Genomic DNA, 114,683 nt, shown 5'->3' on the forward strand with positions numbered 1-114,683 from the left:
GCCGAACGAGAACATGATGACGGCAAGCATCATGAAGAGCCCATGGAAGCCGTGCGGGAAGAAGCCGCCATCGCGCCACAGGTTCGTGACCGACGCCTGCGGACCGCCGTGTCCGCTGATCAGCAGCCAGCCGCCGAACAGGATCATGCCGATCACCGCCACGACCTTGACGATCGCAAACCAGAACTCGGTCTCGCCATACGCCTTCACGTTAGCGAGATTGATCGCGTTGATGGCGACAAAGCACACGAGTGCCGAGACCCAGGTCGGCACGCCCGGCCACCAGTAATGCACGTAAGTACCGACGGCCGTCAGTTCGGCCATGCTGACGAGCACGTACAGCACCCAGTAATTCCAGCCCGACAGAAAGCCGGGGAAATCGCCCCAGTACTTGTAGGCGAAGTGACTGAACGAACCGGCGACCGGCTCCTGCGCAACCATTTCGCCTAGCTGTCGCATGATGAAAAACGCGATGATGCCGCCGATCGCATAACCGAGAATCATCGACGGACCCGCCGCCTGCAATACGCTTGCCGAGCCGAGAAAAAGGCCGGTGCCGATCGCGCCGCCCAGCGCGATCAACTGGATGTGACGGTTTTTCAGGCCACGTTTCAGGCCGTCGTGCTGCTGTGGACTATTCAAGGTGTTGCGCTCCGCTGTATGGAAACCGGTTGCCGGAAGCGGTGGCTGCGTACGCCCGGCGAAACCTTGGATTTTACCGCGCGAGCCGTTCGCGGCTGGCCGGCGCCGGAAGACGGCGCGCGCTCCTGTTACGACGTGGCCGGCCCGCGAAGACGCCGCTTGCTACCGTCGGCACTGTTCGGTAAGGTCGGCATTCCGGTTCAGCGAAAGGAATGCCATGTCGCCGAAACATCTGATTCGCGTTGTCCTGTTGTGCGCCCTGTGTGTTTCCGCAGGCGTCAACGCCCAGACGGCCGCGCCGGCCAGCCCCTCTACGCCACCGTCCGCATCAGTCTCCGGACCTGTGCGCAATGTCGTGCTCGTGCACGGCGCATTCGTCGATGGTTCGAGCTGGAACCGCGTCATCGACCTGCTGCAGAAGAAGGGCTATCACGTGTCGGCGGTGCAGAACCCGCTGAGCTCGCTCGCCGACGATGTCGCTGCCACGAAACGCGTGCTGGCGCGGCAAAACGGCCCGACGATCCTAGTCGGCCACTCGTGGGGTGGCACCGTCATCACCGAAGCGGGCGCGGATGCGCCGAACGTGGTCGGCCTCGTGTACATCACGGCGATCGCGCCGGATGTCGGCGAATCGACGATGGACATGTTCAAGCACGGCCCGTCGGCGCCCGCTGGCGAAAGCATCAAGCCCGACGAAACCGGCTTCCTGTGGTTCGATCCGGCGAAATATCATCGGGACTTCGCCGCTGATGTACCGGAGACGCAAACGCGCATCCTCGCCGCCGCCGAGCAGCCGGTTTCGGGCAAGGCATTCGGGGAACCCGTGACTCAGGCCGCGTGGAAGTCGAAGCCTTCGTGGTACATGGTGACCATGAAGGATCGCGCGGTGGCGCCGGAAGCCCAGCGATGGATGGCGAAACGCATCGGCGCGACGATCGTTTCAGTGCCGTCGAGCCATCTCGCGCCGATGTCGCATCCCGCTGAAGTCGCGGCGCTGATCGAGCAGGCGGCGAAGGCGCAGAGCAAATAGGCGCGACGCACGCCGGGTAGAATGCACGCGATGCGACGGGCTGCGGTCCGTCGCCGGCTCGCGCTCACCCGCATTTCGCTCCGCCGCTTTTCCGTCTTTCCGCTCCTCAATGAATCTCGAACGCGTGCTGTTTTCCCAGGGTTTCGGCTCACGACGTCAATGCCGCGCATTGGTCACCGGCGGCCATGTGTCGATCGAAGGCGTCGTCTGCGCCGATCCCGACGCCGACTTCCCCACCGACACGCTGACATTCGTCATCGACGATACCGCCTGGCGCTATCACGAGCACGCGTACATCGCGCTGAACAAGCCCGCGGGTTACGAATGCTCGCGCGATCCGCAGCATCATCTGAGCGTCTTCAACCTGCTGCCGCCGCAGTTCGCGACGCGCGGCGTGCAGTGCGTCGGACGCCTCGATCAGGACACCACCGGCCTCCTCCTGCTCTCCGACGACGGCCAGTTCGTGCACACGTTCACTTCGCCAAAACGAAAGGTGCCGAAGGTGTATCTCGCGACCACGCGCCACCCGCTCGATGACGCGCAACTCGACGCCTTGCGCAACGGCGTCCTCTTGCATGGCGAGCCGGCGCCGGTCGCTGCGGTCGCCGCACAGGCGCGCGATGAACACGCGCTCGAACTCACGGTGCTGGAAGGCAAGTATCACCAGGTGAAGCGCATGGTGGCCGCGGCGGGCAATCGCGTCGAAGCACTGCATCGGGAGCGCATCGGTGGACTGGCGTTGCCATCCACGCTCGCCGAAGGTACGTGGGAATGGCTCGACGAAGCCGGTCTTGCTGCCCTGCGGGCGGGGTAAACACGGAAGGCGACGGCGTGAATTCCGCCACCTTTCTGCCCAAGCGTTATCCACCTCACACTGCCGCACAAAAAGGGACGCATTGCGCTGCGACGCAGCATGCCCTTCCTTTCAACTCGCCCTATACTCGATTAAACAACGATTAAAAAGTATTCAAGGAGGGGCGCCATGATCATCCACGATGGTTATGAACTTTCAACCATGACGATCGCGTTCATGTGTTTCGGGGTCGTCCTCGTCATCGGTGCGCTGGCAATGATACGTCTGCGGCACCGATATCCTCCGAGCCTCATCGGCGCGCTGGTCGGCGCAATCCTGTGCTTCGTACTGCTGGAAGCGCTGCCCGCGATTACGTGAGTGGTACTGGCGATTTTGATCGCGATAACCGCGTTGTTCGCGTTGTCCGCGGGACACGCAGTTGACCGACATTCGCAACCATCAAAGCACACAACAACAGACGGCGTCAGCGAGCCGCGCGCTGGACCGCCGACGACTGGCGTCGCTGGACATTGCTAGTCGTGCGGCTGCCTGTTCGCCCACAGAAAATCCTGCACTGTCGGATAGCGCAAACGCATGCGCAATTCGCGCTTCATCCTCGCGTTCGAAAGACGTCGCGATTCGCGCATGAACGACAGCAACATCGGCTCGAGTATCTGCTCAGCCTGCTCGCGCGTGACGCGCGGCGCGCGCGCCAGGCCGTACGCATCGGCGACCGCATCGAAATACGCCGCCATCTTCAGCTCCGAATCGTCCGATGCGTGCACGACGCGCCCCGGCCTGCCGTGCGTCGACATCCGAACGAGAATTGCCGCGAGATCGTCGGCATGGATGTGGCTGGTGTACACGTCATCGGCGTCGATTAGTGCGGGCGTCCCCTTCTCGAGCCGCGCGAGCGGTAACCGGTTAGCTGCGTAGATGCCAGGAATCCGCGCCACGGTGGCCGCCACCGATCCGCGCGCGGTGGCCCGCCTCAACTGCTGCTCCGCCGACACCCGACGCTTCGCTCGATCGTTCGCCGGCTGCACGGTGCGCGTCTCGTCGATCAACGCGCCGCCACAGTCACCATAAACACCCGTCGTGCTCGCATAGACGACGCGCAGCGGCGCGGCGGATCGGGCAAGCCGGACACCCCGGTCGGGTACAATATTGGACGTTTCGCGATCCATCCATGCGGGGCGCGAACGCCGTAACCGCGCGACCGGCGTGACAGCGGCGCGCGCGGGCTGCATGCGTCGCGACGTGAGCGCGGCGAGCAGTGCACGCGTGCGGCGATCGTCGTCACCGGTCTTTTGTGGCGGGGCAAGATGCAGCACGGTGGGCGCCAGGCCCGCGAGACGCTTCAGGCTGCGACGTACGTCCAGATCGCCGACCAGCGGTGAGGTACCCGCTGCGCGCAGCTCGGCGCAGCGCGCAGCGTGGCTCGTCAGGGCAAAGATGTGCGCGCGCGGGCGCAGCAGTTCGACGCAGCGCATGCCGACATCGCCGCAACCGACGATCAGCACGCGCGGCCGGCGCAGATTTCGTGTCGCTTTCATGGTGGACGCATTGTAGCCGTCAAGTACGGCGCGCACCGATTACCGACTTTTCGTTTCCGATCGACATATGGCATTTAACGTAACACTCCGGCAAAGCGGCCGGCAGTTCCAGGTAGAACCCGACGAACCCGTGCTGATCGCGGCCCTGCGCCAGGGCGTGGGTCTGCCGTACGGCTGCAAGAACGGCGCGTGCGGTTCGTGCAAGGGCACGGTCGTGAGCGGCAAAATCGAGCAGCGCCCGCATTCGTCGTCGGCATTGTCGAACGATGAAAAGACCCGTGGCATGGCGCTCCTGTGCTGCGCGACGGCATGCTCCGACCTCGAAGTCGATATCCGCGAAGTAGCAGGGGTCGGCGATGTACAGGTCAAGAAGTTGCCGTGTCGCGTCAACGCAGTCGAGCGCAAGGCCGACGACGTCGTCGTGCTGAAGCTTCAGTTGCCCGCCAATGAACGTCTGCAATATCTCGCCGGCCAGTACCTCGAATTCATCCTGAAAGATGGCAAGCGCCGCAGCTACTCGATGGCGAGCGCGCCGCATGCCGAAGGTCCGGTCGAACTGCACATCCGCCATATGCCAGGCGGTGTGTTCACCGATCACGTGTTCAACACGCTGAAAGAGCGCGACATCCTGCGCTTCGAAGCGCCGCTCGGCACGTTCTTCCTGCGCGAAGATTCGGACAAGCCGATTGTGCTGCTCGCTTCGGGCACGGGTTTCGCGCCACTGAAGGCGATCGTCGAACACGCGATCTTCAAGAACATCGACCGGCCGATGACGCTCTACTGGGGCGCGCGTCGCAAGAAGGATCTGTATCTGCTCGAACTCGCCGGGCAATGGGCGAAGGACGTGCCGAACTTCACGTTCGTGCCGGTGCTGTCCGAACCCGATGCCGACGATGCGTGGACGGGTCGCACGGGCTTCGTGCATCGTGCAGTGATCGAGGATCTGCCGGACCTGTCGGGGTATCAGGTGTACGCGTGTGGCGCACCGGTGATGGTCGAGTCGGCACAGCGCGATTTCACCGCGCATCACAAGCTGCCGGAAGACGAGTTCTATGCGGACTCGTTCACCAGTGCGGCCGATCTGGCGAATCCGGTTTGAACTTCAACTGACGGACGAAGTGCGTTGATACGGCTGAGCAAAGCTGCGGCCTGCTCACCCGGCGCACTTCGTTCTTTCTCGAGCAAAAAACCTTCCCCGACTCAAAATTCGTGGTTTACACCGCCCGGCGCGTTGTCGTATTCTTTCGCGAATGAACCGCATCCAGTCCGAACTTCGACGCCGCCGCTCGCCGCTCCCTTAGGGGCGCCGCTGGCTTCGTCACGGATTCGCGCCTACACAGGGTGCAAGCTGTTCGAATCATGAAAGCCACGGACCTCCGTGGCTTTTTGTTTTTCCGGTCCCTTGTTCAACCCCACTGCTTCGAATGGAGCCCCGCCGCCATGAAATTCAATGAGTATCCGATCGAGTCGCTGATGTACATCACCAACCGGCCCGAAATCGTTTTCACGCACGGCAAGGGCTCGTGGATCTACGACAACGAAGGCAAGCGCTACCTCGACTTCATTCAGGGCTGGGCCGTCAACAGCCTCGGTCATTGCAACGAGGGCATGATCGAAGCGCTCGAAAAACAGGCGCGCACGCTGATCAATCCGTCGCCGGCGTTCTACAACGAACCGATGGCGAAGCTGGCAGGTCTGCTCACGCAGCACAGCTGCTTCGACAAGGTGTTCTTCGCGAACAGCGGCGCCGAGGCCAACGAAGGCGCGATCAAGCTCGCGCGCAAATGGGGCAAGAAGCATAAGGACGGCGCGTACGAGATCATCACGTTCGATCACAGCTTCCATGGCCGCACGCTCGCGACGATGTCGGCGAGCGGCAAGCCGGGCTGGGACACGATCTACGCACCGCAGGTGCCGGGGTTCCCGAAGGCCGATCTGAACGACATCGCATCGGTCGAGAAGCTGATCACGAAGAAAACCGTCGCTGTGATGCTCGAACCGATCCAGGGCGAGGGCGGCGTGATCCCTGCGACGCGCGAATTCATGCAGCAACTGCGCGCGTTGACGATGCAGCACAACCTGCTGTTGATCGTCGATGAAGTGCAGAGTGGCTGCGGCCGTGCGGGGACGCTCTTCGCGTACGAACTGTCGGGCATCGAGCCGGACATCATGACGCTCGGCAAGGGCATCGGCGGAGGGGTGCCGCTGGCAGCGCTGCTCGCGAAAGCCGAAGTCCAGGTGTTCGACGCCGGCGATCAGGGCGGCACGTACAACGGCAATCCGCTGATGACGGCAGTCGGTTATTCGGTGATCTCGCAGTTGACGGCGCCGGGCTTCCTCGAAGGCGTGCGGGCGCGCGGCGAGTATCTGCGCGCGAAGCTGCTGGAGCTGTCGGAAGAGCGCGGCTTCCTCGGTGAGCGGGGCGAAGGTCTGCTGCGGGCGCTGCTGCTCGGCAAGGATATCGGCACACAGGTCGTCGAGAAGGCACGTCTGATGCAGCCCGACGGCCTGCTGCTGAACGCGGCGCGTCCGAACCTGTTGCGCTTCATGCCGGCGCTCAACGTCACGAACGAAGAGATCGACCAGATGATGGCGATGCTGCGTTCGATTCTCGACTCGCTTTAATCGCCCGCGAGCGCACCCGCATGACAACGACCGACATGCCTTCGATCCGCCGCTTCGATGCCGCCGATACCGATGCCGTCGTCGCGCTGTGGCAGGACGCGTTTCCGGAGTATCGGGACGTCACCCGGCCGCAGCGTAATCCGCGCCTGTCGATCGCGAACAAGCTCGCGACGCAGCCCGAACTGTTCTTCGTCGCCGAGACCGGCGGTCGAATTGTCGGGTCCGTAATGGCGGGTTACGACGGACATCGCGGCTGGCTCTACTCGCTTGCTGTCGATACGATCATGCGACGATGCGGCATCGGTACGCGCCTGGTGGAGCATGCGGAAACGGCGCTGACAGCGCTCGGCTGTCCGAAGGTGAACCTGCAGGTGCTGTCGACCAGGGCCGACGTGCGCGGCTTCTATGAGGCGCTCGGCTATCGCATGGATGAGGTCATCAGTCTCGGCAAACGTCTCGGCGCAGTGGCGGATGCGTCGGTAATCGAAACGCCCGACGAGACCGCGACACGCTAGAAGCGCGTCGAAAACGAAAAAGGCTGCATGCGCGAGTGCGCATGCAGCCTTTTTCACACAACCAGCAGATTAACAGGTGAGCTTACTCACCCAGATAAGCAGCCCGCACCTTCGGATCATCGAGCATCTTCTTCGCGTCACCCGTCATCGTGACGAGACCCGAGTCCATCACATAGCCACGATTCGCCGCCTGCAACGCCAGACGCGCGTTCTGCTCGACCAGCAGCACAGTCATGCCTTCGGAGGAAATCGAACGCACCACTTCGAAGATCTTCTCGACCATGATCGGCGACAGACCCATCGACGGCTCGTCCAGCAGCAACAGCTTCGGGCGCGAGATGATCGCGCGGGCCATCGCCAGCATCTGCTGCTCGCCGCCCGAGAGCGTGCCCGCGTACTGCGTCGCACGTTCCTTCAGGCGCGGGAAGAAGCCGAACATGCGATCGACGTCCTTCTTGATGCCATCCGTATCGTTGCGCAGGTACGCGCCCATCTGCATGTTCTCGACAATCGACATGCGTGCGAAGATGCCACGGCCTTCCGGCACCATCGCCAGACCGCGCTTGAGCAGTTCATGCGCCGGCAGCCCCTTGATCGACTGGCCCATGTACTCGATGTCGCCAGCCGAATACGGCTTCAGACCCGTGATGGCCTTCATCGTCGTGGTCTTGCCCGCGCCGTTCGCACCGATCAGCGTGACCAGCTCGCCCTGCGCGACTTCGAGGTCGATGCCCTTGACCGCCTGAATGCCGCCGTAATTGACCTGAAGGCCCTTGATTTTCAACATTGCCGTAGCCATCAGTGGACCCCCGCGCCGAGATAAGCCTCGATCACCTTCGGGTCCTTCTGCACGTCATGCGGCAGACCCTCAGCAATCACCTTGCCGTAATCGAGCACTGTCATGCGGTTGCACAGGCCCATCACCAGTTTCACATCGTGTTCGATCAGCAGGATCGTCTTGCCGTCCGAACGGATCTTGTCGAGCAGCTTCGTGAGTTCCACTTTCTCGGTCGCGTTCATCCCTGCAGCCGGCTCGTCGAGTGCGAGCAGCTTCGGATCGGTCGCGAGTGCACGTGCGATTTCCAGACGACGCTGGTGACCGTACGACAGGTTGCGCGACGTGTAGTCCGCGTATTGCAGCACGCCAACGTACTCCAGCAGTTCAAGCGCACGCTCCTTGATCTCGCGCTCTTCCTTGCGCTCGGACGGCGTCTGGAACACCGCGCCCAGCAGACCGTGCTTCGTCCGCACGTGACGCCCGACCATCACGTTTTCCAGCGCGGTCATGCCGCCGAACAGACGGATGTTCTGGAACGTTCGCGCAATCCCCGCCTTCGCCACCTGATACACCGCGGTCGGCGTGTAGTTCGTGCCATCGAGCCTGAAGTCGCCGGAATCCGGCGTGTACAGCCCCGTGATCACGTTGAAGAAGGTCGTCTTGCCGGCGCCGTTCGGGCCGATCAAACCGTAGATCGTCCCTTCCTCGATCTGCAGACCGACGTCGGAGAGGGCCTGCAGGCCGCCAAAGCGCTTGTTCACGCCCTTGACGGACAAACGGATTTTTTTATCGCTCATATGATTTCTCCTGTGTCGACCCGAGTTAGCGCTTTAGCGCTTACTCGGGTCCCATGCATAGCTGTCGACCCGAGTTAGCGCTTTGGCGCTTACTCGGGTCCCATGGCCTCAGGCGCGAACCGGCTTCTTGCCAGCGCGCTTCGCGATTTTCGCAATCTTGTCCTCATGCTTCGGCGACGGCCACAGGCCTTCCGAGCGATACAGCATGATGAGCACCATCGCGAGGCCGTACAGCAGCTGACGGATCACTTCCGTGTCGACGATTTCGTGACCGAAGATCGCGTTCTGCAGCGGACCCATCGTCGAGCGCAGGAATTCCGGGAACACGGCGAGCAGCACCGCGCCGAGAATCACGCCCGGGATGTGGCCCATGCCGCCCAGCACCACGCACGCCAGCACCACGACCGATTCCCAGAACGTGAACGATTCCGGCGACACAAAGCCCTGGAACGTGCCGAACATCGCGCCCGACAGGCCGCCAAACGACGCGCCCATCGCAAACGCAAGCAGCTTCACGTTACGGGTGTTGATGCCCATCGCCTTCGCGGCGATTTCGTCTTCACGGATCGCGGCCCATGCGCGACCGATACGCGAGTGCTGCAGACGCGTACACGTCCAGATCACGACCAGCGAACACAGCACGAACAGGTAGTAATACATGTACACGGACGGGAACGAGAACCCGAGGAACGTGTGCATCTGCGCGAGGTTGAAGCCCGCTACGTGGATGGGATCGATCCCCGTGATCCCCTTCGGGCCGTTGGTGATGTTCACCGGACGGTCGAGGTTGTTCATGAAGATCCGGACGATTTCCCCGAAACCCAGCGTCACGATCGCGAGATAGTCGCCGCGCAGACGCAGCGTCGGCGCACCGAGCAGGATCCCGAAGATCGCCGCGAGCCCCATCGCGAACGGCACGATGATCCAGATCGGCGTATGCAGGCCGGCCGGGAACAGATGCGCGATCCATTCGAACTGCGAGGTCAGGTGCGGCGAGCTCAGCAGCGCTGCCGAGTAGGCGCCGATCGCGTAGAACGCGATGTAGCCCAAATCGAGCAGGCCCGCGAAGCCGACCACCACGTTAAGACCCAGCGCGAGCATCACATACAGCATCGCGAAGTCGAGCACGCGAACCCAGTAGTTGCCGCCTGCCGCGCCGATGATCATCGGGGCCGCGATCACGAAGATCGCGGTGATGATGCCGACGGTCAGCGTCTTCGTCAGGTTCTTCTCGGGGATGAGCGTCGTCGACGGCTCGATCGGTTGAATTGAGGTCATGTTCTTCTACTCCTTATGCTCGATCCGCGACACGTTCGCCCAAGAGGCCCGACGGACGGAACACCAGCACGATGATCAGCACGATGAATGCGAACACGTCCTGGTAGTTACTGCCGAATACACCACCGGTCAGGTTGCCGATGTAGCCCGCGCCGAGCTGTTCGATCAGCCCGAGCAGCACGCCACCGACCATCGCGCCGCCAAGGTTGCCGATCCCGCCCAGCACCGCCGCGGTAAAGGCCTTCAGGCCGGGGATGAAGCCCATGTAGAAGTGCGCGTTGCCGTATTCGGACGCGATCATCACGCCGGCCAGCGCCGCCAGTGCCGAGCCGATCATGAACGTCGCTGAGATCACGAAGTTCGGGTTCACGCCCATCAGGCTCGCGACGTTCGGGTTCTCGGCGATCGAGCGCATTGCACGGCCGAGCTTTGTCTTGTGCACGAGCAGCAGCAGGCCGCCCATCACGAGGAACGCCACCACGATGATCACGATTTCAGTCACCGAGATCACGGCGCCAGGCGTCGTATCGGTGGCCTTGATCACGTTGATCGGATCGGTGGGCAGCAACTGCGGGAACGGCAGCGGGTTACGCGACCAGATCATCATCGCGAGCGTCTGCAAGAGGATCGACACGCCGATGGCGGTGATCAGCGGGGCGAGACGCGGTGCCTTGCGCAACGGACGGTAGGCGACCCGCTCGATCGTGTAGCCCACCACCGCGCACACGACAGCGGCGATGATCAACGCGATGCAGAGCGTGGCCGCGTTGCCGAGGCCAGGGAAGTGGTTCTGCAGCACGCCGATGGCTGAGAGCGCAACCATCGCGCCCACCATCAACACATCGCCGTGCGCGAAGTTGATGATGCCCAGAATGCCGTAAACCATCGTGTAGCCCAGTGCGATGATGGCGTAAACGCTGCCAAGCACCAGTCCGTTGAGGATCTGCTGGATGAAGATATCCATTTAATGCTCCTTAGCCCGTGCGACTGGATTCGCGCTCGTCATCCGGCCGGTGGGCGAGGATGCATCACGGAATCGCAACGGCACTGCGGGTACTGATAAAAGACCGGTAAGGGTTATCCGCTCCGGATTCGCGTGGCGACTGTGTTGCAGCAGCCGGCTCGTCCGATGCGGATGCAAAAACGGCACCGTTAGGTGGTTCGGTGCCGTCAGGCTATGACTATCCCGTCATCACATCTTCACGACGTCGAGAACCGCTTTCTTGCCGTCCTTGAAGTCGTAAAGCGTAATGGCGCCCTCTTTCAAATCACCCTTGTCGTCGAATGCGATGTGGCCGATTACACCGTTGTAATCGGTAGAGGGCATCGCAGCCAGCACCTTGGGCGCGTCGATCGAATTGGCGCGCTTCATTGCATCGACGATCACGTACACAGCGTCATACGTGAACGGTGCGTAAATCTGCACCGGCGTGTGGAAGCGGTCGTCGTACTTCTTCGCGAAGTCCGCTCCCTTGTCCATCTTCGAAAGCGCCAGTCCCGCTTCCGAACAGACCAGGTTCTGCACGGCGGTTCCCGCCAGCTCCCCTACCTTGTCGGTACACACACCGTCGCCGCCAAGGATTTTTGCCCTGATTCCGAGCGCCGCCGCCTGCTTCGTGAACGGCCCGCCCGTTGCATCCATGCCGCCGTACATGATCACGTCCGGCTGAACACTCTTGATCTTCCTGAGGATGGTTCCAAAGTCCACGGTCCGCTCAGACGTGGCTTCGCGCGCAACAATCTTCGCGCCGCTTGCCTCGACTGTCTTCGCAAACTCATCGGCCAGTCCCTTGCCGTAGACGGTCGCATCGTCCACGATCGCGATGCGTTTCGCGCCGAGCGTCTTCGTCGCGTAGTTGGCAAGCGCCGGGCCCTGCTGCGCGTCGGTCCCGACCACGCGATAGGTCGTCTTGAAACCTTGCTGCGTGTAACCCGGATTCGTCGTCGACGGCGAGATCTGCACGATGCCTGCATCGCTATAGATCTTCGACGCCGGAATCGAAACACCTGAATTCAGGTGCCCGACCACGGCGACGACATGATCGCCGACGAGTTTTTCCGCAACTTCCGTGCCCACTTTCGGGTCCGCAGCGTCGTCCTGCGCGTCGAGTTCAAGGTGGATCCGGCGGCCATCAATGGTCAGACCCTGAGTATTGATCTCTTCGACCGCGAGCCGCGCACCGTTCTCGTTATCCTTGCCAAGGTGCGCAATGCCGCCCGTCAACGGCGCGGCATGACCGATCTTGACGATAGTCGCATCGCTGGCGGGCGCAGCCGCTGCCGGCGCAGCCGAAGCAGCCGTGCCCGCCTCGCCATCACTCTTCTTGCTGCACGCGGCCAGCAGCGCAACCGCGGCTGCGACGGTCACAACGTGAGCAAACTTGACTCGCATTAAATAGGTCTCCTGCGCCTTGCAAAATCCAATGTCTGGGGCCCGGAGGCCCTGAGAACGCGCGCATTGTAACTCCAATTATGCGATAGGCAATATTGTTGAACCGGCAGGGTTTTCCTGCATTGCAACCGTATTTTGGGATCAATAGTGGTGAATTGGCGCAACCCGGTTGCGACATTTATCCGTGCATCAGTTGCACCAGCATCGCCGCCCCGGGCATCAAGTGTTGCAGCAATCTTTTTTGACGCCTGATGCCAGCGCGCTTCTATTGGATTTGCGATTTATCTGTAAGGCCGATTCCGCCGCACTATGTTGGTGCAATTAATCGTACTTGATCGATTCGTTTGATACGAAATTGGGGCTCAATCGTAATTGGCGGCAAAAAAATTTATCAAAAAATATGCGGAAATTTGCGTGCCGAGGTCCTCGATCGATGCTTTTGACGTGGTGTGGCACTATTTTTCGAAAGCCGTCGCCTGTCGGCGGAAGATAAAAAAAACGCGCCCTGGTGGACGCGTTTTGTTGTGCAGCCAGACGAAACCGGGGTCAGGCCGGCAGCCCCAGCCCGCGCGGCAGCGGAAACGCGATGTTTTCTTCGATGCCTTCAAGTGCGCGCACGTTGCGCACACCCAGTTCGTGCAGACGCGCGATCACGGCCTGCGCGAGCGCCTCCGGCGCCGACGCGCCAGCGGTCACGCCAATCCGGCGCTTGCCTTCGATCCAGGCCGGATCGATCTGCGTCGGCGAATCCACCATATAGGAAGGAATGCCGCGCTTTTCGGCCACTTCGCGCAACCGGTTCGAGTTCGAACTGTTCGGGCTGCCCACCACGATCACGACGTCGCATTGCGGCGCCATGAACTTCACCGCATCCTGACGGTTCTGCGTCGCGTAACAGATGTCCTGCTTCTTCGGCTCGCGGATCGCCGGATACTTCGCCTTCAGCGCGGCGATGATTTCGGCCGCATCATCGACTGAAAGCGTGGTCTGCGTGACAAACGCAATACGCTCCGGGTCTGGCAGCGCAAGCGCCTGCACGTCGTCGATGTCTTCGACGAGATGCATGCCTTCGCCAGCCTGCCCCATTGTGCCTTCGACTTCAGGGTGACCCTTGTGGCCGATCATTACGATGTCGAACCCATCGGCGCGCATCTTCGCGACCTCGATGTGCACCTTGGTCACGAGTGGACAGGTCGCGTCATACACGCGCAGCCCGCGCGACTCGGCTTCCGTGCGCACCGCCTTCGACACGCCGTGCGCGCTGAAGATCACCGTATTGCCAGCCGGTACTTCCTCAAGCTGCTCGATAAAGATAGCGCCCTTCTTGCGAAGGTCCTCGACAACATAGGCGTTGTGGACAATTTCGTGACGCACATAGATCGGCGAGCCATGCAGCTTGATGGCGCGCTCAACGATTTCGATCGCGCGATCGACGCCTGCGCAAAACCCGCGCGGCTGCGCCAGCAGGATTTCGGCTTCGGCCAGAGTCGTATCCGTGATGCTCATGTTTACAGGATTCCGATGATTTTCACTTCGAACGCCAGCGCCTGGCCAGCGAGCGGGTGATTGAAATCGAACAGGGCGGACGTTTCGCCCACTTCCTTCAGCACGCCCGCATAGCGTCCGCCGCCAGGTGCATTGAATTCGACGAGATCGCCGGGAGAAAAATCCTCACCAATCATGCTGTTTTCGCGCAGGGTGGCGAGCGACACGCGCTGGATCAACTCCGGATTGCGCGGGCCGAAGGCCTGCCCCGGTGCTAGCTGAAAGGTCGAATGGTGGCCGACCCTCAATCCCAGCAGAATATCTTCCAGTGGCGGCGCCAGCTGGCCCGCGCCCAGCAGCAGCGTGGCGGGCTTCTCGGTGAAGGTATTGATGATCTCGGCGCCATCGGCGAGCGAAAGCCGGTAGTGAAGCGTGATGTGCGAACCCGGTTTCACTTCGGAAATGTCGATGATGCTCATGCAGTACTCGTTCGGTCGACGCGCTGCGCGTGCGCCAGGGGCGCGATGCGCGCGGTGGCAACGGAAGTGCCGTGCGCAAAGGCACTATTGTAAGCCACATATCCAGTGGCGGTCGTGCGCTTCCCCGCATGCCGCCAGCAACGGCCGCTCAGACGGCCTCTCCCGAAGGACGACATCATGCATGACACCGATGACCTCACGATGTCCAGCGACCTCACCATCGAAGGCCCGCCCGGGCCGGCCGCGCCGAGCCGCTGCAGCGACTGGCCTTCGCGCGACATGCCGCGTGAGCGCCTCCTGGAAGCGGGCCCGGGCGCATTGTCGGATACGGAATTGATCGTGCTCGTGCTTGGCTCAGGGCTACCTGGACAGAACGTCTTCGAGCTGGCGCGGGCGCTGCTGGCCCGTTTCGGCTCATTGCGAGCGATGCTCGACGGCACGCCAGCCGATTTTGACGGCCTGCGCGGCATCGGGCCGGCCAAGACCGCACAGCTACTCGCCATCGTCGAAATGGCGCGCCGCGGGCTGGCCGAAAAAATGCGCGAGCGGCCGCTGATCGATTCGCCTGGCGCAGTCGAAGATTACCTGCGGCTACTGATCGGCGCACGGCCGTATGAAGTGTTCGTCTGCCTTTTCATGGACGCGCGGCACAGACTGATCCGCTCGGAAGAAAGTTCGCGCGGCTCGCTCACTCGCATCGCGGTCTATCCACGCGAAATCGTGCGTCGGGCGCTCACATTGAATGCGGCGAGCCTGATCGTGGCGCATAATCACCCCTCCGGCGCCGTCAAGCCCAGTGCCAGCGACCGCCGCCTCACGCGCGTCCTCCGTGAGACGCTGGCTCTGGTGGATGTGCAGCTGATCGATCATCTTGTGATTGGCGTGCACGAAACGTTCTCCTTTGCCCGCGCCGGATGGGCCTGAACGCCTTTTTGCGACCCTGCAAGGGCGTCGCGGACAGGTGTCACAGCCTGTTGCCAGCCGCAAATAAGGTTTGATTTATCGGGTTTTTTCCTGCTAGAATCACGGTTTGCCTGTTTCCAACCCTGTTCCGAAGCCACCAAGGCCTTCCGGGAAGCGCCGAACGATCTCAAGCATCGCTCTTCTTTCCTGGATACTTTCACGGCGTTCGAACTCAGAATTAGCGTATTAGGAGTGCTCTCATGGCACGCGTATGCCAAGTAACTGGGAAAGCGCCGATGAGCGGCAACAACGTTTCCCACGCGAACAACAAGACCAAGCGTCGTTTTCTCCCGAATCTGCAGAACCGCCGTTTCTGGGTCGAAAGCGAAAACCGTTGGGTGCGTCTGCGCGTCTCGAACGCCGGTCTGCGCCTGATTGACAAGAACGGTATCGACACCGTGCTCGCAGATCTGCGCGCACGCGGCGAAGCCTAAGGAGTAGATCATGGCAAAAGGCGCACGCGACAAGATCAAGCTGGAATCGACCGCTGGTACGGGTCACTTCTACACCACCACGAAGAACAAGCGCAACATGCCGGAAAAGATGGCGATCATGAAGTTCGATCCCGTCGTCCGCAAGCACGTTGAGTACAAGGAAACCAAGATCAAGTAATCTTGCTTTCCGTTGTTCGACGACGGTTTGACGACAAAAAGCCTCGCACCTGTGCGGGGCTTTTTGTTTTTCCGCGCCCGCACTCCCCTTCCGATACGGTGGTTCTTCGTTAGCCGTTCGGCCAGCTTTCCCTCCAGTTGCGCGACGCGGTATCCTCTAATGCTTACCGACGTGCCATTTGGCGCGTTCACGTCGCAAACAAGAGAGAAAGAGACACGGAGAGGCAGGACATGAATTTCGATGTAGCGATTGTCGGCAGCGGGCTGGCTGGTCTGAGTGTCGCGCTGAATCTCGCCGAGACGCGGCGCGTCGCCGTCATCGCCAAACGCTCAATGACCGAAGGCGCCAGCGACTGGGCGCAAGGCGGCATTGCCGCAGTGCTCGATTCCGCGGATAGCGTCGAGAATCACGTCAGCGACACGTTGATCGCCGGAGGTGGCCTTTGCGACGAAGCCGCTACCCGCCACATCGTCGAGCACGGGCGCGCGGCCATCGAGTGGCTGATCGCGCAGGGCGTGCCATTCACCAAAGACGACGCCGCAGAACTGGGATTCCACCTGACGCGTGAAGGCGGCCACAGCCATCGCCGCATCATTCATGCCGCAGACGCCACCGGCCACGCCGTGGTCACGACGCTCAGCGAGCGCGTGCGTCACCATCCGAATATCACGCTGCTCGAAGACCACTGCGCGATCGACCTGATTACCTCAGACCGGCTCGGCCTGCCAGGCCGGCGCTGTCACGGCCTGTACGCGCTCGATATCGCGAGTGGCCGCACCGTGACCATCGAGGCACCCCACACCGTCCTCGCGACGGGCGGAGCGGGCAAAGTCTATCTGTACACCACCAACCCCGACACGGCGACGGGAGACGGCACAGCGATGGCATGGCGCGCAGGGTGTCGCGTGTCGAACATGGAATTCATCCAGTTTCATCCGACCTGTCTGTTCCATCCGTACGCGAAGTCGTTTCTGATTTCCGAAGCCGTGCGCGGCGAAGGTGGTATTTTGAAGCTGCCCGACGGCACCCGCTTCATGCCAAATCACGACGAGCGCGCAGAACTGGCACCGCGTGACATCGTCGCGCGTGCGATCGACTTCGAAATCAAGAAGCGCGGCATTGACTGCGTCTATCTCGACATCAGCCATCAGTCAGCTGCGTTCCTGCAGGAACACTTTCCGACCATTCTTGCGCGCTGCCTCGAATTCGGCATCGACATCACGAAAGAGCCCATTCCGGTCGTACCGGCGGCGCACTATACGTGCGGCGGCATCGTGACCGATCTTGCCGGGCGCACTGATCTGGCCGGTCTGTACGCGGTCGGCGAGACCTCGTGTACCGGCCTGCACGGCGCGAACCGGCTGGCCAGCAACTCACTGCTGGAATGTCTGGTTATCGGCAGATCTGCGGCGGCGGCGATCGAGGAGGAAGGGTTCGGTGCGGCCGTCCACGCGCCACTGCCCGATTGGGACGAAAGTCGGGTCTCGGATCCCGACGAAGAAGTCGTCGTCGCGCATAACTGGGACGAACTGCGGCGACTGATGTGGAATTACGTCGGCATCGTGCGCACCGACAAGCGGCTTGCGCGCGCAAAGCATCGGCTAGCGCTGCTGCGCGACGAGATCCACGAGTACTACGCGAACTTCAAGGTGAGTCGCGATCTGCTTGAACTGCGCAATCTGGTCGACGTGGCCTCGCTGATCGTCGATAGCGCGCGTTCGCGTCGCGAAAGCCGCGGCCTGCACTTCAGCCGCGACTGGCCGGCGGCGCTGCCAAAAGCACTTCCCACGGTGCTCTCACCGGAACGCGTACCGAATCGCACGATTTGAGGCGCAAAAAAACCCGCAGCGATGCGGGTTTTTTACGGCCAACGCGAATTGGTCGAATCAGAGCAAGCGCATCGAGTAGTCGGTCGCCCGGACGTCCTTCGTGAGCGCACCGATCGACACGCGATCGACACCGGTTTCCGCAATGGTTCGTACCGTGTCGAAATTCACGCCGCCTGAGACTTCGAGCACCGCGCGGCCCGCCGTGATACGAACGGCATCTCGCATTGCGTCGAACCTGAAGTTATCGAGCAGGATCGACTGGGCGCGATGCGCAAGCGCCGTCTCTAGTTGCGCGAGCGTCTCGACCTCGATCTGGATCGGCACGCCCGCGTTCAATGCAAGCGCCGCGTTCATCGCCAAACCGACGCCGCCGGCTGCGGCGATATGGTTTTCCTTGATCAGAATGCCGTCGTACAACGCGATCCGCTGGTTCGCGCCGCCGCCGACCCGCACCGCATACTTCTGCGCGAGCCGCAGACCCGGTAGCGTCTTGCGCGTATCAAGGATGCGCGTGTGCGTATGAGCGATCGCGTCCACGTAGCGCCGCGTCACAGTGGCAACGCCCGACAGCAGTTGCAGGAAGTTCATCGCATTGCGCTCGGCCGTCAGAAGTGCGCGCGCCGGCCCGCGCATTTCGCACACCGTCGTGTCGGCTGTCATGCGATCGCCTTCGCGATAACGCCATTTCACGTCGATACGCGGGTCGACCCGATGCATGACCTCGTTGAACCACGACACACCGCACAACACAGCATCTTCGCGCACGATGATCCGCGCATCGCGCAGATCATCAGCGGGCACGAGCAGGCCGGTCAGATCACCGTCGCCGACGTCTTCGGCAAGTGCATCGGTGACATTGCGAACAATCGCCGCATCAAAAGCGTCGCCGTACTGGGCGCGGATTTCCGCGAAGAGCGGAGAAATCGCCTCCGACCAGGCAAATTCAGACGCGCCCATCATGCCGCCCCTACATTCGAAAACAACGACGTATCGCGCGCGAGATCGCCACTCGCCTGCACGCGCTTCTTATGCTGCGCGGCGAATGCAAGCATCCGGTCGATCGGCAGACGCGCACGCTCGCCAATCGCGCGATCTACGGCAATCTCGTTGTGTCCGCGCTCCAGCACATCGGCGAGATTGACAAGACCGTTCATCGCCATCCACGGGCAATGCGCGCAGCTTTTGCAGGTCGCGCTATTGCCGGCCGTCGGCGCTTCGATGAACGTTTTGCCGGGTGCCGCGAGCCGCATCTTGTGAAGGATGCCCAGATCAGTGGCAACAATAAAGTGCGTTGCATCGAGACGTTTCGCGGCGTCGATCAGCTGCGTGGTCGAGCCGACGACATCCGCCTGCGCGACCACACCTTCTGGCGACTCCGGATGCACCAGCACCTTCGCGCCGGGATACTCGGCGCGCAGCAAATCGAGTTCGATACCTTTGAATTCGTCGTGAACGAGACAGGAACCCTGCCACAACAGCATGTCGGCGCCGGTCTTCTTCTGGATGTAGCCGCCGAGGTGACGATCCGGTGCCCAGATGATCTTTTCGCCGCGTGCGTGCAGATCGGCGACGATTTCGAGCCCGATCGACGACGTCACCATCCAGTCCGCGCGCGCCTTTACGGCCGCACTGGTATTCGCATAGACGACCACGGTGCGATCCGGATGCGCATCGCAGAATGCCGAAAACTCGTCGACGGGACAGCCGAGATCAAGCGAACAGGTCGCATCGAGATCCGGCATCAGAATGCGCTTATCCGGACTCAGAATCTTCGCCGTCTCGCCCATAAAACGCACGCCGGCAACGACCAGCGTCTGCGCTTCGTGATCACGGCCGAAGCGCGCCATCTCCAGCGAATCGGCGACGCAACCGCCTGTCTCGTCCGCCAGTTCCTGCAGCTCGGCGTCCACGTAGTAGTGGGCGACGAGCACCGCCTTTTCGCGCGCGAGCAGCGCACGGATGCGCGCTTTCAGCGCAACTTTCTCTTCCGCCGAGGGCACGTCGGGTACTTTCGCCCATGCCTGACCGACGCCGCACGTCAAACCCTGCGTCTGCGGCCGGTCGTATTCGACGCTCCTGATTACCTGATTCATGATCTCCTCTGCCCTGCTGATCTGGCGCCACGTACATGGCGTACGTTTTCGGCGGCCCAAAAAGCAAAACCCCGCCAACGCGGGGTTCTGTGACGTTCCGAAATTTTAAAGTATTTCGGGATCAGCCGGGATCAGGCATAACGACGAAGTCGCAGCGCAAATTCCTGGAGCGCCTTGATGCCGCTTTGTTCGGCACGATGGCACCAGTCCTGCAACTGCACCAGCAACTGTTCGCGTGAAGCATTCGACCGTTCCCACATCGCCGCGAGTTCGCTACGCAGCTCGATGTACGTTCGCAGTTTCTGGCTGTTCGCGAAGATCTGCGGAAGCTGACGCTTCTGCGGTTCGTCCAGCCCGTCTTCTTCCTTGTGGACCCACTTGCGTGCGCCGCGCATCAATTGATACTTTTCACGCGCACCCACTTCCTTCAGGTGCGCCATTTCCTGGCGATACGCGCGCTTGAGCGCCTTGCCGTAGCGGGCCATCACTTCGTAACGGTTCGCGAGCACGGCCTGCAGCGTGTCCTGGTCGAGTACCAGCTTGCCCGACGTGAGACGCGGCGTCGGGGCAATTTTCTTCACCTTTGCCAGCTTGAATGTCGACATGATGCGGATGTACATCCAGCCAATGTCGAACTCGTACCACTTGTTCGACAGCTTCGCAGACGTTGCGTACGTGTGATGGTTGTTATGCAGTTCTTCGCCGCCGATCAGGATGCCCCACGGGAAGATGTTCGTGCTTGCGTCCGCGGAGTTGAAGTTGCGGTAACCCCACCAGTGCGCTAGACCGTTGACAACGCCTGCGGCCCAGAACGGAATCCAGATCATCTGCACAGCCCAGATGGTCAGGCCGACGATGCCGAACAGCGCGACATTCAACACCATCATCAGGCTGATGCCGAGAATCGGGTACTTCGTGTAAACGTTGCGTTCAATCCAGTCATTCGGCGTGCCGTGGCTGAACTTGCGCAGCGTTTCTTCGTTCTTCGCTTCGGCGCGATACAGTTCCGCGCCTTCGAGCAGCACCTTCCAGATACCGCGCGTCTGCGGGCTGTGCGGATCTTCTTCGGTCTCGCACTTCGCGTGATGCTTGCGGTGAATCGAGGCCCACTGTGCCGTCAGCATGCCTGTGGTCATCCACAGCCAGAAACGGAAAAAGTGACTGACGACGGGATGCAGGTCAAGCGCACGGTGCGCCTGGCAGCGGTGAAGATAGACAGTCACGCCAATGATGGTGACGTGCGTCACCGCCAGCGTGTAAAGCACGAGTTGCCACCACGAAAGACGAAGCAGGCCGTGGGCAAGAAAGTCGAGCAGGGAGTTCAACAAGTCAATTTACCTGTGTGACGTGCGACATCGACCGAAAGGGCCCATGTCAAGAAAGTGAAAGCATGCATCAGGATTCGACGGCATTTTACTAGAACCGTTCCAAGTGTTTGTAACAAATGAGGATTTTTTTGTAGCACCGCAAAGAATATGCGGTTTGAAAGCCCAGATTCCAGGTAAATCGGAGGACAGATGGAGGGCAGCAACGCCGCCCAGCCCTATCAGGCGCCGTTGTCGCCTTTATGTATCGTTTCACCGGTCAGATTTACTGCATGCGACAGCATGTCGCTGGCGCCGCCGACGATCCGCACTTCGCGTTGCGCGAATGGGATGGAAATGCCGTTCGCCGCAAAGAGCCGCCAGATGTTCAGGTTGACCGCCGAGCGTACGCCCGCGGTTCCCTGCGCCGCATTTTCGATCCAGAAGCCCAGTTCGAGATTGACGCCGTCTGTGCCGAAGCCGACCAGATAAGGCGTCGGCGCGGGCTCCTGCAGCACGCGCGGCACGTCCTTCGCGGCTTCGACCAGCAGCGCCATCGCCTTGTCGATATCGGACGTGTAGGCAATCTGCACCGCCGCCTTCGCGTGACCGCGCGTCAGATACGACGACTGGTTCTGTACGACATCCGTGATGAGCTTTTCGTTTGGAATCAGCGTTTCGATGCCATCCAGTCCGCGCACCACCGTATAACGCGTGCGGATCTGCGTGACCATGCCCTGCAGTCCGGTGACGTTGATCGTGTCGCCGATGCGAAGCGACCGGTCGATCAGGATGATGAAGCCCGACACGTAGTTGCTCGCGATCTTCTGCAGGCCAAACCCCAGCCCGACGCCGAGCGCGCCGCCAAATACGCCGAGCACGGTCACGTCGATGCCGACGAGCGAGAGACTGACCAGCACCGCCGCGAGCATCAGCAGCGCGCGTCCGACGCGCACCAGCACGACCTTCAGGTTCGCATCGAGCGTGGTCGAACGCGTCAGGCGGTCTTCGAATGTCGAGCCGAGCCACATGGCGACAATCATCGTCACGCAGACCCACAGCAGCCCCGTCGACAGCGACAGCAGCGTCATATGCGCATTCGCAACGCGGAATTTCACGCTGCCCATCCACGCGAGCACGGCGTCCTGAATGCCCATCACGGTCAGCACCATGCCGATCCACACGACGACCGACACCACCTTCTCGACGAGAAACAGCAGACCGTGCGCCTCGCCGTCGCTGCTGAAGACGCGTCGCGCGAAGTAGAACACGATGTAGATCAGGGCAATGCCGAAGAGCGGTACCAGCGCGAGGTCGAGCAGCGCCGTGTGCATGAAATGCGCGGTGATCGTGCTCGCGATCCACACAAACACGCCGCCAACCAGCGGAAAGAACGCCTTGTTAAGGCTCTCCGCGCCGAAACGCAGCTTCTGGTAGCGCGTCTGGCGTCGCAGGTCGAGCGTGCGGCGCAACAGCCGCGCGACGAGCCACGCGGCGACAAGCGTGCCCACCAGGATTGCCGCCTGCCACAGGATCACCGGCTGACCGAAGTCGCGCACGATGTCGCCGAACATGTGAGAAAAAAGACGTTCTTCCATGGATATCATTGCCCGTCCGGCGCCCTGCCGCGCGCGTCATGCGGCGGCGGGCGCCATCGGGGTCACTCGGTCGCGTCGGTCGCGGGAGCGGCGTCAGCCACCGCGGCAGCAGCGGGCGCCCTGCGTTCCAGCACAGCGGCGAAGAAGCCGTCGGTCGCGTGAAGATGCGGCCACAGCGACAGGTAGTCGCCCATCGGCATGTCGATGCGTTGTTCAGCCAGCACTTCGCCGGCCGGAATCAGCACGAAGTCCGGATGGGCGTCGAGGAACTGCTTCACGATCGCTTCATTCTCGGCTTCGAGAATGCTGCACGTCGCGTAGACGAGCCGGCCGCCCTTCTTCACGAGACGCGCCGCGCTCGCCAGAATCGACGCCTGCTTGGGCGCGAGTTCGGCGACCGAATCCGGCGACTGGCGCCACTTCAGATCCGGATTGCGACGCAACGTGCCGAGGCCGCTGCAAGGCGCATCGACCAGCACGCGGTCGATCTTGCCCGCGAGACGCTTGATCTTCGCGTCGTGTTCGCTGTCGATCAGCACCGGGTTCACGTTCGACAGGCCGCTTCGCGCGAGGCGCGGCTTCAGCTTGGCGAGACGCCGCTCGGAGATATCGAACGCGTAGAGACGGCCCGTCGAGCGCATCGCGGCACCGAGCGCGAGCGTCTTGCCACCGGCGCCCGCGCAGAAGTCGACGATCATCTCGCCGCGCTTCGGCGCGACGAGCGAACACAGCAGCTGGCTGCCTTCGTCCTGCACTTCGACCCAGCCATTCTGGAACGCGTCGAGCTTCGTGAGCGGCGGCTTGCCGACCACGCGCACGCCGAACGGCGCGAACGGCGTCGCGCCGGCTTCGATGCCGGCCTTGCCGAGCGTTTCGAGCAGTTCGTCACGGCTCGCCTTGATGGGGTTCGCGCGCAGATCCAGCGGTGCCGGGTAATTCAGTGCCGCGGCCAGTTGCGCCAGTTCCGCGGGTTCGAAGCGCGTCGAGAGCGCCTGATAGATCCAGTCAGGCAGATTCAGGCGAATCCGCAGCGGCAGGCTTTCCGGGTCGATCTTCGCGACGTGTTCGAGCCACGTCGATTCGGCTTCGGAGACGAACGGCTTCAGCGCCGACCGCCCTGCCGTCTGCATCAACCCGAGCAGCGCAAGACGCCGCGCCGGGCTGCCCGTGCCGCTTTCGGCCAGATGCGCGAATTCCATCCGGCGACGCAGCACCGCGAAGACGGCTTCGGCGATCACGCCGCGCTCGCCATGCCCGAGCTTCGGATGCCCGCGGAAAAAGCGGCTCGTGGCGGCGTCCGCGGGGCCCGCGAACTTCAGCACGTCCGCGAGCAGCGTTTCAGTCTGTCCAATCAGAAAACCATGCAGCCTCATACGCCCTCCCCGGCGGTTTGACCGGCGAAGAGCCATTGGGGCTCCGGCGGCGTAAGCGTGACGCGCAGGCCATCGAGGGCAAGACGCCCTTCGACAAACCAGCGTGCGGCACGCGGATAAATGACATGTTCGGTGGCAAGCACGCGCGCGGCCAGCGCCGCGGCGTCGTCGCCGGCCAGCACGGGCACCGCCGACTGAATGACGATCGGCCCATGATCAAGCTGCGACGTGACAAAATGCACCGACGCGCCGTGCAGACGGACGCCAGCTTCGAGCGCCTGCTGATGGGTTTTCAGGCCCGGGAAGCTCGGCAGCAGCGAAGGATGCACGTTCAGCATCCGGCCTGCGTAACGGTCGACGAAACCGGGCGTCAGCACGCGCATGAAGCCGGCGAGCGCCAGCAGATCGGGCGAAAAGCGGTCGATTTCGAGTGCAAGCGCGGCGTCGAACGCCGCGCGGTCAGGAAACTGGCGGTGGTCGACGACCACCGTGGCAATGCCTTGCGACGCCGCGAAAGCAAGACCCGCGGCGTCTGGACGGTTGGCAATCACGGCGGCGACCTCAGCCGGCCAGCGCTCGCGCGAACACGCGCGGACAATGGCTTCCATGTTGCTTCCCCGTCCGGAAATCAGGATGACGAGTTTTTTCATCCGCGGATTTTAACATTCGAGGGGCCCGCAAACCGGCCCGCGCCGCCGTGCTGGCTCCCGAGCGTTTATAATCGTTTGTTTTGCGGCATCTGGCCCACTCTACTCAAACTCGCCACACCCGCTATCGTGAGAGTCTTCCGCGGTCTTCCCAATGCCGAAAGCCGTGCGCCCTGCGCACTGACCATCGGCAACTTCGACGGTGTCCACCGCGGCCATCAGGCTTTGCTCGCGCACGTCCGCGCGGCCGCCGATGCACGCGGCCTGCCCGTCTGCGTGATGACCTTCGAGCCGCACCCACGCGAATTCTTCAATCCGGCCGGCGCGCCGCCCCGTATCGCGATGCTGCGTGACAAGCTCGAAGCGCTGCGCATGAACGGCGTCGACCGCGTCGTCGTCGAGCATTTCAACCACACGTTTGCGAGCCAGTCGCCGGACACGTTCGTCGAGCGGATCATCGTCAACGGTCTGCACGCGCGCTGGGTGATGATCGGCGATGACTTCCGCTACGGCGCGAAGCGCGCCGGCGATTTCAATTCGCTGAAGGCGGCGGGCGAGCAGCACGGTTTCGAAGTAGAACAGATGGCGACGGTGGCCGATCCGTCGGGTGCGCGCATTTCCAGTTCCGGCGTGCGCACGGCGCTGGTGTCGGGCGATCTCGATTCGGCGCGCGCCGCGCTCGGCCGCGATTACCTGATCAGCGGACACGTCGTGCACGGTATGAAGCTCGGCCGCGATCTCGGCTTCCCCACGCTGAACCTGCCGATTGCCCACAAGCGGCCGGCGCTGGCGGGCATCTTCATTGTGCGTGTGCATGGCGTCGAAGCGGAGCCGCTGCCGGGCGTCGCAAGCCTGGGCCTGCGTCCGACCGTCGACGATTCCGGCCGCGTGCTGCTCGAAGTCCACCTGCTCGACTGGCACGGCGACGCGTATGGCAAACTCGTGCGCGTCGAATTCCTGAAGAAGCTGCGCGACGAGGAGAAATACGTCGACCTCGAAACGCTGACCGTTGCGATCTCGCGCGACGTCGCCAATGCGCGTGCGTGGTTTGCCGCCGTTGGCGCATGTGCGCCGGGCAGCCGGTCGACCGGCTTCGCCACCTCGGCCACCGACCGAATTAGATAACCGCCGCGGTACGTGCGGCTGCAGGCGCAGCACGTACCCTCGCCGCGCGCACCGGACAGCGCCAGTCGCCCATGCGACCAGCCTGCCTGAAGCGCGCCACGCCCCGCGTACTCCGCGATACACAGCATTCACCGCGACCTGATCATGAGCAACAAGAAAGCCGATTCGAAACCGCAGTCCCGCTACCCGGTCAACCTGCTCGACACGCCGTTCCCGATGCGCGGCGACCTGCCCAAACGCGAACCCCAATGGGTCAAGGAATGGCAGGAACGCAAGATCTACGAAAAGATCCGCGCCGCCAGCAAGGGCAGAACAAAGTTCATCCTGCACGACGGCCCGCCGTATGCGAACGGCGACATCCACCTCGGCCACGCGGTGAACAAGATCCTGAAGGACATGATCGTCAAGGCGCGCAATCTCGCGGGCTTCGACGCGGTCTACGTGCCGGGCTGGGATTGCCACGGCATGCCGATCGAAATCCAGATCGAAAAGCAGTTCGGCAAGTCGCTGCCGGCTATCGAGGTGATGCAGAAGGCGCGCGCCTACGCGGGCGAGCAGATCGAGAAGCAGAAGCTGGGCTTCCGGCGTCTGGGTGTGCTCGGCGACTGGGACAACCCGTACAGGACGATGAACTTCACCAACGAAGCCGGCGAAATCCGCGCGCTCGCGAAGATCATCGAGAAGGGCTACGTGTTCCGCGGTCTGAAGCCGGTGAACTGGTGTTTCGACTGCGGCTCGGCGCTGGCCGAAGCGGAAGTCGAATACAAGGACAAGACCGACCCGACGATCGATGTTCTCTTCAGTTTCGCCGAGCCGGAGAAAACCGCGCACGCGTTCGGCCTCAAGTCGCTGCCGCGCAGCGAAGGCGGCATCGTCATCTGGACGACGACGCCGTGGACTATCCCCGCCAACCAGGCGCTCAACGTTCATCCGGAGATCGCGTACGCGCTGGTCGATACACCGCGTGGTCTGCTGATTCTCGCGGAAGAACGCGTCGAAGCCTGCCTGCAGCAGTACGGTCTGGATGGCCATGTCGTCGCAACTGCGCCGGGTGCGAACCTCGCGAATGTGCGCTTCCATCATCCGCTCGCGTCCGCGCATCCGGATTACCGCCGCACGTCGCCGGTTTACCTCGGCGACTACGTGACGACGGAAACCGGCACGGGCATCGTGCACTCGTCGCCGGCGTATGGCGTGGAAGACTTCGTGTCGTGCAAGTCGCACGGCATGGCCGATTCCGACATCATCAGCCCCGTGATGGGCGATGGCCGTTACATCGAATCGCTCGCGCTCTTCGGCGGGCTGTCGATCTGGGCCGCGAATCCGAAAATCGTCGCGGCGCTGGACGCGGCCGGTTCGCTTCTGCGCAGCGAGAAGTACACGCACAGTTACATGCATTGCTGGCGCCACAAGACGCCGATCATCTATCGCGCGACGTCGCAGTGGTTCGCCGGCATGGACGTCAAGCCGAAGGACACGGATAAAACCCTGCGCGAAACCGCGCTCGAAGGTATCGAAGCGACGGCGTTCTATCCGTCGTGGGGCAAGCAGCGCCTCTTCAGCATGATCGCGAATCGCCCGGACTGGACGCTGTCGCGTCAACGTCAATGGGGCGTGCCGATGGCGTTCTTCGTCCATAAGGAAACGGGTGAACTTCACCCGCGCACACTGGAACTGCTCGAACAGGTTGCACAGCGCGTTGAACAGGGCGGCATCGAAACATGGCAGTCGCTCGACCCGCGCGAACTGCTCGGCGACGACGCCAACATGTACGAAAAGAATCGCGACACGCTCGACGTCTGGTTCGATTCCGGCACGACGCACTGGCACGTGCTGCGCGGCTCGCACAAGGATGAGCTGCAATTCCCGGCCGACCTGTATCTCGAAGGCTCGGACCAGCATCGCGGCTGGTTCCACTCGTCACTCCTGACGGCTTCAATGCTCGACGGCCGTCCGCCGTACAACGCGCTCCTGACGCACGGCTTCACGGTCGATGGCGAAGGCCGCAAGATGAGCAAGTCGCTCGGCAACGGCATCGATCCGCATGAAGTGGCGAACCGGCTGGGCGCGGAGATCATCCGTCTGTGGATCGCCTCGACCGACTATTCGGGCGAACTCGCAATCTCCGAGGAAATCCTGAAGCGCGTGACGGAAGGCTATCGACGCATCCGCAACACGCTGCGCTTCCTGCTCGCGAACCTGTCGGACTTCGACTTCGCGAAAGACGCGCGCCCGGTTAGCGACTGGCTCGAAATCGACTGCTACGCGGTTGCGATGACGGCCGGCCTGCAGGCCGACGTGCTCGCGCATTACGAGAAGTACGAGTTCCACCCTGTCGTCGCGAAGCTGCAGACGTTCTGCTCGGAAGATCTCGGCGGCTTCTACCTCGACGTGCTGAAGGACCGTCTGTACACGACGGCGGCCGATTCGGTCGGGCGCCGTTCGGCACAGACCGCGCTGTATCACATCGCGCACGGTCTGCTGCGTCTGATGGCGCCGTTCCTGTCGTTCACCGCCGAAGAGGCATGGAAGGTATTCCAGCCTGCCGGCGAAACGATCTTCACCGAGACGTATCACGCCTATCCGGACGTGCCGCAATCCGCCGCGCTCGTCGACAAGTGGACGCTGCTGCGCGAAGTCCGCGGCAACGTGACGAAGGCGCTGGAAGAAGCACGCGTCGCGAACCTGATCGGTTCGTCGTTGCAGGCCGAAGTGGAAATCCGCGCGAGCGACGCGCGTTACAACGCGTTGGCCAGCCTTGGCGACGATCTGAAGTTCGTGCTGATCACGTCGGCGGCGACGGTGGTGAAGGTCGAAACCGCCGAGCAACAAGGCGTTGAAGTGATCGCGTCGAAGTATCTGAAGTGCGAACGCTGCTGGCACTATCGCACGGACGTCGGCGCTCATTCCGGGCATCCGACGCTGTGCGGCCGCTGCTTCAGCAACCTCTTCGGCAGCGGTGAAGCAAGGAGCGCGGCATAATGGCCAGAACCATGTCGAAACCTGCTGGCGGCTCGTCGCTGCTTCCGTGGCTGGGCGTTGCACTGATCGTCATTCTGTTCGACCAGCTGTCGAAGATCGCGATTGCGAAGGTGTTCGCGTACGGACAGTCGGTCGCGTTGACGCCGTTCTTCAACCTCGTGCTCGTGTACAACCGCGGCGCGGCATTCAGCTTCCTCGCGGCAGCGGGCGGCTGGCAGCGCTGGGCGTTCACGGCGCTGGGCGTGATCGCGGCGCTGGTGATCTGCTATCTGTTGAAGCGCCACGGTAACCAGCGGCTCTTCTGCACGGCGCTGGCGCTCATTCTCGGTGGCGCGCTGGGTAATGTGATCGACCGGATCGCGTACGGCCACGTGATCGATTTCCTCGATTTTCACGTGCGCGCGTGGCACTGGCCGGCGTTCAATCTCGCCGACAGCGCGATCACGATCGGTGCAGCGCTGCTCGTGTTCGACGAGCTGCGGCGGGTGCGCGGCGCGCGTTGAGCGTTCGCGTCGGGCGGCGCGAGTGTTGATGGGTACAAAGGTCGGCGACGTCATGTGCGCCGGCCATCATGCTTTGTCGGAGGCTCGCGTTGGCAACCGCAGAACTCGCTGGAAAACATCTCGTCCTCGGCATGACAGGCGGCATCGCCTGCTACAAGATCGCTGAACTCACGCGCCTCCTGACGAAAGCCGGCGCGACCGTGCAGGTCGCGATGACCGAAGCGGCGACGCAGTTCATCACGCCCGTCACGATGCAGGCGCTGTCCGGCCGGCCCGTCTACACGAGCCAGTGGGATACGCGCATCGACAACAACATGCCGCACATCGATCTGTCGCGCGAAGCGGATGCCATCGTGATCGCGCCTGCTTCGACGGATTTTCTCGCGAAGCTCGCGCACGGCATGGCCGACGATCTGCTGTCCACATTGTGCGTCGCGCGCGATTGCCCGCTGCTCGTCGTGCCTGCGATGAACCGTCAGATGTGGATGAATCCGGCGACGCAACGTAACGTCGCGCAACTGCGTGCCGATGGCATCGAAGTACTCGGGCCGGATTCGGGCGCTCAGGCATGCGGCGAAACGGGCGACGGCCGCATGCTTGAACCCGGAGCGACATACGATGCGATCGCATCGTTCTTTACACCGAAAATTCTCGCCGGCCGCCGCGTGCTGCTGACCGCCGGGCCGACGTTCGAACCACTCGATCCTGTACGCGGCATCACGAACCGTTCGAGCGGCAAGATGGGCTTCGCGCTCGCCCGCGCCGCACAGCAGGCTGGCGCCGACGTCCACCTCGTCGCCGGCCCGGTTTCGCTGGAAACGCCGTGGGGCGTGTATCGTGAAGATGTGCAGACCGCGCAGCAGATGCACGACGCCGTGATGCGCGCGGTGCCCGACTACGACATCTTCATCGGTGTCGCGGCGGTTGCCGACTGGCGCATCGATCACGTCAGCGAACACAAGATCAAGAAGAACGCGGACAAGTCGTTGCCCACGTTCACCTTCGTCGAGAACCCGGACATTCTGGCGTCGGTGGCGAAGCTGCCGCATCCGCCCTACTGCGTCGGCTTCGCGGCGGAAAGCGGCGACCTCGAAGTACACGGCGAAGAGAAGCGCGTTCGCAAGAACGTGCCTTTGCTGATCGGCAATCTTGGTCCACTGACCTTCGGCCTCGACGACAACGAAGTCATTCTCTTCGAAGGCAAAGGCACAACAAAACTGCCGCGCGCGGACAAGCAGACGCTCGCGCGCGCGTTGATCGCTGAAATTGCGAAGCGCCTGCCGGACACGCGCCTGATCCCGTAACGTCGCGCGCGTTGCATTAAATATTGAACCGGAGCGGTACTGCCATGACGCTACTTTCCGTGCTCGATCAAACGCCCGTGATCGACGGGTATTCGGTAGCCGACGCGGTCGCCGCCACCGTCGAACTCGCACAACTCGCCGACGATCTCGGCTACACGCGCTACTGGTGCGCCGAACATCACGGCCTGCGCGGCGTTTCGAACCCCTGCCCCGAGGTCATGCTCGCGCGACTCGGTAGTATGACGAAGCGCATCCGCCTCGGCTCCGGCGGCATCATGCTGCCGTACTACAGCCCGTTCAAGATTGCTGAGCAGTTCCTGATGCTCGAAGCGCTCTTTCCGAACCGGATCGATCTCGGTGTGGGCCGCGCGCCCGGCGGCGACATGCGCACCGCGCAGGCCGTTGCCGCGGGCACGTACAACCGCGGCGATATTTTTCCGCAGCAGGTCGCCGATCTCGTCGGGCTGATGAACGGCACGCTGTCGTCGGAACACATCGCGCATGATGTGCTGCTACAACCGGCAGTCGAAACCCGGCCGCAATTATGGGTGCTGGGTTCGAGTGACTTCGGCGGCATGCTCGCGGCGCAACTGGGCCTGCGTTTTTCGTTCGCGCACTTCATCAACGCGCACTTTGGTCGTCAGGTTGCACAGGTCTATCGCGAACGCTTTTCGGCCGGCAACGAGGCGAAGCCGTATCTCGCTGCCGCGATGTTCGTGATCTGCGCGGACACTGAACAGGAAGCCGCCGACCTCGAAAAAGCCGTGGACCTGCGTCGCGTGCAGATGGCGTATGGATTGAACGCGCCGATCCCGTCGATCGAACAGGGGCTCGCGCAGGAATACGGCGAACGCGAACAACTGGTGATCGACCGCGAGAAACCGCGCAGCATCATCGGCACGCCCGAAACCGTCACGGAACGGATGCTCGCCGTGCAAGCGCAGTTTCAGGCCGATGAACTGATCGTTCTTACCGTCGCGGGCAGTTACCGTGCGCGGCTTCGCTCTTACGAACTCCTCGCCGACGCGTTCCAGCTGGCACGCTGAGGTTTTTTCAATTCACACCGAACCTGCATGAAACTCGACCTGAAGATTCTCGACGCGCGCATGCGCGAACAGCTGCCCGCTTACGCGACAACCGGCAGCGCGGGCCTCGACCTGCGCGCCTGCCTCGATGAACCGCTGACGCTGAAGCCCGGCGAAACCGCTCTGGTGCCGACAGGTCTGGCGATCCACGTCGGCGATCCGGGTTATGCGGCGCTGATCCTGCCGCGCTCAGGGCTTGGTCACAAACACGGCATCGTGCTGGGGAATCTCGTCGGGCTGATCGACTCGGACTATCAGGGCCAGTTGATGATCTCGACGTGGAACCGCGGTCAGACCGAGTTCACGCTGAATCCGATGGAACGCCTCGCGCAACTCGTCATCGTGCCGGTCGTGCAGGCCAGGTTCAATATCGTCGACGACTTCGAAGAAAGCGTGCGCGGCGACGGTGGGTTTGGCAGCACGGGCAAGCACTAGCTTCGGTCGAAACAGCAAACGCAAAAAGCAGATCGGCGCGGATTTCAGCCCGCGCCGTTCTGCTTTCACGTACAGCGAAAAACTTACTCGACTTCGATCGCTTCCGGATTCGGATTGCGCGGCGCCGGCTGTTCGTCGAAGGTCAACTGCACCTTGTCTTCAGCATCGACGTCGACCGTCACGCGGCCACCACTCATCAGCTTGCCGAACAGCAGTTCATCAGCCAGTGCACGACGGATCGTGTCCTGGATCAGACGCTGCATCGGACGTGCACCCATCAGTGGATCGAAACCGTGCTTCGCGAGATGCTTGCGCAGCGCGTCGGTGAAGAGCGCGTCGACCTTCTTCTCGTGCAGCTGGTCTTCGAGTTGCATCAGGAACTTGTCGACCACGCGCATGATGATTTCTTCATCGAGCGAGCGGAAGCTGATCGTCGCATCCAGACGGTTACGGAACTCCGGCGTGAACATGCGCTTGATATCGACCATTTCGTCGCCGGTTTCGCGGCGCGTCGTGAAACCGATCGTCGACTTGTTCATCGACTCAGCGCCCGCATTCGTCGTCATGATGATAATGACGTTGCGGAAGTCTGCCTTGCGACCGTTGTTGTCCGTCAGCGTGCCGTGGTCCATCACCTGCAGCAGCACGTTGTAGATGTCCGGATGCGCCTTCTCGATTTCGTCGAGCAGCAGCACGCAATGCGGCTTCTTCGTGACAGCTTCGGTGAGCAGGCCGCCCTGATCGAAACCGACATAGCCCGGCGGCGCGCCGATCAACCGGCTCACCGCATGACGTTCCATGTACTCCGACATGTCGAAACGGATCAGCTCGATGCCGAGCGTGAACGCGAGCTGCCGCGCCACTTCGGTCTTGCCGACGCCAGTCGGGCCAGAGAACAGGAACGCGCCAATCGGCTTGTCCAGTTTGCCAAGGCCAGCGCGCGCCATCTTGATCGAGGCGGAAAGCGCATCGATCGCCGGGTCTTGCCCGAAGACGACGCTCTTCAGATCGCGATCGAGCGTTTGCAGCTTGCTGCGATCGTCCTGCGAAACACTTTGCGCCGGCACGCGCGCGATCTTCGAGATGATTTCCTCGATCTCGCCCTTGCCGATCGTCTTCTTCTGCTTCGACTTTGGCAGGATACGTTGCGCCGCGCCCGCTTCGTCGATCACGTCGATCGCCTTGTCAGGCAGATGACGATCCGTGATGAAGCGTGCCGACAGTTCGGCCGCCGCCGACAGCGCACCCGACGAATACTTCACGCCGTGATGTTCTTCGAAGCGCGACTTGAGGCCGCGCAGGATCGCCACCGTCTGTTCGACGGTCGGCTCGGTTACGTCGATCTTCTGGAAACGGCGCGACAGTGCCGCGTCCTTTTCGAAGATGCCGCGATATTCCGTGAACGTGGTCGCGCCGATGCACTTCAGCGTGCCCGACGAGAGCGCCGGCTTCAGCAGATTCGAAGCGTCCAGCGTACCGCCCGACGCAGCACCTGCGCCGATCAGCGTATGAATTTCGTCGATGAAGAGAATCGCGTGCGGGCGTTCCTTCAATTCCTTGAGGACCGTCTTCAGGCGCTGTTCGAAGTCACCGCGATACTTCGTGCCGGCGAGCAGCGCGCCCATGTCGAGCGAATACACCTGCGCATCCGCAAGAATGTCCGGCACTTCGCCGCGCGTGATGCGCCATGCGAGGCCTTCGGCGATCGCCGTCTTGCCGACGCCAGCCTCACCGACCAGTAGCGGATTGTTCTTGCGACGACGGCACAGCACCTGCACCACACGCTCGACTTCCGACTCGCGTCCGATCAGTGGATCGATGCGGCCGTCTTTCGCCATCTGGTTCAGGTTCTGCGTGAACTGTGCAAGCGGGGTTTCCTTCTGCGCAGCGGCTTCGTCAGACTCGGCGCTGGCGTCGCTCGCTTTCGCGGCGTCGGTGCTGTTCGTCTTCGCGATGCCGTGCGAGATGAAGTTCACCACGTCCAGACGTGTCACGCCCTGCTGCTGCAGGTAGTAGACCGCGTGCGAATCCTTCTCGCCGAAAATCGCGACGAGAACGTTCGCGCCGGTGACTTCCTTCTTGCCGTTCGATGTCGACTGAACATGCATGATTGCGCGCTGGATCACGCGCTGGAAGCCGAGGGTCGGCTGCGTATCGACGTCGTCCGTGCCTGGCACGGTCGGCGTGTTGTCATGAATGAAGTTGCGCAGGTTCTGACGCAGGTCTTCGATATTGGCCGCGCATGCGCGCAACACTTCTGCTGCCGTCGGATTGTCCAACAGGGCCAGTAAAAGATGCTCGACCGTGATGAACTCGTGCCGTGCCTGGCGTGCTTCCATGAACGCCATGTGCAGGCTGACTTCCAGTTCCTGGGCAATCATGCTTCCTCCATCACACACTGCAGCGGATGCCCGGCCTGCCGTGCGTGGGTAACGACTTGCTCGACTTTGGTCGACGCGATGTCCCGCGTGTAGACCCCACAAACCCCCCGACCTTCGCGATGCACCTTCAACATGACCTGCGTTGCGGTCTCACGATCTTTATTGAAATACTCCTGCACGACCATCACGACGAATTCCATCGGCGTGAAGTCGTCATTCAGCAGCACCACCTTATACATGGCCGGCGGTTTCAGCTTCTGTTCCTGCCGCTCCAGTACGGTGCCGTCCTGCTTGTCCGGGATAATCGCCATACATCCAATTCTAAACAACCCGGGCAGGCCCGCAATCCTGCCAAAACCCGACCGGCTGGTCGGCGATCGGTTCGCCACCGCCTGACCGTACAGCCTTGTCACGCGTGAGTTCTGCACCGAGCCGATTGCGGATCCGGCTCACGGGACTGACCTGAAACCCATCCCGAAAAACTGCAGTCGAAACGAGTATCGCACAACCCACCCGATCAGGCTGGAGACGACCGCGATGCTCGTCTGGTCTGAACCTCATGTGAGTCGATTATGCGTCTTTTCAAGATGCGCCGCTTGCGCCACCGCACATAAGAAAAGAAGGAAAAACCCTGGAAATTGGGTCTTTACAACGTGTCTACGGCCGTCTCAAAATTTTCTTGACAGTCGAATTAAGAGCCTCAACAATCAAGCTGGCACTTTTTTCCACCCAGCCGGAATAACGGAAAAATGCCGTGGTGAGCTTGTAACGAGGAGCGACAGCAACTGCGGTCGTTAAGCTTTTCGAGGGGCTCGTGGCAGGAACATGAGTTACAGGGGAAGTTGGCATGGCAACTGGTACGGTCAAATGGTTCAATGACGCGAAAGGTTTCGGATTCATTACGCCCGACGAAGGCGGTGAGGATCTGTTTGCACACTTTTCGGCTATCCAGATGAACGGTTTCAAAACGCTCAAGGAAGGCCAGAAAGTAAGCTTCGAGGTCGTGCAAGGCCCCAAAGGCAAACAGGCATCGAATATCCAGGCTGCCGCCTGATTCTGTTCGATACCCGGACCCTGAAAACCCGGCTTCGTGCCGGGTTTTTTCGTTTCTGGCCTTGCTGTTCGACGTCCCGCCGTGGCGATGGCGTTGATCAGATCACCTTGAGCGTGCCCATCATGCCGAGATCCTCGTGTTCGAGGATGTGGCAATGGAACATCCGCTCGCCTGCCATCGTCTGGACCGTGGCGATGCGCACGATCTCATCCGGCTGGACATTCACCGTGTCGCGCCAAGCCAGATATGGCTCGGGCGTCTTCACGCCGCCCCGCTCCCGCCCTATCACCTGAAACTGCGTGCCATGCAGATGGAACGGGTGGTCCATGTCCGTGCGGTTCTCGATCGTCCATTGCTCGACTTCGTCGCGCCGGCTTGTCAGCGTGATGCGCTTCGGATCGAACCCGGCGCCGTTGATCATGAAGCGCATGCCGGCCGGCATGCCGTGGACGGATGCGCCAGGACGGTGCATCGCAGCCATGTCCATGGCTTCTGAGAAAATCACCGACTTCTGCGCGACTGGTGCAGGAAACGGCACGATGGTCCGCAACGTTGCAGGAACTGAACGTGCGCTGGACCCGGCGCGGGCATCGGTCTGCGGCTGGAAGGTGACGTCGGCGAGCGCGTGCGCCGGATCGGGCGGCAGGCTGCCGTGGGACATCGCCATCTTGCGGCGGTCGTAGACATCGGCGGTGAGCGTCGCCTGCGAAGGCGCGCCGCCGGCGCGCACGATCACTTCCGCGCGCTCGCCGGGCGCGAGCAGCAGCTCGGTCAGACCTTCGCGTGGCTTTTCCAGCAGACCGCCATCCGTGCCGACCTGAACGAAGCGCTGCTGTTCTCCGAGCGAAAATCTCAGATAGCGGGCACTGCACGCATTCCACAGACGCCACCGCTCATCCTCCTTCACAGTGATGCGCGGACGGCGTGCGCCGTTCACCAGCACGAACTGCCCTTCGCGGCCGTTCATCCAGTCCATCATGTCGTTCGCGGGAATCGAGCCGTCGGTGGCCAGTTTCAGGTCGGAGAAAAACAGATGACGCTCGGGGAAGCCGGCGAGCGGATCGTCGGCGGCGCGAACGATGATCGGTCCGGCGAGCCCGCGAAACACCTGCTCCGCCGACATCATGTGCGGATGCGGGTGATACCAGTACGTGCCCGCGCTGCCCGGCGGCAAGGTGAAGCGGTACACATGGGTGGCGCCGGGCGCGATCATCGCGGACGGGTTGCCGTCCTGATCCGGCGGGACCGGCAGGCCGTGCCAGTGAATCGTCGACGGCTGCGGCAGGCGGTTGATGAAGCGGATTTCGACGGTATCGCCTTCGCGGACGTCGATCAGCGGGCCGGTGACCGGGTCCTGTGCGCTGCCCGCCCCCGATCCGTTGTATTGCCAGAAGGTGGTCGACCGGCCCGCGAGCAACCTGTGCTGCGTGGGCTCGGCGACAAGCGTCGCGCGGAACGTGCCGGCCTCGCTGCCCGCGTTCGCGAGCCTGCGGAGGTCGGGCAGCGGCGCGCCGGCAGGAAGCGCGTCGGCGGGAGCGAGTGCGCCCTGAGGCGGCGCTTTGGGCGACGGCTTTGCGTGCTGCATGCCGGACATGCCCGACATGTCGTCCATGCCCTCCATGTCTTCCATGCCCTGCATCGAATGGCCAGCGTGCTGCGCGAAGACGTCGCGCGCGAACAGCGACGCAACGGCGGCGCTCAGCGAGCGGGCGAGAAATTGCCTGCGAATCATGTTGGTTTCCTTGTTGCGAGCGAACGGGCGCAAGGCGCGGCCCGCTCGTGCGTGATCGTCCGATGGCCCGGGCGTAGAAGCAAGCTCGCGGGTCATCGATATTTCTTCGCACTGGAAGTACGTGCGGGCTGGAACGATCAGGCTATCGGTGGACGCAACGGTGGCACATGGGTGACGCCTTCGTGCCGCGGTTCCGGTAAAGAACGGGGCAACAGCGCATCAGGTACACGAGGTTCGAAACGGAATGTGACGAACAGCGCGGCGCAATGCACACCGCAGGTCGCCATACAGCAGATGGAATGATCGTGACGGCATGGTTCGCGCGACGCGGCCATATCAGCGCAATGTGACGGCGCATCTGCCGCGGCGTTCGCTGCGTCCAGCTGCATCATTTGACCGACGGCCGCTCGCTGCGTGGCATGCTCGTTTGCGAACGCGCCCTGCGCGGTGAGCAAGGCAAGCGACAGCACGATAAAGAGGCGCCACAGCGAAGTCATTGCGAAACGGATGGCAGGGAATACGCCACGAAGAACCGACATGCGAACGATGATAGCGCAAGCGATGGCCTAACCGTCTGGATATTGACACGACGCAACAAGAACACACGCCATTGAAAAACCCCGGCGACAACGTGTACGCCGGGGTTTTTCGCGGGTTTCTTCGGAACAGCGAAGAGACGCTTACATATTCTCGATCAGCACCTGACCAAAGCCCGAGCACGACACCTGCGTCGCGCCTTCCATCAGACGCGCAAAGTCATACGTCACGCGCTTTTGCAGAATCGATTTTTCCATTGCTGCGATGATCACATCCGCCGCTTCGGTCCAGCCCATGTGACGCAGCATCATTTCCGCCGACAGGATTTCCGAACCCGGGTTCACGTAATCCTTGCCTGCGTACTTCGGCGCCGTGCCGTGCGTCGCTTCGAACATCGCGACCGAATCCGACATGTTCGCGCCCGGCGCGATACCGATACCGCCGACCTGCGCTGCGAGCGCGTCCGACACATAGTCGCCGTTCAGGTTCAGCGTGGCGATCACGTCGTACTCAGCCGGACGCAGCAGGATCTGCTGCAGGAACGCATCGGCGATCACGTCCTTCACGACGATGTCGCCGCCCGTCTTCGGGTTCTTGACCTTCATCCACGGGCCGCCGTCGATCAGTTCCCCGCCGAATTCCTTCTGCGCCAGCGCGTAACCGTAGTCACGGAATGCGCCTTCCGTGTACTTCATGATGTTGCCCTTGTGGACCAGCGTCACCGAGCGGCGATCGTTGTCGATCGCGTACTGGATCGCCTTTCGAACCAGGCGCTCCGTGCCTTCGCGCGACACCGGCTTGATGCCGATACCCGACGTGTCCGGGAAGCGGATCTTCTTCACGCCCATTTCTTCGCGCAGGAACTTGATGACCTTTTTCGCTTCTGCCGATTCCGCCGCCCATTCGATGCCGGCGTAGATATCTTCCGAGTTCTCGCGGAAGATCACCATGTTGGTCTTCTCCGGCTCACGCACCGGCGAAGGCACGCCCTTGAAGTACTGCACCGGGCGCAGGCACACGTACAGGTCGAGTTCCTGACGCAACGCCACGTTCAGCGAACGGATGCCGCCCCCGACCGGCGTCGTCAGCGGTCCCTTGATCGAGACGACGTACTCCTTCAACACTTCGAACGTTTCTTCCGGCAGCCACACATCCGGGCCGTACACGCGCGTCGCCTTCTCGCCCGCGTAGATTTCCATCCAGTGAATTTTCTTCTTGCCCGCATACGCTTTCTCGACCGCTGCGTCGACGACCTTGATCATCACCGGCGTGATGTCGACGCCGGTGCCGTCACCTTCGATGAAAGGAATGATTGGCTGGTCGGACACGTTGAGCGAGTAATCCGCGTTGACAGTGATCTTGTCACCGCCCGTCGGAACCTTGATGTGCTGATACGGCATGATCGGACTCCAGTGATAGCTGTGCTGGTAGAAACAGCGATTGGAAGCTGATGGGGACTGCGAAACCGGGCGCTCCTCGCTACGCGCAATGCCGGACGCCTGCAAGCGGCCAGGCAGTTATTCTAGCCCACGCTGCCCTGCACGCACGGCCGGGATATGACGGCGAGAACGCGTGGCGAAACCGGGCAACACGAATGTAGCTGGAGTGGCGCCCCCTCTCTTATGTCTTATATAAGACCTAAGACTTGGCGTTTCATATTATGCATTAATATCTCGCCATTTGCCACAGCGCCCGCGCCGCATTCTCCAGTCTGCGCCACATGCCAGATACGCGACGGCGCGGAACTTCCGTCGGAATTTATTGCATGCGTCTTATCGCGCTCAACAAGCCATTCGGCACGATCTGCCAGTTCTCGCCGCACGAAACACGCGCGTCGCTGGCTGACTGGGTCATGACGCCCGGCGTCTATCCCGCAGGACGACTCGACTCCGACAGCGAAGGCCTGCTGCTGCTCACCGACGATGGCGCCCTCCAGGCACGCATCGCCGAACCGCGCCACAAGCTCGTCAAGCGCTACTGGGCGCAGGTCGAAGGCGCACCATCGAACGACGATCTGAAAAAGCTCGCGCGCGGCGTCGATCTCGGCGATTACGTGACGCGTCCGTGTCGCGCGGAATTCGTCGAGCCACCGGAAACGCTCTGGCCACGCACGCCGCCGATCCGCTTTCGCGCGGCAATTCCCACTACGTGGATCGAACTCTCCATTACCGAAGGCAAGAACCGCCAGGTTCGGCGCATGACAGCGGCCATCGGATTTCCGACGCTGCGACTCGTGCGCGTCGGTGTCGGTGCGCTTGATATTTTTGCGCTGGGGCTCGCACCTGGCGAGCATATCGACGTGCCATTGCAGGCACCGTGGAATGGCGTCGTGTGATTTTCCACGCGCATGCACAACGCGTATTCGCGATCTAACCCGTTGTACCGTCAGTCATTTTTCTCGCTGATGCCGAGCGGCACATCAGTATGTGTCCGCGTATTCGCAGCCACGCAGAAATATTCGCGAAAATTCGCGTCAACCGCGTCGTAACCTCACGCGTTATTCGACCCAGATGCCCTCCGAAGCTATCCGGCATTCAGCCTTAAAGGCCTTTGTGCAAGCCACTCTCGCGGCAAACACAGTGGGTCCGGACGCTGGCAGACGTCATCGAAAATTTGTTCGATACGGCTGTCAACCGAAAGGTGGATGGCACGTTTACCGATCTGACTCAAGAACCGGGTCATTGGTTAATTTACCGCAACTCATGCTGAGGATTTACAAAATGAACAAACTGATCGCCGCTCTGGTCGCTGGCCTCTTCGCAACGGCAGCATTCGCACAAGCTTCGGCACCGGAAGCAGCTTCGGCAGCGCCGGCAGCAGCAGCTTCGTCGGCAAAGAAGACCACGAAGCACGCACACAAGAAGTCGCACAAGAAGGCAGCAGCAGCAGCTGCAGCTTCGGGCGCTTCGGAGTAAGTTTGTTGTAAAAACGCAGTCAAGAACTAGCAGTACTGCCGTTCTTACGGCGTTGAAAGGCAGAAGGCCGCAAGGCACTCTGCCTTTTTCTTTTTTGACGCGCTCGCGTAACATGCGCGGGTTATTTTCCAGCTAGGAGTCACGCCGTGCGAATCACCCTGCGCTCCCTCGTCGCGCGTTTCGCGTTTGCGATTGCATTGCCCGTCGCGGCCCTTTTGTTCGTCGCCACCGGTTCGAACGACGCATACGCGCAGCAGATGCCGCCCGGTGCAAAACAGCCTGGCGACTTCCCGCGCGTCAAGCTCACCGCTGGCATGTTCGTGATCGACGCCGCCGTCGCCGCCAACGATGCGGACCGCGAACAGGGACTCATGTATCGCACGACACTCGCGCCGAACGAAGGCATGATCTTCGCCTTCAACGAAAACGCCGTGCACTGCTTCTGGATGAAGAACACGCTGATTCCGCTGTCCGTCGCGTTTATTCGCGCCGATGGCACGATCACCGATATCGACGAGATGCAGGCCGAAACCACCAACAATCACTGCCCGAAGCACAACGGCGTGTATGTGCTCGAGATGAGCAAGGGTTGGTTCACGTCGAAGGGCATCACGCCGGGCATGAAGATTCAGGGACTGCCCGCGCCGCAATAAAAAACAGCAGCGGTCCGTGCGGGATCGCCTGCCGTCCATCGGGAAGCCGGTGACACCTTCAAGGTGCACCGGCTTTTTTGCGTCCGGAGCGACGGCTGTCGCCCGAAATCTATCGATGATGCAGCGCACAGACTCCTTCCGGGTGAACTTCGGGCGACCCGCGGGCACCCCGCCGGCAACCCAAAAGCGCCACCCGGCTCCCCCGTCCGCCGCGCCTGGCAAGATTCCTGCAAAAGCCTGACGGTAGCGCTATGCTTATGGTCTTATCACAGCAGCACCGCGATCGACCGGGCGGAGCAACGCACAGCCCGGCGCCTTCCACCGGCGCGCCTTTCCAAGGAGAATCACGTGCCCAGAAAGACTCCCATTGAACGCTACCGGAACATTGGTATTAGCGCTCACATCGATGCCGGCAAAACCACCACTACGGAACGCATCCTGTTCTACACCGGCGTGACCCACAAGATCGGCGAGGTTCACGACGGTGCGGCGACGATGGACTGGATGGAACAGGAGCAGGAGCGCGGCATCACGATCACGTCGGCGGCCACCACGGCGTTCTGGAAAGGCATGGCCGGCAACTATCCGGAACACCGGATCAACATCATCGACACCCCGGGGCACGTCGACTTTACGATCGAAGTTGAACGCTCGATGCGCGTGCTGGACGGCGCGTGCATGGTCTACGACTCGGTCGGCGGCGTGCAGCCGCAGTCCGAAACCGTGTGGCGTCAGGCGAACAAGTACAAGGTGCCGCGTATTGCGTTCGTCAACAAGATGGACCGCGTCGGCGCTGACTTTTTCCGCGTGCAGAAACAGATCGGCGATCGCCTGAAAGGCGTCGCGGTGCCGATCCAGATTCCGGTCGGCGCCGAGGATCATTTCCAGGGCGTGGTCGACCTTGTCAAGATGAAGGCGATTGTCTGGGACGAAGAGAATCAGGGTATCAAGTTCGAGTACAGGGAGATTCCGGCTGAGCTTGTCGACACCGCGAAGACGTGGCACGACAAGATGGTCGAGGCCGCTGCCGAAGCGAACGAGGAACTGCTCGACAAGTACCTTCACGGCGGTACGCTGACCGAAGAGGAAATCAAGTTCGGCATCCGCAGCCGCACGATCAGGAACGAGATCGTGCCGATGCTGTGCGGCAGCGCGTTCAAGAACAAGGGCGTGCAGGCAATGCTCGACGCCGTAATCGACTATCTGCCGTCGCCGGTCGACGTGCCCGCGATCACCGGTCACGATGAAGACGACAACGAGATCGAGCGTCATCCCAGAGACGACGATCCGTTCTCGGCGCTCGCCTTCAAGATCATGACTGACCCGTTCGTCGGCCAGCTGATCTTCTTCCGCGTGTACTCGGGCGTCGTGAATTCGGGTGACACCGTCTACAACGCGATCAAGGAAAAGAAGGAACGCCTTGGCCGGATCCTGCAGATGCATGCGAACGAGCGCAAGGAAATCAAGGAAGTCTACGCAGGCGACATCGCCGCTGCGGTTGGCCTGAAAGAAGCCACAACGGGCGACACGCTGTGCGATCCGAACAACGTGATCATCCTTGAAAAGATGATCTTCCCGGAACCGGTGATCTCGCAGGCCGTCGAGCCGAAGACGAAAGTCGATCAGGAAAAGATGGGCATCGCGCTCAATCGTCTCGCGCAGGAAGATCCGTCGTTCCGTGTGCAGACCGACGAGGAATCCGGCCAGACGATCATCTCCGGCATGGGCGAGCTGCACCTGGAAATTCTCGTCGACCGGATGAAGCGCGAGTTCGGCGTCGAGGCCACCGTCGGCAAGCCGCAGGTCGCGTATCGCGAAACGATCCGCACGACGGCGGAAGACGTCGAAGGCAAGTTCGTCAAGCAGTCGGGCGGTCGTGGTCAGTACGGTCACGTCGTGCTGAAGCTCGAACCGCAGAAGCCGGGCACGGGCTACGAATTCGTCGATGCGATCAAGGGCGGCGTAGTGCCGCGCGAATTCATCCCGGCGGTCGACAAGGGCATCATCGAAACGCTGAAGGCCGGCGTGCTCGCGGGCTATCCGGTCGTCGACGTGAAGGTCACGCTGACGTTCGGTTCGTACCACGATGTCGACTCGAACGAAAACGCGTTCCGCATGGCCGGCTCGATGGCGTTCAAGGAAGGCATGCGCCGCGCGAAACCGGTGCTGCTCGAACCGATGATGGCTGTCGAAGTCGAAACGCCGGAAGACTTCATGGGCAACGTGATGGGCGATCTGTCCGGCCGTCGCGGCATCGTGCAGGGCATGGAAGACATCGCTGGCGGTGGCGGCAAGCTCGTGCGCGCCGAAGTGCCGCTCGCCGAGATGTTCGGCTACTCCACTTCCCTGCGTTCGCTTACACAGGGTCGCGCCACGTACACGATGGAGTTCAAGCACTACGCTGAAACGCCGTCGAATGTGGCCGACGCAATCGTCAATTCGAAGCACAAGTAATCGCGTTCGAAGCGGTTGAGTGGTTGTGAAGCCCGTTCCTGGTGAACGGGCTTTTTTCTATCCGGGCGGCCCGCACGTCGATGGCAAATGACCGGTCCGACACGGGCGATTTTTGAACGTGCCAGAATACCGGGACGCCCCGAGAGAGGAGACAATCATGAGCCACGATCATTCCCACGACGGCCCGCACGACCATGAGCATGAGCCCGGCGGCGACCATCCCGACTGGCGGGAAAATGGCGTGAAAGTCATCCGCGGCGACCAGCTGGACACCAGCACGGCACAGACACCCGGCATGAACCGCGCCGCAGCAATCAATGCAGCCCGCGTCGGCGCGCAGAAGATCTGGGCCGGCACGGTCACGATCCATCCGAATGCGAAGACCGGCGCGCATCATCACGGCGCGCTCGAAAGCGTGATCTATGTGGTGCGCGGCCGGGCGCGCATGCGTTGGGGCGAGCACCTCGAATTCACGGCCGAAGCTGGCCCTGGCGACTTCATCTTCGTGCCACCGTATGTACCGCATCAGGAGATCAACGCGAGCACCGACGATCCGCTCGAATGCGTGGTCGTGCGCAGCGACAACGAGGCGGTGGTCGTGAACCTGAACATCGATGCCGTTGAAGCACCCGAAACGGTCTACTGGGTCGATCCGATCCACAAACATCCGCACGATCACTAGAGATCGACAGAAAGCGCCCTTCATGACGCCAACTACTGCCGCGCTGCGCCCTCGCCTCTTCACGCTCTACGCCGTGCTGATCGCTGCCAATCTGGCGGCGTGGGCGTGGGCGCTGCTCGCGTTTCGTCACTATCCGCTGCTGCTCGGCACGGCATTGCTCGCGTATGGCTTCGGCCTGCGCCACGCGGTCGACGCCGACCACATCGCCGCGATCGATGCCGTCACGCGCAAGTTGATGCAGGAAGGCAAGCGCCCGCTGACAGTCGGCCTGTCGTTCTCGCTCGGCCATTCGACGATCGTGATTGCCGCGACCATCGGCATCGCGTTGACTGCCGTCTCGATGCATGACCGCTTCGACAGCTTCAAGGCGGTAGGCGGCACAATCGGCACCGCCGTTTCAGCGGCATTTCTGCTGGTGCTCGCCGGCGTGAACCTGATGATCCTGCGCGACGTGTGGCGTCGCTACCGGCACGTGCAGCGCGGCGGCGAACTACCGCCGGACGCGGCGACGCCCGCGCCCGCCGGTTTGCTGTCGCGCGCGCTGCGACCGCTCTTCCGCCTCGTGTCGAAAAGCTGGCACATGTACCCGGTCGGTGTGCTGTTCGGTCTCGGCTTCGACACGGCCACCGAAATCGGCCTGCTCGCGATCGCCGCCGCCGAAGCGGGCAAAGGCCTGCCGATGTATTCGATCCTCGTGTTTCCCGCGCTATTCACGGCCGGCATGACGCTCGTCGATTCCACCGACAACGTGCTGATGGTCCACGCCTACGGCTGGGCGATGGACGACCCGCGCCGCAAGCTCTACTACAACGCGAGCATCACGTTTGTGTCGGCGGTGGTGGCGATCGTGATTGGCGGCGTTGAAGCGCTGGGCCTGCTGTCAGACACGCTCGGCCTCACGGGCGGCGCGTGGGACGCGGCGGCTGCGGTCAACGCGCGCTTCGGCATGCTCGGCTACGGGATCGTCGCGATGTTCACGGCGTGCTGGATCGGCTCGGTGCTGTTTCACCGCTGGCGTCGTCCTGCGGTCACGGCACGGTAGTCGCGCGGCGCAGCAATCGGTTCGCCTGCGCGCCGGCCTGTACCGTCGTCGTGGCGCCGCTTCGGGCGCTAACGCAGCACGCCTTAGCTGCCCGCCTGACACGGCGACCCGGTTATCACGCCGACGAACGTTGTCATCACGACACACGTTCTCCTGTTTCACCCGCGCGAACGGGATTTGCGCGGCGCATGGCGTTCCGATTCCACGGGCAATCGCTTACACTGAAATCGCCCACGTCGCCGCACCACGGCTCGCGTTGACGCGCCCAACCGGGCGCGTTGTCCGATAGAACCCAACGGAACACCATTCGATGAAGAATTCCGCGGATCGCCATTCAGCCCGCCTCGCACTCGAAGCTGCACGACGCACCGCCGATGACCTCGGCAACCACGCCATCGACGAATTCCTCGCCGGCCGCCTCTCGCGCCGCGAACTGCTGCGTTACGCAGGCGTGATCGGGATTTCGCTGGCGGGCGGCGGCCTGCTCGCTTCGCCGCGCGCGCACGCACAGGGTGCACCGAAAGGCGCCAACGCGACGATCCGCGTCGCGCACCTGATGCCGGGCGGCGCCGTCGACCCGCTGACCGTCACCGACGCCGGCGGCCTCGCGCTGCTGAACCAGACCGGAGAATTCCTGATCAACGACGACGAGCACTCACAGTTGCAACCCGCTCTGGCGCTGTCATGGCAGCCGAACGCGAAGGGCGACGTGTGGACGTTCAAGTTGCGTCAGAACGTGAAATTCCACGACGGTCAGACCTTCGGCGCGAAGGACGTGGTCGCCACGTTCGACCGCCTTGCCGATCCGGCAACCGGTTCAGCCGCCCTCTCGGTGCTGAAAGGCGTGCTGTCGAAAGGCGGCGCGAAAGTCGTCGACGAGCAGACCGTCGCGTTCCATCTCGACGCGCCGAACGGCAACTTTCCGTATTACGTTTCCTCGGACAACTACAACGCGATCATCCTGCCGGCGAATTACGCAGGCAACTACGAAAAGACCTTCATCGGCACCGGCGCGTTCAGGCTCGAAACGTATCAGCCGAAGGTGGGCGCTTCGTTCGTGCGCAATCCCGATTACTGGGGCGACAAAGCACTGCCGCAACGCGTGCAGTTTTCGTTCTACGCCGACGAACAGGCGCAGATTCTCGCGCTGCAAGGCCGTCAGGCCGACGTGATGGGCACGTTCACCGTGCAGGGCGGCTCCGGCATCGTGAACAATCCGGAATTCAAGGTGATCGGCGTACGGTCGAGCGCGCATCGTCAGATGCATATGCGCAACGACAATCCGCTCTTCAAGGACAAGCGCGTGCGCCAGGCGCTCGCGCTGTCGCTCGATCGCGAAGTGATGGTGCGCGGGCTCTTCAAGGGCCGCGCGATGGTCGCCAACGACAGCCCGTTTGCCTCCGTCTTTCCGTCGTCGGATATGAGCGTGCCGCAGCGCAGGCTCGACGTTGCGAAGGCGAAGCAGCTGCTCGCGCAGGCGGGCGTCGCCAACGGTTTCGACGTCACGCTGACCACCGAAAAGTACATGGAGATTCCGGACCTCGCCGTCGTCATACAAAACGCGGCGAAGGCGATCGGCGTGCGGATCAATCTGAAGGTGGAAAGCCAGTCGCTGTACTACGGCGCGGGCACGCCCGGCAAGTCGGACTGGCTCGACTCGCCGCTCGGCATCACCGATTACGGTCACCGCGGCGTGCCGAACGTGTTCCTCAACGCGCCGCTCACAAGCAGCGGTACGTGGAACGCGGCGCACTTCAAAAACCCGCAGTACGACAAACTCGTCGCAGATTTCGTGGGTGCGCTCGACGTGGCATCGCAGAAGAAAATCGCCGGGCAGATCGAAACGCTGCTGCTCGACGAAACGCCGATCATCATCCCGTACTTCTACGACCAGTTGATCGCCACGCGCAGCGCGCTCGGCGGCGTGCGTTTCACCGCGATCGCGCAGCTGTATTTCGATCGCGCGGTACTGGCCGGCTAAGCGCCGGCGCGATCAATCCACATCGCATTCGGCGCCAGCACTTCACGCGAGCATTCGATGTCGACTCCGGCTTTTCCTTCCGCACCGAACGCGCCGCAAACAGGTAGCGGCAACGCGGGCCGCGTCGCGCGTTTTCTGGCAACGCGCATGGCGCTCTCGCTCGTCACGCTGTGGCTGCTGTCAGTGCTCGTGTTCGCGGGCGGCCAGTTGCTGCCCGGCGATATCGGCCGCGCGGTGCTTGGGCCGCTTGCCGACGCACGCGCTGTCGCCGCGCTCAATCATCAGCTCGGCGCGGACCGGCCGCTGCTAACGCAATACGTCGGCTGGATCACGCATTTCGTGCGCGGCGACATGGGCATGTCGTACGTGTTCCGCACGCCGGTCGGGCCGTTTGTCATCCAGGCACTCGGGCATTCTGCGAAGCTTGGCCTGCTCGCGTTCATTGTCGTCGTGCCGCTTGGGATCGCGGGCGGCGTGTGGGCGGCGATGCATGCGGGACGCTGGATCGATCGCGCCATCAGCATCGCGGGCCTGTCGGCGACAGTGGTGCCGGAGTTCGTGTCGTCGATCGTGCTGATCCTGATCTTCGGCATCTGGCTGCAGTGGTTGCCGATCGAGGCCTCGTATCCGCCTGGCGCCGGCGTGTTCGAGCAACTCAGGCATCTGATCCTGCCGGTGCTGCCGCTCGTCTTCGTCTTCTTCGGCTACATCGCGCGGATGGCCCGCGCCGGCACCGTCGAGGCGCTCGACGCCGACTACACGCGCACCGCGATCCTCAAAGGTCTGCCGCAGCACATCGTGATCTGGCGACACGTGCTGCGCAACGCATTGCTGCCGACCATCACCGTCGCCGCTACGCAGCTCGGCTACATGATCGGCGGACTGGTCGTCGTGGAGACGCTCTTTCACTATCAGGGCATCGGCTCGCTGATCTACAACGCCGCGAAGGCGAAGGACTTTCCGATGCTCGAAGCCGGCGTGCTGACCATCGGCGTCGTGTACACGGTGGCGAATCTCGTCGCCGATGCGTTGCACGTGCTGCTCAATCCGCGTCTGCGTGTGCAGGGGGCCGAATGAACGCCGTCGCGCCGCCGGAAGCGGCCCGCATCCAGGAGCCGCGCTACGACCGCCTGCGTGCCCTGCTGCATTCGCCGACGTTCATCGTCGGTGTGCTGATCGTGCTTGGCTGGGTAGTGTGCGCAATCGCCGGGCCGTGGATCGTGCGGCTCGATCCGTACGCGTCCGATCCGCTCAACTCGCTGGCGCCGCCCGATCACACGCACTGGTTCGGCACCGACCAGCTCGGCCGCGATGTGTTTTCGCGCGTGATCGTCGGCGCCCGCGACATCCTCACGATCTCGCCACTCGCGACGTTGCTCGGCACGCTGGCGGGCACGGCGCTCGGTCTGGTCGTCGGCTATTTCGACGGCTGGGTCGACAACGTGATCGGCCGTGCGATCGATGCCGTGCTCGCGTTGCCGCTTGTCATCGTCGCGCTGCTTGCACTTGCGGCCGTGGGCACGTCGAACTTCACGGTGATTCTCGTGATCGGCATCACGTTCACGCCGATCACCGCGCGCACCGTGCGCGCCGCCGTGCTGGCCGAACGTCATCTCGACTACGTCGCCGCGGCGCAGCTGCGCGGAGAAAACGCGACGTACATCATGTTCGCGGAGATCCTGCCCAACGTGCTGCCGCCGATCATCGTCGAAGCGAACGTGCGGCTCGGGTATGCGATTTTCGCGGTCGCGACGCTGTCGTTTCTCGGCTTCGGCATCCAGCCGCCTTCGGCTGACTGGGGGCTCGCATTATCGGAGTCGTACACGTTGATGGCGGGCGGTGCGTGGTGGACCGTCGTGTTCGATGCGGCGGCGATCGCATCGCTCGTCGTCGGCGTCAATCTGATCGCGGATAGCGTCGAAGGTGTGCTCGACCGATGAATGCGCCGCCGCCCTCCGCTTTTCCCGCCTTCGACGTCTCGAAGAGCGAGCGCACCGACGCGCTGACAATCGTCGGCCTCACGGTCAGTTACCGTTCCCGCGGACGCGATCGCGAGGTGCTGCAGGACGTCTCATTTCGCGTGAAGCGCGGCGAAGCGTACGGGCTCGTCGGTGAATCCGGATGCGGCAAGTCGACGGTCGCGATGGCCGCGTTGCGCTACCTGCCGCGCAACGGCAAGGTGAAGGCCGGCCGCATTCTGATCGCCGGCCAGGATCCGAACGCGCTCGACGCCGACGCGCTGCGCATGATGCGCGCGAAGTCGATTTCGATGGTGTATCAGGATCCTGCACGCGCGCTCAATCCTTCGCTCACCGTCGCGCGTCAGGTGTCGGAAGCATTCGAAGCTGCGGGCGCATCGTACGCGACAGCGCTCGAACGCACGCTTGAAATGCTGCGCCGGGTGCGAATCGCGTCACCGGAGCGCGTGATGGACAGCTATCCGCATCAGCTGTCGGGCGGCATGCAGCAGCGTGTCGTGATCGCGATGGCGCTCGCTTCGAATCCCGCGCTCCTGATCCTCGACGAACCGACGACTGGCCTCGATGCAACCGTCGAAGCTGAAGTGCTCGATCTGGTCGCGCAACTGCGCAAGGAATTCGGCACGGCGGTGCTGTTCATCAGCCACAACCTCGCGGTGATCGGACGGATGTGCGAGCGCGTCGGCGTGCTGTATGCGGGCAAGCTCGTCGAAGAAGGCACGACGCGCGATGTTTTCGCCCGTCCGCGACATCCGTATACGGTCGGCCTGCTGCGCTGTCTGCCGACGCCCGGCCGCAGCAAGGACACGGACCGGCTCGATACCATCGCCGGTCAACTGCCGCTCGCAGGCTCGGTGATGCAAGGCTGCATCTATACCGACCGCTGCCGTCTCGCCGACGATCGCTGCCGGCGCGAAGCACCGCCGCCTTATCGCGTGAGCGCTGCGCACGGCGATCAGATGTCGCGGTGCCACTATCACGAGCGCGCGATCGATCTGCCTCGCAATACCGGCGAGAAGCCGGAGCTCGCGCGACAATCCGCGAGCGATGGCACGGATGAACGCGCGCTGGTGCTGCGCGCGGAACATGTATCGAAGACATTCCACGTGTCGGGCGCAGCGTTACGCGCCGTCGATGACGTCTCGCTCGAACTGATGAAGGGCGAGACGCTCGGCCTCGTCGGCGAATCGGGAAGCGGCAAGACGACGCTCGCGCGACTGCTGCTCGGCCTCGTTTCGCCCGACGCAGGCAGTGTCATCGAACTCGACGGCGCGTTGTTGCCGGCGCGCGTCACCCGACGCAACGACGAGCAGGTGAAGTCGCTTCAGATCGTGTTCCAGAACCCGGATTCGGCGCTCAACCGCGCGCATTCGGTGAAGCGGCTGATCGGCCGCGCGTTGTCGCGGCTGGGTTCGCTGCGCGGTCAGGCGCACGGCGCGAGGCTCGCCGCACTCGCCGCGGCAGTGCGCCTGCCCGACCGCTATCTTGGCGTGCGTACGCGGCAGCTGTCGGGCGGGCTCAAGCAGCGCGTCGCGATTGCGCGCGCGTTTGCGGGTGATCCGCGCGTCGTTGTCTGCGACGAACCGACTTCCGCGCTCGATGTCTCCGTGCAGGCCGCGATCCTCAATCTGCTCGCGGACCTGCAACGCGAACGCGGGGTGAGCTATGTGTTCATCTCGCACGATCTGAACGTCGTGCGCTATCTGTCGGATCGCATCGCGGTGCTCTATCTCGGTCGTCTGATGGAGATCGGGCCGGCCGGCGCGGTGTTCGATGGTCCGCATCATCCGTATACCGAAGCGTTGATTTCTTCGATCCCAACGCTCGATTCAAACAGCGGCGCGCAACGCGTCCGTCTGTCCGGTGACCTGCCTTCGGCGTCGGCGCCGCCTTCGGGCTGCGTCTTTCATACGCGCTGCCCGCGCAGGCTCGGCGCGATCTGCGAACAGCAGGATCCGCCGATGCACGATGCGGGCGACGGTCATCACATCCGCTGCCACATCCCCGTCGAAGAACTTCGCGTGCTCCAGCGCGATACGACGCGAAGCGAAGCGTGACGTGAGATAGCGCGACGCGTCGGTTTGTCTGCTGAATGCGGACGCTTCATCGATGACACGTCTCGCGCGGCGATTCACGTCGTGCGTTTCACCGTCGAAACGTTTTTATGCGATTCCTGAACGCCTGCATCGGGTGCGGTACGTGCGCGCCATGTACGACGCGGGTTTGCGGGCAGTGGCATGGTTGTCGCTACGGGAGGTGCGGGCAACCGGCACGCGATCAGCGACAACGGGGTTGAGCTTTCCGACACGGTTGGCCGATGCAGATAACGGCTTCGTGCTTCGCCGATAGTGTGCGAGGCGCGCACTGTGCGGACCAGACACGGGGAGCAACAAGGCTCGCGTTATGACGGGCCCTCCGCATACGAGGCGGCCAATAAGAGACGGCGGCAGACGAGGCGTCGCCCTCTCGTCGGGAGAGATGTGATGAATAACACGAAGTTAACTAAGCACTACTACGGGTTACGGGATGCGGCAGTGTGTATTGCTGGCGCGGCGACTTTAATGGCAGTGCATGTCGCGCACGCCGCATCGACGAACGAGGTGATCCCGCAATGGATTCTCGTCGCCGATGCGCCGTTGCCGGCAAGCGGCGGACAGGCCGGTACTCCAGCGGCTATGTCTGCTACGCCCGCGACACCGGCCTACAACGCGGCGACCCAGTCGTCGGCAAAAGGCGTCGCGGCGGGCTCCCCTCTCGTGGGAAGCAGCCTGACGGCAGACGCATCGCTGCCGGGCAGCGGCGACTCCGCTGACGCGGTCGGCGCTGCGGACGGCGCGGCCGTTCTCGCGCAACGGGGCACGCTCGCGACCGGCGCACCATCCGATGCCAGCACAACAGCAGCCGACGATGCAGCGGCCGTCTTCCAGACGACGCGGGAATGTCGCGGCAACACAGTCGGCATCTGCGATCCGAAACAGGCGAACGGCGGACGCGGTGGAAGCAGCGGCGCGGCGTCGAGCGGCGCAAACAGCAGTAGTAGTGGCAGCAACAGCAGCGGCGGTGGCGGTGGCGCGGGCGCATCGGCGGGGAGCTCGAACGGCAGCGCGTCCGCCGGAGGCAAAGGTGGTGGTGGTGGCGGTGGCGGTGGCGGTGGCGGTGGTGGCTGTGGTGGCGGTGGCGGTGGCGGTGGTGGCGGTGGTGGCGGTGGTGGTGGTGGTGGTGGTGGTGGTGGTGGTGGTGGTGGTGGTGGTGGTGGCGGTGGTGGTGGTGGCAGCGGCGGTTGCGGCTGCGGCGGCGGTGGCTCCAGCGGCAGCGGCAGTAGCGGTCACGGCGGTGGCTTTGGCGCCGGCGGTCCTGGCGGTGGCTTCGGTGCGGGTGGTCCCGGCGGTGGGTTTGGCGGTAGTTTCGGCGGTGGTGGCGGCTTCGGCGGAGGGTATGGCGGCGGCTCCGGCGGTGGTGGCCACGGCAGTGGCAACGGACATTAGATCCGTAGCAACGGAACGGCGCCCCCGTGCCGTTCCGCAGATCCGAAACGATTCGGCTCCTTGCCGGTCCGAGCCTGTGTTGGCGGTGACGTCCCGATCCCCCGGTCGGACGTCGCCGCCAGGGCCGGACACTTCCCTTCTGTGGTCCCTTCCCTTTCGCCTCAACGGCATCGGCAGCTTCAACGGCGCCGACAGTTCCGACAGCGCATCGCGCGGCAGCCGGAACCAAATGGCATGGATCGCCTCATATTGAACTCAACGTTCAGCATGAGGACAACACGATGCAAAGACATGTCCCCTCACCCGTCGCGCGCACTGCATCAGCCCTGCTGATGGCCACCACGCTCGGCTTCGCCTCGCTCGCGAACGCGCAGACGCCTGCTCAACCTGCTGCCCCGGCCACAGCCGTGGCGCCACCCGTCGATCCGTCCTTCTCCGCGTATTCGCTCGCACAACGCTGCAAGAAGAAATCGGATAACGTCGCGCAAGGTCAATGCGTCGGCGCGATTCGCGGCATCATCCGCGGCTATCAGTACGGCGTGCTGTTTCTCGGCCAGCGTGCGTCGCTGCCCCCGAACGAAACCCAACGCGTATCGCTATGCCTGCGCGACACGCAGGTCTCCACCATCGTCGACGATTTTCTTAAGGACGCCGGTCAGGTCAGCGACGATGCTCTCAAGCGCGCGCCCGCCGAAGTCGCCGTGCTCGGCTCCGTCCATTCACATCACCCCTGCAACTGATCCATGCGCGTTGCACACGCGCATGAGCAGACACACCTCACAGCATTTCGAGCGGCCGCTTGCTGCGCGGCGGCCGGAAATGCGCATCGATGGCGGCGTATTCGTCGACGGTGAGTTGCAGGTCCAGCGCGCGGCGGTTGTCGCGTACATGCTCGATGCGGCCTGACTTCGGAATCGCGAAGACCTCCGGCCGGCGCAGCACCCACGCGAGCGCCACCTGAAACACGGACACGCCACGCGCGCTGGCGATGTCGTCGAGCGGCGAGCGTTTCGGCAGACGCGCATGATCAACCGGGCTGTACGACATCGCCGGCATCGCGCGCTCCGCGAGCCAAGGCAGCAGGTTGAACTCGGGTCCCCGTCGCGCGACGTTGTAGAGAATCTGGTTCGTCACGCAGGCGTCGCCCCCTGGCACGTCGAAAAGTTCTTCCATGTCGTCGGTGTCGAAGTTGCTGACGCCCCAATGACGGATCTTGCCCGCCCGACGCAATGTCTCAAATCCTTCGACGGTCTCCGCAAGCGGCACCGATCCGCGCCAGTGCAACAGATACAGATCGAGGCGATCAGTCTTCAGACGCTTCAGGCTCTGCTCGCAGGCAGCCTGCACACCACGCCGGCTTGCATTGTGCGGATAGACCTTGCTGACGAGAAACACGTCGTCGCGCACGCCGTGCAATGCTTCGCCCAGCAGCGATTCGGTGGCGCCGTCGCCGTACATTTCGGCGGTGTCGATAAGCGTCATCCCCAGTTCGATGCCTTCGCGTAGCGCTGCTATCTCGGCAGCGCGGCGCGCAGGCTGCTCGCCCATTTCCCACGTGCCCTGCCCCAGCTTCGGAATCCGCTCACCATCGGGCAGGCTCACGCTGGCGATCTCGTTCGTCATGGTTACTCCTTGTTTCCGGGTTTCTTCGCCGCACAGACAGCGCGGACATGCGCGCATGCGGACGCGCCGCGGCGATGACAATTCGAACGAGTTTATCCGTTCACGAAGGCGCGTAGAGACCCACCCGCAAAAGCCCGCTATAACGCGAGGGCGCCAATGACATAGAATTGCCGCTTGCCCTTCTTGCGTCCGTCACATGAACTCTGCCTCGGAAGACCGCTGGCGCGACCTGCGCCCGGACCCGGAAAACGACACCCCGCTCTATCTGCAACTCGCCCGCAAGCTCGGTCACGCGATCCACGAGAACCGCTGGAACGCCGGGGAAGCATTGCCCTCCGAACGCGTGCTGTCGGACGCGCTGGGCGTGTCACGCATCACCGCGCGCAAGGCCATCGCGCTGCTCGTCGAACAGGGGTTGATCCGGCGCACGCAGGGCGCGGGCAGTTTCATCACGCCGCGCTATGAAGATCCGCTGTCGCGACTGTCGAGCTTCAGCGAAATGCTGCGGCGACGCGGCTTCACGCCGAGTTCGCAATGGCTGTCGCGCGAAATCCAGCCGGCGAATCGCGATGAAGTGATCCAGCTGGGTCTGTCGCCGGCGGCGGCGGTGACACGTCTGCGGCGTCTGCGGCTCGCGGACGGCATCGTGATGGCGGTAGAAAACTCGACGTTTCCGTCTTCGGTGATTCCCGATCCGCAGGCGATCGGCGATTCGCTGTACAGCTATCTCGAGCAACGTGGGTTGTCGATCGTGCGCGCGTTGCAGCACTTCCGCGCGGTCAACGCGAGCGAAGAAATCGCGCAGCAGATGAGCATCGCGCCGAACGAGGCGCTGCTGCTGATCACGCGCGTTGGTTACACCGCCGACCAGCGCGCGATCGAACTCACCGATACCTACTGCCGCAACGATTACTACGATTTCGTCGCGGAGCTTCGCAAGTAGGCTGATGGCACGCTATGCCCAGCGGGCGTCGTCGGTGCCAATCGGCACGGGCGGGCGGGCGTAGAACGGCGGTGTCTCCGACAGCCGTTCCGCCGGCATCACGCTTGTGACGCGGCCAAACGGTGAGTCGACGGTTTCCAGACAATCCTGCACGTCATCGAACGTGACGTCCGGCGTGCGCCAGCCGTCGGCGACCTGTCCGAACGACGTCAGCCAGTGGCCCGTCTGCGCCAGCGAAAGCCGGACGTGCCAGCTGCCGCCTTCGGTTGCCCGCCTGGCCAGCGCGACCATTGCGCCGAATGCAGCCAGATAGCCCGCGCCATGATCGAGCGCCTGACACGGCAGATGCCTGGGCATGCCGCTTTGCGCGTCTGAACCACCGCCTTCGCCGCGCGCCGCAAGACTCTCCGTCCACGCGATGCCGCTCGCCGACTGCACGAGGCTGTCGAAGCCGCGTCGCAGCGCCCACGGCCCGGTGTGGCCATATGCCGATATCGACACGCACACGATGCCCGGACGCAGCCGCGCCAGCTCTTCCGGCGCAAACCCGCGCGCCGCGAGTGAGCCCGGACGATAGGCCTGCAGAAACACATCCGTGTTGCCCGCCACCAGCGCACGCAGCCGCACGCGCGCGGGGTCGTCGCGCAGATCGAGTGTCGCGGAGCGCTTGCCGCGACCATTGTCGATCACGAGGGGCGCAATATTCGGCAGATGAGGACCGTTGATCAGCAACACATCCGCGCCGTGCTGCGCGAGCGCGCGCCCGGCAACCGGCCCCGCGATGATCCGCGACAGGTCGAGTACACGGGTGCCGGCAAGCGGCAGGGACGCGTCGCCGCGACCCGGTGCCTCGGGTTGGGAATCGCCGATCCGTTCGATCTCGAAGAGCGGCAGGGACGCGATCGCCTTCGCCTGATCGAGCGCGGCCCATTCGTCGGGCGCGCGGATCAGCGCAGCGCACAGACAGGCGTCGGCGAGCGTCTGATCCAGCGTCGCGCCGTCCCAGCCGCGAATCGCTTCAGCGACGGCCTTCGGATCATTGGCGCAGCCGAGCACCTTCAGCACACCGTCAAGATGATGCTGAAAGTTGGTATGAAGCTGGATCCAGCGATCGTCGCGCGTCGCGTAAAAGCCGGTGACCGGATTGCGCAGTTCAGGCGGCAGCCCTTCGTTCACCCGCAGATACCGCTCGCTGCGAAACGTGGCAAGCGCACGCCGCACGTCGACGTCGACGCGCTGCTGCCGGCCGGTACGCAGGCGAAAGCATTCCGCGGCGGCAAGCGCCATGGCCGCAATCGTCGCGGACGCCAGCGTGCCAACGCGATAGACCGACGGCAACGCAGGGTCTTCGCCTGCGAGCGAGACGGCGTCAAGCGCCGCGGGGCTGCAGGCCGCCAGCGACCAGAGATGTTCAAGCGCGAGTCGCGGTGTCATGAGCAGGGGCAAGCGCCCGCGACGAAGCGGGCGCATTGATGGAACTCACTGTTCGATCGTAAAACGATCGCCCCGTTCCTGCCGGAAGGCACAAAACCCGCCGCAGCCTGCGCTCACGCCGCCGGGAACCAGCGCGGCATCCACGCGCGCAGCGATCGCCGGGAGAGCGTGAACAGCCGCGAAGCATCGGCCGACAGCGTCCGCTCACGCAGCTCGCAGCCGGCGAACGTCAACGCGACGCGCGCGTTGCCGGGCCCGGCGCTCACCCACGCCCGCGCGCCGCGCGGCAACTCAAATGTTTCACCGGCGGCGAGCCAGTAATCCTCCGGATCGCCATCGAGCGTGATCCAGATTTCCCCGGCCATCACCTTCAGGATGAGCGGCCGGACGACGCGCCATGCGGCCGCCGGCTCGTCATGTTGCAGTTCGAAAGTACGGATTTCGCGCATCGCAGTGCTCCTTGAAACGACTTTATGATTGAGTCATTATTGCGGCGCGACGACCGGAACCCCATGCACACTTCCGGACAGTTTCATCGAAACTGTACAGTCGAAAAACCAGACAGTAGCCGCTAATCCAGACAATGAGCCAGCCAATGAGCCGGACAACAGGCCGGACAGTGAGGTGGTATGAAACTCGAACTTGACCGCGAAAACGGCGTGCCGCTCACCGAGCAGATCGTCAACGGCGTTCAGACGTGGATCCGGTCGCGCGTCGCGCATCCGGGCGCGAAACTGCCCTCGATCCGCCAGTTCGCCACCGATTACCAGATCAGCCGCTTCCCGGTGATCGAGGCGTACGACCGGCTCGTGTCGCTCGGTTTCATCGATTCACGGCATGGTTCGGGCTTTTATGTCGCCGAACGTTCGCGCGCGATGCTCGCGGGTCAAGGCACGTCCGACCCGCGTCGCGCGGACGAAGAGTCGGTCCACATCCTCCAGCAGTTCAACCATCCGGGCGAATCGCTGAAGCTCGGCAGCGGCTTCATCCCCGAAGCGTGGCGCGACATGGACAGCATCGGCCAGGCGATCCGTCACGTCTCGCGCGTCGACAGTTCAAGCTTGATCGACTACGCAACGCCGCTCGGCAACGCGACCTTGCGCGACCACCTGCAGGGCCGCATCGCGCAGCTCGGCATCATGGCCGACGCGTCGCAGATCCTGATCACGAACGGCGCGAGCCAGGCGCTCGACATGCTGATGCGCTACATGCTGAAGGCCGGCGACACGGTGTTCGTCGAAGATCCGGGCTACTACAACCTGAACGGTCTGCTGAAGCTGCATGGCGTGCGGCTCGTCGGCATTCCGCGCACGCGCAACGGCCCCGATCTCGACGCGATGCAGGCGATGCTGAAAGAGCATCGTCCACGCCTCTTCTTCATCAATACGGTGTTCCACAACCCGACCGGCACGACGATCTCGCCGCCCGTCGCGTTTCGCCTGCTGCAGCTCGCACGCGAGCACCAGTTCACGATCATCGAAGACGACATCTACGCCGACTTCCAGACCGAGCCGACCGACCGCCTCGCGACGCTCGACCAGCTCGAACACGTTGTCTATGTGGGCGGCCTGTCCAAGACGCTGTCGTCTTCGCTGCGCATCGGCTATCTGGTGGCGAGCCCGGCGATCGTCAAGGATCTCGCCGACGTGAAGATGCTGACGAGCATCGGCGGCTCGCGTTTCGCGGAAGCGGTAGCCGTCGCGCTGCTGGAGCGCGGCATGTATCGCAAGTATCTCGAACGGCTGCGTCGCCGGATGCGCGATGCGCTCGGCCTTACCGTGCAGACGCTCGAAGACAGCGGGTGGGATCTTTTCGATAAACCGCTCGGCGGCAAGTTCGTGTGGGCGCGCGTGCCGCATGTCGAAGACGCGACGCGGCTCGTCGAGTGTGGCGCGCCGCTCGGCGTGACGGTCGCGCCGGGCAGCTACTTTCGCCCGAACGCCGAACCGAGCCCGTGGATCCGGATCAACGCGGCGTTCACCCACGACCCGCGCGCGCGGGCATTCTTCGACGCTGCCGCCGCGCTTCCGGGCTGACGCACGACGCTGCGTCCGCTGCGTCCGCGGCGTACCCGGTGCCACCGGGCAACGCCCGCCGCAACCGGCAAGGCACCCACCCGGCGCGATTCCCGGCGGCGTTGTGACGCTTGCCGTTAAAATGACGGCTCGCCGCGTTGCCAGACTGCGCGCCGCCTGCGCCCTCCTCTGCCCTCATGTCCATCGCCCAGACCGCGTCCGCCCCGTCTTCGAAATCCCTCACCGTATTGCTGTGGCTGGTGGCCACCGGCTTCTTCATGCAGACGCTCGACGCGACGATCGTCAACACGGCGCTCCCCGCGATGGCGACGAGTCTCGGCGAACTGCCGCTGCGCATGCAGTCGGTGGTGATCGCGTATTCGCTGACGATGGCGGTGATGATTCCAGTGTCGGGCTGGCTCGCGGACAAGCTTGGCGTCCGGCGCGTGTTCCTGAGTGCGATCCTCGTGTTCACGGTCGGCTCGCTCCTCTGCGCGAACGCGCATACGCTGAACCAGCTGGTGGTGTACCGCATCGTGCAAGGTGTGGGTGGCGCGATGCTGCTGCCCGTAGGGCGACTCGCCGTGCTGCGCACGTTTCCGGCTGAACGTTATCTTCCGGCGCTGTCGTTCGTCGCGATTCCGGGGTTGATCGGTCCGCTCATTGGTCCGACGCTCGGCGGCTGGCTCGTGAAGATCGCGTCGTGGCACTGGATCTTTCTGATCAACGTGCCGGTGGGCATCGCCGGCTGCATCGCGACGTTCATCTTCATGCCGGACAGCCGCAATCCTGATACGCCGAAGTTCGATCTGAAAGGCTATCTGCTGCTGATCGTCGGCATGGTCGCGATCTCGTTCGCCCTCGATGGCCGCACGGAACTGGGCATCCAGCACGCAACCGTGCTGGTGCTGCTGATCCTGAGCCTCGCGTGTTTTGTTGCGTATGGACTGCATGCGGTGCGCGCGCCGCAACCGATCTTCTCGCTCGATCTGTTCAAGATCCACACGTTCAGCGTCGGTCTGCTCGGCAACCTGTTTGCGCGGATCGGCAGCGGCGCGATGCCGTATCTGATTCCGCTGCTGTTGCAGGTGAGCCTCGGCTACAGCGCGTTCCAGGCGGGCATGATGATGCTGCCGGTTGCGGCGGCGGGGATGTCGTCGAAGCGGCTCGCGACGACGCTCATCATGAAATACGGCTACCGACGCGTGCTCGTCACAAACACCGTGCTCGTCGGCCTCGCGATGGCGAGCTTCGCGCTGACGAGCGCCGGCCAGCCGCTCTGGCTGCGGCTCGTGCAGCTTGCGTTCTTCGGTGGCGTGAACTCGATGCAGTTCACGGCGATGAACACGCTCACGCTGAAAGACCTCGGCACCGGCGGCGCGAGCAGCGGCAACAGCCTGTTTTCGCTTGTACAGATGCTGTCGATGAGTCTCGGCGTCACCGTCGCGGGCGCGCTGCTCGCGACCTTCACAGGGCTGATTGCACGCGTCACCGAAGCCAATTCGCTGCCGGCATTCCACGCGACGTTCCTGTGCGTCGGCATCATCACGGCGGGCTCGGCGTGGATCTTCGCGCAACTCTCGCCGGATATCCGCTCGCGGGCGAAAAAGACCGACCCGTCGGAGCGGACGTAACGACGGTATCGCGTCAGGGCGCCAGGTGACGTCGCGTTTTCGCGGTTCGTGCCGGCGTAATGGCACAGACGGTTCGCGGGTTTCGGCACAGAAACACCGTGCACGAGTACCCGCAGCAGGGCGTCACGCGCACCATCGCTGTGCGTCGCGCGGCCGCGAAGTGCGAGCCGGCACGCAGCCTGACGAATCCAGCCGCACGCAGGTGTCATTTTCGGATGCGCATACTTCTTGCTGGCCTATCCTGTAAACTTGCGCTTTCGGCGGGCTGTGCGCCACAGCTGACCACTACACGACCGATATGATGAGCATGATCGACCTCGATCCCCCCGGCTTCCAGCCGCCGCGTCCGATGGCGGGCGACGAAGGCGCGCGCCGCACCGTCCTGTACGGCGGCTATACCGTCTTCAGCGTTTTCCAGCCGGTGTTTTCGGTGTCGCACCGTCGCGCGATCGGTTATCACGCGTCGCTGCGTGCGCGCGACGAACACGCGCGCCATGTGCCGTCGCACGAAGTCTTCACGCAGGCCGCGCGGCGCGGCGATCTGCTTGAACTCGGGCGTCTTGCCGAATCCCTGCATCTCGGCAACTTCAATGCATTCGACAGCCACGACGAGTGGCTTTTCCTGAGCCTGCATCCTGCGGCACTGATGGACACGAGCTATGGCGACGCGTTGCTCGCCGGGCTGAAGGCGCTCGGCCTGCCGCCGCAACGCGTGGTGCTGGAAGTGTCCGAACAGGCCGGCGGCGAGACGACGCGTTTCTCGGAAATCATCGACGCGCTGCGCAAGTCCGGTTTCCTGATCGCGCTCGATGGTTTCGGCGCGAAGCATTCGAACATCGACCGCGTGTGGCAGCTGCGCCCCGACATCGTCACGCTCGACCGCTGCATTCTTGCGCAGGCGAGCGAGCATTCACATATCGAACGCGTGTTGCCCGGCCTCGTTTCGATGCTGCATGAATCCGGGCAACTGGTGTTGATGGGCGGACTTTCGACCGAGCGCGACGCGCTGATCGCACTCGAATGCAATGTCGATTTCGTGCAGGGCGCGTTTTTCGCGGGCCCAAGCGTCGATCCGGTGAAGCCGCAAGCTGCGGCCGGCTTGATGGATGCGCTGTCGGCGGCGTTGCGGGAGCGCGTATCGGCGCGCGAGCGTGCGCAGGTTTCGCGGCTTGCGCCGTACGTGAAGGCACTCGAAGCCGCCAGCGCCCAGCTTTTCGCCGGCGGGACGGTCGCTCACGCGACAGCGCCGTTGCTGGCGCTCGGCGAAACCGCGCGCTGTTTCGTGCTGGACGCCTCCGGCCGGCAGATCGGCGACAACGTGCTGCCGCATGGCCGCGCATCGCAACGCGCAAAACGGTTCCGCCCGCTGCTGCATTCCGAAGGCGCGAGCTGGGAGCGCCGGCCGTATTTCATCCGGGCCGTTCGCGAGCCGGGCAAGGTTCAGCTGACGCCGCCGTATCTGTCGATCAACGAGGCGCACCTGTGCGTGACGGCGTCGATTGCCGCGGAAACGGCGCGTGGGTTGCAGGTGCTGTGCGTCGACATCAACTGGGAAGTCGCCGCGCACCGGAATTGAGGGATGCGGTTTTGTTGAGTGAAAGCGGCACGGCGCGCGCAGGCCGGTCAGCACATGACCGGTTCGGCGCGGCCAATCCGTTCAAGCAGGCGAGTGACAGCACGCGAACCCCACGCCGCATTCGCCGCACGCAGATTCACCGCTGACGACACGACGCACAGCCGCGCGATGCGTCCATCGCAGGCGGCCGCGACGTCAAGCAGGCCCGTCACCTCCCCTTCCGCCATCAACGCAACGCCCGCCATGCCATTGATCGTCACAGGCGCGGCATTGCGCGTAGATGACGTCAGCTGATCCACCCAGCGCGCCGAAGCAATCGCCTCACCGGCATTGGCTTCTTCTTCCGCATCGCTGAGCACAACCGCTTCTTCGCTGAACAGGCGCATCAACTGCGCGCGATCCTGCGCCTCGATTGCCGCGCGCAACCGCTCGACGACCTGCGCATGCGCGGACGGATCGACGGCCGGCTTCGGCTCGCCGCCTTCACGCTGCAAGCGCGTTTTCGCGCGATGGACGATCTGCCGGCAGTTCGCCACCGATTTGCCGATGATCTGCGCGATGTCCGCGTAATCGCAATCGAGCGCCTCGTGCAGCACGAAGGCCGCGCGCTCATCCGGCGTCAGACGTTCGAGCATCAACAGCAAACCGTACGACATCTCCGACGCACGCAGCGCCATTTCTTCCGCCGACGGCACGATGCCATCGAGCCACGGCTCTGGCAGCCAGCCTGCCGCACGCGACAGGCGCTCCATCTGCAGATGCCGCAGGCGATCGATCGCAAGACGCGTCGTAATCGTCGTGAGCCAGCCTGCGGGCGCGCGAATGTCGCTGGCGTCGGCGAGATGCCATTTGAGCCACGCGTCCTGCACGACATCTTCGGCTTCCGCGCGACTGCCCAGCATCCGGTACGCGAGCGCCATCAGCTTTCCCCGCGATGCCGCGAACGTCGCGGCCTTGTCCATTTCATCTTCCGTCATGCGTGATGCTCCGTGATCGTGGAGAAAACACTTCGGCGCCGTGGATTCGCGCCCCGCCTTCATAGACGGTTCAGCGCGCCCCCATGTGACAGTCGCCCGACAAAATAAATCGTGTCACGCGATACGGCGTTCCCGCGTCTTGCAGACAGGATTCTGCGCGACGTCAGCCGTGCGCGGAATCCACCAACAACCCAACGAGGAACGCATGTCATACCTGTATCCGCCCCCGTCATTTTCGGGTCTCGGCCTCGTGCCGACCGTCATCGAACAGTCCGGTCGCGGTGAACGCGCCTATGACATCTATTCGCGGCTCCTGCGTGAGCGGATCGTGTTTCTGGTGGGGCCGGTGAATGACCAGTCGGCGAGCCTGATCGTCGCGCAGTTGCTGTTTCTCGAGTCCGAGAATCCTGACAAGGATATTTCCTTTTACATCAACTCGCCGGGCGGCTCGGTTTATGACGGCCTCGCGATCTACGACACGATGCAGTTCATCAAGCCCGAAGTGTCGACGCTGTGCACTGGCTTCGCGGCGAGCATGGGTACGTTTCTGCTCGCGGCCGGCCAGCGCGGCAAGCGTTACGCGCTGCCGAACGCACGCATCATGATTCACCAGCCCTCAGGCGGCGGACAGGGCACGGCCGCCGACGTCGAGATCCAGGCGAAGGAAGTGCTGTACCAGCGCGAACGCCTGAATGCAGTACTCGCCGAACGCACGGGCCAGAGCATCACGCAGATCGAAAAGGACACGGACCGCGACAACTACATGTCCGCCGAAGGTGCGCAGTTGTACGGCCTGATTGACAGTGTGCTGACGACACGCACCGAACTGCCCAAGGATGTGAAGCACAACGAGATGTGACGGGCCGGCTGGCGGGTTTCGGGCGCACCCGTGTGCGGCCCGAAGCGCCTGTCGCGTTTACCGCTTACGCGAGCCGCGATTCCAGATACGACGCCACGACCTGTTTGTACTCGACGAGCAGCAGCGTGCGCTCTTTGGGTCTCGCGACGGCGTACAGCGGATTCATACTTTTCACCACCTGAAGCGTGACCTCAGCGATGCGAAAGGCCTCGTCGCCTGAAAGCGCCGGCTGATAGCGCTGGAACAGTTCGGCGAAACGGCCGCGCAGCCGGTTGCGCGCTGCCGCATCGCGTTTGAAATTCAGCGAAACCGACAGCAGCGGAATATAGGCAGGACGGGTCGCCATGAACGCCGCCATCATCTCGAACAGGCTGCCGACCAGTTCCGGCACGGTCATCCCTTCAGCCGCGACGCTGAGCGCGGTCCAGCGCTCTTCCATCTCTTCGGCATAACGCGTGCGCAGCGCGAACACGAGCGCTTCCTTGTTCGGAAAGTACTGATACACCGCACCGATCGACGCGCCCGCGCGCTCCGCGATGGCAGTCATGGTCGCGGCGTCGAAACCGCGCTCGGCAATTACCGCGCCCGCCGCTTCGAGCAGTGCATCGACGCGCCGCGCGGCGCGCTCCTGTTGCGGCACCCGCCGCGCGGTTCCAGACAGAGCTGAGGACATTCTCACATTCTGAGCGTATGATTATATGAGGCCATCCTCACATAAAGGCGACATATGACGCAAGCACTTTCACTCGATCCGAAGACCACCGCGCTGGTTCTGATCGACCTCCAGCATGGCATCGTCGGCCGCGAGCTGGCGCCCTATTCGGGCAGCCAGGTCGTCGAAAATTCGGTGCGTCTTGCCGAGGCAACGCGCGCCGCGGGCGGCACCGTCGTATTCGTGCGCGTGCTGCTGACAGAACTGCTGCAGCGCTTGACGGACGCCGCACCGCAGGCGCCGAACACCCCGCCGCCGCCCGCGATTGCATCTGAGCTGGTGCCGGAAGCCGGCGTACAGCCTGGCGATCTGGTGGTGACGAAGCGCCAATGGGGCGCGTTCTACGGCACCGATCTCGAACTGCACCTGCGTCGCCGTGGCATTCGCACGGTCGTCATGGCCGGCATCGCGACGAATTTCGGCGTCGAGTCGACGGCGCGCGCGGCGTTCGACCAGGGCTACGACCTTGTCTTTATCGAAGACGCCATGTCGAGCATGAGCGCCGAGGCGCACAAATCCAGTACCGAAGGTGTGTTCCGGGTGATGGGCCGCGTGCGCTCCACGGCCGGATATGTCGAAGCGCTGGGTCAGGCGTCGTAACAGGCCTCGAGCCGGCTGTTTCGGCAGCCGGAGCCGGCACGCGCCATGGAAGAAGCTCGCGAACGAAACACCGCAGGGCGAAATTCAGGAAAGAACCTTGTCGACAAAAGTCTGCACCGCGCCATTGAACAGTCCGGGCCTTTGCAGCGGCGCGAAATGACTCACGCCAGGCAGCAGGACGAGTTCCGCACCGGGGATGCTCCGCGCGAGATATTCGGCGTGTTCCGGCTTGATGAATTCATCGTGCTCGCTCTGCACGATCGCGACGGGCACACGGATCGCAGCCAGATCGTGCGCGGAATAGTTGGGTTGCGTCCGCATCATCTCGCTGACCGCGCCGACAAACGCATCGAACTGATCCGGTGTGGCGGATAGCTGTTCGTAGTCTCTGCGGTGCCGGCCAAAACACCGGTCGATGAGCGGCGTGGGCACGAATGCCTTTGTGCCGCTCGGGTCCATGTTGCATCCAAAGAAGAAGACGCCCGCAACGCGTTCGGGCGCTTTCATCCCGAGGATCAACGCAGTGCATGCGCCGTCGCTCCATCCCACCACGGCGGCTTTTTCGAGCTGTAACGTGTCCATCACGGCGAGCACGTCGGACGCCATCCGTTCGTACAGGAAGGGCTTTGAATCGCGCGTGCTACGGCCGTGGCCGCGGCTGTCGATGATTACGACGCGATGGCCCGAGCCGACCAGCGCCGGCACCTGATAGCCCCAGTTGCCGCTATGGCCGAGGCCACCGTGCAGCAGGATCACCGGTGAGCCGGCACCATACGTCGCGTACCAGATTCGGGCACCGTCGTTGTCTACGTAGCCTTGATCGCGCGTGACAGGCAGCGGCGCTGCGCCGTGCGCTTCGAAGTGCTTGAGGTCGTCGTCTTGAGGTTCCATGTTGATCTGGCTCGAAGTACGGGTGGACGTTGCGTTGAAGTCTGGGCAGGCTCGCCGCAAACCGCAGAATGCCACCGCTTTTGCGAACGTGCATGGCTTCAGGCGACAAACTGAAAGGTTTTATCCGCTCGCCGCCGTTCCGGCCCGTGCAGATCGCGACGTGACGCGACGCGACATGATGGCCGCAGCGGATCCGACGCGCAGAAAACAGAAAGCCCTCACACTGGAGGGCTTTCATTTCAACTTCGATTCGCGAACCGCTTACGCAAAATTCTTCGAAGCGAATTCCCAGTTCACGATGTTCCAGTACGCTTCGACAAACTTCGGACGCGCATTGCGATAGTCGATGTAGTACGCGTGTTCCCACACGTCGATCGTCAGCAGCGGCTTCGCATCGGTGGTCAGCGGCGTTGCAGCGTTGCTGGTCGAAACCAGATCGAGCGAGCCGTCGGTCTTCTTCACGAGCCATGCCCAGCCCGAGCCGAACGTGCCGACTGCGACCTTCGTGAATTCTTCCTTGAACTTGTCGTAAGAGCCCCACTTCGCGTTGATCGCGTCAGCGAGCTTGCCAGTCGGCGCGCCACCACCTTGCGGCGACAAGCTGTTCCAGAAGAACGTGTGATTCCAGATTTGCGCTGCGTTGTTGAACACACCGCCCGACGACTTCTTGACGATCTCTTCCAGCGACAGGTTCTCGAACTCGGTGCCAGGAATCAGCTTGTTCAGGTTGGTCACATAGGTCTGATGATGCTTGCCGTAGTGAAACTCGAGCGTCTCTTCCGACATATGCGGAGCGAGCGCGTTCTTCGCGAACGGCAGCGGCGGGAGCGTATGTTCCATGATTGCGTTCCTTGTATCGTGTTATGGGGAGTCTGCGGATAACGCTGTAGAGCACTCGATTGTAGGCGACCCGGAATAACCGTGCAAACCGCCGGTCTTTATGACGGGGATCGCGCAAACGCGCTGCACCCGCAGCGTAAAAGATGCTCGTGCAACCCGTGTGACGAGGTCAAAAGTACGGAATCAAAAGCCTTCAGTGAGACGCGGCTGCACGTCGGAAAGCGCGATATCGGCCGAGCCTTCGGCGAGATGAACCGTGAGACGGCGGCCCGGTTTCAGCGCTGACGGCGCGCGCAACGCACGACCGTTCTGCGCATCGAGCAACGCAGCATAGCCGCGCTCAAGCGTGCGCTGCGGGCTCAACACTTCGAGGCGCGCGGTGAGTGTCGCAACGCGCGCCGTCTGCCGCTCATGCAGACGTTGCTGCGCGCGCTCGAGCCGTTCAGCGAGCGCATCTACCTTCGTGTGATGCGCGACGAGATCGGGACGCCAGCGCTGCCAGCGCATCTGCAGCAACGAGAAGCGCCCCCTCGCGTCGCGAACCGGACGCGCACCCGCCGACGCCAGCCTTACAGAAAGCTGATGCAGATGCGTGCGCTGTCGCGCGAGCCGTTCGGCAGGCGAAACGAGGCGGCGCGCGAGCCAGTCGAGTTGTTGCGCGCGACGTTCCATCATGCGGCCGAAGCCACGTGCGAGCGTGGCGTGCCGATGATCGAGATCGCGCAGCAGCAGCACGCGTTGCGGGCTGACGAGTTCGGCGGCGCCGGTCGGCGTCGGCGCGCGCACGTCGGCGGCGAAGTCGGCGATCGTGAAGTCGGTTTCGTGGCCCACGCCGCTCACCACCGGCACCGCACTTTCAGCGATCGCGCGTGCGAGCACTTCTTCGTTGAACGCCCACAGGTCTTCAATCGAACCGCCGCCGCGACACACGATCAGCACATCGATTTCGCGCCGTGCGCTGGCCGTCTCGACCATCGCCGCGAGCTTCGCGCTGACGCCCGCGCCCTGCACCGGCGCCGGATAAATGATCACCGGAATATGCGGCGCGCGACGCTGGAGCGTCGTCAGCACGTCGCGCAACGCGGCGGCCTGTAGCGACGTGACGATGCCGATCGCACGCGGATGCACCGGAAGCGCGCGTTTGCGTTCGGGCGCGAACAGGCCTTCGGCTTCGAGTTGCGCCTTCAGCTTCAGGAACGCTTCGTAAAGACGGCCCTGGCCCGTGCGACGCACCGCTTCGACGTTCAGTTGCAGTTCGCCGCGCGGCTCGTACATCGTGACCAGCGCGCGCACCTCGATGCGATCGCCTTCGCGCGGCGTGAATTCGGCGTACTGCGCGCGACCGCGGAACATCACGCAGCGCATCTGCGCCTGCGCGTCCTTGATCGAGAAATACCAGTGGCCGCTCGCCGCGCGCGTGAAATTGGACACTTCGCCGGCCACCCAGACGAGCGGAAACGAGCGTTCGAGCATCGAGCCGATCGCACGATTCAATGCCGACACCGGTACGACGACCTCGCCGCCGGGCTCGCCGGACGACGCAAAAGGACTTTCGGAATTCATGCGAGGAATGGGTTTTGACAGGCAGGACAGACGATAGACCGACTGGCCATTCGCGTCCAGCGCACCGCGCAGAATATGGGAAGTGTCCACATTGGCGCACTATCGTGCGGACGACCCGATTAGCATCGCCGGGAAGGCCGTAAGTTCGTAGTATGTATTTGATTTTTATGGGTTTTGCATTTCCAAAAGCGTGAGCTACGCCGACGCGCAGCGAGCCAGGCGGCCCTTTGCGGGCAACGGCAGGCAGGTTCTCCACAAAGTTATCCACAGGCACGAATGCACCGTTTTGACGATCTTCGTGGGCACGTTTTGCGCTAGCCGACTTGCGGCGCACGCCGCCCGCGCGCTAGAGTGCCGGCTTCCCGAAGCGCTCAGGCGCCGACCGGTTTCGCGTCACTTTCAGGTCGTCGTCGCCCTGTGCGGCGTCCGGCTCGACCGGCCGATTGCCGTTGCCCATTCACCGCCCGGAGAATCTGCGTTGCTGCCTGCCCTGCCCGCCCTGTCTGTCCTCCGCGCCTTCCTCTTTCTGCACGCACTTCGCGCCCTGGGTGTACGTCGTGGGTTTTGTTCCGCGCCCGTCGTGCTGTCCGTCCCGACATTCCCATCATGAGCGGACTGAAATCCCGGATCGAAGCGCGTCTGGCGCAGGAATGGCAACGCCGCGGCCCGCTCGCGTGGGCGCTGACGCCGTTTGCCTGTCTGTTCGGCGCAATCGCCGCGTCGCGCCGCGCCGCGTTCGCGCTTGGCTGGATGAAGAGCGTGCGCGTGCCGGTGCCCGTCGTGGTGGTCGGCAACGTCACGGTCGGCGGAACGGGCAAGACGCCGACCGTGATCGCGCTCGTCGACGCGCTGCGTTCAGCAGGCTTCACGCCAGGCATCGTGTCGCGCGGCTACGGCGCGAAAATTTCGCGCCCGACGGCGGTTACACCGGCGTCGTCGGCGAATGTGGCCGGCGACGAGCCGCTCCTCATCGCGCGCCGCACGGGCGCACCGGTCTGGGTCTGTCCCAACCGGGTCGCCGCAGCGGAGGCGCTGTGCGCGGCGCACACCGATGTCGACATCATCGTCAGCGACGACGGCCTGCAGCACTACCGGCTTGCGCGCAATGTCGAACTGGTGGTCTTCGATCACCGGCTGGGCGGCAATGGTTTCCTGCTGCCTGCCGGGCCGTTGCGCGAGCCGTTGTCCCGTCAGCGTGACGCGACGCTGATCAACAATCCGTACGACCGCGCGCTGCCGCCGTGGCCCAATACGTTCGCGCTCGCGCTCACGCCGGGCGATGCATGGCACCTCGACCAGCCGGCGCTGCGCCGTCCGCTCGCGCAGTTCGCCGGTGAACGCGTGCTGGCCGCCGCCGGCATCGGCGCGCCGGAACGGTTTTTCGCGACGCTGCGCGCGGCCGGCCTTTCGCCCGCGACCCGCGCGCTGCCCGACCATTACGCGTACACCACCAATCCTTTCGCCGACGTCGAGGCCGACGCCATCCTGATAACCGAAAAGGATGCGGTAAAATTGGGGTCCTGGCATGATGCGCGGATCTGGGTTGTCCCGGTCGAAGCCGCGCTGGATCACCGCCTTATCGCTTTAGTCGTGGAGAAAGTCCGTGGACGCTCGCCTGCTTGAAATTCTCGTCTGCCCGATCTGCAAGGGCCCGCTTAGCTACGATCGCGCCGCGCAGGAACTGATCTGCAATGCCGACAAGCTGGCCTACCCGATCCGTGACGGCATCCCGGTGATGCTTGTCGACGAGGCGCGTCAGACTGTCGAAGGCACGCTGGTCGAGCCGCTGAATCCGCCGTCGGGCGCGTAACGTTCGTGCGCCTGCGGGGCCTCCGGGCTTCGCTTTCTTCGCTTTAGCCTTTGCGCGTTCGCTGTCGAGCCAGCAGCTTCATCGAACATCGAACGCGCGTCCACGGTTCTCATCCGCTGTCCGCCCTTCCGATGACCCAATCCGCACGTCCTGCCGCCCAGCCGTTCATTGCCGTCGTTCCGGCACGGCTTGCCTCAACGCGTCTGCCGAATAAACCGCTCGCGGACATCGGCGGCAAGCCGATGGTCGTGCGCGTGGCCGAGCGTGCGCTCGAGTCGGGTGCACAGCAGGTGTTGATTGCGTCGGACGCGCAATCGGTGCTCGACGTCGCCCGCGCGCATGGCATCGAAGCGGTACTGACGCGTGCCGACCATCCGTCGGGCACGGACCGGCTTGCCGAAGTCGCTGCGCATTTCGGCTGGAGCGACGACACGATCGTCGTCAACGTACAAGGCGACGAACCGTTGATCGACCCGGCACTCGTGCGCGGCGTTGCAGCGCATCTTGCAGCCAGCAGTGGCTGCGCGATCGCCACCGCGGCGCACCCGATCACCGATCCCGCCGAAGTCTTCAATCCGAACGTCGTGAAGGTCGTGCTCGACGCAAAGAGCGTCGCGCTCTACTTTTCGCGCGCACCCATTCCGTGGGCACGCGACGCGTATCAGGCGCACTGGCCCGACGTCGCGACAATGCCCGCGCCACCCGCGCCTGCGACGGTCTACCGGCACATCGGCCTCTATGCCTATCGCGCGAAATTCCTGCGCACGTATCCGACGCTGACGCTCTCGCCGATCGAACAGGCCGAAGCGCTCGAACAGTTGCGCGCGATGTGGCATGGCGAGCGCATTGCAGTGCTCGTCACGCTGGACGCGCCGTTGCCAGGCGTCGATACCCCTGCTGATCTCGCTCGCGTACAGGCGTTATTCGGGTCGCGAGCGTAAAAACCCATGGCATAATCGAACGGTTGCGCGAGCCGCCCGGAGCCATTCTTCATCAGGGTTTCCCCCGTTTGTGCCGCTGGCTGCCTTGCAGCGCCGTCGTTCAAGACGTGCTGCGCGAGGTACGCCGCTGCATTGCGCGCGGGTTTCAGAAACGCACTGAGCGAAGTTGTGCCGACATTCCGTCTGCCTCGCGCCGCCACAGAATTCACATAGATCTGGAGATATCACCATGCGTTTGATCCTGTTGGGCGCCCCCGGCGCGGGAAAGGGCACCCAGGCAAACTTCATCAAGGAAAAGTTCGGCATCCCGCAGATTTCGACGGGTGACATGCTGCGCGCGGCCGTCAAGGCCGGCACGCCGCTCGGCCTCGAAGCAAAGCGCTTCATGGATGCAGGCGAACTCGTCACAGACGAACTCATCATCAACCTCGTGAAGGAACGTCTGTGCGAGCCGGATTGCGCGAACGGTTATCTGTTCGACGGTTTTCCGCGCACGCTGCCGCAAGCTGAAGCGATGAAGCAGGCCGGCGTCGCGATCGATTACGTGCTGGAAATCGATGTGCCGTTCGACGAGATCATCGTGCGCATGAGCGGCCGCCGCATGCATCCGGCGTCGGGCCGCACGTATCACGTGAAGTTCAACCCGCCGAAAGTCGACAACGTTGACGACGTCACCGGCGAACCGCTGATCCAGCGCGACGACGACAAGGAAGAAACCGTCAAGAAGCGTCTGGACGTGTACGTCGCGCAAACCAGGCCGTTGATCCAGTACTACAACGACTGGGCAGCCCGCGGCGACGAAAACGGTCTGAAGGCGCCGCAATATCGCCGCATTTCGGGCCTGGGTCTGGTCGATGAAATCCGCGCACGTGTGTTCGATGCGCTGAAGTAAGCACATTCGAATGCCACCAGAAAACCCGCCGACATGGCGGGTTTTTTGTTTCCCCTCTGGATATGCCAGCAGGCGTAGCCACCCCATCCGGGTTGTTGCGGCGGAATTTCCAGCCGTTACAATCATCGATCAACTGAATATCGAAACGCGACCGGTCGACGACCGATACAACAGGAGCAGTCATGGAGATCCGCGACAACGTATTTCTCATCACCGGCGGTGCATCGGGTCTGGGCGCGGCCACTGCACGCCTCGTCGTTGAAAACGGCGGCAAGGTCGTGCTCGCCGACCTGAACGTGGACGCCGGCAACGCGCTCGCGAACGAGCTAAACGGCGTGTTCGTGAAATGCGACGTCAGCCGTGAAGACGACGCGACGCACGCAGTCGCTGCCGCCACGAAGCTCGGCACCCTGCGCGGCCTGATCAACTGCGCGGGGGTCGCGCCGGCGATCAAGACCGTCGGCAAGGACGGCCCGCATCCGCTCGATTCCTTCGTCAAAACCATCTCGATCAACCTGATCGGCACCTTCAACATGATCCGCCTCGCCGCCGCGGCGATGTCGAAGAACGAGCCGAACGCGAATGGCGAGCGTGGCGTGATCGTCAACACGGCGTCGGTGGCTGCGTTTGACGGGCAGATTGGTCAGGCGGCGTACGCGGCGTCGAAGAGCGGCGTCGTCGGCATGACGCTGCCCATTGCGCGCGATCTGTCGCGCAACGCGATCCGCGTGATGACGATTGCACCGGGTATCTTCGAGACGCCGATGCTGCTCGGCATGCCGCAGGAGGTGCAGGACGCGCTCGGCGCAATGGTGCCGTTCCCGCCGCGTCTCGGCAAACCGGCGGAATACGCGATGCTCGTCAAACAGATTCTCGACAATCCGATGCTGAATGGCGAAGTGATCCGGCTGGATGGTGCGATCCGGATGCAGCCGAAGTAGGGTTTTATCGGCGTGAGGCTGTGCGTTGCGTGATGACGCGATCCGTTGCGTCGCCTTCGGAGCGTCGCGTTGCATCGGATTGCGACGCGTGCCGTGAAGAAAAGAACGCCTGCGATTTGAGTCGCAGGCGTTTTGTTATGTCGTGTGGGAATGTGTGAACCGGGCGAACCGGAGGAACTCAATCCCGATCGTCATGCTGCGTGCGTTGCCGCAACTCATGCAGTTGCGATTCGACAACCGTCGCATCCTCCGCATCCGGACGATCGCCAAGATAACGTTCAAGATCTTCCAGCGCCGGGCGCAGGTAATCGAGTCGCGCATAAGCAAAGCCGCGATCACGCACCTCTTCGATGCTATCCGGCAGCAGGATCACCAGACGCTGTTGCACTGCAAGCAGCCGCTGCCAGCGTTCCGTCTGCAGATACGTGCTCTTCAGGTTGCGCAGCATGCGCGCGATGATTTCGCGGCGCGTGGCGGGTTGCAGCAGCATGCGCAACGCGCGCCCCACCGATTCTCCGGCTTTCGCGACATAAGGCTCCAGCATCTCCACCATTTCCGATTCGGACAGCGAATGTCCGGTGGTCGGATCGAGCATCACGTCGCCATCTGGCATTGTCACGCGCAGCAGGAAGTGCCCGGGGAACGACACGCCGCGCACCGGCACGTCGATCTGGCTCGCCATCTCCAGATACAGCACCGCCAGCGAAATCGGAATGCCGCGACGACGCCTCAACACCATATTCAGATGACTGTTGTCGGGATCGTAATAGTCATTGAGATTGCTGGCGAAACCCAGTTCGCGGAAGAAAAAGCGGTTCAGGATGCCGACTTTCTGCTTGAGGTCCGCATCTTCCGGCATGCGACGTCGCAGACGCAGCACCAGTTCGTCGATCTCGGCGAGCGTGCCCGTCAGATCAAGATCCGGGTAGGCATCCTGAGCGAGCGATAGCGCCGCCTCGGTGAGCGGCAGGCTGTCGTCTTCGGCTACAAGCGTGCTGAAATAGTCGAGAACCCGCGTCGTCGTGATCACTTCACCCGCCTTCTGAAATACGCGTACTTGAACCCCATCAGCCAGAGCATACCGAAATATAGCGCGGCGAACAGTACGAGACACGCGGCCAGCAACGCGATGCGCCGCACCGGCTCAGCGTGCATGCCGATCCAGTCGAAGCTGATCGCGAACCAGTGCATGACACCCGCCATCACGAGACACGCGCCGAGCAGCTGCACGAAGAAACGCGGCCAGCCGCTCGACGGCATGTAAATGCCGCGGCGGCGCAACATCACGAACAGAAGCCCCGCGTTCACGCACGAACCCAGCCCGATACTCAACGTGAGCCCCGCGTGCGCAAAAATCGGCACGAACACGTAGTTGCTCATCTGCGTGATGATCAGCACGCCAACCGCGATTTTCACCGGCGTCTTGATGTCCTGCTTTGCGTAGAAACCAGGCGCCAGGATCTTGATGAGAATCAGCCCGATCAACCCGACCCCATACGCCGACAGCGCGCGACCGACCATCACGACCGAATTGCCGTCGAACTTGCCGTAGTGGAAGAGCGTGGCCGTCAGCGGCTCGGCAAAGAAAAACAGCGCGATCGCGCTCGGCGCGGCGAGCAGGAACGTGACGCGCAGCCCCCAGTCGAGCAGCGACGAATATTCGTGCGGGTCCGCATCGACGTGCGCCTTCGAGAGGCTCGGCAGCAGGATCGTGCCGAGCGCCACGCCGAGGAGCGCGGTCGGGAATTCCATCAGCCGGTCGGCGTAATTGATCCACGAGACCGCGCCCGGCCCGATATGCGACGCGATGTTCGTGTTGATGATGAGACTGATCTGCGACGCGGAGACCGCGAACATCGCCGGTACCATCTTCGCGAGCACGCGCTTGACGCCGCGATGCCTGAGCGCCCGGACCGGGTTCAGCCCGATGCGCGGCATCATGTCGATCTTCTTCAGGCCCGGCAGCTGCACGACAAACTGCAGCACGCCGCCCGCGATCACGGCCCACGCGAGCGCATAGACCGGTGTTTTCATGTGCGGCGCGACGAACACGGCCGCGACGATGAACGCGACGTTCAGCAGCACCGGCGCGAACGCGGGCAGCGAAAAGTTCTTGTACGTATTGAGCACCGCCGACGCGAGCGACGTCAGCGAGATGAAAATGATGTACGGGAACATGATCCGCGTCATCGCGACGGCGAGCGGATACGCCTGCCCGTCCGCCCTCAGACCGGATGCGACGACGAAGACGACGAACGACGCACCCGCGATGCCCAGCGCCGACAGCACCACGAGCGCCCAGGCGAGCACCGTCGACGTGGCGTCGACGAGCGCCTTGGTGGCGTCGTGGCCCTGCTGGTTCTTGAACTCGGCAAGGATCGGCACGAAGGCCTGCGAAAACGCGCCTTCGGCGGAAATGCGGCGCAGCAGGTTCGGGATACGGAAGGCGACGTAGAACGCGTCGGTGTATTGGCTGGCACCGAACGCACGGGCGATCAGCGTCTCGCGGGCCAGGCCGGTCACGCGCGACAGCAGCGTGAATCCGCTGACCGTCAGCAGGGCTCGGAATAGATTCATGGGGCGCTTATTATACGGGTGCCGCTCGCGTGAGCGGGCGGACGGGACGAGCCGGAACGCGAGTCGGACCGTTTCCGGCGATGGACGTTCGCGAAATTTTCGTCGGATGCGTGGTTTGTTGCAGTGGGCCGCCGACACGGTTGCGACCTGCCTGTGCGATCCTGCACGCCCGACCGCAGTTCACCCGCCAGAGCGCCCATACTGCGCGGCATCGGGCCCGGCGGGCTATTTCCGTTGCCACGTGTCTGATTTTGTTGCTATAATCGCCGGTTTCGAGGCTCGCTCGGCCGTCAGATCACGTCCTCGCAGGTATAGAGGCAGAGTGAAACAGACGGTAGGCAGGTGAAAAGCGGGCGAAAAGCAGACGAAGGGCAGACTGAATCAGGCACGCTTTTGCGTATCGTTTGCCTGGCGTTTTGCCTCTCAGTCGGCTTCGAAGTCAGACCCAATCGAACTCTTTTGCGCCTCTGGGCAATCGCTCTCAGAGGTTCGGATCAAAGCAGCGCCGGCCCACTTGAAGGGCGGGCTCTGGAAACAGGAACAGGATAAGGAACCGTCATGGCAAATACCGCACAAGCACGCAAGCGCGCCCGCCAGGCCGCCAAGGCCAACTCGCACAACTCGGCGCTGCGCTCGAAGTTCCGCACCGCGATCAAGGCAGTCCGCAAGGCGATCGACGCCGGCGACCAGGCCAAGGCCGCCGAACTCTTCAAGGCATCGTCGAAGACCATCGACATCATCGCCGACAAGAAAATCGTTCACAAGAACAAGGCAGCTCGCCATAAGAGCCGCCTCGCTGCAGCCATCAAGGGTCTGCAAGCGCCCGCAGCGCAGTAAATCCGGTCAGCCCGCTACGGCGGGCTACCTCCTGTTTCCGCTGCGTCATGAAAGCCCGCTTTGGCGGGCTTTTTTGTTTTTGCGCGCCGTCCGCATGCCGCCTGTTCCCACGCGGTTTTTCTCACCAGACGCGGGCACAAAAAAACCCGCTCCTGCGGGTTTTTGTTCGCTCGGGCACTGCGCCTGCTGCTGTCTCGTATCACCGCGCCAGCGAGGCCTGAGGTCCTGCCCGTTACGCCTTCTCTGTGATCTTCTGTTGCGTGCCGTGATTCGCGGGCAGTTCACACGCCTCGGTCACGACGAGATCGTTATCTTTCGCGAAGTTCATGACGAAGTCGAAAGCCATCGGCTCGATGTCACGCAGCCGCGAATCGAGAATGACCACCTTGAGATCGCCGAGCAAGGTCGGGCGTACGTAGAGCGAGTATTGAAGACGGGCGTTCGGCCCTTTCGCGCCCGGACCAAAACACGACATGACGCCGGCAAGCCGTTCCGACCAGTCGCTCGGACGGAACTTCCTTCCTTTCGACGTGATGCCCTGAATGAAATACTCGGTTGGAGGTGCTTCGGCCATGTAGGGATACCTGTATGACTGCCCTGGAAAGTGCGTGCCCTGTGCGGACCCTGCGTGGACTCATGAGGCTGCCGGAAGATCCGGAACAACGGGCGCAGACCGCGCTGCGACGCCCTGAAACACGCCGCCAGGCGGTGAGCACAGCACGCCACAGGAACTGCATGGCTCCACGCGCGCGAGCCGTGTCCCGAAAGCTCGGCGCATGCCTGCCGGGCTTGGGAAAACCCTGAGATTATAGCGCAGCAGGTGTCTTTCCGCATTGCACACAGGGCCAGAGACACACACGCAAACAATGCCGCGCGCGGCATGACAGGCCTGTGTCAGGCGCGCGCCTGGCCATCCGGCCGACTCGTCAAACCAGGCAAAATCCTTTATGCTGCATTGAGTTACCACAAACGACGGCGGCGCCGTCCGGCAATTCTGCCGGGTGAGACCGCCGTATTTGTTTCATGACCGCCAAGAAAATTCGTCATTATTTGCAGTTCAAGGATTTCTCGCTCGAAGACTACGAGTACGTGCTTGAGCGCGCCCGCATTCTGAAGCGCAAATTCAAGAACTACGAGACTTACCACCCGCTGCACGACCGCACGCTCGCGATGATCTTCGAGAAAAACTCGACGCGCACGCGCCTGTCGTTCGAAGCGGGCATCTTCCAGCTCGGTGGCCACGCCGTGTTCATGAGCACGCGCGATACACAGCTCGGCCGCGGCGAGCCGATCGAAGACGCGGCGCAGGTCATCTCGCGCATGGTCGACATCATCATGATCCGTACGTTCGGCCAGGACATCATCCAGCGCTTTGCCGATAACTCGCGCGTGCCGGTCATCAATGGTCTGACGAACGAATATCATCCGTGCCAGGTGCTGGCAGATATTTTCACGTACTTCGAGCACCGCGGGCCGATTCGCGACAAGACGGTCGCGTGGGTCGGTGACGCGAACAACATGCTCTACACGTGGATCGAAGCCGCCCACATCCTCGGATTCAAACTGCGCATCTCCACGCCGCCCGGCTACAAGCTCGATCACGCGCTCGTCGCGCCGGAAAGCGCGACCAGCTGGCAGGAATTCGACGACCCGAACGAAGCCTGCACGGGCGCCGATCTCGTCACCACCGATGTGTGGACGAGCATGGGCTTCGAGGCCGAAAACGAAGCGCGCAAGCAGGCCTTTGCTGACTGGTGCGTCGACGCCGACATGATGGCGCGCGCGAATCCGGACGCGCTGTTCATGCATTGCCTGCCCGCGCATCGCGGCGAAGAAGTGAGCGCCGAAGTGATCGACGGGCCACAAAGCGTCGTGTGGGACGAAGCGGAAAACCGTCTGCATGTGCAAAAGGCGCTGATGGAATTCCTGCTGCTCGGTAAGCTCAACCACTGAGCGTTCAGGCCCAAAACCGCGGGTCTGCCCGCGGTTTAGTGTCAAAATAGCGTTTTTACGTGCCCGGATCAGCCGGCGCGCCCTGTCTTCCAGCATTTTTCCAGCTACGAGTTCACCATGAGCGATATCAAGAAAGTCGTGCTCGCCTATTCGGGCGGCCTCGACACCTCCGTCATCCTGAAATGGTTGCAGGACAACTACGACGCCGAAGTCGTCACGTTCACGGCCGACATCGGCCAGGGCGAAGAGCTGGAACCGGCGCGCAAGAAAGCCCTGCAACTCGGCATCAAGCAGGACAACATCTTCATTGAAGATCTGCGTGAAGAATTCGTCCGCGATTACGTGTTCCCGATGTTCCGCGCGAACACGATTTACGAAGGCGAATATTTGCTGGGTACGTCGATCGCGCGTCCGCTGATCGCAAAGCGCCAGATCGAGATCGCGCGCGCCACCGGTGCGCAGGCCGTCTCGCACGGTGCGACTGGCAAGGGCAACGATCAGGTTCGCTTCGAACTCGGCTACTACGCGCTCGAACCGGGCATCAAGGTGATCGCGCCGTGGCGTGAATGGGATCTGCTGTCGCGCGAAAAGCTGCTCGCGTACGCCGAACAGGCCGGCATTCCGATCGAAATGAAGCACAAGCAGGGCGGCGCGCCTTATTCGATGGACGCGAATCTGCTGCACATCTCGTTCGAAGGCCGCCACCTCGAAGATCCGAAGGCCGAAGCCGAACCGGATATGTGGCGCTGGACGGTCTCGCCGGAAGAAGCGCCGGACGAGGCCGAGTACCTCGATATCGAATATGAACACGGCGACCCGGTCGCGCTGAATGGCAAGCGCCTTTCGCCGGCTGAAATGCTGACCGAACTGAACCGCCTGGGTGGCAAGCACGGCATTGGCCGTCTGGATCTGGTCGAGAACCGTTACGTCGGCATGAAGTCGCGTGGCTGCTATGAAACGCCGGGTGGCACGATCATGCTGAAGGCGCACCGTGGCATCGAGTCGATCACGCTGGATCGCGAAGTCGCACATCTGAAAGACGACCTGATGGCGCGTTACGCTTCGCTGATTTACAACGGCTACTGGTGGGCGCCGGAGCGTCGTGCGATCCAGGTGCTGATCGACCATACGCAGGAAAAGGTCAACGGCTGGACGCGTGTGAAGCTCTATAAGGGCAGCGTGTCGGTGGTGGCACGCGATTCGAAGGAAACGCTGTTCGACAAGACCATCGCGACGTTCGATGACGACGGCGGCGCCTACAACCAGGCGGACGCTGGCGGCTTCATCAAGCTGAACGCGCTGCGTATGCGCATCGCCGAGAACGCGCGTCGCAAGCGGGGTTGATGCTGGCGTTCTGCGGTGGTTGACTTCGCGCAAGCGACGCTAACTGCCGCAGACGCTCATCTCGCGAGCGGGCCAGCGGCCATTCGCGCTACAAACAAACCGGCTCCGGCTCCAGTTCCACCCCAAACCGCGCAACCACGTCCGCCTGAATGGCCCGCGCGAGCGCAAGAACGTCCGCGCCGGTCGCGCCGCCGCGATTCACCAGCACCAGCGCCTGCCTGTCGTGGACAGCCGCCGCGCCGATCGCGCGCCCTTTCCAGCCGCACTGGTCGATCAGCCAGCCCGCCGCGAGTTTCACGCTGCCATCCGGCTGACGATAAGACACGACGTCCGGCTCGCGCTGCTGCAACGCCTCGAACCGCGCGCCATCGATCACCGGATTCTTGAAGAAACTCCCCGCATTGCCGAGCATCATCGGATCGGGCAGCTTCGCGCGCCGCACGGCGACGACTGCAGCGAAGATCGCCTGCGCATCCGCTGCAACGTCACCCAGACCGCGCGCCGCCAGTTCACGCGCAATATCCGCGTACCCGGCCCGTGGCGCCCACGCTTTCGGCAGACGGAACGTCACCGACGTGATCACGAAGCGATCACGCCCCTCCCGCTTGAAGAAGCTGTCGCGGTAACCGAAGCGGCACGCGCTGGCTTCAAGCTCGACGACTTCGCCCGTCTCCAGCTCCACCGCGCGCAGCGATGCGAAGCGCTCGCACATTTCGAGGCCATACGCGCCGATGTTCTGGATCGGCGCCGCGCCGACCGTCCCAGGGATCAGCGCCAGGTTCTCCAACCCCGGGAAACCCTGCGCGAGCGTCCACGCGACGAACTCATGCCAGTTCTCACCCGCCGCCGCTTCGACGTACCATGCGTCGTCGTCCTCGCGCGCGAGACGCCGGCCGCGCAACGCGACCAGCAGTACGAGACCGTCGAAATCGCCCGTCAGCACGACGTTGCTGCCGCCGCCCAGCACCAGCCGCCGCAACCCTGCCACGCGCGGATCGTTTACCGCATCCGCCAGTTGCGTCTCCTGCTCGATGCTGCAGGCATAGCGCGCCGCCACGTCGAAGCCAAACGTGTTGTGCGCCTTGAGCGAAAAATGCGAAACGAACGAAGCAGGAGCGGCGTGAGGCATCAGGATTGCTGGAGAGTTTGCTGCATAAGCCTGTCGCATAAGGTCACCCGACAGGCAGGATCTTCAGGACCGCGCCGCGCACTATCGCGCAACAGCCTTGGGCAAATGGGAGCGGCGTCGGTAAAATGACGTCCGGTTCGTGATTATAGCGAGTGCGTCACGCGCGGCCTGCCGGTCGCGTCCGCCTCGCAGCACTATTGGGAGAACGCAATGCCATCGTTTGACGTTGTCAGCGAAGCCAACATGATCGAAGTCAAGAACGCGATCGAGCAGTCCAACAAGGAAATTTCCACCCGCTTCGACTTCAAGGGCTCGGACGCCCGCGTCGAGCAGAAGGAGCGCGAGCTCACCGCCTACGCCGACGACGACTTCAAGCTCACGCAGGCCAAGGACGTGCTGCTGTCGAAGATGGCGAAGCGCAATGTCGACGTGCGTTTCCTCGACTACGGCAAGATCGAGAAGATCGGCGGCGACAAGGTCAAGCAGGTCATCACGGTGAAGAAAGGCGTCTCAGGCGATCTGGCGAAGAAGATCGTCAAGCTCGTGAAGGACAGCAAGATCAAGGTTCAGGCGAGCATTCAGGGCGACGCGGTACGCGTGACAGGCACCAAGCGCGACGATCTACAGAGCACGATCGCGATGTTGCGAAAGGACGTCACCGATACGCCGCTCGACTTCAACAACTTCCGCGATTAAACCGCCGGACGCGCCGCGGCGCCACTGAGCAAGCGGTCACGCAACCGAACGCAAGGCAGCGCATCAAGACGCATCCTGAAGCTCAATGCGCCTTGCCCGCTGGGGGCGGCGCGTTGCGCTTTTTCTTCTCACCGATACGGCTCTCCTGGCCGGCGAGCAGTTTCGCGATGTTCGCGCGGTGACGCCAGATCAGCAGCGCGCTCATCGCCAGCACGGCCAGCGCGACGATATTCGCACCGAACAGAAACACGTCGAACAACGGCGCGAATACCGCGGCCACCAGCGCCGCCAGCGACGAATAGCGGGAGAAGAACGCGATGATGAGCCATGTCAGCGCAGTCGCGATGCCAAGCACCGGGTGAATCGCGAGCAGCACGCCGGCTGCCGTCGCCACGCCCTTGCCGCCCTTGAAGCGGAAGAACACCGGATACAGATGGCCGAGGAATACGGCGATGGCCGCGAGCCCGATCGCAGGATCATCGAGGCCGTAGCGCGGGCCGAAGTGGCTGGTGAGCCACACGGCGAGCCAGCCCTTGAACGCGTCGCCGAGCAGCGTGAGGATCGCCGCGAGCTTGTTGCCGCTGCGCAGCACGTTGGTGGCGCCCGGATTCTTCGAGCCGTACGAGCGCGGGTCGGCGAGCCCCATCGCGTGGCTCACGATCACGGCGAACGATACCGAGCCGATCAGGTAGGCCACGGCGGCGACGATCAGGTTTTCCATGCTGGGGAACTCTTTTTGTAATGCGCCGGAAAGGCGAAGGGGTTACGAAAGCGAAGCCGTCAATGCAGCACAAACAGGAAGGCGCATATTCTACCGAACGCCGTCAGCGAAACCCGCACCGGCGCTCGTTACCATCAGGTTGCCCGCGTATTGCCATCAATCGACACTCGCGCACTGCACGGGTCTGGCAGCCAGCAGATCCGTCACCACCTTCGGCGCGATGCTGACCAGAAACCCGCGACGTCCGCCATTCAGCCAGATCTGGTCGAGTTCGAGAATCGACGATTCGATGTACACCGGCATCGCCTTCTTCGTGCCGAACGGCGACGTGCCGCCAATCAGATACCCTGAATGGCGGTTCGCAACTTCCGGCTTGCATGGCTCGACGCGCTTCGCGCCGATCTGCCGCGCGAGATTCTTCGTCGATACCGTGCGGTCACCATGCATCAGCACGATGAGCGGTTTCGCGTGTTCGTCTTCCATCACGAGCGTCTTGACGACCTGATGCTCGTCGACGCCCAGTTGACGCGCCGATTCCGCCGTGCCGCCATGGTCTACATAATCGTAGGGATGCTCGCCGAACGCGACGCCATGACGTCGCAGAAACTGCGTCGCGGGCGTTTCGGAAACGTGTCTGGATTTGCTCATCGGCGCATTGTAATGGCGTCGCCGCGCGACAGCTATTTGCTCAAACCTGAATTGTGCGCGCCAGTTGAATGTGGCACGATCGTTCGAGAATATCCCGCCGCCGCCACGCGACGCATCCAGGAGACAGCCGTGACGGCCGACACCGCCCCGCATGCCCACGCATTCGATATCCCCGCGCTGCTTGCCGCGTTGCCGCGGCGCATCGCCGATATTCCGGCGCTGTCCGCCGCGCGCGACCCAGAGCGCGTCTCGTTGATCGAAGACGCGCGTCAGCTCACACGCCAGCAACTCGTCGGTGCAGTGGATCAAACCGCCGCACAGTTGCGCGAGATGGGCGTGCGGGCGGGCGATCGCGTGATGATTGTCGCGGAAAACAGCGTCGTGCAGGTGGTGCTGCTGTTCGCGACGGCGAAGCTCGATGCGTGGGCGCTCGTATCGAACGCGCGGCTTTCCGCGGCGGAACTCGACGCGATCCGTGCGCATGCAGCGCCGCGCGTGATTGCGTACGCGGTCGAAACCTCGCCCGATGCGCGCGAACATGCCCAGCGACACGGCGCGCAGCCGGCGCCCGCATCGGCAATCGATATCGGCGCGTGGTCGTGGCTCGCCGATGCAACCGTGAGCGCCGAACCCGCCGAATCCGCCAGCGAAAAGCAGTGCGCCGCACTGATCTACACGACGGGCACAACGGGCACGCCAAAAGGCGTGATGCTCTCGCATCGCAACCTGATGTTCATCGCGACGATTTCCAGCACGCTGCGGCGCGTCGGTCCTGATGACGTCGTGTATGCCGTGCTTCCCATTTCGCACGTGTACGGGCTTGCGTCGGTGTGCCTCGGCAGCCTGCACGCGGGCGCCACGCTGCGGCTCGCGTCGCGGTTTTCGCCGGAAGCGGTGCGTCGCGCGCTTGCCGAAGAAAACGTGTCCATCTTCCAGGGCGTGCCCGCGATGCACGCAAAGCTGCTCGAACATCTGCAGACGCATGGCCACGCGTGGTCGGCGCCGCGTCTGCGGTTCGCCTATTCGGGCGGCTCGCCGCTCGACGCCGCGCTGAAAGCGCGCGTCGAAGGCGTCTACGGCGTGGCGCTGCACAACGGCTACGGCATGACCGAAAGCAGCCCGACCATATCGCAGACGATGCTTGACGCACCGCGCGCCGACGTGTCCGTCGGACAGGTGATTCCGGGCGTCGAGGTGCGTTTCGTCGGGCTCGATGGCGTCGGGGTGGCGCGCGGCGAGATCGGCGAACTGTGGGTGCGCGGGCCGAACGTGATGCTCGGCTACTACCGCAGCCCGGAACAGACCCGCGCGACCGTCACTGAAGATGGCTGGCTCAAGACCGGCGATCTGGCGCGCGAGGAAGCGGATGGCACGCTTTCGATCGTCGGACGCAGCAAGGAACTGATCATCCGTTCGGGCTTCAACGTCTATCCGGCCGAGGTCGAGCACGCGTTAAATGCGCATCCCGAGGTCGTGCAGTCGGCTGTCATCGGACGTGCGGTCGAGGGCAACGAGGAAGTGGTCGCGTTCGTCGAACTCGCGGCCGGTGCGAAGGTAACGCCGGCTGAGTTGATCGAATGGTGTGGTGCGCGTCTCGCGCCTTACAAGCGCCCGGCAGAAGTGCGCGTGCTGGCGGCGTTACCGGCAGCGTCGACGGGCAAGATCCTCAAGCATCGTCTTCGCGATCTGACCTGATCCGGCCTCAACGCTCACCGATCGCGCCCGGCATCACCCGCGCGGATGATGCACCGCGTGCAGCGACTTCAGCCGCTCGCGCGCGACGTGGGTGTAGATCTGCGTCGTCGAGATATCGGTGTGACCGAGCAGCAGTTGCACGACGCGCAAATCGGCGCCGTGATTCAGCAAATGCGTGGCAAAGGCATGCCGCAGCGTATGCGGTGACAGCGGCGCGCGCACATCCGCGGCTGCGGCGTGGCGCTTGATGATGTTCCAGAACTGCTGACGCGTCATGCCTTCCGCACGCGACGTCACGAAGAGCGCATCGGCCGCACGCGCGCCGAGCAAAGCGGGCCGCGCTTCACGCAAATAACGCTCGATCCAGCCGTGCGCCTCCTCACCGAACGGTATCAGCCGCTCCTTCGAGCCCTTCCCCATCACACGCACAACACCTTCGTTTAAACCCACCTCCACCGTTTTCAGCGTGACGAGCTCCGTCACACGCAGCCCGCTTGCGTACATCAGTTCGAGCATCGTGCGGTCGCGCAGACCGAGCGGCGTGTCGATATCCGGCGCGCCGAGCAGTGCTTCGACCTGCGCTTCGGTGAGCGTCGAAGGAAAACGCGGCGGCTGTTTGGCAGAACGGATGCGCAGCGTCGGATCCGCCAACGCGCGATGCTCGCGCACGGCCCATCCGTAATAACGGCGAAATACCGAAAGACGCCGGTTCGCGGACGTGGATTTGTCCTTCTGCCGCACCGCGCTATACGCGTTCAGATCGGCTTCGCTTGCGGTATCGAGCGAGCCGCTGCGCGTGCTCGCGAGCCATCCGGCAAAGAGCTTGAGGTCACGGCGATACGCATCGAGCGTATTGCGCGACAGGCCGTGTTCGAGCCAGAGCGCGTCGCAGAATGCGTCGATGGACGCGTTACTCGCGATGAATAGCGGCGACCCGGCGGGTGCATCTTCCAGGACGGTTTCACTCATGCCGGTCGTGCGATTCATGCGTAGGGGACGCCTTCGTGTGCGAGCAGCCAGCGTTTGACCTTGCGGAAATAGCCGTCGTCGTCGTGATTCGCAAAGCCGCCGATGCCGCCCGACGCCACTACACGATGGCACGGAATCACCAGTGGAAAATAATTCGCGCCGCACGCCTGACCGACCGCGCGCGGCGCGCTGCCGATCTGCTTCGCGACCTGCCCATAAGTACGCACGACGCCCGGCGGAATATCGCTGATCGCCTGCCACACGCGACGCTGAAACGCGCTGCCAACGTCAGCCAGCGGCAGATCGAAGGTCGCCGACGCACGTTCGAAATAGCGTTCGATCTGCTCGACGGCTTCTTTTGCGAGCGGCGAATCGGGTTCGACGTTGCGCACCGAATCGGGCAGATAGACGATCTCGCGCACAGCGTTCGCTTCGATCCGGATGCCGACCTTGCCGAACGGCGCATCCATGACTGCGTTGAACATGATTGCCTCCTTGACGGTGCAGGTACGGTTTCCGCATTGATTGACCAAACAGCGCGGCACGATGCACATGCCACGCCGGAATCCCGCTACTTTACGCTGCTTCGAGCGCCCATTCCACGTGCTCACGGACCAGCGCCGACGCATCGTCAGCGCGAGCACGCAATGCTTCGACAATCGCCGCGCGCGCATCGACCGAAAGACTCGCACGGTCCGCACGCAACGCGTTGCCCATGCCGACCGCCAGATTGCGCAGCCAGCATTCGTAACCGATACGGCGGATCGCGCTGCCCTGCATGCGCGTGTCGAAATCTCCGGCGCTCCAGGCAAACAGCTCAACGAGCGTCGCGCGATCGAGTCCGTGCCGCACATCGAAATCCGCGACCGGCGCCGCTTGCGCGAACTTGTTCCATGGACACACGGTCTGGCAATCGTCGCAACCATACACACGATTACCGATCAGCGGCCGCAAGTCCTGGGGAATACTGCCTTTCAGTTCGATCGTCAGATAGGAAATGCAGCGGCGCGCGTCGACCTTATACGGCTCGACGATCGCGCCCGTCGGACATACATCGATGCAGCGCGTACAGCTGCCGCAATGCGCGCCGGGCGTTTCGGGTGCGCGTTCAGGTGTCGTTTCAGCGTCGGTCGGCAACGGAATGTCGACGTAGATCTCGCCGAGAAAAAACAGCGAGCCGGCGTCGCGCTGAAGTAGCAACGTATGCTTGCCGCGCCAGCCGATGCCCGCCTTCTGCGCGAGTTCGATTTCGAGCACCGGCGCGGAATCGGTAAACACGCGAAAGCCGAATGCACCGATCTCCGCTTCGATCTTTTCCGCGAGTTGTTGCAAACGGTTACGCATCACCTTGTGATAGTCGCGGCCGCGCGCATAGATCGACACAACGGCCGCCGACGGGTCCGCGAGCCGCTGATGCTCGACCGCCCGCCAGTCGTACGGGCCTGCCTGCGCGGCGCTTTCAGCGAGTTTCGACGTGTTATCGGTATTGCTTTCGTCGCGCTTTCCGGCCATCGTTCCGGCGGGCAGATAGGCGATTCGCGCGGTAATCACGCGTCGCGTGCCGGCCACAAGCCCGGCCGGCCTCGCGCGTTTCATACCGTGTTTCGCCATATAATCCATCTCGCCGTGGCAGCCCGCTTCGAGCCATGCGGCGAGCCCCGCCTCGGCAGCCGTGAGGTCGGTATCGCTGATGCCGATCGCACTGAAACCGAGTTCACGGCCCCACGTTTTGATGCGCTGCGCGAGCGCTTCCAGCGCCGCTTCATCGAAATGACGCATGGCACGCGCATCGTCGTGAGACGCAGGCGTGCAGGATTCAGGGGACTCCGGACTTCGGTTCATCACGCCATTTTACGAGAATGCCCGACCAGCCTGATCAAGTCACCACGCCCGCTGCTCCCGTCCTGCTCGAACGCCACTTCGCGCTCGCGGACGAAGCCGCCACAAACGCCTTCGGCGCGCGCTTCGCCAGCGCCATCGGAGGCGTGCGCGCAGCCGCCGCTGAAGCCGGCGGCACGCGTGCATTTCAGGGCTTGCAGGTGCAGTTGGCGGGCGATCTCGGCGCCGGCAAAACCACACTGGTTCGCGCGACACTGCGCGCGCTCGGTCACACCGGACGCGTACGCAGCCCCACCTACACGCTCGTCGAACCCTACGCGGTCGAACGGCCGGATGGGGAACTTGAGCTGTATCACTTCGATCTCTACCGTTTTACCGATCCGGCTGAATGGGCCGACGCGGGCTTTCGCGAATATTTCGACAGCGGCGCGATCTGCCTCGTCGAATGGCCGCAACGCGCGGGCGCGCTGCTGGGCGTGCCGGATCTCGTCTTCTCGCTCGATGTGGAGGGCGAAGGACGCCTTCTCGTCGCGCGCGCATTCAGCGAATCAGGAAAGGCATGCCTCGAAAGATGTTGATCAAACCGTTCCGCTCGATCGAATCGGCGGCGACCGCCACGCATAACTGGCGTCGCCGGCAGATTCTGCGCGCGGGTGCGTCGACGCTCGTGCTCGGACTCGTCGCGCCGCGTCTTGCGTTCGCGAGCTCGGTGCTCGGCGTGCGCGTCTGGCCGGCACGCGATTACACACGCGTCACGATCGAATCGGACCAGCCACTGGAGAATGCGCAGCATTTGCTGCAAGGTCCAGACCGGCTTGTCGTCGATCTGAACGGACTCGATCTCGACCAGGCGCTGCGCGATCTCGTCTCGAAGATCACGCCAAACGATCCGCAGATCCAGTCGGTGCGCGTTGGGCAGTATCAGCCGCATGTGGTGCGGATGGTGTTCGACCTGAAGGGTTCGGTGAAGCCGCAGGTGTTCACGCTGCCGCCGGTCGGCACGTATAAATACCGCCTCGTGTTCGATCTGTATCCGGCCGTAGCACCTGATCCGCTGATGGATCTGCTCGCGCAGACCGAACGCAAGGAGCAGAAGCTCAACGAAAACAGCGCGCCGCCCGCCACGCTCAGCGGCCCGGCCGCGACCACGCCGACGCCCGGCGACAGCGACGCGTTCTTTCAGCGTTACGCGCAGGACAACGGGCCGTCGACGCCATCGCCGGACGTGCCGCGGCCGCCTGCGCACATCACGCCGACGCCTGTGCCGCGACCCGCTGTACCGAAGCCGGCGCAGCCGCCCACCGCCATCGCAGGCAACGACGATGACGACGGCGCCGACGATACCTACAGGTTCACCGCGCCGAAGTCCGGCAAGGGCGGCACCGTTCGTCTTCTGACGGTCGCGATCGATCCGGGACACGGCGGCGAAGATCCAGGCGCGATCGGTGGCGGCGGCACGTACGAAAAACACATCGCGCTCGACGTCGCGAAGAAACTGCGCGCGAAGATCGACGCGCAGCCGAACATGCGCGCGATGATGACCCGCGACGCCGACTTCTTCGTGCCGCTCAATGTGCGCGTGCAGAAGGCGCGTCGCGTTGGCGCGGACCTGTTCGTGTCGATTCATGCCGATGCGTTCACCGATCCTTCCGCACGCGGCTCGTCGGTGTTTGCGCTGTCGGAGCATGGCGCATCGAGCGCGGCCGCGCGCTGGATGGCGAACAAGGAAAACGCATCGGACCAGATCGGCGGCATCAACATCAAGTCGGCGGATGCCAGCGTGAACCGTGCGCTGTTCGATATGTCGACGACCGCGCAAATTCGCGATTCGATGCGTTACGGCAACTTCGTGCTGAAGGAAATCGGCGACATCAACAAGCTGCACAAGGGATCGGTCGAACAGGCGGGGTTTGCCGTGCTGAAGGCGCCGGATATTCCGTCGATCCTCGTCGAGACCGCGTTCATCAGCAACCCGGACGAAGAGAAGCGCCTGAACGACGACGCCTATCGCGACCGGATGGCCGACGCGATCATGACGGGCATCAAGCGTTACTTCGCCGCGAATCCGCCGCTGGCGAAGAACCGGATGACGTAGGGCGTTCGGTCTAATACCGCGCGTTGTGTGGAAACGGCTGCTCTGCGCAGCCGTTTTTTTTGCAGTACGCCTGCGCACGATGGAGCATCGAACGTGCGAGCGTGGGTTCGCCTGTTAGCCCGTCAGCGTGCTGATGCAAAGCGCTGCACGACCCATCCGCCGAACACATTCACCGCAAGTCCGGCCATCACCAGCGCGGCGCCAGCAATCTGCGCCGACGACAGATGCTCATCGAGAAGCAGCGACGCCGACGCCAGCCCGATGATCGGCACGAGCAGCGAGAACGGCGCGACCTGGCTCGCCGGATAGCGCGACAGCAAACGGCTCCACAGCCCGTAGCCGAGCAGCGTCGCGATGAACGCGAGATATACGATGGCAAAGATCGACGCGCCGCCGATGCCCGTCAGCGCGGCGGCAATCCGCTGCGGACCTTCGATGACATACGACAGCACGAAAAACGGCACGGGCGGAATCAGGCTGGCCCACACGACAAGCCCGACCAGATCGACCTTGCCGACTTTCTTCGTCACGATATTCCCGAGGGCCCACGACACCGCTGCACACAGCGTGAGCAGGAAACCCGCGACGGTCATCGAATGGCCGCCCTGCAGGCCGATCAGCGCGAGGCCACCGGCGGCGATCAACAGTCCGATAAGGTTCTGCGCGCGCAGGCGCTCGTGCAGGAACATCACCGCGAACAGCAGCGTGAAAAACGCCTGCGCCTGCAGCACGAGCGAAGCCAGCCCGGCCGGCATGCCGACATACATCGCGGTGAACAGAAACGCGAACTGCCCGAACGAAATCGTCGCGCCGTAAGCGAGCAGCCAGCGCAGCGGCAACTTCGGACGTTTGACGAAGAACACGGCGGGCATGGCGGCCAGCAGGAAACGCAACGCACCGAGTAGCATCGGCGGCACACCGTGCAGACCGACCTTGATCACGACGAAGTTGACGCCCCACGCCACGACGACGACGAGCGCCAGTAATAGATCCTTCGGCGACATACCTGCCCTCCTTCTTGTTCTGAGCCTCGAAGTGTAGCGGAGCATTCGCCGGAAATCGCCTGGTGGCGCCGGGCTCGCATGTCCATTCCTGCGCTTTTTAAAGGGTCGCGTGGCACGCGCCAGGGCATGCGTTCCCTCCAGCCGGCATTCGACGCGGGCGGGCGTTAAAATGACCTGTCCCCTCAACCGCACCCGCCAGGAACCTACTCCATGTCTTCCTCGATCAAAGCGGTTCTCAAGCCCCATCTGCGCGACGTCGGCAACCTCACCGTGCGGCGCGTGCTGCCCGCGATGGCCGCGCGTCTCATCGGGCCGTTCATCTTCTTCGATCACATGGGTCCGGCGACGCTCGCGCCCGGCGTCGGGCTCGACGTGCGCCCGCATCCGCATATCGGCCTCGCGACCGTCACCTATCTGTTCGAAGGCGCGATCATGCATCGCGACAGTCTCGGCTCCGAGCAGAAGATCGTCCCCGGCGACGTGAACTGGATGACCGCCGGCCGCGGCATCGTCCACTCGGAACGCACACCCGAGGAGGATCGCGGCCGCGAACAGGCGATGCATGGCATCCAGACGTGGGTCGCCATGCCGCTCGCGCACGAAGACGACGAACCGTCGTTCGAGCATCACGCGGCATCCACGTTGCCGGAGATCGAACGCAATGGCGTCACGCTGCGTGTGATCGCCGGCACGGCATTCGGTCACGCTTCGCCCACGACGACCTTTTCGGGCACGCTCTATGTCGCCGCGAGCTTCACGCCCGGCAGCGCGTTTGCGCTCGAACCGGAACACGATGAACGCGGCGTGTATCCGGTTGAAGGCGATCTGCAGATCGACGGCGAGACGCTCGAAGCCGGACAGATGGCTGTGCTCACACCCGGCGAAACGGTGACGCTCGCTAGCACGGGCGGCGCGACCGTCATGCTGCTGGGCGGCGAAAAACTCGACGGCGAGCGCTTCATCGAATGGAATTTCGTCGCGAGTTCGCGTGAGAAGATCGAGCGCGCGAAAACCGCGTGGACGAATCAGGAAATGGGTCACGTGCCGGGCGAAACTGAATGGATACCCCTGCCCGAACGCAAGGCGCACTGACCCTGCATTGAATTCGGGAGAAACGCCCCCAATTTCCCCCGAGACAGTTTTTCCGACGAGGACGCAATGGACACCACGCTAGCCACATTCGAAAAAGACGTGATCGCAGGCTCGACGCTTGCACCGGTGCTGGTCGATTTCTGGGCGCCGTGGTGCGGCCCGTGCAAGTCGCTCGGGCCGATGCTCGAGAAGCTCGAAGCCGAGTACGCCGGCAAATGGAAGCTCGTGAAGGTGAACGTCGATGAGAATCAGGAACTCGCCGCACACTTTCAGGTGCGCAGCATTCCGCACGTGATCGCGTTCGCGGATGGCCGCCCGATCGACCAGTTCGTCGGCGTGCTGCCCGAAGGCCAGCTGCGCGAGTTTCTCGATCGTCTCGTTCCCGATTCCGCCGACGCTGAGCGCGACAACGCGCAGATCGCGATCGCCGAAGGACGGCTCGACGACGCGCACGATCATCTGAAAGCCGCGCTCGCATTCGATCCGGGTTACGACGACGCGCGCATGGACCTGATCGAACTGCTGCTGTCGCAGAATCGCTTCGACGAAGCGCGCAACGAGGTCGATCTGCTGTCGCCGAAAACGACGCAAGGTACCGACGCGCGCTTCAATGCGATCAAGACGAGGCTCGATGCTGTCGATGCTGCCGCCGACCTGCCGCCCACCGATGCACTGGAAGCGAAAGTCGCCGGCAATCCAGACGATCTGGAAGCGCGCTTTGATCTGGCGAACGCATTCATCGCGCGACGCAAGTACGCCGAAGCGCTGGAGCATCTGCTGGCGATCGTGCAACGCGACCGCGCGTTCCGCGAGGATATCGGCCGCAAGACGATGCTGTCGGTGTTCGATCTGGCGGCGCATCAGCCGGAACTCGTCGCGCAGTGGCGACGCAAGCTGAGCGCGGCGTTGAACTGAGCGCCTGAACTGAACTGGGTTCGACTGACCGGATGAAAAGACGCGGCCTGATTTAATGGCCGCGTTTTTTTCGCCCTTGCTTCGCGCCGGAAACTACTTCGCCTTCGTCTGCTGCGCCAGCGCGCGCAGCACATGCGCGACCGCGGCGAATCCAAAGCTCGCCGTCACGCACACGCTGGATCCAAAACCCGCGCAATTGAGCCCGACCGGGCCCGTGTGACCCGGCGACGTCGTGACGTGCTCCGCTTCCTCGTCGATATCGCAGACGGCGGCTTCCGGATAGATGAGCGGCTCATCGGAATAGACGGCGCTCACCTTGAACTTCGCTTTCGGTCCGCGTGGAAAACCGTGCTGCTTGCGCAGCTGCCCGCGCACCTTCGACAGCAGCGGGTCCTGGATCGTCAGCGCGAGATCATCGATGCGGATACGCGTCGGATCCAGCTGACCGCCCGCGCCGCCGACGGTGATCAGCGGCAGCTTCTGCTCGACGCACCAGGCGATCAGCGCGGTCTTCGTGCGCACGCTGTCGATCGCATCGACGACGTAGTCGAAATCATCGCCGCCCAGCACCGAAGCGAAATTATCCGGCTCGATAAAATCTTCGACGAGACGCACATCGCACTGCGGATTGATCAGCTTGATACGTTCGGCCATCGCTTCGACTTTCGGTTTGCCGAAGTTGCCGTCGAGCGCGTGGATCTGCCGGTTCGTGTTGCTTTCGGCGACGTTGTCGAGATCGATCAGCGTCAGCGCACCGATGGCGCTACGGGCGAGCGCCTCGGCCGCCCACGACCCAACACCGCCAATGCCGATCACCGCAATGTGCGCCCGCTCGAACGCAGCCAGCGCCGGCGCGCCGTACAGCCGCGCGACGCCGCCGAAGCGCCGCGCGCGGTCGGCGGATTCACTCCCGTCAATGCCGGTAGTAACATCGGACAAGGCGTCGGAAGAAGCGGTGGCGTGCGGCGTGGACATGATCGGGGACCTGGCGATAACTGGCTGGGACGGGCTGAAACGGCTTGGGACCGGCTGCAACGGGTTGGACAGCGAAGCCCGTATTCTGCCTGAACATGTGCTTGCAGGTCGGACGCCGCCTGGCCGCTTCACGCGGCTACGGCACGGCTATGGCACGGCTATGACTCCGTAGCCCGTTGACGCTGCACAACGCAGAAATTTCGTTCCTTCGCTATACTGGCCTCACTGTAGCGCTCGCATAAGAACATGACGACCCTCGCCGAACTCCGGAAGAATTACTCGCTCGGTTCGCTGGACGAAGCCGATGTCGATCGCGACCCGATCCGGCAATTCGACACCTGGTTCGCACAGGCGGTCGACGCAAAGCTCCCCGAACCGAACACAATGACACTCGCGACCGTCGACGGTCGCGGCCGGCCTTCGGCACGCATCGTTCTGATCAAGGGCGTAGACGAGCGCGGCTTCACCTTCTTTACCAATTACGAAAGCCGCAAGGGCCGCGCGCTCGCGGAGAACCCGTACGCCAGCCTTCTCTTTTACTGGATCGAACTCGAACGACAGGTGCGCATCGAGGGCACCGTCGTCAAAACGAGCGAAGCAGAAAGCGATGCGTACTTCGCGTCGCGTCCAGCGAGCTCGCGCATCGGTGCCTGGGCATCCGAACAAAGTCAGGTAATTGAAAGCCGCGCAGTGCTCGAAGCACGCGAACGCGATTTCAGCGCACGCTTTGGCGATGACCCGCCGCGTCCGCCGCATTGGGGCGGTTACCGGCTTGTGCCGGACGCTATCGAATTCTGGCAGGGCCGGCCGTCGCGACTGCACGACCGTCTGCTATACACGCGCACACCCGGCGGCGACTGGCAGATCGCGCGGTTGTCGCCTTAACTCTATATTGAACGCCGGTGCGCGGAACGCCTTGCTGGCGGCCGCGTCGACCGGCCGGATCGCGTCGCCATTCAGGCGTCGGAGTAACGCCGCGGCACGCAGCGATCCACAGGCTTTGCTTTGATTTCATTGGACACGGAGAAATCACATGTTCTGGGAGAAGAAGCTGGCGCAGTGGGTAGAAGATGTAAGAAGCACGGCCAACCTGCCCGCACGTCTCGTGCTGTGGGACGGCCAGCAACACGACTTCGGGCAGTTCGCCGCGCCCGCAGTGACGCTGCACGTGAAGAGCGCGACAGCGTTACCGTATCTGCTTGAACCGAGCCTCGACAATCTGGGCGAGGCGTACGTGAAGGGCAAGATCGACATCGAAGGCAAGCTGTCGGACATCATCAACGTCAGCTATTCGCTGGCGCGCAATACCGTCACGAGTGCCGGCAAGCTTGCGCGGGTACGCCGTTATTTCAATCACTCGAAGACGTCGGACAAGAAGGCCATCCAGTATCACTACGACGTCTCGAACGAGTTCTACAGGCTGTGGCTCGACGAGAACATGGTGTACTCGTGCGCGTACTTCGAGAACGGCGATGAAGATCTCGCCACCGCGCAGATCAAGAAAATCGATCACATCCTGACGAAGATCCAGTTGCAGCCGGGGCAGCGTCTGCTCGATATCGGCTGCGGCTGGGGCGCGCTCGTGCTGCGTGCCGCGCAGAAGTTCGGCGCGAAATGCACGGGCGTGACGCTGTCGCAAAACCAGTTCGATCTCGCCACGGCGCGCGTGAAAGCGGCCGGACTCGAAGGTCAGATCGAGATTCGTCTGCAGGATTACCGCGACATCGCAGGCCAGTTCGACCGCATCACGAGCGTCGGGATGTTCGAGCACGTCGGGCGCAAGAATCTGCCGGGCTACTTCCAGAAGATCCACGATCTGCTCGTCGACGACGGCGTCGCGATGAATCACGGCATCACCTCGACCGACTACAACAGCGGCGAGACGGCGCTGGGCGGCGGCGAGTTCATCGACCGCTATGTGTTCCCGGACGGCGAGCTGCCGCACATCAGCCTCGCGCTCGAAGCGATGCAGCGCAGCGGCCTGGAGGCGGTTGACGTCGAAAGCCTGCGGCGGCACTATGCGCGCACGCTCGATATCTGGGCAGAGAACTTCGAAGCGCATGCGGAAGCCGCACGCAGTCTCGTCGATGACGAGAAATTCCGCATCTGGCGCGTGTATCTGGCGGGTTGCGCGTACGCTTTCGAGAACGACGACGTATCGATCTATCAGGTGGTCTGCCGCAAGGCCGGACGCAGCGCGAAAACGCTGCCGTGGTCGCGGCGCTTTATGTACGACAGGTCGCGGTGATGCGGTGACGCCGGGCGGTGCGCGGGCGCTTCCGTGGCGGGCAGCCGCAGCGCGCCGCGCCTGTCCGGTGAAACAATCGTATCGCTACAGCAACCAGGTACAGGAATCGATGGACGAGGGCGAAACCGGCGAAGTCCACGAGGCGCCGCAGGCGAATGACGACGAAACCGGCGCCGGGCAGTTCGATCTGTTTGGGATGCCGGTTGTGGCGCCTTCCGCCACGCCTTTACCTGCCACGAAGCCAGAACCCAAAACCCGACGCCGCACCCGCGATGTACTCGCCGCGGAGCCTTCCGCGGACGTGCTCGCCATAGCCGGCGCACTGCCCTCGCATGTGCATCTCGGCACGTCGTCGTGGTCATTTCCGGGCTGGCGCGGCATCGTCTACGGCGACGACTACAGCAACAGCAAGCTGTCCCGCGACGGCCTTACCGCCTACGGCGCGCATCCGCTGCTGCGCACAGTCAGCATCGACAGGTCGTTCTACGCGCCGCTGACGATCACCGACTACCTCCGCTACGCGCAACAGGTGCCGGACCATTTCCGCTTCATCGTGAAGGCACCGCAATCGGTGACCGACGCCACCGTGCGCGCCGAACGCGGCGAACCGGTCGCGCTCAACCCGTGTTTCCTGAACGCGCGGATTGCCATCGACGACTTCGTGCGGCCTTGTCTCGACGGCCTCGGCGCGAAGGCCGGCGCGCTTGTGTTCCAGATCTCGCCGCTGCCCATCGAGATGCTCGGGGAGCCATCGATCTTCATCGACCGGCTGGCGGCGTTTCTGGCTGCGCTGCCGCCACTGCCGTCGCACCCGTCGCAACCCGATGGCGGCCCGTGTTACGCGGTGGAAATCCGCGATGCGTGCCTGCTGACGCCGCGTTTCATCCGGGCGTTGCGTACGACGGGTATCCGTTACTGCGTGGGCATACATGCGCGGATGCCGGACCCACTGCGTCAGGCGGCGGCGCTCGCGCTGCTCGACGGCGGCACGCCCGCCGGGCCGCTGATCGTGCGCTGGAGCCTGCATGGCGGCTTCAAATACGAGCAGGCGAAGGCGAAGTACGACCCGTTCGACCGCCTCGTCGACGAAGACCCGACGACACGCGCCGCGCTCGCCGAACTGGCCGCGCGCTACGCGATCGCCGGGCAGCCCGTGCTGGTCGCGATCAACAACAAGGCGGAAGGCTCGGCGCCGCTGACGTGCGTCGAACTGGCCCGGGGCATCGCCGAAGCATGGGAACGGCTGCGGGACGCGTCGGGCTGATTAACCCGCCTTGATCCGGTGCGCGAACTTCTGGCGGAATTTCGCAACCTTCGGCGCGACGACAAATGCGCAATAGCCCTGATCCGGATGCTGCGCGAAATAGTTCTGATGATAGGCTTCGGCCGGCCAGTAATTGCCGTCGAGCGGCAGCACCTGCGTGACGATCTTGCCGTCGTAGATGCCCTCTGCTGCGATCTCGCGGATCGCCTGTCCGGCCGTATCGCGCTGCGCATCCGAGTGCGTGAAGATCACCGACCGGTACTGCGTGCCGACGTCATTACCCTGCCGGTTCAACTGCGTCGGATCGTGGATCGCGAAGTAAATATCGAGAATCTCCCGATAGCTGATCTTCGACGGATCGAAGTCGACCTTCACGACCTCCGCATGACCGGTTTCGCCGTCGCAGATCTGTTCGTAGGTCGGCTGGTCAACCTGGCCGCCCGCGTAGCCGGATTCCACGGCGTTCACGCCGTCGACACCCAGATACACCGCTTCGAGACACCAGAAACATCCGCCGCCGAGGGTGGCGGTTTCACTTGCCTGACTCATCTGATCACTCCTTTGGTTCCCGCGTCACACGCACCGCCCGCGCAGCGATTTCGGCGGAATCTGTAGAGCTTAGCGGCTTTTGCGTGCGCCGGCAGAGGTGCGCGGCTGGCCTGCCCGCGATTCCGATAGAATTGGGGCAATTCGCCAATTTTCTACATGACTTTCGAATCAATTCTTCCCGCCTGGCTTCTTGCCCAGCTTTCCGCACCCGCGCGAGGCTGCATTGCGCGGCCGGCATCCGGAGCCTTCGTACGATGAAGCCCGCGAGCCCGCCCAATTTTGATCAGGACGCGTTCAAGCGCGCACTCAGCCAGTTCGCCACCGGCGTCACCGTCATCACGACGCGCGCGGCGTCCGGCAAGCTCATCGGCATTACCGCGAGTTCGTTCAACTCGGTCTCGCTGGCGCCGCCGCTGGTGCTGTGGAGTCTCGCGACCCGATCGGCGTCGATGCCCGTGTTCCGGGAGAACAGCCACTATGTGGTGAACGTGCTGGCAGCGTCGCAGCTCGATCTGTGCAAACGCTTCGCCACCGTGAAGGGCGACCGCTTCGAAGGCGTCTCGCACGCGGCCGGCGACTCCGGCATGCCGGTGCTCGACGGCGCGCTTGCGTGGTTCGAATGCCACAACCGCAGCCGCTATGAAGAAGGCGACCACGTGATCTTCGTCGGCGAAGTGGAACGCTGCGGCGTGATCGAGCAGGCGGGCGACACCCAGCCGCTCGTATTCCAGAACGGCGAATTTCACGGCCTCGCGCCGCTCTGAGCGGTTTTAGCCGGCTTTACTTCACCGTCGCCACACCTGCGCCCGCGCCCGCCACCAGTTCGACGGGGACGCCTGAATCTTCCTTGAGCGTCTGCAGCACGATGTTCGAGCGGATGTCCTGCACCCCGGGCGCCTTGTAGAGCCGGCTCAGGACGAAATCCGAATAGTGCTTGAGGTTGTGCGCCAGCACCCGCAGCACGTAATGGCTTTCTCCCGTGACCACGAACGCGCCGACCACTTCCGGCCAGTCCCGCACCGCCGCCGCGAAACGCTCGTGCCAGTTTTCCTGGTCGTTGCGCATCGATACCTGGACGAATGCTTCCAGCTCGAAACCCAGCACCTCGCGGTTCAGGCACGCCCGGTAGCGTTCGATGACGCCCTGCTCTTCCAGCAGGCGCAACCGCCTGAGACAGGCGGAAGGGGACAGCGAAATCCGTTCTGCCAGATCGAGGTTACTGATCCGTCCTTCATGCTGAAGCACCGCCAGGATACGGCAATCGGTGGCGTCGAGCGAGATCGCGTTCATATTCGGTCTCCCTTTCCCATTTATCTCAAATTATGTTCCAGGACAGGTCAAAGAAGGTGATTTTTTCGCAATCACATTTCGCGACGTCACGCCTATCATTTCAGGATTGGACTGATATGGCGATGGAGACATGAACGGACTCTGGGACATCACCCCGCCGATCGACCCCGCGACGCCCGTCTGGCCGGGCGATACGCCGGTCGGCATCGAACGCGTCTGGCGCATGGAAGCGGGGTCGCCGGTGAATGTTGCGCGGATGACACTATCGCCGCACACCGGCGCGCATACCGACGCGCCGCTGCACTACGACGCCGAAGGCGCCGCAATCGGCGTCGTGCCGCTCGATGCGTATATCGGGCGCTGCCGGGTGATTCATTGCATCGGCGCCGCGCCGCTGGTGACGCCCGCGCATATTGCCGGCGCGCTTGATCTCGACGAAAGCCTCCCGCCGCGCGTGCTGCTGCGCACCTACGCACGCGCGCCGACACGCGAGTGGGACAGCGCGTTCTGCGCCGTCGCGCCGGAGACGATCGATCTGCTCGCTTCGCGTGGCGTCCAGCTGATCGGTATCGACACGCCTTCGCTCGATCCGCAGGAATCGAAAACGATGGACGCCCATCACCGCATCCGCGCGCACCGGATGGCAATCCTCGAAGGCATCGTGCTGGATGCCGTCGTGGAAGGCGACTACGAACTCATCGCGCTGCCGCTCAAATTCACGACGCTCGATGCGAGCCCGGTACGCGCCGTGCTGCGTGCCCTTTGAGCACCCGACGGTGAATAACCCTGATTCCTTTCGACTGGACCACCATGAATACCCGTGAAGAAGCCCTGGCGCTGGACAGCGCCGACCCGCTGGCCGCCTTGCGCAACGAATTCGCGTTGCCGGCAGCGACGATCTACCTCGACGGCAACTCGCTCGGCGTGGCGCCGGCAGCCGCCGCGCAACGCGCGCAGACCGTCATCGCCGCCGAATGGGGCGAAGGGCTGATCCGCAGCTGGAACAGCGCCGGCTGGTTCGCGCTGCCGCGTCGTCTTGGCAACAAGCTCGCGCCGCTGATCGGCGCGGCGGAAAACGAAGTCGTCGTCACCGATACGATTTCGATCAACCTCTTCAAGCTGCTGTCGGCGGCTTTGAAGCTGCAGAACCAGCGTGATCCGAAGCGTCGCGTGATCGTGTCCGAGCGCTCGAATTTCCCGACCGATCTGTATATCGCGCAAGGTCTGATCGAACAGCTCGATCGCGGCTACACGCTACGTCTGATCGACGATCCGTCCGAACTGCCCGCCGCGCTCGGCGACGACACAGCCGTCGCGATGATCACGCATGTGAATTACCGCACCGGCTACATGCACGACATGGCCGCATTGACGAAGCTGATCCACGAAGCGGGTGCGCTCGCGCTGTGGGATCTCGCGCATTCGGCGGGCGCGGTGCCGGTCGACCTGAACGGCGCGGACGCGGACTATGCGGTGGGCTGCACGTACAAGTATCTGAACGGCGGGCCGGGCTCGCCGGCTTTCGTGTGGGTCGCGCAACGACATCAGAACGCGTTTTCGCAGCCGCTGTCCGGCTGGTGGGGCCATCGCGCGCCCTTCGAGATGAACCCGACGTATCGTCCGGACGACGGCATCGGCCGCTTTCTGTGTGGCACGCAGCCGATGGTGTCGATGGCGCTCGTCGAATCCGGTCTCGACGTGTTTCTGCAGACTGACATGCAGGCGATCCGCAAAAAATCGCTGGCGTTGACGGATCTCTTCATCGAGCTGGTCGAGTCGCGTTGCAGCGAATTCCCGCTCACGCTCGTCACGCCGCGTGACCACAGACAGCGTGGCTCGCACGCGAGCTTCGAGCATCCGAATGGTTATGAAGTGATGCAGGCGCTGATCGCGCGCGGCGTGATCGGCGATTATCGCGAGCCGCATGTGCTGCGATTTGGATTCACGCCGCTCTATACGCGCTATGTCGACGTGTGGGACGCAGTCGAAACGCTGCGCGATGTGCTCGCAAACGAAATCTGGCGCGCGCCCGAATTCGCGACGCGCGGCGCGGTGACCTGAGGAGAGCGCAATGACCGATCACATGCAGTTGCCTGGCGATGAACCTTCGCAAGGCTGTCCCTTCGGGCATGGTGCCGGTGCTTCGGGTGCCGCCGCAGGCGCGCATGCGCCTCACGTTCCGCCTTCAAACGCGGAAGGCTGGCACGAAGCGCAACTCGATTTTTCGCAGTCGATGAGCTATGGCGACTATCTGTCGCTCGGTTCGATCCTGTCGGCGCAGCATCCGCTTTCGCCGGATCACAACGAGATGCTCTTCATCATCCAGCATCAGACGAGCGAACTGTGGATGAAGCTCGCGCTATACGAACTGCGTGGAGCGCTTGGCTCCGTGCATCGCGATGACCTGCCGCCTGCATTCAAGATGCTGGCGCGGGTGTCGCGGATTCTCGAACAGCTGGTGCAGGCGTGGAGCGTGCTCTCGACGATGACGCCATCCGAATACACGGCGATGCGGCCTTATCTTGGCGCGTCGTCCGGGTTTCAGTCGTATCAATACAGGCAGCTGGAATTTCTGCTCGGCAACAAGAATGTGCAGATGCTCAAGCCGCATGCGCACCGGCCGGAGGTGCTCGCCGAAGTGCAGGCGACGCTCGAAGCGCCTTCGTTCTATGACGAAGTGATCCGTCTTCTTGCGCGACGCGGCTTCGCGATCAACCCGGAACGGCTAAACCGCGACTGGACGCAGCCCACGGCGCACGATGAGTCGGTCGAAGCCGCGTGGCTCGAGGTATATCGCAATCCGTCGCAACACTGGGAGCTGTACGAGATGGCCGAAGAGCTGGTGGATCTGGAAGACGCGTTCCGCCAATGGCGCTTCCGGCATGTCACCACCGTCGAGCGGATCATCGGATTCAAGCAGGGCACGGGCGGCACGACCGGCGCACCGTATCTGCGCAAGATGCTCGACGTCGTGCTGTTTCCGGAGTTGTGGCACGTGCGGACGGTGCTTTAGCCGTTGGCTTCAATCCTTACCGCGCCGTATAACCACCATCGATCGGCAAAGTGATGCCGCTGATCATCGAAGCGGCATCGCTCAACAAAAACAGGCCGATACCACTCGACGCGCCCGTCACATGAATCGAGCGGTCCGGGAAATCGAAGATCGTGTTCATGTCGGCTGCAGACGGTGCATGAGCGGCTTCAACGCCGGATAAAGATCGGTATAGACCTTAAAGCGCCCGGCGTACACCTGCTTTCGCGCGTCATCCGGCTGCGCGCGTTCCACGAGCGTCACCCAGCCTTCGTGCGCGGCTTCATGCGTCACGAGCTTCGCGCCTAAAGCAGCCAGCAACGCGGCGCCCATCGCGGCTTCGACTTCCTCCTTGATCGTGTACACCGGATAACCCGTGATATCCGCGATGATCTGCATCCACAGATCCGAATGCGCCGCGCCGCCGACGACGATCAGCTTGTCATCAAGCGATTTCGCGCCTTTGCGGCCGGCTTCGATATTGTGTTGCAGCGCAAACGACACGCCTTCCAGCACCGCGCGATACAGATGCGCGCGCGTATGAAAGAGGCTCAGTCCAATGAATGCGCCGCTCGCCTTCGCGTCCCACACGGGGCTACGTTCGCCCATCAGATACGGCAGGAACATCACGCCGTCGGAGCCTGCAGGAATGCGCGCGGCCGCGTCTTCGAGCAGACGGTGCGGATCGCCGTGCGGCGTCGCGCGTGCGGCTTCGATCTCGGCCTGACAGAACTGGTCGCGAAACCATGTCACCGATGCGCCCGCCGTGATCGCGCCGCCGAACACGTAGATATCCTGCATGCCGTTGAACACGTGCGGCATGCTGATGAGCCCATGCCGCGCATCGACACTCTGGTTGATGTAGCCCCAGCACATGCTGGTGCCGATCATCGCGACGTGTTGCCCGGCGCGCGTCGCGCCTGCAGCGAACGTCGCGACCGCTGCGTCAACGCCGCCCGCCACGATCGACGTGCCCGCCTCAAGCCCAAGGTGTTCGCACCACTGCGACAGCAGGCCGCCCACCACTTCCGACGAATCGACGAGCCGCTCCGGCATCATCGTCGCGGGAATGCCGAGCATGTCGAGCGCTTCGTCGGACCAGTCGCGTCGCGCGATGTCGTACACGCCGCCGATATTGCCCGCCGAACTGTGATCGACAGCGACTTCGCCGGTCAGCAGATAGATCACGTACGCGTTCGGCGGCAGGAAGTAGCGCGTATTCGCCCATACGTCCGGCTCCTGCTCACGCAGCCACAACATCTTCGTGTAGCCGTAATAGCTGTCGACGCTGTTACCGGTAATCGCGTACAGACGGTCCAGATCGACCGTGTTGCGCACCCAGTCGACTTCTGCGGTGGCGCGCCGGTCCATCCAGATCAGACACGGATACAACGGCCGCATTTCGCTATCGACCGGAATGCCCGAGCCGCCGTACAGGCTGCTCACGCACACGGCCTTGATTGTTCGCGCCGCTATACCCTTCGCTTTCGCATCGCTCACGCAGCGCGCAATGCACTCCGTCACGGCGTTGAACCACACCGAAGGCCACTGCTCGGCCCATAGCGGTTTCGGCGTATCCGGGTGATAGCTCGCGGCGTGCTGCGCGATTACCGCCCCGTTCCGGTCGACCAGAAGCGCCTTGGTGCTCTGCGTACCAATATCGACGCCGATAACGTATTCCATACACTCTCCAGTTAACCGCGTGCGAACTGGCGCGGCTTCATCAACACCTTGATCGGATCGAGCGAATTCGCTAGCCGGATCGCTTCATTCCATTCTTCCTGCGAAAACCCGCGCGTGACAATCCCACCGACCCGGAAAAAATCAAATTTGATGCAACGCAGCAGCAAGGTTTGTCGCCGATGTGGCGCACTGCACGCCGCCCCCTCATCGGTCGCGAAAGCCTTTCACGCCGCGCTGCGCCACAAAAAGCATCCCGCATTGCCTTGACTTTCGATTCGCCGGATACGATCATTCGTTCACACACAGAGCAAATGCTCCACATCGAAAAAGTGCCCGTGCAAGACGTGCGCACCAGTCTTCAGGAGACGAATATGAGCAGCGACGCGAACGTCCAGGTGATCCTGCACATCGGCGCGGGATCGTTTCATCGCGCGCATCAGGCATGGTATCTGCACCGGCTCAACGAGGCGCGCGCCGCAGATGAACCGCGCTGGTCGCTCACGGTCGGCAATATCCGCAGCGACATGAATGCGGTGCTCGAGGCGCTCGCCGCGCAGGACGGCGTCTACACGCTCGAAACGGTCACGCCGCACGGCGAACGCGCCTACGAAACCATCCGCTCGATCGAACGCGTACTGCCGTGGTCGGCCGATCTCGCCGGGCTGATCGAAGCCGGTTCGGATCCCGCCTGCAAGATCATCGCGTTCACCGTGACCGAGGGCGGCTATTATCTCGACGAACACGACCATCTCGACACCGCCAACGCCGACCTCGCCGCCGACCTCAAGGGCGGCCGCACGACGATCTACGGCGCGCTCGCCGCGATCCTCGAAGCGCGGATGAAGCGCAACGCCGGCCCGGTCACGCTGCAAACCTGCGACAACCTGCGCAGCAACGGCGAGCGTTTTCACGCGGGCATGAGCGAATTCTTCGATCGACGCGGCGACACCGCATTTCGCACATGGTTCGACGCAAACACGACATCGCCGAATTCGATGGTCGACCGCATCACGCCGCGCCCGACTCCCGATGTCCGCGAACGCGTGCTCGCGGCGACCGGTTTCGACGATGCCTGCCCGGTGATGGGCGAAGCGTTCATCCAGTGGGTCATTGAAGACAATTTCCGTGCGGGACGTCCCGCCTGGGAGAAGGTTGGCGCGGAGCTGGTCAAGTCCGTGCTGCCATATGAAGAAGCCAAGATCCGCATCCTGAACGCGACGCACAGCTGCATCGCGTGGGCGGGGACACTCGTCGGGCTGCGCTATATCCACGAAGGCACGATCGACGTCGACATCCAGAAGTTCGCGTACGAGTACGTGACGCAAGACGTGATTCCGTGTCTCACGCCGAGCCCGCTCGATCTCGAACGCTATCGCGATGTCGTGCTGGAACGCTTCAGCAATCCGTTCATCCAGGATACGAACCAGCGCGTCACCGCCGACGGCTTCTCCAAGATTCCCGGCTTCATTGCGCCGACGCTGTCGGAATGCCTCGCACGCGGCGTCGAACCGGCGGCCACCGCCATGCTGCCGGCGCTGTTCTTCCGTTTCCTCGACCGCTGGCAATCCGGCAAGCTGCCGTACGCGTATCAGGATGGCGTGATGGACGAGCGCGTCGCACGCGGTTTCTTTACCGCGCCGGACCCGTTAAAGGCCTTCTGTGCCGATCGCCTGCTGTGGGGCAGCATGGCGCAGACAACGGCACTGGAAAGCGCGCTGAGGGCGGCTGTGGGCCGCGTCGATGCATGGCTTGCGAAGCGCGGGTGAGCGCGGATGAGCGTGGATGAACGCACGTTGTTAAAAGCCTTCCAGCGGGCCACGCACGTGAGCCAGGTCTAATGCGCATGGCCTTGCGCGCCGCGTGCGGCTAAAGTAGCGCATCCTAATGACGAAGGTTCCGCGCCCATGTATCTCGGCATCGACCTCGGCACGTCCGAAGTAAAAGTCCTGCTGCTCGCGCCCACCGGACGCGTGATCGGCACCGCCGGCTCACCGTTTACCGTTTCGCGTCCGCATCAACGATGGGCCGAGCAGAATCCGGCCGACTGGTGGAACGGCACGCGCGCCGCCCTCGCCGCGCTGCGCGAACGCCATCCCGACGAATTCGCGCAGATCCGCGGCATCGGCCTTTCCGGCCAGATGCACGGTGCGGTGCTGCTCGACGCGGAAGATCGCGTGTTGCGCCCGGCGATCCTGTGGAACGACATGCGCAGCGTCGAGGAATGCGACGAACTGACCGCGCGCGCGCCGGATCTGCATCGCATTGCGGGCAATCTCGCGATGCCCGGCTTCACGGCGCCGAAGCTGTTGTGGGTGCAACGGCACGAGCCGGAGATTTTCCGCAAGACTGCTTGCGTGCTGCTGCCGAAGGATTACCTGCGTCTGATGCTCACCGGCGAGAAGGTGTCCGATCCGTCGGATGCGGCCGGCACGCTGTGGCTCGACGTCGCGAAGCGCGACTGGTCGGACGCCCTGCTCGCCGCGTGCGACATGCGTCGCGCGCAGATGCCGCGGCTTGCCGAAGGCAGCGCGCCGTCCGGCACGCTGCGGCCGGACGTGGCGCGTGAATCTGGCTTGCAGGATGGCGTCGTGGTCGCGGCAGGCGGCGGCGACAACGCGACCAGCGCGATCGGCATCGGTGCGATCCAGCCGGGCGACGGCTTCGTGTCGCTCGGGACGTCGGGCGTGCTGTGCGTCGTCGGCGACCGGTTCCGGCCGAATCCGGCTTCTGCCGTGCACGCGTTCTGTCACGCGATTCCCGACCGCTGGCATCAGATGAGCGTGGTGTTGTCGGCGGCAAGCTGCTTGCGCTGGGTCTGCAAGCTCACCTCGACCGACGAACCGACCTTGCTTGCCGAAGTCGCCGCGCTCGAACCGGAAGCGCTGGCCACTGCGCCACTGTTTCTGCCGTATCTCTCTGGCGAACGCACGCCGCACAACGATCCGTACGCGCAGGGCGTGTTTTTCGGCATGACGCACGCGACTGATCGCGCGCTGCTCGGCTACGCCGTGCTCGAAGGCGTGACGCTCGCGCTCACCGATGGCCTCGACGCGCTGCGTGCCGCGGGCACCGAGGCGCGCGCACTGTCGCTGATCGGCGGCGGAGCGCGCAGCAGCTACTGGGCGCAACTGCTCGCCGACGCGCTCAATACACCGACGCGCAAGCACGGCGGCGGCGAAACCGGCGCGGCGCTGGGCGCGGCGCGGCTGGGCTGGCTGGCAGCGGGTGGCGACCCGGCGACGGTGCTGACCAAGCCGCCCGTCGAAATCGAATTCATCCCGGATGCCGCGCGCCACGCGGCGTTGCGCGCGCGGCTCGATACGTATCGCGCGCTGTACCGCCACGTGCGTCCGCTGTTCGATCCCGCGCGCGAGCGCCTGGTGTGAGCGCGTTCGCAGTCTGAACGCGCGCCTGGTTTTAGAGAAGCGACTGCTATCATCCGCGCGCGATCCATTCACGTTCGTCGACGCACCGAACCCTGTCACGCGGCGCAAGCCGCTCACGTCAAAGATCCATCGTGTCCAGGTCTACCGAAAAACTCGATCTCGCCACCCGCGCTGCGTGGCTCTACTACGTCGCGGGCAATACGCAGAACGAGATCGCGGAAAAGCTGCAGGTGTCGCGCCCGGTCGCGCAACGGCTCGTCGCGTTCGCGGTCGAGAAGAACCTGATCCGCGTGCGTGTCGATCATCAGCTGGCCGATTGCCTCGCGCTTGCTGATCAGCTGTCGAAGCGCTATGGACTGACGTCCTGCGAGATCGTGCCGATCGACGACGACAGTCCCGAAGAGATCGATCGCAAACTCGCAGTGGCCGGCGCGCAGGTGATGGAGCGCTATCTGCTCGAAGAAAAACCGATGATCGTCGCGGTGAGCAGCGGGCGCACGTTGAAGGCAGCCGTCGACCAGATCGCGCAGCTGGACCGGCCGCAGCATCGGCTTGTATCGATGGTCGGCGCGATCGCACAGGATGGTTCGTCGAACCGCTACGACGTCGCGCTGCATATCTCCGAGAAAACCGGCGGCAAGCATTTTCTGCTGCCAGCGCCACTGATTGCGGATAGCGAGGCCGAGCGCGCGCAGTGGGTCAATCACCGGCTGTATCGCATCGTTGAATCGCTGTCGGGGTCGGCGGATGTCGCGTTTGTCGGGATCGGCAATATCGGGCCGAACTGTCCGCTTCATGAGGACGGGTTTATTACGTCGGCTGAGGTGAAAGATCTGGTGCAGCGTGGCGCGGTGGCGGAGATGCTTGGGCTGCCGATCAACGCTTCAGGTGCACGTGTCGCGTCGCCGACGGGTAATCGCGTGACGAGTCTGTATCTTGATTCGCCGCCTAAGCGCCCGACGATTGGATTTGCAGGTGGTGAGCGGAAACGCGATGCGGTGATCGCCGCGCTGAAAGGCGGCTGGCTGTCGGGGCTGGTTACCGACGAACGATGTGCGCGGGCCGCGCTGGAAGAGGGAACACAAGGCGCGCCAAAACCCGCGCGCAAACGCTAAAAAAACTGCGCCGCCCCGGAGAAGTAAGGCGGCGCAGCAGTCAGTTGCCAGTCAGGCCGCCAACACCTCAACAATCTTCCGCTCGAACGCCTGCCCATTCGCATCGAACAGATGACAATGATCCGGTGTCGTCCCAAGCTTCAGCGTCTCACCGCGGTCATGTCTTTCCAGCGGCGGAATGCGCGCAATCACGCCATCCGGCGCCACGCTGCTTTCGGCATACAGATACGCCGCATCGCCGAGTGATTCGATCGCCATCGTTGTCACCGACACACCATTCTCACCAGAATTCACGTGCGTATGTTCAGGACGGATGCCCACCGTCACCTTGTCGCCCTCTTTTACCTTCGAAGGCTCCACCGCCACGCGCTGCGTCTCGCCAGTCTCGTAGCGCACCACCACGCCCTCCGCCGAAACAGACTGTACCGTGCCTTCGAAGAAATTCATCTTCGGCGAGCCGATGAAGCCCGCGACAAAGCGGTTCGCCGGCGCGTGATACAGCCGGTTCGGGCTGCCGACCTGCTCGATGTTCCCCGCCGACAGCACCACGATCTTGTCGGCCAGCGTCATCGCTTCGACCTGATCGTGCGTCACGTAGATCATCGTCGTCTTCAGCTCGTCGTGCAGACGCGCGAATTCGAGGCGCATCTTCACGCGCAGTGCGGCGTCGAGGTTCGACAGCGGTTCGTCGAACAGGAACACCTTCGGCTTGCGCGTAATCGCGCGGCCAATCGCAACGCGCTGACGCTGACCACCTGAAAGCTGCTTCGGCTTGCGATCCAGCAGATGATCGATGTGCAGGATCTTCGCCGCGTTGCGCACGGCTGCGTCGATTTCCGGCTTTTTCGTGCCGGCGAGCTTCAGGCCGAACGCCATGTTGTCGTACAGCGTCATATGCGGATACAGCGCGTACGACTGGAACACCATCGCAATGCCGCGCTTGGCGGGCGGAATGTCGTTGACGCGCGTGCCGTCGATGTTCAGATCACCGCTGCTGATGTCTTCGAGGCCGGCGATCATCCGCATCAGCGTCGACTTTCCGCAACCGCTCGGGCCAACGAACACGACGAATTCGCCGTCCGCGATGTCGAGGTTGATGTTGCGCATCACTTCGGTTTCGTCGTAGCGCTTCGCGATGCCGCGCAGGGTCAGGCTTGCCATGATGTGTCTCCCGATGGTGCTGCTTTATGCTTCCACTTCCACGTTAATCGTGCGCGCCGCATTCGCATCAGTGCGAACCGATGGCGACGCGCTCCATCCATTGCGTGACGAATACCGGCAGTTGCCGCATATCGTCGAACACATGCACCGCGCCCGCTGCGCGCAGCGCTTCGATCTGCGCTTCATTCGCATGACCGCCGCCAATAAAACCGATCACCGTCATGCCCGCGGCCTTCGCGGCCGTCACACCGGTCACGCTGTCTTCGACGACAAGGCACGCGTCAGCCGTCAGATTCAGCCCACGCGCCGCGGCCAGATAGACGTCGGGCTCGGGCTTCGGTTGCGCCACGCTGTCGGCGCAAAACACCCGCTCGCCAAAAAACGCGACGAGCCCGGTGCGCGCCAGCACGGCCTGCACATACGCCGTGTTGCTGTTGCTCGCGCAGGCCATGCGCAACGGAATCTGCCCGAGCGCCGCGACGATGCCTTCGACGAGCGGCGCCTCCATCGCACCGGCGCTGACCGCGTCCCGGATCGCGTCGACGTCGGCGGGGCTCAGCGTTCTGTCGAGATGCGCGGCCGTCGCATCGAGCACGCGCTCGGTGCGCAGGCCGAGGAGCGGCATCAGGACAGGCTCGACGTCCACGCCGGGCCAGCGCGATTCCAGTTCGTGCACGAGCATCCGCGCGGCGATGGCTTCGCTGTCGATCAGTACACCATCGCAGTCGCAGATCAGCGCGTGATTCGACACGGTCATTTGACCGCACCGAACGTAAGGCCACGCACAAGTTGCTTCTGCGACAGCCAGCCGACGATCAGGATCGGCGCGACGGCCAGCAGCGAGGCCGCCGACAGCTTCGCCCAGAAGAGACCCTCAGGACTCGAATACGACGCGATGAAAACCGTCAGCGGCGCCGCGTGCGAACTCGACAGGTTGATGCTCCAGAACGCCTCGTTCCACGACAGGATCACGAGCAGCAGCGCCGTCGATGCAAGACCCGGCAGCGACATCGGCATCAGCAGGTAGACGATTTCCTGCCACGTCGCCGCACCGTCGATCCGCCCTGCTTCGAGAATGTCGCGTGGTATTTCCGCGAAGTACGTGAACGACATCCATACCGCAATGGGCAGATTGATCAGCGTGTAGACGATCACGAGACCCGACACCGTATCGAGCAGGCCGCTGTTTTTCCACAGCAGATAGATCGGCACCAGCACGCCGACCGACGGCATCATCTTCGTCGACAGCATCCACAGCAGGACTTTCTGTGTGCGGCGAGTCGGGAAGAACGCCATCGCGTACGCGGCCGGCACGGCGAGTATCAGACACAGCACCGTCACGCCCGCCGAAATCAGGATCGAATTCCACGCGAACGAGAAGTAGTTGCTGCGTGCGAATACCTCACGAAAACTGTCGAACGTCGGGATGAAGAAGAGCGACGACGCGTACGCCTGCTGCTCCGTCTTGAATGCCGTGATCGTCATCCAGAAGATCGGGAAGAACAGCAGTAGCGCGACCAGCCACGCGAGGACGCCAGGAATGCCGCGTCGAAGCTTCGCCATCGGCGAGTTGATCGACGACGCAGGTGCAGCTGAAGTGGCAGCAAGCTGGCTCATTTTTCGTACTCCCCTTTCAGGTTCTTCGCGAGCATACGCACGAGGAAGAACGACACGATATTCGCCAGCACCACCGCGAGAATCCCGCCAGCGGAAGCCAGACCGACGTCGAACTGTTGCAGGCCGAGCGAGTAGATCAGGTACGACAGATTGGTCGTCGCCGTGCCCGGGCCACCGCCCGTCGTCGTATAGATTTCAGCGAAGATCGACAGCAGGAAAATCGTTTCCATCATCACCACCACCGCGATCGCCCGTCGCAGGTGAGGCAGCGTGATGAAGAAGAACATCGCGAACGGACCGGCGCCGTCGATACGCGCCGCTTCCTTCTGCTCCTGGTCAAGCGACTGGATCGCCGTGAACAGGATCAGAAACGCGAACGGCAACCACTGCCACGCGACGATCATCACGACTGCCGTGAGCGGATAGTTGGCGAACCAGTCGATCGGCGTGAGCCCGATCGCGCGCATGCCCTGCGCGACGAGACCGTACACCGGGTGCAGGATCATGTTCTTCCAGATGAGCGCGCTGACCGTCGGCATCACGAAGAACGGCGCGATGGCGAGCAGCCGCGCCACGCCCATGCCGTAGAACTTGCGATCGAACAGCACCGACATCAGGATCCCGCCGACCACCGTAATGATCAGCACCGAGCCGATCAATTCCAGCGTGATCAGGATCGACGGACCGAAGGCCGGATCGCTGGCGAGGTATTTGTAATTGTCGAGGCCCGCGAAACCCTTCACATCGGGATTGAGCAGGTTGTAGCGCGAGAACGAAAACCAGATCGTCATCGCGAGCGGAATCGCCATCCACAACAGCAGCACGGCAACCGATGGCGAGACCAGCCATCGTGCGGACGCCGCCTTGCGGGTTTCGCGTTCCTGTTCGGTTTGGGGATGGACTTGCATGAGAGGAAGGCGCAGATGACGCATGATCGGACCACCTGTCTGGTAGTTCGCGGACCGCGAAGTTGCGGGCGGCCCGCTGTGCTGCTGCGATCCGGCTGGCGTTTAAACGCCAGCCGGCGCTTTTACTGCGAATTACATCGAAGTCACTTCGCGTAACCCGCCTGACGCACGGCGCGCTCGGCGGTTGCCTGACCGGCAGCGAGCGCCTGATCGACCGACATCTGGCCCGCGACTGCACCCGAGACGCTCTGACCGACCACCGTACCGAACGACTGGAACTCCGGAATGCCGACGAACTGCACGCCGGTGTACGGCACAGGCTTCGCGGTCGGACGCGTCGGGTCAGCCGACTGGATCGCCTTCAGCACGAAGCCCGCGAACGGCGCGGCCTGCTGGTACTCAGGGCGAGCGTAGGTCGACTCACGCGTTCCCGGCGGCACCGATGCCCAGCCTTCATCCTTCGCGGCGAGTTCGATGTACTGCTTCGACGTCGCCCACGAGATGAACTTCTTCGCGGCGTCCGGCTGCTTCGACGACTTCGGAATTGCCAGCGCCCACGACCACAGCCAGTGCGAACCATTCGGCGTGACAGCCGTCGGCGCCGCGGCGAAACCGATCTTGTCCGCGACCTGCGACTGCGCCTTGTTGTACAGCATGCCGGCCGCGACCGTCGCGTCGATCCACATCGCGCACTTGCCCGATGACATCAGCGTCAGGTTTTCGTTGAAGCCATTCGAGCTGGCTCCCGGCGGGCCGTCTTTCTTCAGCAGGTCGACGTAGAAGCTCACCGCCTTCTTCCATTCCGGCGAAGTCAGCTGCGCGTTCCACTTTTCGTCGAACCAGCGGCCGCCGTACGTGTTGACGAGCGTCGTCACGTAGGCCATGTTTTCGCCCCAGCCGGCCTTGCCGCGCAGGCAGATGCCGTAGACGCCGCCCGCCTTGTCGGTGAGCTTGTCGGCGAATTCCTTGATCTGGTCGTAAGTCGGCTGGTCGGGCATCTTGAGACCCTTCGCCGCGAACAGATCCTTGCGGTAGAAGGTCATCGAGCTTTCGACGTAGAACGGCAGCGCGTACAGCTGGTTGTTGTACGACAGGCCGTCACGCGCCGTCTTCACGACGTCGTTGAGATCGTAATCGGCGGAGAGGCCCGTGATCGGCACGAGCCAGCCGCGCTTGCCCCACTGCGGCGTTTCGTACGTGCCGATCATCATCACGTCGAACTGGCCGCTGTTGGTGGTGATGTCCGTCGTGGCGCGCTGGCGCAGCACGTTTTCTTCGAGAATCACCCAGTTCAGCTTGATGTCGGGATTGGCCTGCTCGAAATTGGACGAGAGCTTCTTCAGCTCGATCATGTCAGGGTTGTTGAGGGCTGCGATCGTGACGGTCGCGGCCGATGCGTTCAACGCGACACACGCGGCCGCGCTGGCGCCAAATAGCTTGAGCGCGGTCTGGAAGGCTGGTTTCATGAGTTGTCTCCTTCTGGATTAGTCGTTCTTCGAGTGATGCTTCTGGCGGATGGGTACGGCGTATTTCGGTCAGCTCATCCAGTTGCCGCCGTCGACGTTGAGCGTCTGGGCGGTGATGTAATCGGCATCGGCGGACGCGAGGAACAGCGCCGCGCCCGTCAGATCGTCCGGCACGCCCATACGGCCGAGCGGCACCGCTTCGCCGACAAGACGCTTCTTCTCGCCGAGCGGACGGTTTTCATAACGTGCGAAAAGCGCATCGACCTCGTTCCACATCGGCGTATCCACCACGCCCGGTGCGATGCCATTCACGTTGATTTTGTGCGGCGCGAGGGCCAGCGCCGCGGATTGCGTATAGCTCAGCACGGCGGCCTTGGTCGCGCAGTAGTGCGATACCAGCGCTTCACCGCGGCGGCCCGCCTGCGACGACATGTTGATGATCTTGCCACCCCGCCCCTCTTCGACCATCTTCTGCGCGACACGCTGCATCAGGAAGAACATGCCCTTCACGTTGACGGCGAAGAGGCGGTCGAACACATCCCAGGATTCATCGAGGAGCGGGCGCATGTCGAACAGCGCCGCGTTATTGAAGAGAATATCGATGCGGCCGAAACGCTCAAGCGTGGCCGACACGATGCGCTCGATATCGTCGCGACGCGTGACGTCGGCGGAAATCGTCAGCACGCGATCGCTGTGACTTTGCGTAAGCGCCTGCGCGAATTCGCCTGCGGGCTTCACGTCGACCAGCACGCAGCGCGCGCCTTCGTCGAGATAACGCCGGGCTACCGCTTCGCCGATTCCACTTCCTGCACCAGTCAGGATCGCTACCTTGTCCTGCAATCGCGCGTTCAATGCTGTCTCCGGTTTCATTCTGCGTTCTGCGCAGTGAGCGAACGCCCAATGCGCGAACAATTGCTCTACTTGTGATCGAATGATCGGATACGCATCGGGTCATGTCAAGGCGCAATGCAGGATTTCGATGCTGCAACGCGGCAGTGTTTACCCGCTTCGCGCCATGCCTGCTGGCCAGGTTAAGGTACACGTCGTGTCATAATTTTGCGATACGTTATATCATTCCGCTCTCGCGGCGCTTTGACGCCGGAAGGG

General features: G+C 63.1%; 106 protein-coding genes and 1 pseudogene (1 of these 107 only partly in view). 59 read left to right on the top strand and 48 right to left on the bottom strand.

From position 1 onward, the window contains the following. Positions 1-642, bottom strand: partial view of an amino acid permease gene (locus P3T21_RS03640; RefSeq protein WP_429254572.1) — the 5' end (the start) only. 738 nt of this gene lie to the left of the window's left edge; 642 of the gene's 1,380 nt are visible here — the first part of the coding sequence; its start codon is at positions 640-642; its stop codon lies beyond the left edge, outside the window. 217 nt (positions 643-859) lie between these two features. Here P3T21_RS03640 and P3T21_RS03645 point away from each other — a divergent pair, with 217 nt between their 5' ends. The 3 genes from P3T21_RS03645 to P3T21_RS03655 all read left to right on the top strand — a co-directional run bounded on the left by P3T21_RS03645 (position 860) and on the right by P3T21_RS03655 (position 2,843). Then, on the top strand, positions 860-1,672 hold the full coding sequence (locus P3T21_RS03645; protein WP_429254573.1) for an alpha/beta fold hydrolase: 813 nt from the start codon (positions 860-862) through the stop codon (positions 1,670-1,672). A gap of 109 nt (positions 1,673-1,781) precedes the next feature. Beyond that, the gene (locus P3T21_RS03650) at positions 1,782-2,486 is read left to right on the top strand and encodes a pseudouridine synthase (protein WP_429254574.1); all 705 of its coding nucleotides are present in this window, start codon (positions 1,782-1,784) and stop codon (positions 2,484-2,486) included. Positions 2,487-2,654: 168 nt separating this feature from the next. Beyond that, the gene (locus tag P3T21_RS03655) at positions 2,655-2,843 is read left to right on the top strand and encodes a hypothetical protein (protein WP_429254575.1); all 189 of its coding nucleotides are present in this window, start codon (positions 2,655-2,657) and stop codon (positions 2,841-2,843) included. Between the two features lie 155 nt (positions 2,844-2,998). Here the strand turns inward: P3T21_RS03655 and P3T21_RS03660 are convergent, their stop codons facing one another. Continuing rightward, positions 2,999-4,021, bottom strand: coding sequence for an NAD-dependent epimerase/dehydratase family protein (locus tag P3T21_RS03660; protein WP_429254576.1), 1,023 nt, complete (start codon positions 4,019-4,021; stop codon positions 2,999-3,001). A gap of 67 nt (positions 4,022-4,088) precedes the next feature. Between P3T21_RS03660 and P3T21_RS03665 the strand changes: the two genes are divergently transcribed. From P3T21_RS03665 to P3T21_RS03675, 3 genes are all read left to right on the top strand, one after another. Beyond that, positions 4,089-5,120 (top strand): CDP-6-deoxy-delta-3,4-glucoseen reductase, encoded by a 1,032-nt coding sequence (locus P3T21_RS03665; protein WP_429254577.1) that lies wholly within the window; start codon positions 4,089-4,091, stop codon positions 5,118-5,120. Positions 5,121-5,461: 341 nt separating this feature from the next. Next, complete coding sequence (locus P3T21_RS03670; protein WP_429254578.1) at positions 5,462-6,646, top strand: acetylornithine transaminase; 1,185 nt, start codon at positions 5,462-5,464, stop codon at positions 6,644-6,646. A 20-nt stretch (positions 6,647-6,666) separates the two neighbouring features. Continuing rightward, positions 6,667-7,161 (top strand): GNAT family acetyltransferase, encoded by a 495-nt coding sequence (locus P3T21_RS03675; protein ID WP_429254579.1) that lies wholly within the window; start codon positions 6,667-6,669, stop codon positions 7,159-7,161. Positions 7,162-7,243: 82 nt separating this feature from the next. Here P3T21_RS03675 and P3T21_RS03680 read toward each other — a convergent pair whose 3' ends face one another. The 7 genes from P3T21_RS03680 to P3T21_RS03710 all read right to left on the bottom strand — a co-directional run bounded on the left by P3T21_RS03680 (position 7,244) and on the right by P3T21_RS03710 (position 14,370). Next, positions 7,244-7,960, bottom strand: coding sequence for an ABC transporter ATP-binding protein (locus tag P3T21_RS03680; protein WP_429254580.1), 717 nt, complete (start codon positions 7,958-7,960; stop codon positions 7,244-7,246). Next, complete coding sequence (locus tag P3T21_RS03685) at positions 7,960-8,736, bottom strand: ABC transporter ATP-binding protein (protein ID WP_429254581.1); 777 nt, start codon at positions 8,734-8,736, stop codon at positions 7,960-7,962. The genes P3T21_RS03680 and P3T21_RS03685 overlap by 1 nt, the downstream gene beginning before the upstream one ends. Positions 8,737-8,844: 108 nt before the next feature. Beyond that, complete coding sequence (locus P3T21_RS03690; protein WP_429254582.1) at positions 8,845-10,014, bottom strand: ABC transporter permease subunit; 1,170 nt, start codon at positions 10,012-10,014, stop codon at positions 8,845-8,847. 13 nt (positions 10,015-10,027) lie between these two features. Beyond that, positions 10,028-10,978, bottom strand: a complete 951-nt coding sequence (locus P3T21_RS03695) for a branched-chain amino acid ABC transporter permease (RefSeq protein WP_429254583.1) — start codon at positions 10,976-10,978, stop codon at positions 10,028-10,030. 228 nt (positions 10,979-11,206) lie between these two features. Further along, entirely contained in the window at positions 11,207-12,406 is a 1,200-nt protein-coding gene (locus P3T21_RS03700; RefSeq protein ID WP_429254584.1) for a branched-chain amino acid ABC transporter substrate-binding protein, read from the bottom strand. Positions 12,407-12,952: 546 nt separating this feature from the next. Beyond that, the gene (ispH, locus tag P3T21_RS03705) at positions 12,953-13,912 is read right to left on the bottom strand and encodes a 4-hydroxy-3-methylbut-2-enyl diphosphate reductase (RefSeq protein ID WP_429254585.1); all 960 of its coding nucleotides are present in this window, start codon (positions 13,910-13,912) and stop codon (positions 12,953-12,955) included. Between the two features lie 2 nt (positions 13,913-13,914). Next, positions 13,915-14,370: an FKBP-type peptidyl-prolyl cis-trans isomerase gene (locus P3T21_RS03710; RefSeq protein ID WP_429254586.1), complete on the bottom strand. Its 456-nt coding sequence runs from the start codon at positions 14,368-14,370 to the stop codon at positions 13,915-13,917. A 201-nt stretch (positions 14,371-14,571) separates the two neighbouring features. Between P3T21_RS03710 and radC the strand changes: the two genes are divergently transcribed. The 4 genes from radC to nadB all read left to right on the top strand — a co-directional run bounded on the left by radC (position 14,572) and on the right by nadB (position 17,774). Further along, positions 14,572-15,294, top strand: coding sequence for a RadC family protein (gene radC, locus P3T21_RS03715; protein ID WP_429255154.1), 723 nt, complete (start codon positions 14,572-14,574; stop codon positions 15,292-15,294). Between the two features lie 239 nt (positions 15,295-15,533). Continuing rightward, the gene (gene rpmB, locus P3T21_RS03720) at positions 15,534-15,767 is read left to right on the top strand and encodes a 50S ribosomal protein L28 (protein ID WP_007586227.1); all 234 of its coding nucleotides are present in this window, start codon (positions 15,534-15,536) and stop codon (positions 15,765-15,767) included. Between the two features lie 10 nt (positions 15,768-15,777). Further along, a complete protein-coding gene (gene rpmG / locus P3T21_RS03725; protein WP_121281636.1) occupies positions 15,778-15,945 on the top strand; it encodes a 50S ribosomal protein L33 in 168 nt (55 codons plus the stop codon). A 230-nt stretch (positions 15,946-16,175) separates the two neighbouring features. Further along, positions 16,176-17,774, top strand: a complete 1,599-nt coding sequence (gene nadB, locus P3T21_RS03730; RefSeq protein WP_429254587.1) for an L-aspartate oxidase — start codon at positions 16,176-16,178, stop codon at positions 17,772-17,774. Positions 17,775-17,831: 57 nt separating this feature from the next. Here nadB and nadC read toward each other — a convergent pair whose 3' ends face one another. The 6 genes from nadC to purN form a co-directional block, all read right to left on the bottom strand. After that, positions 17,832-18,731 (bottom strand): carboxylating nicotinate-nucleotide diphosphorylase, encoded by a 900-nt coding sequence (gene nadC, locus P3T21_RS03735; RefSeq protein ID WP_429254588.1) that lies wholly within the window; start codon positions 18,729-18,731, stop codon positions 17,832-17,834. After that, a complete protein-coding gene (nadA, locus tag P3T21_RS03740) occupies positions 18,731-19,867 on the bottom strand; it encodes a quinolinate synthase NadA (RefSeq protein WP_429254589.1) in 1,137 nt (378 codons plus the stop codon). The genes nadC and nadA overlap by 1 nt, the downstream gene beginning before the upstream one ends. A 131-nt stretch (positions 19,868-19,998) precedes the next feature. After that, positions 19,999-21,195, bottom strand: coding sequence for a DesA family fatty acid desaturase (locus P3T21_RS03745; RefSeq protein WP_429254590.1), 1,197 nt, complete (start codon positions 21,193-21,195; stop codon positions 19,999-20,001). 218 nt (positions 21,196-21,413) lie between these two features. Continuing rightward, the gene (locus tag P3T21_RS03750) at positions 21,414-22,769 is read right to left on the bottom strand and encodes a mechanosensitive ion channel family protein (RefSeq protein ID WP_429254591.1); all 1,356 of its coding nucleotides are present in this window, start codon (positions 22,767-22,769) and stop codon (positions 21,414-21,416) included. A 62-nt stretch (positions 22,770-22,831) separates the two neighbouring features. Next, complete coding sequence (locus tag P3T21_RS03755; RefSeq protein ID WP_429254592.1) at positions 22,832-24,142, bottom strand: RsmB/NOP family class I SAM-dependent RNA methyltransferase; 1,311 nt, start codon at positions 24,140-24,142, stop codon at positions 22,832-22,834. Next, entirely contained in the window at positions 24,139-24,792 is a 654-nt protein-coding gene (gene purN / locus P3T21_RS03760) for a phosphoribosylglycinamide formyltransferase (RefSeq protein WP_429254593.1), read from the bottom strand. Before purN ends, P3T21_RS03755 begins: the two co-directional genes overlap by 4 nt. Before the next feature lie 126 nt (positions 24,793-24,918). Here purN and P3T21_RS03765 point away from each other — a divergent pair, with 126 nt between their 5' ends. From P3T21_RS03765 to dut, 6 genes are all read left to right on the top strand, one after another. Continuing rightward, a complete protein-coding gene (locus P3T21_RS03765; RefSeq protein WP_429254594.1) occupies positions 24,919-25,914 on the top strand; it encodes a bifunctional riboflavin kinase/FAD synthetase in 996 nt (331 codons plus the stop codon). Positions 25,915-26,058: 144 nt separating this feature from the next. Next, complete coding sequence (gene ileS, locus P3T21_RS03770) at positions 26,059-28,896, top strand: isoleucine--tRNA ligase (RefSeq protein ID WP_429254595.1); 2,838 nt, start codon at positions 26,059-26,061, stop codon at positions 28,894-28,896. Continuing rightward, entirely contained in the window at positions 28,896-29,399 is a 504-nt protein-coding gene (gene lspA / locus P3T21_RS03775; protein ID WP_429254596.1) for a signal peptidase II, read from the top strand. Before ileS ends, lspA begins: the two co-directional genes overlap by 1 nt. Positions 29,400-29,488: 89 nt before the next feature. Further along, positions 29,489-30,703 (top strand): bifunctional phosphopantothenoylcysteine decarboxylase/phosphopantothenate--cysteine ligase CoaBC, encoded by a 1,215-nt coding sequence (coaBC, locus tag P3T21_RS03780; protein WP_429254597.1) that lies wholly within the window; start codon positions 29,489-29,491, stop codon positions 30,701-30,703. A gap of 44 nt (positions 30,704-30,747) precedes the next feature. Then, positions 30,748-31,749: an LLM class flavin-dependent oxidoreductase gene (locus P3T21_RS03785; RefSeq protein WP_429254598.1), complete on the top strand. Its 1,002-nt coding sequence runs from the start codon at positions 30,748-30,750 to the stop codon at positions 31,747-31,749. 27 nt (positions 31,750-31,776) lie between these two features. After that, entirely contained in the window at positions 31,777-32,223 is a 447-nt protein-coding gene (gene dut, locus P3T21_RS03790; RefSeq protein WP_429254599.1) for a dUTP diphosphatase, read from the top strand. Positions 32,224-32,306: 83 nt separating this feature from the next. Here dut and clpA read toward each other — a convergent pair whose 3' ends face one another. Together clpA and clpS are read right to left on the bottom strand one after the other, a co-directional pair. Then, a complete protein-coding gene (gene clpA / locus P3T21_RS03795; RefSeq protein ID WP_429254600.1) occupies positions 32,307-34,604 on the bottom strand; it encodes an ATP-dependent Clp protease ATP-binding subunit ClpA in 2,298 nt (765 codons plus the stop codon). Further along, positions 34,601-34,915, bottom strand: a complete 315-nt coding sequence (clpS, locus tag P3T21_RS03800) for an ATP-dependent Clp protease adapter ClpS (RefSeq protein WP_228875618.1) — start codon at positions 34,913-34,915, stop codon at positions 34,601-34,603. The genes clpA and clpS overlap by 4 nt, the downstream gene beginning before the upstream one ends. Positions 34,916-35,451: 536 nt before the next feature. Here clpS and cspD point away from each other — a divergent pair. Next, positions 35,452-35,658, top strand: a complete 207-nt coding sequence (gene cspD, locus P3T21_RS03805; protein ID WP_017776809.1) for a cold shock domain-containing protein CspD — start codon at positions 35,452-35,454, stop codon at positions 35,656-35,658. Positions 35,659-35,755: 97 nt separating this feature from the next. Here cspD and P3T21_RS03810 read toward each other — a convergent pair whose 3' ends face one another. Next, positions 35,756-37,390: a multicopper oxidase family protein gene (locus tag P3T21_RS03810; protein WP_429254601.1), complete on the bottom strand. Its 1,635-nt coding sequence runs from the start codon at positions 37,388-37,390 to the stop codon at positions 35,756-35,758. Positions 37,391-38,070: 680 nt separating this feature from the next. Then, positions 38,071-39,327 carry an NADP-dependent isocitrate dehydrogenase gene (icd, locus tag P3T21_RS03815; protein WP_429254602.1) on the bottom strand — a complete coding sequence of 419 codons (1,257 nt, stop codon included), beginning with the start codon at positions 39,325-39,327 and terminating at the stop codon, positions 38,071-38,073. Positions 39,328-39,692: 365 nt separating this feature from the next. Between icd and P3T21_RS03820 the strand changes: the two genes are divergently transcribed. From P3T21_RS03820 to P3T21_RS03875, 12 genes are all read left to right on the top strand, one after another. After that, on the top strand, positions 39,693-40,262 hold the full coding sequence (locus P3T21_RS03820; RefSeq protein ID WP_429254603.1) for a pseudouridine synthase: 570 nt from the start codon (positions 39,693-39,695) through the stop codon (positions 40,260-40,262). A gap of 385 nt (positions 40,263-40,647) precedes the next feature. Then, positions 40,648-40,842: a hypothetical protein gene (locus P3T21_RS03825; protein WP_429254604.1), complete on the top strand. Its 195-nt coding sequence runs from the start codon at positions 40,648-40,650 to the stop codon at positions 40,840-40,842. A 146-nt stretch (positions 40,843-40,988) separates the two neighbouring features. Next, a complete protein-coding gene (locus P3T21_RS03830; RefSeq protein WP_429254605.1) occupies positions 40,989-41,495 on the top strand; it encodes a DUF192 domain-containing protein in 507 nt (168 codons plus the stop codon). A 348-nt stretch (positions 41,496-41,843) separates the two neighbouring features. After that, positions 41,844-43,949 (top strand): elongation factor G, encoded by a 2,106-nt coding sequence (fusA, locus tag P3T21_RS03835; RefSeq protein ID WP_429254606.1) that lies wholly within the window; start codon positions 41,844-41,846, stop codon positions 43,947-43,949. Positions 43,950-44,106: 157 nt separating this feature from the next. After that, positions 44,107-44,631, top strand: coding sequence for a cupin domain-containing protein (locus P3T21_RS03840; RefSeq protein ID WP_429254607.1), 525 nt, complete (start codon positions 44,107-44,109; stop codon positions 44,629-44,631). A 22-nt stretch (positions 44,632-44,653) separates the two neighbouring features. After that, positions 44,654-45,673 (top strand): HoxN/HupN/NixA family nickel/cobalt transporter, encoded by a 1,020-nt coding sequence (locus P3T21_RS03845; RefSeq protein ID WP_429254608.1) that lies wholly within the window; start codon positions 44,654-44,656, stop codon positions 45,671-45,673. A 310-nt stretch (positions 45,674-45,983) separates the two neighbouring features. Then, a complete protein-coding gene (locus P3T21_RS03850; protein ID WP_429254609.1) occupies positions 45,984-47,654 on the top strand; it encodes an ABC transporter substrate-binding protein in 1,671 nt (556 codons plus the stop codon). A 57-nt stretch (positions 47,655-47,711) separates the two neighbouring features. Then, on the top strand, positions 47,712-48,731 hold the full coding sequence (locus tag P3T21_RS03855) for an ABC transporter permease (RefSeq protein WP_429254610.1): 1,020 nt from the start codon (positions 47,712-47,714) through the stop codon (positions 48,729-48,731). Next, positions 48,728-49,594 (top strand): ABC transporter permease, encoded by an 867-nt coding sequence (locus tag P3T21_RS03860; RefSeq protein WP_429254611.1) that lies wholly within the window; start codon positions 48,728-48,730, stop codon positions 49,592-49,594. Before P3T21_RS03855 ends, P3T21_RS03860 begins: the two co-directional genes overlap by 4 nt. Beyond that, positions 49,591-51,690 carry an ABC transporter ATP-binding protein gene (locus P3T21_RS03865; RefSeq protein ID WP_429254612.1) on the top strand — a complete coding sequence of 700 codons (2,100 nt, stop codon included), beginning with the start codon at positions 49,591-49,593 and terminating at the stop codon, positions 51,688-51,690. The genes P3T21_RS03860 and P3T21_RS03865 overlap by 4 nt, the downstream gene beginning before the upstream one ends. Positions 51,691-52,116: 426 nt before the next feature. After that, positions 52,117-53,118 (top strand): hypothetical protein, encoded by a 1,002-nt coding sequence (locus P3T21_RS03870; protein WP_429254613.1) that lies wholly within the window; start codon positions 52,117-52,119, stop codon positions 53,116-53,118. A 281-nt stretch (positions 53,119-53,399) separates the two neighbouring features. After that, on the top strand, positions 53,400-53,858 hold the full coding sequence (locus P3T21_RS03875) for a hypothetical protein (RefSeq protein WP_429254614.1): 459 nt from the start codon (positions 53,400-53,402) through the stop codon (positions 53,856-53,858). Positions 53,859-53,895: 37 nt separating this feature from the next. Here the strand turns inward: P3T21_RS03875 and P3T21_RS03880 are convergent, their stop codons facing one another. Continuing rightward, complete coding sequence (locus P3T21_RS03880; RefSeq protein WP_429254615.1) at positions 53,896-54,741, bottom strand: aldo/keto reductase; 846 nt, start codon at positions 54,739-54,741, stop codon at positions 53,896-53,898. A gap of 196 nt (positions 54,742-54,937) precedes the next feature. Here P3T21_RS03880 and P3T21_RS03885 point away from each other — a divergent pair, with 196 nt between their 5' ends. Further along, entirely contained in the window at positions 54,938-55,684 is a 747-nt protein-coding gene (locus P3T21_RS03885) for a GntR family transcriptional regulator (protein WP_429254616.1), read from the top strand. A 12-nt stretch (positions 55,685-55,696) separates the two neighbouring features. Here P3T21_RS03885 and P3T21_RS03890 read toward each other — a convergent pair whose 3' ends face one another. Together P3T21_RS03890 and P3T21_RS03895 are read right to left on the bottom strand one after the other, a co-directional pair. Then, positions 55,697-57,118: a CoA transferase gene (locus P3T21_RS03890; RefSeq protein WP_429254617.1), complete on the bottom strand. Its 1,422-nt coding sequence runs from the start codon at positions 57,116-57,118 to the stop codon at positions 55,697-55,699. Between the two features lie 113 nt (positions 57,119-57,231). Next, complete coding sequence (locus tag P3T21_RS03895) at positions 57,232-57,567, bottom strand: DUF2917 domain-containing protein (RefSeq protein WP_429254618.1); 336 nt, start codon at positions 57,565-57,567, stop codon at positions 57,232-57,234. Between the two features lie 180 nt (positions 57,568-57,747). Between P3T21_RS03895 and P3T21_RS03900 the strand changes: the two genes are divergently transcribed. From P3T21_RS03900 to P3T21_RS03910, 3 genes are all read left to right on the top strand, one after another. After that, on the top strand, positions 57,748-59,154 hold the full coding sequence (locus P3T21_RS03900; RefSeq protein WP_429254619.1) for a PLP-dependent aminotransferase family protein: 1,407 nt from the start codon (positions 57,748-57,750) through the stop codon (positions 59,152-59,154). Between the two features lie 176 nt (positions 59,155-59,330). Further along, complete coding sequence (mdtD, locus tag P3T21_RS03905; protein WP_429254620.1) at positions 59,331-60,767, top strand: multidrug transporter subunit MdtD; 1,437 nt, start codon at positions 59,331-59,333, stop codon at positions 60,765-60,767. Between the two features lie 301 nt (positions 60,768-61,068). Next, a complete protein-coding gene (locus tag P3T21_RS03910; protein WP_429254621.1) occupies positions 61,069-62,343 on the top strand; it encodes an EAL domain-containing protein in 1,275 nt (424 codons plus the stop codon). A gap of 47 nt (positions 62,344-62,390) precedes the next feature. Here P3T21_RS03910 and P3T21_RS03915 read toward each other — a convergent pair whose 3' ends face one another. Further along, entirely contained in the window at positions 62,391-63,320 is a 930-nt protein-coding gene (locus P3T21_RS03915) for a sigma-70 family RNA polymerase sigma factor (RefSeq protein WP_429254622.1), read from the bottom strand. Positions 63,321-63,525: 205 nt separating this feature from the next. Between P3T21_RS03915 and clpP the strand changes: the two genes are divergently transcribed. Further along, complete coding sequence (gene clpP, locus P3T21_RS03920; protein ID WP_429254623.1) at positions 63,526-64,179, top strand: ATP-dependent Clp endopeptidase proteolytic subunit ClpP; 654 nt, start codon at positions 63,526-63,528, stop codon at positions 64,177-64,179. A gap of 64 nt (positions 64,180-64,243) precedes the next feature. On the opposite strand, the gene P3T21_RS03925 is transcribed toward clpP, so the two are convergent. After that, positions 64,244-64,852 (bottom strand): TetR/AcrR family transcriptional regulator, encoded by a 609-nt coding sequence (locus P3T21_RS03925; protein WP_429254624.1) that lies wholly within the window; start codon positions 64,850-64,852, stop codon positions 64,244-64,246. A gap of 54 nt (positions 64,853-64,906) precedes the next feature. Here P3T21_RS03925 and P3T21_RS03930 point away from each other — a divergent pair, with 54 nt between their 5' ends. Further along, positions 64,907-65,491, top strand: coding sequence for an isochorismatase family protein (locus tag P3T21_RS03930; RefSeq protein ID WP_429254625.1), 585 nt, complete (start codon positions 64,907-64,909; stop codon positions 65,489-65,491). Between the two features lie 84 nt (positions 65,492-65,575). Here P3T21_RS03930 and P3T21_RS03935 read toward each other — a convergent pair whose 3' ends face one another. The 3 genes from P3T21_RS03935 to xseA form a co-directional block, all read right to left on the bottom strand. Then, a complete protein-coding gene (locus tag P3T21_RS03935) occupies positions 65,576-66,382 on the bottom strand; it encodes an alpha/beta fold hydrolase (protein WP_429254626.1) in 807 nt (268 codons plus the stop codon). A 261-nt stretch (positions 66,383-66,643) separates the two neighbouring features. Next, positions 66,644-67,222: a superoxide dismutase [Fe] gene (gene sodB / locus P3T21_RS03940; protein WP_429254627.1), complete on the bottom strand. Its 579-nt coding sequence runs from the start codon at positions 67,220-67,222 to the stop codon at positions 66,644-66,646. A gap of 183 nt (positions 67,223-67,405) precedes the next feature. Next, on the bottom strand, positions 67,406-68,785 hold the full coding sequence (gene xseA / locus P3T21_RS03945) for an exodeoxyribonuclease VII large subunit (RefSeq protein ID WP_429255155.1): 1,380 nt from the start codon (positions 68,783-68,785) through the stop codon (positions 67,406-67,408). 606 nt (positions 68,786-69,391) lie between these two features. On the opposite strand from xseA, the gene lpxK reads away from it, so the two are divergent. From lpxK to P3T21_RS03970, 5 genes are all read left to right on the top strand, one after another. Next, a complete protein-coding gene (gene lpxK, locus P3T21_RS03950) occupies positions 69,392-70,408 on the top strand; it encodes a tetraacyldisaccharide 4'-kinase (RefSeq protein WP_429254628.1) in 1,017 nt (338 codons plus the stop codon). Beyond that, complete coding sequence (locus tag P3T21_RS03955; protein ID WP_429254629.1) at positions 70,389-70,595, top strand: Trm112 family protein; 207 nt, start codon at positions 70,389-70,391, stop codon at positions 70,593-70,595. Before lpxK ends, P3T21_RS03955 begins: the two co-directional genes overlap by 20 nt. 131 nt (positions 70,596-70,726) lie before the next feature. Further along, positions 70,727-71,536 carry a 3-deoxy-manno-octulosonate cytidylyltransferase gene (gene kdsB / locus P3T21_RS03960; RefSeq protein WP_429254630.1) on the top strand — a complete coding sequence of 270 codons (810 nt, stop codon included), beginning with the start codon at positions 70,727-70,729 and terminating at the stop codon, positions 71,534-71,536. Positions 71,537-71,765: 229 nt separating this feature from the next. After that, the gene (gene adk, locus P3T21_RS03965) at positions 71,766-72,428 is read left to right on the top strand and encodes an adenylate kinase (RefSeq protein WP_429254631.1); all 663 of its coding nucleotides are present in this window, start codon (positions 71,766-71,768) and stop codon (positions 72,426-72,428) included. 182 nt (positions 72,429-72,610) lie between these two features. Further along, a complete protein-coding gene (locus P3T21_RS03970) occupies positions 72,611-73,369 on the top strand; it encodes a 3-hydroxyacyl-CoA dehydrogenase (protein ID WP_429254632.1) in 759 nt (252 codons plus the stop codon). A 178-nt stretch (positions 73,370-73,547) separates the two neighbouring features. Here P3T21_RS03970 and P3T21_RS03975 read toward each other — a convergent pair whose 3' ends face one another. Continuing rightward, positions 73,548-74,399, bottom strand: a complete 852-nt coding sequence (locus P3T21_RS03975) for a SirB1 family protein (RefSeq protein ID WP_429254633.1) — start codon at positions 74,397-74,399, stop codon at positions 73,548-73,550. Next, the gene (gene murJ / locus P3T21_RS03980) at positions 74,396-75,946 is read right to left on the bottom strand and encodes a murein biosynthesis integral membrane protein MurJ (RefSeq protein ID WP_429254634.1); all 1,551 of its coding nucleotides are present in this window, start codon (positions 75,944-75,946) and stop codon (positions 74,396-74,398) included. The genes P3T21_RS03975 and murJ overlap by 4 nt, the downstream gene beginning before the upstream one ends. 558 nt (positions 75,947-76,504) lie before the next feature. On the opposite strand from murJ, the gene rpsT reads away from it, so the two are divergent. Continuing rightward, positions 76,505-76,783, top strand: a complete 279-nt coding sequence (gene rpsT / locus P3T21_RS03985; protein WP_090528310.1) for a 30S ribosomal protein S20 — start codon at positions 76,505-76,507, stop codon at positions 76,781-76,783. 232 nt (positions 76,784-77,015) lie between these two features. Here rpsT and P3T21_RS03990 read toward each other — a convergent pair whose 3' ends face one another. Next, the gene (locus P3T21_RS03990) at positions 77,016-77,357 is read right to left on the bottom strand and encodes a DUF3579 domain-containing protein (RefSeq protein ID WP_429254635.1); all 342 of its coding nucleotides are present in this window, start codon (positions 77,355-77,357) and stop codon (positions 77,016-77,018) included. 449 nt (positions 77,358-77,806) lie between these two features. Here P3T21_RS03990 and argF point away from each other — a divergent pair, with 449 nt between their 5' ends. Further along, entirely contained in the window at positions 77,807-78,736 is a 930-nt protein-coding gene (argF, locus tag P3T21_RS03995; RefSeq protein ID WP_429254636.1) for an ornithine carbamoyltransferase, read from the top strand. A gap of 117 nt (positions 78,737-78,853) precedes the next feature. Next, on the top strand, positions 78,854-80,080 hold the full coding sequence (locus P3T21_RS04000; RefSeq protein ID WP_429254637.1) for an argininosuccinate synthase: 1,227 nt from the start codon (positions 78,854-78,856) through the stop codon (positions 80,078-80,080). A gap of 88 nt (positions 80,081-80,168) precedes the next feature. Here the strand turns inward: P3T21_RS04000 and murB are convergent, their stop codons facing one another. Further along, positions 80,169-81,209, bottom strand: coding sequence for a UDP-N-acetylmuramate dehydrogenase (gene murB / locus P3T21_RS04005; RefSeq protein WP_429254638.1), 1,041 nt, complete (start codon positions 81,207-81,209; stop codon positions 80,169-80,171). A 210-nt stretch (positions 81,210-81,419) separates the two neighbouring features. Between murB and P3T21_RS04010 the strand changes: the two genes are divergently transcribed. Then, a complete protein-coding gene (locus tag P3T21_RS04010; RefSeq protein WP_429254639.1) occupies positions 81,420-81,905 on the top strand; it encodes a YajQ family cyclic di-GMP-binding protein in 486 nt (161 codons plus the stop codon). An 82-nt stretch (positions 81,906-81,987) separates the two neighbouring features. On the opposite strand, the gene plsY is transcribed toward P3T21_RS04010, so the two are convergent. Both plsY and ybaK read right to left on the bottom strand, forming a co-directional pair. Then, the gene (gene plsY / locus P3T21_RS04015) at positions 81,988-82,626 is read right to left on the bottom strand and encodes a glycerol-3-phosphate 1-O-acyltransferase PlsY (protein WP_429254640.1); all 639 of its coding nucleotides are present in this window, start codon (positions 82,624-82,626) and stop codon (positions 81,988-81,990) included. Between the two features lie 156 nt (positions 82,627-82,782). After that, complete coding sequence (gene ybaK / locus P3T21_RS04020) at positions 82,783-83,274, bottom strand: Cys-tRNA(Pro) deacylase (protein WP_429254641.1); 492 nt, start codon at positions 83,272-83,274, stop codon at positions 82,783-82,785. Here ybaK and P3T21_RS04025 point away from each other — a divergent pair. Beyond that, complete coding sequence (locus P3T21_RS04025; RefSeq protein ID WP_429254642.1) at positions 83,257-84,969, top strand: class I adenylate-forming enzyme family protein; 1,713 nt, start codon at positions 83,257-83,259, stop codon at positions 84,967-84,969. The genes ybaK and P3T21_RS04025 overlap by 18 nt on opposite strands. 33 nt (positions 84,970-85,002) lie before the next feature. On the opposite strand, the gene xerD is transcribed toward P3T21_RS04025, so the two are convergent. The 3 genes from xerD to queG form a co-directional block, all read right to left on the bottom strand. Beyond that, on the bottom strand, positions 85,003-85,938 hold the full coding sequence (gene xerD / locus P3T21_RS04030) for a site-specific tyrosine recombinase XerD (protein ID WP_429255156.1): 936 nt from the start codon (positions 85,936-85,938) through the stop codon (positions 85,003-85,005). 14 nt (positions 85,939-85,952) lie between these two features. Continuing rightward, a complete protein-coding gene (locus tag P3T21_RS04035; protein WP_429254643.1) occupies positions 85,953-86,423 on the bottom strand; it encodes a methylated-DNA--[protein]-cysteine S-methyltransferase in 471 nt (156 codons plus the stop codon). A gap of 91 nt (positions 86,424-86,514) precedes the next feature. Beyond that, complete coding sequence (gene queG / locus P3T21_RS04040) at positions 86,515-87,780, bottom strand: tRNA epoxyqueuosine(34) reductase QueG (protein ID WP_429254644.1); 1,266 nt, start codon at positions 87,778-87,780, stop codon at positions 86,515-86,517. Between the two features lie 17 nt (positions 87,781-87,797). Between queG and tsaE the strand changes: the two genes are divergently transcribed. Together tsaE and P3T21_RS04050 are read left to right on the top strand one after the other, a co-directional pair. After that, entirely contained in the window at positions 87,798-88,355 is a 558-nt protein-coding gene (gene tsaE, locus P3T21_RS04045) for a tRNA (adenosine(37)-N6)-threonylcarbamoyltransferase complex ATPase subunit type 1 TsaE (RefSeq protein WP_429254645.1), read from the top strand. Continuing rightward, a complete protein-coding gene (locus P3T21_RS04050) occupies positions 88,337-89,872 on the top strand; it encodes an N-acetylmuramoyl-L-alanine amidase (RefSeq protein WP_429254646.1) in 1,536 nt (511 codons plus the stop codon). The genes tsaE and P3T21_RS04050 overlap by 19 nt, the downstream gene beginning before the upstream one ends. Before the next feature lie 122 nt (positions 89,873-89,994). Here P3T21_RS04050 and P3T21_RS04055 read toward each other — a convergent pair whose 3' ends face one another. Next, complete coding sequence (locus tag P3T21_RS04055) at positions 89,995-90,876, bottom strand: EamA family transporter (RefSeq protein WP_429254647.1); 882 nt, start codon at positions 90,874-90,876, stop codon at positions 89,995-89,997. A gap of 210 nt (positions 90,877-91,086) precedes the next feature. Here P3T21_RS04055 and P3T21_RS04060 point away from each other — a divergent pair, with 210 nt between their 5' ends. Next, positions 91,087-91,968, top strand: a complete 882-nt coding sequence (locus tag P3T21_RS04060; protein WP_429254648.1) for a pirin family protein — start codon at positions 91,087-91,089, stop codon at positions 91,966-91,968. Positions 91,969-92,034: 66 nt separating this feature from the next. Beyond that, positions 92,035-92,883: a thioredoxin gene (trxA, locus tag P3T21_RS04065; protein WP_429254649.1), complete on the top strand. Its 849-nt coding sequence runs from the start codon at positions 92,035-92,037 to the stop codon at positions 92,881-92,883. Positions 92,884-92,976: 93 nt separating this feature from the next. Here the strand turns inward: trxA and tcdA are convergent, their stop codons facing one another. After that, positions 92,977-93,858, bottom strand: coding sequence for a tRNA cyclic N6-threonylcarbamoyladenosine(37) synthase TcdA (gene tcdA / locus P3T21_RS04070; protein WP_429254650.1), 882 nt, complete (start codon positions 93,856-93,858; stop codon positions 92,977-92,979). A gap of 246 nt (positions 93,859-94,104) precedes the next feature. On the opposite strand from tcdA, the gene pdxH reads away from it, so the two are divergent. From pdxH to P3T21_RS04085, 3 genes are all read left to right on the top strand, one after another. Continuing rightward, positions 94,105-94,743, top strand: coding sequence for a pyridoxamine 5'-phosphate oxidase (gene pdxH, locus P3T21_RS04075; protein WP_429254651.1), 639 nt, complete (start codon positions 94,105-94,107; stop codon positions 94,741-94,743). A gap of 148 nt (positions 94,744-94,891) precedes the next feature. Next, positions 94,892-96,106 carry a class I SAM-dependent methyltransferase gene (locus P3T21_RS04080; RefSeq protein ID WP_429254652.1) on the top strand — a complete coding sequence of 405 codons (1,215 nt, stop codon included), beginning with the start codon at positions 94,892-94,894 and terminating at the stop codon, positions 96,104-96,106. Between the two features lie 109 nt (positions 96,107-96,215). After that, the gene (locus tag P3T21_RS04085) at positions 96,216-97,370 is read left to right on the top strand and encodes a DUF72 domain-containing protein (RefSeq protein ID WP_429255157.1); all 1,155 of its coding nucleotides are present in this window, start codon (positions 96,216-96,218) and stop codon (positions 97,368-97,370) included. Here P3T21_RS04085 and msrA read toward each other — a convergent pair whose 3' ends face one another. Then, positions 97,371-97,919, bottom strand: a complete 549-nt coding sequence (msrA, locus tag P3T21_RS04090; RefSeq protein WP_429254653.1) for a peptide-methionine (S)-S-oxide reductase MsrA — start codon at positions 97,917-97,919, stop codon at positions 97,371-97,373. It lies immediately after the preceding gene. Positions 97,920-98,173: 254 nt separating this feature from the next. Between msrA and P3T21_RS04095 the strand changes: the two genes are divergently transcribed. Next, on the top strand, positions 98,174-98,683 hold the full coding sequence (locus P3T21_RS04095) for a flavin reductase family protein (RefSeq protein WP_429254654.1): 510 nt from the start codon (positions 98,174-98,176) through the stop codon (positions 98,681-98,683). Between the two features lie 16 nt (positions 98,684-98,699). Here P3T21_RS04095 and P3T21_RS04100 read toward each other — a convergent pair whose 3' ends face one another. After that, a complete protein-coding gene (locus tag P3T21_RS04100; protein ID WP_429254655.1) occupies positions 98,700-99,209 on the bottom strand; it encodes an Lrp/AsnC family transcriptional regulator in 510 nt (169 codons plus the stop codon). A 130-nt stretch (positions 99,210-99,339) separates the two neighbouring features. On the opposite strand from P3T21_RS04100, the gene kynB reads away from it, so the two are divergent. Genes kynB through kynA form a run of 3 tightly spaced genes read left to right on the top strand, consistent with a single transcriptional unit; the run spans position 99,340 to position 102,222 of the window. Then, complete coding sequence (kynB, locus tag P3T21_RS04105) at positions 99,340-99,975, top strand: arylformamidase (protein ID WP_429254656.1); 636 nt, start codon at positions 99,340-99,342, stop codon at positions 99,973-99,975. A 44-nt stretch (positions 99,976-100,019) separates the two neighbouring features. Further along, positions 100,020-101,270, top strand: a complete 1,251-nt coding sequence (kynU, locus tag P3T21_RS04110; RefSeq protein WP_429254657.1) for a kynureninase — start codon at positions 100,020-100,022, stop codon at positions 101,268-101,270. Between the two features lie 10 nt (positions 101,271-101,280). Then, entirely contained in the window at positions 101,281-102,222 is a 942-nt protein-coding gene (gene kynA, locus P3T21_RS04115; protein ID WP_429254658.1) for a tryptophan 2,3-dioxygenase, read from the top strand. A 16-nt stretch (positions 102,223-102,238) separates the two neighbouring features. Here the strand turns inward: kynA and P3T21_RS04120 are convergent. Together P3T21_RS04120 and P3T21_RS04125 are read right to left on the bottom strand one after the other, a co-directional pair. Next, positions 102,239-102,316, bottom strand: a pseudogene (locus P3T21_RS04120) (SDR family oxidoreductase); the annotation flags it as partial. 62 nt (positions 102,317-102,378) lie between these two features. Beyond that, positions 102,379-103,923 carry an FGGY-family carbohydrate kinase gene (locus tag P3T21_RS04125; protein WP_429254659.1) on the bottom strand — a complete coding sequence of 515 codons (1,545 nt, stop codon included), beginning with the start codon at positions 103,921-103,923 and terminating at the stop codon, positions 102,379-102,381. Positions 103,924-104,294: 371 nt separating this feature from the next. Here P3T21_RS04125 and dalD point away from each other — a divergent pair, with 371 nt between their 5' ends. The 3 genes from dalD to P3T21_RS04140 all read left to right on the top strand — a co-directional run bounded on the left by dalD (position 104,295) and on the right by P3T21_RS04140 (position 108,424). Then, on the top strand, positions 104,295-105,689 hold the full coding sequence (gene dalD, locus P3T21_RS04130; protein ID WP_429254660.1) for a D-arabinitol 4-dehydrogenase: 1,395 nt from the start codon (positions 104,295-104,297) through the stop codon (positions 105,687-105,689). A 138-nt stretch (positions 105,690-105,827) separates the two neighbouring features. Continuing rightward, positions 105,828-107,309, top strand: coding sequence for a xylulokinase (gene xylB / locus P3T21_RS04135; RefSeq protein WP_429254661.1), 1,482 nt, complete (start codon positions 105,828-105,830; stop codon positions 107,307-107,309). Between the two features lie 131 nt (positions 107,310-107,440). Continuing rightward, positions 107,441-108,424 (top strand): sugar-binding transcriptional regulator, encoded by a 984-nt coding sequence (locus tag P3T21_RS04140; RefSeq protein WP_429254662.1) that lies wholly within the window; start codon positions 107,441-107,443, stop codon positions 108,422-108,424. A 51-nt stretch (positions 108,425-108,475) separates the two neighbouring features. On the opposite strand, the gene P3T21_RS04145 is transcribed toward P3T21_RS04140, so the two are convergent. The 6 genes from P3T21_RS04145 to P3T21_RS04170 all read right to left on the bottom strand — a co-directional run bounded on the left by P3T21_RS04145 (position 108,476) and on the right by P3T21_RS04170 (position 114,446). Then, positions 108,476-109,585, bottom strand: coding sequence for an ABC transporter ATP-binding protein (locus P3T21_RS04145; protein ID WP_429254663.1), 1,110 nt, complete (start codon positions 109,583-109,585; stop codon positions 108,476-108,478). A gap of 67 nt (positions 109,586-109,652) precedes the next feature. After that, on the bottom strand, positions 109,653-110,342 hold the full coding sequence (locus P3T21_RS04150; protein ID WP_429254664.1) for an HAD family hydrolase: 690 nt from the start codon (positions 110,340-110,342) through the stop codon (positions 109,653-109,655). Next, positions 110,339-111,202, bottom strand: a complete 864-nt coding sequence (locus P3T21_RS04155) for a carbohydrate ABC transporter permease (protein ID WP_429254665.1) — start codon at positions 111,200-111,202, stop codon at positions 110,339-110,341. The genes P3T21_RS04150 and P3T21_RS04155 overlap by 4 nt, the downstream gene beginning before the upstream one ends. Beyond that, on the bottom strand, positions 111,199-112,134 hold the full coding sequence (locus P3T21_RS04160) for a carbohydrate ABC transporter permease (RefSeq protein WP_429254666.1): 936 nt from the start codon (positions 112,132-112,134) through the stop codon (positions 111,199-111,201). Before P3T21_RS04160 ends, P3T21_RS04155 begins: the two co-directional genes overlap by 4 nt. A 119-nt stretch (positions 112,135-112,253) precedes the next feature. Continuing rightward, positions 112,254-113,576, bottom strand: a complete 1,323-nt coding sequence (locus tag P3T21_RS04165; RefSeq protein WP_429254667.1) for an ABC transporter substrate-binding protein — start codon at positions 113,574-113,576, stop codon at positions 112,254-112,256. Between the two features lie 69 nt (positions 113,577-113,645). Continuing rightward, entirely contained in the window at positions 113,646-114,446 is an 801-nt protein-coding gene (locus tag P3T21_RS04170; RefSeq protein ID WP_429254668.1) for an L-iditol 2-dehydrogenase, read from the bottom strand. Positions 114,447-114,683 lie beyond the last annotated feature (237 nt).

Source organism: Paraburkholderia sp. GAS334 (assembly GCF_050436625.1).
In the GTDB taxonomy this organism is placed as follows: Bacteria; Pseudomonadota; Gammaproteobacteria; order Burkholderiales; family Burkholderiaceae; genus Paraburkholderia.

Bases quoted from the DNA above. Each gene is read 5' to 3' on its own strand.
- P3T21_RS03650 (WP_429254574.1), top strand. From the start codon at position 1,782: ATGAATCTCGAACGCGTGCTGTTTTCCCAGGGTTTCGGCTCACGACGT.
- xylB (WP_429254661.1), top strand. From the start codon at position 105,828: ATGTATCTCGGCATCGACCTCGGCACGTCCGAAGTAAAAGTCCTGCTG.
- mdtD (WP_429254620.1), top strand. From the start codon at position 59,331: ATGTCCATCGCCCAGACCGCGTCCGCCCCGTCTTCGAAATCCCTCACC.
- kynA (WP_429254658.1), top strand. From the start codon at position 101,281: ATGACCGATCACATGCAGTTGCCTGGCGATGAACCTTCGCAAGGCTGT.
- P3T21_RS03870 (WP_429254613.1), top strand. From the start codon at position 52,117: ATGAATAACACGAAGTTAACTAAGCACTACTACGGGTTACGGGATGCG.
- P3T21_RS03810 (WP_429254601.1), bottom strand. From the start codon at position 37,390: ATGATTCGCAGGCAATTTCTCGCCCGCTCGCTGAGCGCCGCCGTTGCG.
- P3T21_RS03970 (WP_429254632.1), top strand. From the start codon at position 72,611: ATGGAGATCCGCGACAACGTATTTCTCATCACCGGCGGTGCATCGGGT.
- lspA (WP_429254596.1), top strand. From the start codon at position 28,896: ATGGCCAGAACCATGTCGAAACCTGCTGGCGGCTCGTCGCTGCTTCCG.
- P3T21_RS03670 (WP_429254578.1), top strand. From the start codon at position 5,462: ATGAAATTCAATGAGTATCCGATCGAGTCGCTGATGTACATCACCAAC.
- nadA (WP_429254589.1), bottom strand. From the start codon at position 19,867: ATGAATCAGGTAATCAGGAGCGTCGAATACGACCGGCCGCAGACGCAG.
- P3T21_RS03665 (WP_429254577.1), top strand. From the start codon at position 4,089: ATGGCATTTAACGTAACACTCCGGCAAAGCGGCCGGCAGTTCCAGGTA.
- P3T21_RS03895 (WP_429254618.1), bottom strand. From the start codon at position 57,567: ATGCGCGAAATCCGTACTTTCGAACTGCAACATGACGAGCCGGCGGCC.
- P3T21_RS03840 (WP_429254607.1), top strand. From the start codon at position 44,107: ATGAGCCACGATCATTCCCACGACGGCCCGCACGACCATGAGCATGAG.
- P3T21_RS04170 (WP_429254668.1), bottom strand. From the start codon at position 114,446: ATGAAACCGGAGACAGCATTGAACGCGCGATTGCAGGACAAGGTAGCG.
- P3T21_RS03875 (WP_429254614.1), top strand. From the start codon at position 53,400: ATGCAAAGACATGTCCCCTCACCCGTCGCGCGCACTGCATCAGCCCTG.
- queG (WP_429254644.1), bottom strand. From the start codon at position 87,780: ATGAACCGAAGTCCGGAGTCCCCTGAATCCTGCACGCCTGCGTCTCAC.
- plsY (WP_429254640.1), bottom strand. From the start codon at position 82,626: ATGGAAAACCTGATCGTCGCCGCCGTGGCCTACCTGATCGGCTCGGTA.
- rpsT (WP_090528310.1), top strand. From the start codon at position 76,505: ATGGCAAATACCGCACAAGCACGCAAGCGCGCCCGCCAGGCCGCCAAG.
- P3T21_RS03680 (WP_429254580.1), bottom strand. From the start codon at position 7,960: ATGGCTACGGCAATGTTGAAAATCAAGGGCCTTCAGGTCAATTACGGC.
- P3T21_RS03755 (WP_429254592.1), bottom strand. From the start codon at position 24,142: ATGAGGCTGCATGGTTTTCTGATTGGACAGACTGAAACGCTGCTCGCG.
- purN (WP_429254593.1), bottom strand. From the start codon at position 24,792: ATGAAAAAACTCGTCATCCTGATTTCCGGACGGGGAAGCAACATGGAA.
- P3T21_RS03880 (WP_429254615.1), bottom strand. From the start codon at position 54,741: ATGACGAACGAGATCGCCAGCGTGAGCCTGCCCGATGGTGAGCGGATT.
- P3T21_RS04055 (WP_429254647.1), bottom strand. From the start codon at position 90,876: ATGTCGCCGAAGGATCTATTACTGGCGCTCGTCGTCGTCGTGGCGTGG.
- P3T21_RS03820 (WP_429254603.1), top strand. From the start codon at position 39,693: ATGCGTCTTATCGCGCTCAACAAGCCATTCGGCACGATCTGCCAGTTC.
- P3T21_RS04145 (WP_429254663.1), bottom strand. From the start codon at position 109,585: ATGGCAAGCCTGACCCTGCGCGGCATCGCGAAGCGCTACGACGAAACC.
- clpS (WP_228875618.1), bottom strand. From the start codon at position 34,915: ATGGCGATTATCCCGGACAAGCAGGACGGCACCGTACTGGAGCGGCAG.
- lpxK (WP_429254628.1), top strand. From the start codon at position 69,392: ATGAGCGGACTGAAATCCCGGATCGAAGCGCGTCTGGCGCAGGAATGG.
- P3T21_RS04060 (WP_429254648.1), top strand. From the start codon at position 91,087: ATGTCTTCCTCGATCAAAGCGGTTCTCAAGCCCCATCTGCGCGACGTC.
- xerD (WP_429255156.1), bottom strand. From the start codon at position 85,938: ATGAGTGAAACCGTCCTGGAAGATGCACCCGCCGGGTCGCCGCTATTC.
- P3T21_RS03700 (WP_429254584.1), bottom strand. From the start codon at position 12,406: ATGCGAGTCAAGTTTGCTCACGTTGTGACCGTCGCAGCCGCGGTTGCG.
- P3T21_RS04085 (WP_429255157.1), top strand. From the start codon at position 96,216: ATGGACGAGGGCGAAACCGGCGAAGTCCACGAGGCGCCGCAGGCGAAT.
- P3T21_RS03845 (WP_429254608.1), top strand. From the start codon at position 44,654: ATGACGCCAACTACTGCCGCGCTGCGCCCTCGCCTCTTCACGCTCTAC.
- P3T21_RS04150 (WP_429254664.1), bottom strand. From the start codon at position 110,342: ATGACCGTGTCGAATCACGCGCTGATCTGCGACTGCGATGGTGTACTG.
- kynU (WP_429254657.1), top strand. From the start codon at position 100,020: ATGAATACCCGTGAAGAAGCCCTGGCGCTGGACAGCGCCGACCCGCTG.
- P3T21_RS03930 (WP_429254625.1), top strand. From the start codon at position 64,907: ATGACGCAAGCACTTTCACTCGATCCGAAGACCACCGCGCTGGTTCTG.
- ispH (WP_429254585.1), bottom strand. From the start codon at position 13,912: ATGAGCATCACGGATACGACTCTGGCCGAAGCCGAAATCCTGCTGGCG.
- P3T21_RS04165 (WP_429254667.1), bottom strand. From the start codon at position 113,576: ATGAAACCAGCCTTCCAGACCGCGCTCAAGCTATTTGGCGCCAGCGCG.
- dalD (WP_429254660.1), top strand. From the start codon at position 104,295: ATGAGCAGCGACGCGAACGTCCAGGTGATCCTGCACATCGGCGCGGGA.
- xseA (WP_429255155.1), bottom strand. From the start codon at position 68,785: ATGAATTCCGAAAGTCCTTTTGCGTCGTCCGGCGAGCCCGGCGGCGAG.
- clpA (WP_429254600.1), bottom strand. From the start codon at position 34,604: ATGATTGCCCAGGAACTGGAAGTCAGCCTGCACATGGCGTTCATGGAA.
- P3T21_RS03690 (WP_429254582.1), bottom strand. From the start codon at position 10,014: ATGACCTCAATTCAACCGATCGAGCCGTCGACGACGCTCATCCCCGAG.
- murB (WP_429254638.1), bottom strand. From the start codon at position 81,209: ATGCCTCACGCCGCTCCTGCTTCGTTCGTTTCGCATTTTTCGCTCAAG.
- murJ (WP_429254634.1), bottom strand. From the start codon at position 75,946: ATGAATCTATTCCGAGCCCTGCTGACGGTCAGCGGATTCACGCTGCTG.
- P3T21_RS04050 (WP_429254646.1), top strand. From the start codon at position 88,337: ATGCCTCGAAAGATGTTGATCAAACCGTTCCGCTCGATCGAATCGGCG.
- cspD (WP_017776809.1), top strand. From the start codon at position 35,452: ATGGCAACTGGTACGGTCAAATGGTTCAATGACGCGAAAGGTTTCGGA.
- P3T21_RS03910 (WP_429254621.1), top strand. From the start codon at position 61,069: ATGAGCATGATCGACCTCGATCCCCCCGGCTTCCAGCCGCCGCGTCCG.
- P3T21_RS03925 (WP_429254624.1), bottom strand. From the start codon at position 64,852: ATGTCCTCAGCTCTGTCTGGAACCGCGCGGCGGGTGCCGCAACAGGAG.
- P3T21_RS03785 (WP_429254598.1), top strand. From the start codon at position 30,748: ATGACGCTACTTTCCGTGCTCGATCAAACGCCCGTGATCGACGGGTAT.
- P3T21_RS04010 (WP_429254639.1), top strand. From the start codon at position 81,420: ATGCCATCGTTTGACGTTGTCAGCGAAGCCAACATGATCGAAGTCAAG.
- kdsB (WP_429254630.1), top strand. From the start codon at position 70,727: ATGACCCAATCCGCACGTCCTGCCGCCCAGCCGTTCATTGCCGTCGTT.
- P3T21_RS03890 (WP_429254617.1), bottom strand. From the start codon at position 57,118: ATGACACCGCGACTCGCGCTTGAACATCTCTGGTCGCTGGCGGCCTGC.
- P3T21_RS03655 (WP_429254575.1), top strand. From the start codon at position 2,655: ATGATCATCCACGATGGTTATGAACTTTCAACCATGACGATCGCGTTC.
- sodB (WP_429254627.1), bottom strand. From the start codon at position 67,222: ATGGAACATACGCTCCCGCCGCTGCCGTTCGCGAAGAACGCGCTCGCT.
- P3T21_RS03675 (WP_429254579.1), top strand. From the start codon at position 6,667: ATGACAACGACCGACATGCCTTCGATCCGCCGCTTCGATGCCGCCGAT.
- tcdA (WP_429254650.1), bottom strand. From the start codon at position 93,858: ATGTCCACGCCGCACGCCACCGCTTCTTCCGACGCCTTGTCCGATGTT.
- rpmG (WP_121281636.1), top strand. From the start codon at position 15,778: ATGGCAAAAGGCGCACGCGACAAGATCAAGCTGGAATCGACCGCTGGT.
- argF (WP_429254636.1), top strand. From the start codon at position 77,807: ATGACCGCCAAGAAAATTCGTCATTATTTGCAGTTCAAGGATTTCTCG.
- nadC (WP_429254588.1), bottom strand. From the start codon at position 18,731: ATGGGCGCGTCTGAATTTGCCTGGTCGGAGGCGATTTCTCCGCTCTTC.
- P3T21_RS03860 (WP_429254611.1), top strand. From the start codon at position 48,728: ATGAACGCCGTCGCGCCGCCGGAAGCGGCCCGCATCCAGGAGCCGCGC.
- P3T21_RS03855 (WP_429254610.1), top strand. From the start codon at position 47,712: ATGTCGACTCCGGCTTTTCCTTCCGCACCGAACGCGCCGCAAACAGGT.
- P3T21_RS03750 (WP_429254591.1), bottom strand. From the start codon at position 22,769: ATGGAAGAACGTCTTTTTTCTCACATGTTCGGCGACATCGTGCGCGAC.
- msrA (WP_429254653.1), bottom strand. From the start codon at position 97,919: ATGAGTCAGGCAAGTGAAACCGCCACCCTCGGCGGCGGATGTTTCTGG.
- adk (WP_429254631.1), top strand. From the start codon at position 71,766: ATGCGTTTGATCCTGTTGGGCGCCCCCGGCGCGGGAAAGGGCACCCAG.
- P3T21_RS03865 (WP_429254612.1), top strand. From the start codon at position 49,591: ATGAATGCGCCGCCGCCCTCCGCTTTTCCCGCCTTCGACGTCTCGAAG.
- P3T21_RS04155 (WP_429254665.1), bottom strand. From the start codon at position 111,202: ATGAGCCAGCTTGCTGCCACTTCAGCTGCACCTGCGTCGTCGATCAAC.
- tsaE (WP_429254645.1), top strand. From the start codon at position 87,798: ATGCCCGACCAGCCTGATCAAGTCACCACGCCCGCTGCTCCCGTCCTG.
- P3T21_RS03685 (WP_429254581.1), bottom strand. From the start codon at position 8,736: ATGAGCGATAAAAAAATCCGTTTGTCCGTCAAGGGCGTGAACAAGCGC.
- P3T21_RS04080 (WP_429254652.1), top strand. From the start codon at position 94,892: ATGTTCTGGGAGAAGAAGCTGGCGCAGTGGGTAGAAGATGTAAGAAGC.
- P3T21_RS04125 (WP_429254659.1), bottom strand. From the start codon at position 103,923: ATGGAATACGTTATCGGCGTCGATATTGGTACGCAGAGCACCAAGGCG.
- dut (WP_429254599.1), top strand. From the start codon at position 31,777: ATGAAACTCGACCTGAAGATTCTCGACGCGCGCATGCGCGAACAGCTG.
- P3T21_RS04035 (WP_429254643.1), bottom strand. From the start codon at position 86,423: ATGTTCAACGCAGTCATGGATGCGCCGTTCGGCAAGGTCGGCATCCGG.
- P3T21_RS03915 (WP_429254622.1), bottom strand. From the start codon at position 63,320: ATGACGGAAGATGAAATGGACAAGGCCGCGACGTTCGCGGCATCGCGG.
- P3T21_RS03825 (WP_429254604.1), top strand. From the start codon at position 40,648: ATGAACAAACTGATCGCCGCTCTGGTCGCTGGCCTCTTCGCAACGGCA.
- P3T21_RS03695 (WP_429254583.1), bottom strand. From the start codon at position 10,978: ATGGATATCTTCATCCAGCAGATCCTCAACGGACTGGTGCTTGGCAGC.
- P3T21_RS03900 (WP_429254619.1), top strand. From the start codon at position 57,748: ATGAAACTCGAACTTGACCGCGAAAACGGCGTGCCGCTCACCGAGCAG.
- P3T21_RS03850 (WP_429254609.1), top strand. From the start codon at position 45,984: ATGAAGAATTCCGCGGATCGCCATTCAGCCCGCCTCGCACTCGAAGCT.
- trxA (WP_429254649.1), top strand. From the start codon at position 92,035: ATGGACACCACGCTAGCCACATTCGAAAAAGACGTGATCGCAGGCTCG.
- P3T21_RS03645 (WP_429254573.1), top strand. From the start codon at position 860: ATGTCGCCGAAACATCTGATTCGCGTTGTCCTGTTGTGCGCCCTGTGT.
- pdxH (WP_429254651.1), top strand. From the start codon at position 94,105: ATGACGACCCTCGCCGAACTCCGGAAGAATTACTCGCTCGGTTCGCTG.
- P3T21_RS04160 (WP_429254666.1), bottom strand. From the start codon at position 112,134: ATGCGTCATCTGCGCCTTCCTCTCATGCAAGTCCATCCCCAAACCGAA.
- P3T21_RS04095 (WP_429254654.1), top strand. From the start codon at position 98,174: ATGAAGCCCGCGAGCCCGCCCAATTTTGATCAGGACGCGTTCAAGCGC.
- radC (WP_429255154.1), top strand. From the start codon at position 14,572: ATGTCCAGCGACCTCACCATCGAAGGCCCGCCCGGGCCGGCCGCGCCG.
- P3T21_RS04000 (WP_429254637.1), top strand. From the start codon at position 78,854: ATGAGCGATATCAAGAAAGTCGTGCTCGCCTATTCGGGCGGCCTCGAC.
- P3T21_RS03885 (WP_429254616.1), top strand. From the start codon at position 54,938: ATGAACTCTGCCTCGGAAGACCGCTGGCGCGACCTGCGCCCGGACCCG.
- P3T21_RS03660 (WP_429254576.1), bottom strand. From the start codon at position 4,021: ATGAAAGCGACACGAAATCTGCGCCGGCCGCGCGTGCTGATCGTCGGT.
- ybaK (WP_429254641.1), bottom strand. From the start codon at position 83,274: ATGAGCAAATCCAGACACGTTTCCGAAACGCCCGCGACGCAGTTTCTG.
- P3T21_RS03990 (WP_429254635.1), bottom strand. From the start codon at position 77,357: ATGGCCGAAGCACCTCCAACCGAGTATTTCATTCAGGGCATCACGTCG.
- rpmB (WP_007586227.1), top strand. From the start codon at position 15,534: ATGGCACGCGTATGCCAAGTAACTGGGAAAGCGCCGATGAGCGGCAAC.
- nadB (WP_429254587.1), top strand. From the start codon at position 16,176: ATGAATTTCGATGTAGCGATTGTCGGCAGCGGGCTGGCTGGTCTGAGT.
- P3T21_RS04100 (WP_429254655.1), bottom strand. From the start codon at position 99,209: ATGAACGCGATCTCGCTCGACGCCACCGATTGCCGTATCCTGGCGGTG.
- kynB (WP_429254656.1), top strand. From the start codon at position 99,340: ATGAACGGACTCTGGGACATCACCCCGCCGATCGACCCCGCGACGCCC.
- P3T21_RS03935 (WP_429254626.1), bottom strand. From the start codon at position 66,382: ATGGAACCTCAAGACGACGACCTCAAGCACTTCGAAGCGCACGGCGCA.
- clpP (WP_429254623.1), top strand. From the start codon at position 63,526: ATGTCATACCTGTATCCGCCCCCGTCATTTTCGGGTCTCGGCCTCGTG.
- icd (WP_429254602.1), bottom strand. From the start codon at position 39,327: ATGCCGTATCAGCACATCAAGGTTCCGACGGGCGGTGACAAGATCACT.
- P3T21_RS03710 (WP_429254586.1), bottom strand. From the start codon at position 14,370: ATGAGCATCATCGACATTTCCGAAGTGAAACCGGGTTCGCACATCACG.
- ileS (WP_429254595.1), top strand. From the start codon at position 26,059: ATGAGCAACAAGAAAGCCGATTCGAAACCGCAGTCCCGCTACCCGGTC.